Origin of the sequence: Pseudomonas defluvii, from assembly GCF_001695625.1 — a bacterium.
Lineage (GTDB): Bacteria > Pseudomonadota > Gammaproteobacteria > Pseudomonadales > Pseudomonadaceae > Aquipseudomonas > Aquipseudomonas defluvii.
On record NZ_MBPN01000010.1, the window covers coordinates 1 to 87074 of the forward strand.

73 protein-coding genes, 2 tRNA genes, 1 other RNA gene and 2 pseudogenes are annotated in these 87074 nt (G+C 58.2%); 47 read left to right on the forward strand and 31 right to left on the reverse strand.

Annotation, left to right across the window (positions count from 1 at the left end):
• The 6 genes from EKA13_RS04610 to EKA13_RS04635 form a co-directional block, all read left to right on the forward strand.
• The coding region (locus tag EKA13_RS04610; protein ID WP_141685661.1) for a transposase at positions 1-178 on the forward strand (178 nt) is incomplete at its 5' end.
• 77 nt (positions 179-255) lie between these two features.
• On the forward strand, positions 256-1215 hold the full coding sequence (locus EKA13_RS04615) for a restriction endonuclease subunit S (RefSeq protein WP_083199738.1): 960 nt from the start codon (positions 256-258) through the stop codon (positions 1213-1215).
• On the forward strand, positions 1212-2621 hold the full coding sequence (locus EKA13_RS04620; RefSeq protein WP_065758234.1) for a DUF262 domain-containing protein: 1410 nt from the start codon (positions 1212-1214) through the stop codon (positions 2619-2621). Before EKA13_RS04615 ends, EKA13_RS04620 begins: the two co-directional genes overlap by 4 nt.
• On the forward strand, positions 2614-4587 hold the full coding sequence (locus tag EKA13_RS04625; protein ID WP_065758235.1) for a GmrSD restriction endonuclease domain-containing protein: 1974 nt from the start codon (positions 2614-2616) through the stop codon (positions 4585-4587). Before EKA13_RS04620 ends, EKA13_RS04625 begins: the two co-directional genes overlap by 8 nt.
• Positions 4588-4606: 19 nt before the next feature.
• Positions 4607-7759, forward strand: coding sequence for a type I restriction endonuclease subunit R (locus EKA13_RS04630; RefSeq protein ID WP_065758236.1), 3153 nt, complete (start codon positions 4607-4609; stop codon positions 7757-7759).
• Positions 7759-8475, forward strand: a complete 717-nt coding sequence (locus tag EKA13_RS04635; RefSeq protein WP_065758237.1) for a M48 family metallopeptidase — start codon at positions 7759-7761, stop codon at positions 8473-8475. Before EKA13_RS04630 ends, EKA13_RS04635 begins: the two co-directional genes overlap by 1 nt.
• A gap of 58 nt (positions 8476-8533) precedes the next feature.
• Here the strand turns inward: EKA13_RS04635 and EKA13_RS28265 are convergent.
• From EKA13_RS28265 to EKA13_RS04675, 8 genes and pseudogenes are all read right to left on the reverse strand, one after another.
• A pseudogene (locus EKA13_RS28265) lies at positions 8534-8809 on the reverse strand (hypothetical protein).
• Positions 8806-9635, reverse strand: a pseudogene (locus EKA13_RS28270) (integrase domain-containing protein); the annotation flags it as partial. The pseudogenes EKA13_RS28265 and EKA13_RS28270, both read right to left, overlap by 4 nt.
• Positions 9636-9807: 172 nt before the next feature.
• Positions 9808-10199, reverse strand: a transfer-messenger RNA (tmRNA) gene (gene ssrA, locus EKA13_RS04650).
• A gap of 124 nt (positions 10200-10323) precedes the next feature.
• Entirely contained in the window at positions 10324-13134 is a 2811-nt protein-coding gene (locus EKA13_RS04655; protein ID WP_065758238.1) for an FAD-binding and (Fe-S)-binding domain-containing protein, read from the reverse strand.
• A complete protein-coding gene (locus EKA13_RS04660) occupies positions 13131-13802 on the reverse strand; it encodes a LutC/YkgG family protein (protein WP_065758239.1) in 672 nt (223 codons plus the stop codon). Before EKA13_RS04660 ends, EKA13_RS04655 begins: the two co-directional genes overlap by 4 nt.
• Complete coding sequence (locus EKA13_RS04665) at positions 13802-15256, reverse strand: LutB/LldF family L-lactate oxidation iron-sulfur protein (protein ID WP_065758240.1); 1455 nt, start codon at positions 15254-15256, stop codon at positions 13802-13804. The genes EKA13_RS04660 and EKA13_RS04665 overlap by 1 nt, the downstream gene beginning before the upstream one ends.
• On the reverse strand, positions 15253-16077 hold the full coding sequence (locus EKA13_RS04670) for a (Fe-S)-binding protein (protein ID WP_065758241.1): 825 nt from the start codon (positions 16075-16077) through the stop codon (positions 15253-15255). Before EKA13_RS04670 ends, EKA13_RS04665 begins: the two co-directional genes overlap by 4 nt.
• 150 nt (positions 16078-16227) lie before the next feature.
• On the reverse strand, positions 16228-17916 hold the full coding sequence (locus tag EKA13_RS04675) for a lactate permease LctP family transporter (protein ID WP_065758242.1): 1689 nt from the start codon (positions 17914-17916) through the stop codon (positions 16228-16230).
• Positions 17917-18170: 254 nt separating this feature from the next.
• On the opposite strand from EKA13_RS04675, the gene EKA13_RS04680 reads away from it, so the two are divergent.
• Complete coding sequence (locus EKA13_RS04680) at positions 18171-18938, forward strand: GntR family transcriptional regulator (protein ID WP_065758243.1); 768 nt, start codon at positions 18171-18173, stop codon at positions 18936-18938.
• 73 nt (positions 18939-19011) lie between these two features.
• On the opposite strand, the gene smpB is transcribed toward EKA13_RS04680, so the two are convergent.
• Positions 19012-19494 (reverse strand): SsrA-binding protein SmpB, encoded by a 483-nt coding sequence (gene smpB, locus EKA13_RS04685; RefSeq protein ID WP_065758244.1) that lies wholly within the window; start codon positions 19492-19494, stop codon positions 19012-19014.
• Between the two features lie 114 nt (positions 19495-19608).
• Between smpB and EKA13_RS04690 the strand changes: the two genes are divergently transcribed.
• Genes EKA13_RS04690 through EKA13_RS04700 form a run of 3 tightly spaced genes read left to right on the forward strand, consistent with a single transcriptional unit; the run spans position 19609 to position 21764 of the window.
• The gene (locus EKA13_RS04690) at positions 19609-21012 is read left to right on the forward strand and encodes a sodium-dependent transporter (RefSeq protein ID WP_065758245.1); all 1404 of its coding nucleotides are present in this window, start codon (positions 19609-19611) and stop codon (positions 21010-21012) included.
• 7 nt (positions 21013-21019) lie between these two features.
• On the forward strand, positions 21020-21454 hold the full coding sequence (locus EKA13_RS04695; RefSeq protein ID WP_065758246.1) for a type II toxin-antitoxin system RatA family toxin: 435 nt from the start codon (positions 21020-21022) through the stop codon (positions 21452-21454).
• Positions 21447-21764: an RnfH family protein gene (locus EKA13_RS04700; protein WP_065758247.1), complete on the forward strand. Its 318-nt coding sequence runs from the start codon at positions 21447-21449 to the stop codon at positions 21762-21764. Before EKA13_RS04695 ends, EKA13_RS04700 begins: the two co-directional genes overlap by 8 nt.
• Positions 21765-21816: 52 nt before the next feature.
• On the opposite strand, the gene EKA13_RS04705 is transcribed toward EKA13_RS04700, so the two are convergent.
• Complete coding sequence (locus EKA13_RS04705; RefSeq protein ID WP_065758248.1) at positions 21817-22338, reverse strand: outer membrane protein assembly factor BamE; 522 nt, start codon at positions 22336-22338, stop codon at positions 21817-21819.
• Positions 22339-22435: 97 nt separating this feature from the next.
• Here EKA13_RS04705 and fur point away from each other — a divergent pair, with 97 nt between their 5' ends.
• Positions 22436-22840 carry a ferric iron uptake transcriptional regulator gene (gene fur / locus EKA13_RS04710; RefSeq protein WP_065758249.1) on the forward strand — a complete coding sequence of 135 codons (405 nt, stop codon included), beginning with the start codon at positions 22436-22438 and terminating at the stop codon, positions 22838-22840.
• Positions 22841-22914: 74 nt separating this feature from the next.
• On the opposite strand, the gene recN is transcribed toward fur, so the two are convergent.
• Positions 22915-24588: a DNA repair protein RecN gene (recN, locus tag EKA13_RS04715; protein ID WP_065758250.1), complete on the reverse strand. Its 1674-nt coding sequence runs from the start codon at positions 24586-24588 to the stop codon at positions 22915-22917.
• 229 nt (positions 24589-24817) lie between these two features.
• Here recN and grpE point away from each other — a divergent pair, with 229 nt between their 5' ends.
• The 8 genes from grpE (at position 24818) to EKA13_RS04755 (ending at position 35176) form a co-directional block, all read left to right on the forward strand.
• On the forward strand, positions 24818-25384 hold the full coding sequence (grpE, locus tag EKA13_RS04720) for a nucleotide exchange factor GrpE (RefSeq protein WP_065758251.1): 567 nt from the start codon (positions 24818-24820) through the stop codon (positions 25382-25384).
• A gap of 101 nt (positions 25385-25485) precedes the next feature.
• On the forward strand, positions 25486-27402 hold the full coding sequence (dnaK, locus tag EKA13_RS04725; RefSeq protein WP_065758252.1) for a molecular chaperone DnaK: 1917 nt from the start codon (positions 25486-25488) through the stop codon (positions 27400-27402).
• Positions 27403-27594: 192 nt separating this feature from the next.
• Positions 27595-28719 carry a molecular chaperone DnaJ gene (gene dnaJ / locus EKA13_RS04730; protein ID WP_065758253.1) on the forward strand — a complete coding sequence of 375 codons (1125 nt, stop codon included), beginning with the start codon at positions 27595-27597 and terminating at the stop codon, positions 28717-28719.
• A gap of 13 nt (positions 28720-28732) precedes the next feature.
• Entirely contained in the window at positions 28733-29536 is an 804-nt protein-coding gene (gene dapB / locus EKA13_RS04735) for a 4-hydroxy-tetrahydrodipicolinate reductase (protein WP_065758254.1), read from the forward strand.
• A gap of 281 nt (positions 29537-29817) precedes the next feature.
• A complete protein-coding gene (gene carA, locus EKA13_RS04740) occupies positions 29818-30954 on the forward strand; it encodes a glutamine-hydrolyzing carbamoyl-phosphate synthase small subunit (RefSeq protein ID WP_065758255.1) in 1137 nt (378 codons plus the stop codon).
• Between the two features lie 103 nt (positions 30955-31057).
• Positions 31058-34279 (forward strand): carbamoyl-phosphate synthase large subunit, encoded by a 3222-nt coding sequence (gene carB / locus EKA13_RS04745; RefSeq protein ID WP_065758256.1) that lies wholly within the window; start codon positions 31058-31060, stop codon positions 34277-34279.
• On the forward strand, positions 34276-34752 hold the full coding sequence (greA, locus tag EKA13_RS04750) for a transcription elongation factor GreA (RefSeq protein ID WP_065758257.1): 477 nt from the start codon (positions 34276-34278) through the stop codon (positions 34750-34752). The genes carB and greA overlap by 4 nt, the downstream gene beginning before the upstream one ends.
• A gap of 28 nt (positions 34753-34780) precedes the next feature.
• Positions 34781-35176 carry an MFS transporter gene (locus tag EKA13_RS04755; RefSeq protein WP_065758258.1) on the forward strand — a complete coding sequence of 132 codons (396 nt, stop codon included), beginning with the start codon at positions 34781-34783 and terminating at the stop codon, positions 35174-35176.
• A 13-nt stretch (positions 35177-35189) separates the two neighbouring features.
• Here EKA13_RS04755 and yhbY read toward each other — a convergent pair whose 3' ends face one another.
• Positions 35190-35498 carry a ribosome assembly RNA-binding protein YhbY gene (gene yhbY / locus EKA13_RS04760; RefSeq protein ID WP_065758259.1) on the reverse strand — a complete coding sequence of 103 codons (309 nt, stop codon included), beginning with the start codon at positions 35496-35498 and terminating at the stop codon, positions 35190-35192.
• A 100-nt stretch (positions 35499-35598) separates the two neighbouring features.
• On the opposite strand from yhbY, the gene rlmE reads away from it, so the two are divergent.
• The 16 genes from rlmE to EKA13_RS04840 all read left to right on the forward strand — a co-directional run bounded on the left by rlmE (position 35599) and on the right by EKA13_RS04840 (position 51355).
• The gene (rlmE, locus tag EKA13_RS04765; protein WP_065758260.1) at positions 35599-36222 is read left to right on the forward strand and encodes a 23S rRNA (uridine(2552)-2'-O)-methyltransferase RlmE; all 624 of its coding nucleotides are present in this window, start codon (positions 35599-35601) and stop codon (positions 36220-36222) included.
• 211 nt (positions 36223-36433) lie between these two features.
• Positions 36434-38341, forward strand: coding sequence for an ATP-dependent zinc metalloprotease FtsH (ftsH, locus tag EKA13_RS04770; protein ID WP_065758261.1), 1908 nt, complete (start codon positions 36434-36436; stop codon positions 38339-38341).
• Positions 38342-38349: 8 nt separating this feature from the next.
• Positions 38350-39201 (forward strand): dihydropteroate synthase, encoded by an 852-nt coding sequence (gene folP / locus EKA13_RS04775; protein ID WP_065758262.1) that lies wholly within the window; start codon positions 38350-38352, stop codon positions 39199-39201.
• Positions 39202-39217: 16 nt separating this feature from the next.
• Positions 39218-40558 carry a phosphoglucosamine mutase gene (glmM, locus tag EKA13_RS04780; protein ID WP_065758263.1) on the forward strand — a complete coding sequence of 447 codons (1341 nt, stop codon included), beginning with the start codon at positions 39218-39220 and terminating at the stop codon, positions 40556-40558.
• Between the two features lie 66 nt (positions 40559-40624).
• Positions 40625-41380: a triose-phosphate isomerase gene (tpiA, locus tag EKA13_RS04785; protein WP_065758264.1), complete on the forward strand. Its 756-nt coding sequence runs from the start codon at positions 40625-40627 to the stop codon at positions 41378-41380.
• Between the two features lie 3 nt (positions 41381-41383).
• Positions 41384-41764 (forward strand): preprotein translocase subunit SecG, encoded by a 381-nt coding sequence (secG, locus tag EKA13_RS04790; RefSeq protein WP_065758265.1) that lies wholly within the window; start codon positions 41384-41386, stop codon positions 41762-41764.
• A gap of 20 nt (positions 41765-41784) precedes the next feature.
• A tRNA-Leu gene (locus EKA13_RS04795) sits at positions 41785-41870 on the forward strand.
• Between the two features lie 99 nt (positions 41871-41969).
• Positions 41970-42046, forward strand: a tRNA-Met gene (locus EKA13_RS04800).
• 130 nt (positions 42047-42176) lie between these two features.
• The gene (gene rimP / locus EKA13_RS04805) at positions 42177-42635 is read left to right on the forward strand and encodes a ribosome maturation factor RimP (protein ID WP_065758300.1); all 459 of its coding nucleotides are present in this window, start codon (positions 42177-42179) and stop codon (positions 42633-42635) included.
• Positions 42636-42694: 59 nt separating this feature from the next.
• Positions 42695-44176, forward strand: coding sequence for a transcription termination factor NusA (nusA, locus tag EKA13_RS04810; RefSeq protein ID WP_065758266.1), 1482 nt, complete (start codon positions 42695-42697; stop codon positions 44174-44176).
• A gap of 26 nt (positions 44177-44202) precedes the next feature.
• Entirely contained in the window at positions 44203-46698 is a 2496-nt protein-coding gene (gene infB / locus EKA13_RS04815; RefSeq protein WP_065758267.1) for a translation initiation factor IF-2, read from the forward strand.
• A gap of 120 nt (positions 46699-46818) precedes the next feature.
• The gene (rbfA, locus tag EKA13_RS04820) at positions 46819-47220 is read left to right on the forward strand and encodes a 30S ribosome-binding factor RbfA (RefSeq protein ID WP_065758268.1); all 402 of its coding nucleotides are present in this window, start codon (positions 46819-46821) and stop codon (positions 47218-47220) included.
• A 3-nt stretch (positions 47221-47223) separates the two neighbouring features.
• Complete coding sequence (gene truB, locus EKA13_RS04825) at positions 47224-48141, forward strand: tRNA pseudouridine(55) synthase TruB (protein ID WP_065758269.1); 918 nt, start codon at positions 47224-47226, stop codon at positions 48139-48141.
• A gap of 152 nt (positions 48142-48293) precedes the next feature.
• A complete protein-coding gene (gene rpsO / locus EKA13_RS04830) occupies positions 48294-48563 on the forward strand; it encodes a 30S ribosomal protein S15 (RefSeq protein ID WP_065758270.1) in 270 nt (89 codons plus the stop codon).
• A 250-nt stretch (positions 48564-48813) separates the two neighbouring features.
• Complete coding sequence (gene pnp, locus EKA13_RS04835; protein WP_065758271.1) at positions 48814-50919, forward strand: polyribonucleotide nucleotidyltransferase; 2106 nt, start codon at positions 48814-48816, stop codon at positions 50917-50919.
• Positions 50920-51022: 103 nt separating this feature from the next.
• Positions 51023-51355 (forward strand): BON domain-containing protein, encoded by a 333-nt coding sequence (locus EKA13_RS04840; RefSeq protein ID WP_065758272.1) that lies wholly within the window; start codon positions 51023-51025, stop codon positions 51353-51355.
• Positions 51356-51406: 51 nt separating this feature from the next.
• Here the strand turns inward: EKA13_RS04840 and EKA13_RS04845 are convergent, their stop codons facing one another.
• The 15 genes from EKA13_RS04845 to dksA form a co-directional block, all read right to left on the reverse strand.
• Positions 51407-54340, reverse strand: a complete 2934-nt coding sequence (locus EKA13_RS04845; RefSeq protein WP_065758273.1) for a DUF748 domain-containing protein — start codon at positions 54338-54340, stop codon at positions 51407-51409.
• A 102-nt stretch (positions 54341-54442) separates the two neighbouring features.
• Entirely contained in the window at positions 54443-55459 is a 1017-nt protein-coding gene (locus EKA13_RS04850) for a class I SAM-dependent rRNA methyltransferase (RefSeq protein ID WP_065758274.1), read from the reverse strand.
• A 69-nt stretch (positions 55460-55528) separates the two neighbouring features.
• The gene (locus EKA13_RS04855; protein ID WP_065758275.1) at positions 55529-56707 is read right to left on the reverse strand and encodes an acetyl-CoA C-acetyltransferase; all 1179 of its coding nucleotides are present in this window, start codon (positions 56705-56707) and stop codon (positions 55529-55531) included.
• Between the two features lie 142 nt (positions 56708-56849).
• Positions 56850-57719: an oxygenase MpaB family protein gene (locus tag EKA13_RS04860; protein ID WP_065758276.1), complete on the reverse strand. Its 870-nt coding sequence runs from the start codon at positions 57717-57719 to the stop codon at positions 56850-56852.
• Between the two features lie 77 nt (positions 57720-57796).
• Entirely contained in the window at positions 57797-59461 is a 1665-nt protein-coding gene (gene pgi / locus EKA13_RS04865; RefSeq protein WP_065758277.1) for a glucose-6-phosphate isomerase, read from the reverse strand.
• 118 nt (positions 59462-59579) lie between these two features.
• The gene (gene panD, locus EKA13_RS04870) at positions 59580-59960 is read right to left on the reverse strand and encodes an aspartate 1-decarboxylase (RefSeq protein WP_065758278.1); all 381 of its coding nucleotides are present in this window, start codon (positions 59958-59960) and stop codon (positions 59580-59582) included.
• A gap of 101 nt (positions 59961-60061) precedes the next feature.
• Entirely contained in the window at positions 60062-60922 is an 861-nt protein-coding gene (gene panC / locus EKA13_RS04875; RefSeq protein WP_065758279.1) for a pantoate--beta-alanine ligase, read from the reverse strand.
• Positions 60919-61719 carry a 3-methyl-2-oxobutanoate hydroxymethyltransferase gene (gene panB, locus EKA13_RS04880; protein WP_065758280.1) on the reverse strand — a complete coding sequence of 267 codons (801 nt, stop codon included), beginning with the start codon at positions 61717-61719 and terminating at the stop codon, positions 60919-60921. The genes panC and panB overlap by 4 nt, the downstream gene beginning before the upstream one ends.
• 251 nt (positions 61720-61970) lie before the next feature.
• Complete coding sequence (gene folK, locus EKA13_RS04885; RefSeq protein ID WP_065758281.1) at positions 61971-62447, reverse strand: 2-amino-4-hydroxy-6-hydroxymethyldihydropteridine diphosphokinase; 477 nt, start codon at positions 62445-62447, stop codon at positions 61971-61973.
• Positions 62448-62449: 2 nt separating this feature from the next.
• Positions 62450-63838, reverse strand: coding sequence for a polynucleotide adenylyltransferase PcnB (locus EKA13_RS04890; protein ID WP_065758282.1), 1389 nt, complete (start codon positions 63836-63838; stop codon positions 62450-62452).
• 699 nt (positions 63839-64537) lie between these two features.
• On the reverse strand, positions 64538-65974 hold the full coding sequence (locus EKA13_RS04895; RefSeq protein ID WP_065758283.1) for a sigma-54-dependent transcriptional regulator: 1437 nt from the start codon (positions 65972-65974) through the stop codon (positions 64538-64540).
• Positions 65975-65996: 22 nt separating this feature from the next.
• Positions 65997-68954, reverse strand: a complete 2958-nt coding sequence (locus EKA13_RS04900; protein WP_176717397.1) for a sensor histidine kinase — start codon at positions 68952-68954, stop codon at positions 65997-65999.
• Entirely contained in the window at positions 68938-69114 is a 177-nt protein-coding gene (locus tag EKA13_RS04905) for a hypothetical protein (protein WP_003250005.1), read from the reverse strand. Before EKA13_RS04905 ends, EKA13_RS04900 begins: the two co-directional genes overlap by 17 nt.
• 155 nt (positions 69115-69269) lie before the next feature.
• Positions 69270-70157 carry a tRNA glutamyl-Q(34) synthetase GluQRS gene (gluQRS, locus tag EKA13_RS04910; RefSeq protein ID WP_065758285.1) on the reverse strand — a complete coding sequence of 296 codons (888 nt, stop codon included), beginning with the start codon at positions 70155-70157 and terminating at the stop codon, positions 69270-69272.
• A 77-nt stretch (positions 70158-70234) separates the two neighbouring features.
• Entirely contained in the window at positions 70235-70681 is a 447-nt protein-coding gene (dksA, locus tag EKA13_RS04915; protein WP_065758286.1) for an RNA polymerase-binding protein DksA, read from the reverse strand.
• Between the two features lie 199 nt (positions 70682-70880).
• Between dksA and EKA13_RS04920 the strand changes: the two genes are divergently transcribed.
• Together EKA13_RS04920 and sfsA are read left to right on the forward strand one after the other, a co-directional pair.
• On the forward strand, positions 70881-72053 hold the full coding sequence (locus EKA13_RS04920) for a pyridoxal phosphate-dependent aminotransferase (RefSeq protein ID WP_065758287.1): 1173 nt from the start codon (positions 70881-70883) through the stop codon (positions 72051-72053).
• Positions 72053-72766 carry a DNA/RNA nuclease SfsA gene (gene sfsA / locus EKA13_RS04925; protein ID WP_065758288.1) on the forward strand — a complete coding sequence of 238 codons (714 nt, stop codon included), beginning with the start codon at positions 72053-72055 and terminating at the stop codon, positions 72764-72766. The genes EKA13_RS04920 and sfsA overlap by 1 nt, the downstream gene beginning before the upstream one ends.
• Here sfsA and EKA13_RS04930 read toward each other — a convergent pair.
• A complete protein-coding gene (locus EKA13_RS04930) occupies positions 72756-73073 on the reverse strand; it encodes a Rieske (2Fe-2S) protein (protein WP_065758301.1) in 318 nt (105 codons plus the stop codon). The genes sfsA and EKA13_RS04930 overlap by 11 nt on opposite strands.
• A 152-nt stretch (positions 73074-73225) precedes the next feature.
• Here EKA13_RS04930 and EKA13_RS04935 point away from each other — a divergent pair, with 152 nt between their 5' ends.
• Positions 73226-74122 carry a ChaN family lipoprotein gene (locus EKA13_RS04935; protein ID WP_065758289.1) on the forward strand — a complete coding sequence of 299 codons (897 nt, stop codon included), beginning with the start codon at positions 73226-73228 and terminating at the stop codon, positions 74120-74122.
• A gap of 175 nt (positions 74123-74297) precedes the next feature.
• On the opposite strand, the gene EKA13_RS04940 is transcribed toward EKA13_RS04935, so the two are convergent.
• The 3 genes from EKA13_RS04940 to EKA13_RS04950 all read right to left on the reverse strand — a co-directional run bounded on the left by EKA13_RS04940 (position 74298) and on the right by EKA13_RS04950 (position 76745).
• On the reverse strand, positions 74298-74570 hold the full coding sequence (locus EKA13_RS04940; protein ID WP_065758290.1) for a TfoX/Sxy family protein: 273 nt from the start codon (positions 74568-74570) through the stop codon (positions 74298-74300).
• A 165-nt stretch (positions 74571-74735) separates the two neighbouring features.
• Positions 74736-75080 carry a pentapeptide repeat-containing protein gene (locus EKA13_RS04945; protein WP_065758291.1) on the reverse strand — a complete coding sequence of 115 codons (345 nt, stop codon included), beginning with the start codon at positions 75078-75080 and terminating at the stop codon, positions 74736-74738.
• 102 nt (positions 75081-75182) lie between these two features.
• A complete protein-coding gene (locus EKA13_RS04950) occupies positions 75183-76745 on the reverse strand; it encodes a bifunctional aminoglycoside phosphotransferase/ATP-binding protein (RefSeq protein ID WP_065758292.1) in 1563 nt (520 codons plus the stop codon).
• A gap of 117 nt (positions 76746-76862) precedes the next feature.
• Here EKA13_RS04950 and mrcB point away from each other — a divergent pair, with 117 nt between their 5' ends.
• The 9 genes from mrcB to msrQ all read left to right on the forward strand — a co-directional run bounded on the left by mrcB (position 76863) and on the right by msrQ (position 86681).
• Positions 76863-79184, forward strand: coding sequence for a penicillin-binding protein 1B (gene mrcB, locus EKA13_RS04955; protein WP_065758293.1), 2322 nt, complete (start codon positions 76863-76865; stop codon positions 79182-79184).
• Between the two features lie 22 nt (positions 79185-79206).
• The gene (locus tag EKA13_RS04960) at positions 79207-79947 is read left to right on the forward strand and encodes a tetratricopeptide repeat protein (RefSeq protein ID WP_065758294.1); all 741 of its coding nucleotides are present in this window, start codon (positions 79207-79209) and stop codon (positions 79945-79947) included.
• Positions 79947-80276, forward strand: coding sequence for a YqcC family protein (locus EKA13_RS04965; RefSeq protein ID WP_065758295.1), 330 nt, complete (start codon positions 79947-79949; stop codon positions 80274-80276). The genes EKA13_RS04960 and EKA13_RS04965 overlap by 1 nt, the downstream gene beginning before the upstream one ends.
• 422 nt (positions 80277-80698) lie before the next feature.
• Positions 80699-82423, forward strand: coding sequence for an acetolactate synthase 3 large subunit (locus tag EKA13_RS04970; protein WP_065758302.1), 1725 nt, complete (start codon positions 80699-80701; stop codon positions 82421-82423).
• A 2-nt stretch (positions 82424-82425) separates the two neighbouring features.
• Positions 82426-82917 (forward strand): acetolactate synthase small subunit, encoded by a 492-nt coding sequence (ilvN, locus tag EKA13_RS04975; RefSeq protein WP_042125802.1) that lies wholly within the window; start codon positions 82426-82428, stop codon positions 82915-82917.
• A gap of 49 nt (positions 82918-82966) precedes the next feature.
• Positions 82967-83983: a ketol-acid reductoisomerase gene (gene ilvC, locus EKA13_RS04980; protein WP_065758296.1), complete on the forward strand. Its 1017-nt coding sequence runs from the start codon at positions 82967-82969 to the stop codon at positions 83981-83983.
• A gap of 143 nt (positions 83984-84126) precedes the next feature.
• Positions 84127-84984: a CDP-diacylglycerol--serine O-phosphatidyltransferase gene (pssA, locus tag EKA13_RS04985; protein WP_065758297.1), complete on the forward strand. Its 858-nt coding sequence runs from the start codon at positions 84127-84129 to the stop codon at positions 84982-84984.
• A 63-nt stretch (positions 84985-85047) separates the two neighbouring features.
• A complete protein-coding gene (gene msrP / locus EKA13_RS04990; protein ID WP_065758298.1) occupies positions 85048-86061 on the forward strand; it encodes a protein-methionine-sulfoxide reductase catalytic subunit MsrP in 1014 nt (337 codons plus the stop codon).
• Positions 86061-86681: a protein-methionine-sulfoxide reductase heme-binding subunit MsrQ gene (msrQ, locus tag EKA13_RS04995; RefSeq protein WP_065758299.1), complete on the forward strand. Its 621-nt coding sequence runs from the start codon at positions 86061-86063 to the stop codon at positions 86679-86681. Before msrP ends, msrQ begins: the two co-directional genes overlap by 1 nt.
• The last annotated feature ends 393 nt before the right edge of the window (positions 86682-87074 follow it).

Below are 87074 nucleotides of genomic sequence, written 5' to 3' on the forward strand. Positions count from 1 at the left end.
CGCTGAGAGCATCCTTGCCTACTTCGACCGGCCAGGAACCAGCAACGGTCCAACAGAAGCTATCAACGGGCGACTTGAGCACTTACGAGGTACCGCCTTGGGCTTTAGAAATTTAACCAATTACATAGCCAGGTGCTTGCTGAAGTCAGGAGGGTTTAGAAATCAGCTACACCCTTAAATGCGAAGAGCCTGATTACTGCGGCGGACATCAACGATGGGCGCATTCAACTCGAAACCGCAAGGAAGACAACAGAAGTGGCTTATCGCACACTTCTGTCACCAAAAAGCAAACCCAAGAAAAATGACATCCTGCTGACCAAGGACGGTTCACTTGGCCGCTTGGCTTTGGTTGGTGACGAGCAGGTTTGCATCAACCAATCTGTGGCAGTGATTCGGCCTAATGAAAAAGTTGAACCAATTTTTTTGAAGCTTCTTCTGGAAAGTCCTCGTTACCAAAAGCGGATGATTGAGGACGCTGGTGGCTCGACGATCAAGCACATCTACATCACAATCGTGAACTTGATGCAGATCGCTGTTCCACCAAACCGCGACGAACAACGCGCCATCGCGACGGCTCTAAGCGATATGGATGCACTTTTGGGTGCGCTGGAGCGGCTTATTGCCAAGAAACGCAACCTCAAACAGGCCTCCATGCAACAACTTCTCACCGGCCAAACCCGCCTTCCCGGCTTCGACGGCGGGTGGGAGATGAAGCGGTTAGGAGATATTTTGACAGTAAGACATGGCAAGAGTCAGCACGGCGTTACCGCTCCAGATGGGAAGTTTCCTATACTCGCCTCAGGTGGGGAAATCGGAAGAACAAATTCCTTTATCTACGATAAGCCTTCCGTCCTGATTGGCAGAAAAGGAACGATTGACTCCCCGCAGTATGTAGATTCGCCATTCTGGACCGTGGACACGTTGTTCTACACCGAAATCTCAAGCGAAGCTGACGCCAAGTTTGTGTTCTATAAGTTCGTAATGATTCGCTGGCGTAGTTACAACGAAGCTTCTGGCGTGCCAAGTCTCAACGCCAAGACTATTGAGAACATTGAAATTAAAACGCCACACGTCACCGAACAAACTGCCATCGCCACCGTACTGTCCGACATGGACGCAGAACTGGCAGCTTTGGAACAACGCCTGACCAAAACCCGCGCTCTCAAGCAAGGCATGATGCAGGAACTGCTCACGGGCAGGACCCGATTGCTATGACCAACCTGAGCATGGAAGCGACTCAAGCGCAGCAGGCTACTGAGCTATCCAGCAAGATCATCAGCGTTTACGAACTGCTCACGGATTCTGCGCTGGATATTCCCCAATACCAGCGCCCATACAAGTGGACCGGTAAGAACATCAACCAACTGTTCTCAGATATCGCCATCCATAAGGACAAGTCGGCCTACCGCTTGGGCACCATCGTGTTTCACCAGGACGGTGAGACAAAAAACATCGTCGATGGCCAGCAGCGCACTATCAGCCTGCTGCTGGCGGCCCGTGCGCTGATCCAGCGGAACACAGAAAAAAAGCTCGAACGCAAAGACCTGCAGGAGCGCTTGCTCAAGCTTGAGCAAGCGATGGTGAAACCCAGTTTTAGCAGCGAGATCTCGCAGAAGAACATCCACAGCAATTACCTTGAGGTGGCCCGCATCGTTTCCCGTGCGGACTTTACCGAGGCGCATATCGATTTCTTCCTGAACAAGTGCCAGGTCGTCGCCGTGGCGCTTAACGATGTATCGGAAGCCTTTCAGTTCTTCGATTCGCAGAATGCACGGGGCCGGGACCTGGAACCTCATGACTTGCTCAAAGCTTACCATCTGCGTGAGTTCAGCCCGCGTGACGAGCAGTTGAAGGCGTCCACGGTGGCTCGCTGGGAAAGCAGTGATACCAAGGAGTTGGCCACGCTGTTCTCCCAATACTTGTATCGCATCCGCAACTGGTCGAAAGGGGTTTCTGCGCGTTACTTCAGCAAGGATGACAGCGACTTGTTCAAGGGCGTGAACATCGACACGGTGGCGAGCTACCCCTATGTGGAGCAGCTGCGCATCGCCCACCATTTTGTCGATAACTACAACGGACAGTACGAGCGCAAGATCGACTCTCGCGAGCTTGTTTTTCCCTTCCATCTGGATCAGATCATCATCAATGGCCGGCGCTTTTTTGAGCTGATCAGCCACTATCAGAGCAAAGTGGCGCGGATCAGCGCCGAATCCTGGAACGGGCATGAACTAGTGGGGGCAGAAGGGCTCGATGGCTATGCGAAAACCATCATGGATACCCTCAATAGCTACCCGGCAAGAACCCGCACGGGCGATTGTTATGTGCGGGCGATGTTCGATTGCCTGTTGATTTACTACATCGACAAGTTTGGCCACGCGGATATCTCCCGCGCCATCGAGAAGATTTTCATCTGGGCCTACAGCCTGCGCCTGAAGATGCAGGTGGTGCAGCTGGCCAGCATGGATAACCACGTACTGGAGAACAACCTGTTCCGGTTGATCAAGGAAGCCACACGTCCTGCTGACTTTATAAATTGCAGCCTGCCGGTATTGAGCGGCCAGAAGTCAACCAGAACCGATGAGATCGAAGCTCTGTTCAAGGCGATGAAATATTATGAGTAGTGAAATCAGTCAGCTCTCCATCAAGGCGCTACTCAGCGGTCGGGATGAGTACGTCATCCCGATGTATCAGCGTAATTACGCCTGGGAGGAGGGCGAAATCACGCAGCTGATTCAGGACGTGATCGACTACCTGCCGGAGAATGGCAATAAAGCGCGCAATTACTACATTGGCACCTTGGTGGTGTATGAGCGCCCAGATACCAAAACGCCAGTGTTTGAAACCATTGACGGCCAACAACGGCTGACGACCCTGTCGTTGCTTACGTCGTATCTGAAAAACACCCAGTTGGTCGATCTCGCCTGGTATTCGAACCTGAGTATCCACTTCGATAGCCGTGAGCATTCGCGCGCGACCTTTGCGGCCATCTTCGAGGGGAAGTTCAATGACGACCCTGCCGAGGTGTTGGCTGAAAAACAGATCAATACCGGCATCCTCAATGGTTACCGGCTCATCCAGAAAGTCCTGCCGCAAAAGCTGAAAGAGAACAAGGTTTCGGAACAGCAATTCGCCGATTACTTGTTTGGCTACGTGCAAATCATGCGGGTGAACGTGCCGACGGATACGGACCTGAATCATTACTTCGAGATCATGAATAATCGCGGTGAGCAACTGGAGAAGCACGAGGTACTCAAGGCGCGGATGATGGAGCAGTTGCAAGGCTGCGAGCAGAGCCAGAACTGTCTGCATGCCGTTTGGGAAGCCTGCGCCAACATGGAGCGCTATGTGCAAATGGGCTTCACGCCCGATCAGCGCAGCAGCCTCTTTGGTGAAAAGGATTGGGGGACTTTTGAGCTTGCAGACTTTGATGCACTTCGGGTTGCGCTGCACCGTACGCAAAAAGCGACCACCAGGGAAGGCGTTGCGTTAACCCTTGATCAAATCATTGCCAAGGCACCGGTTGGAGAGGAGCCGAAAGAGACAAGTGATGATGTGCCAGAGCGCTTCAACACGGTAATCAACTTTCCGAACTTCCTGTTGCACGTACTGCGTGTCGATACTCAAGCGGACATCCCTCTGGATGACAAACGCCTGCTCGATACCTTTGAAACCCATGTGCTCAAGCAGCCAGACCCTGTTGCAGCTGTGAAGCGTTTTACCTTTAGTTTGCTGCGCTGTAAGTATCTGTTTGACCAGCATGTGATCAAACGCGAGTTCATCAGAGGCGCGGATGGCTGGAGCCTTAAACGCTTTAAATGGAATGACGGCGGCAAGGCTGGCGGAGCGGGTCGCGGTAGTTATGTGAATACCTTCGGCGAAGAAGAAGGCAGCGAAGGCATCAACCGCCGCATCCTGATGCTACTGTCGGCGTTTCATGTTTCCACGCCGACGCTGGTGTATAAGCACTGGCTGAATGCGGCGTTGCATCACCTGTTTCAGGCTGAGCAGGTTGAGGCTCAGGCCTATCTGCAGCACATGGAATCGGTTGCAAAGGCGTTTGTCTTTGACCGCTTTCTAGCCCCAGAGGCAGGTTTGGAATACTTTGCGATGATCTATACGAACCAGGGTGTCTGTCAGACACGCCGCGAAAGCATTGCAGCAGAAACGTTTGAGTCGCGGTTGAGGTTCGGGAATATCGAAAACAACCTGGTGTTCAACTTCCTGGACTATCTGCTTTGGCTTGAGCACGGAGCAAGCGAGCGGGTTAAATCCTACGAATTCACCTTCCGTAGTTCGGTGGAGCATTATTACCCGCAGCATCCATTGGACGGACAAGTTCAGCTCGACACTGACACGCTCAACTCGTTCGGCAATCTATGCCTGATCAGCCACAGCAAGAACTCTCGCCTGAGCAATTTCATGCCTTCGGCGAAGAGCGAGTTTTATCTGAAAAACTCCATCGATAGCGTTAAGCAGTACTTGATGATGGAGACCAAGCCTTGGGATGCCATCGCAATACGCGAGCATTCCAAGCAAATGAATAACGTGTTGCTCAACAGCCTCGCCAGCCAACACGAAACCGAGTAAACCCTGCAGGATGCACCTGATGACTCAACAACCTCGCTCCGAACGTCGCACCCAGAATCGTGTTCTGGCTTTGTTTACGGACAAGTCGCGACCTGATTGTCTCGACTACGACTACCTGGGCGAGTGGAGCAAGCGTGGGCAGAACCGCAACATTGAAGTCGAGCTGCTGCGGGCAAACCTGAAGCAGCGCGGCTACTCCGATGCGCAGATATCGGCGGTGGTGCAAAAGCTGATGGCCGCAGCGGATGCCACGGGCATCACCCTGTATCAGGCCAACTTGCGGACCTACCAGTTGCTGCGTTACGGCGTGCCGGTACAGGTCGCTGTTGGGCAGGCCCACGAAACGGTGCACCTGGTTGATTGGGAGCACCCTGAGGGCAATGACTTCGCCATTGCCGAGGAAGTGACCTTGCGCGGTGGTCATGAGCGCCGCCCTGATCTGGTGATTTACCTGAACGGTATCGCCATCGGCGTGATTGAGCTCAAGCGCAGTTCGGTTGAAGTTGCCGATGGTATTAACCAGCTGATCACCAACCAGGAGGAAATCTTCAACAAGGGTTTCTTCAGTACAGTGCAGTTGGTCTTTGCTGGCAGTGACTCCCAGGGCCTGCGCTACGGCACGGCGACTACTCGCGCCGAGTTTTTTGTCGAGTGGAAGGCTTCGTCGGCAAAACCAGAGTCAGAAGAACTGAATACTCAGCGCGAGATGCCTGCCCGCTATGACGTGATACCTGGCGCAGACGCGGCGCAGTCCGGTTATCTGCTGGATGGCCCCTTGGCGCAGATGTGCGAGAAGTCGCGTCTGCTTGACCTGATCCGCAACTTCATCATCTTCGATGCGGGCATCAAGAAGGTGCCGCGCCCGCATCAATACGCCGCAGTGAAGGCCGCGCAGGAGCGAGTTCGGCGTCAAGAGGGTGGGGTCATCTGGCACACCCAGGGCAGTGGCAAGAGTATTCTGATGGTGCTGATCGCCAAGTGGTTGCTGGAGCACGATCCAGAGGCGCGCATTCTGGTCATCACGGATCGCGATGAGCTGGACAAGCAAATATCCGGGGTGATGCGTAATGCCGGGGTAATCGGCAACGACTCGCCCTCGCCACGTATTACCTCCCGTGCCGATCTTGTGCAGAAGCTTTCCGCTACCTCGCCGCGCTTGCTCTGTGCGCTGTTGCACAAGTTTGAGCCAGATCTGAGCGTGCCGCCACCGCCCATGCATGGGCGCTTCTATGTATTCGTGGATGAATGCCATCGCACCCAAGGCGGTGACATGAACAAGCAAATGAAGCAGTGGCTGGCCAATGCCCTGTTTATTGGCTTTACCGGTACACCGCTACTGCGCAAGGACAAACAGACTACGCGCGATGTGTTCGGCACCTACATCCACACCTACAAATTCCACGAAGCCGTGGCGGACAAGGTTGTGCTGGACCTTAAATACGAAGCGCGCGACGTACCGCAGCGTTTGACTTCGCGAAAAGCCATCGATGCCTGGTTCGAGCAGAAAACCAAAACATTGAACAACTACCAGAAGTCGATCCTGCGCAAGCGCTGGGCGACCATGGAAGCGCTAATGAGCGCCGGCGAGCGCAAGCAGCGCATCATCGCCAGCATCATAGAGGACTTCAGTCTGAAACCACGGCTGAACAACGACCGGGGCACCGCCATTCTTGTGGCAGCGAGCATCTATGATGCCTGCCATTACTTCCGTTTGTTTGAGACCACTTCGTTCGGCCCTTACTGCGGCATTGTCACGTCCTATGAGCCGAACCACAACGCGATCTCCCGCGAGCCGGCACAAAGCGATGAGCGTTACAAGTTCGATACCTACACGCAGTACGTGCTGAAGCCGGGCCTGACCACCACTGCTTATGAAGAAGAGACCAAACGTCGCTTCATTGAAGAACCGGCCAACCTGAAGCTACTCATCGTGGTCAGCAAACTGCTGACTGGCTTCGATGCACCCAGTTGCTCCTACATCTATCTGGATAACGAGCTGCGGGACCATAACCTGTTCCAGGCAATTTGCCGCACCAACCGACTCGACGGCGATGATAAGGACTTTGGCTATATCGTCGACTTCAAAGAGCTGTTCGGCGACGTGCAGGATGCCATTTCGGTGTACACCTCTGACGATTTAGATGTCGACGCAGGTAGCGGGGGCAATAACAACGTTGAGCTGAAGAATTGGCTGGTCGAAGGGAAGAAGCAATTGGACGCTGCCCGAGAGGCATTGAGCTATTTGTGCGCCCCCGTGGCGCCGCCACGGGAGGTTGAGCAGTTTATCCATTACTTCTGTGGCTCTGCCGCTAACGCCAATGGGCTGGATGAGACCGAAGCACTGCGGGTGTCCTTCTACAAGACGGTGGCTTCATTTGTGCGGGCGTTTGCCGATTTGGCGCAGAACCTCACCGAAGCTGGTTACTCGGCTGCTGAAGCGGGAAGGCTACAAACTGAGGTGCAGTTCTATGCAGACCTGCGTGAGGCGATCAAGAAACATTCCGGCGAAGAGTTGGATATCAAGCCATTCGAAGCGGACATGCGGCATCTGCTCAATACTTATATTCAGGCAGACCACGCCGATCCGATGAGCACGGTCGATAATTTTTCGCTGGTTGAATTGATCGTTCAGACTGGCGTTCACGATGCCATCGCCAAAAAGCTCAACGCCAAAGGCAACCTCTCCAAGGGGGCGATTGCCGAAGGCATTATCAACAACGTGCGCAAGACCATCATTCGTGAACAATTGACAGATCCGAAGTTCTACGAGCGTATGTCGCAGTTGCTTGAGGATCTGATCAAACAGAGTCGTGAAGATGCTGCCGCTTACGAGGAGTTTTTGCGCAAGGCCGAGGCGCTGGTCAGACAGTTGGGGCAGAAAGGACCAGGAAACTCTCCGGCTGCACTTAACGGCCACCGGGAAGCCACTGTGCTGTTTAACAACCTCGACAACATTGCAACGACCACTTTCCAGTGTCCGAAAGATGAAGGGTCGAAGGTGAAACTGGCTCTGGATCTTGATCTGGCCATGCGCGGATCGGCCCCGGCATCCTGGCGAGGAGACCCAGCACGGGAAGCGCAGGTTCTTAATGCACTGTTCCCTCTGATGGGGCGCGACCGTGTTGCGACCTCGGCGATTTTCGAGATTATCAAGAACCAACCGGGATATTGATGAACGAGATTATTGAGCTGGGCGACATTTCAATTTCAGTGACCAGGAAAGACATCAAGAATGTCCACCTGAGTGTGCACCCGCCAGAGGGGCGGGTAACGTTAGTCGCCCCAACAAGTACGCGGTTTGAAGTCGCTCGGGCTTATGCTATTTCCAGGCTGGGCTGGATTCGCGAGCAACAGAGCAAACTGGAGGCGCAGGCGCGTGAGGCGCCGCGTCAGTTTGTGGAAAGAGAAAGCCACTATGTCTGGGGTCGGCGCTACCTGATGGTGGTTAACCATCGGGACGCCAAGCCATCGGTGGTGCTCGACCACAAACGCATTACCTTAACCGTTCGCCCCGGCAGCGATGCGCATAAGCGCGCCGAAGTGATACACGAATGGCAGAGGCTGCAACTGCACGCCGTGGTGCCAGTGCTGATCAGGAAGTGGGAGCGCAAGCTGAAGGTGAAGGTGGCGGGTTATTACCTGCGGCGAATGAAAACCAAATGGGGTAGCTGTAACCATCAAGCAGGGAACATTCGACTGAACACCGAGTTGGTGAAGAAGCCGAAAGACCTGCTTGAGTACGTGATCGTTCACGAGATGGTTCATCTGATTGAACCCACCCACAATGAGCGCTTTATCTCGATCCTCGGGGAGCAGTTTCCAACTTGGCGTGAGGCCCGTGCCGAGTTGAATGAGTTACCTTTGGCGGCTGAGGTTTGGAAAGAGTGAGGCTGCAATAGTACGATTGTAAGTGCGAATGTGGAGTTAGGCTAAGGCTCGCCGAATATCACATCAGCAGATCTCGACCTCTCCCTAATCGCTTCCAGAGCAATAGAGCTGTGAGTCGATAGTAATACCGGGTGGCGTTGGCATGGTCTTTCAGATGCTGAGTGAGAAACCAGCGTACATGCTTGAGCTGCCAAGTCCAGGGATTATCACGTTGCCATCGCTATTGAATGGCCGCTTGTATGGCTCGGGCTTGGCGTAGGTGTCGTTGTTGTGTGACCTTCGAACCGGTCAGCACGCCTCTCAGGAACAGTGCCATATCGAAGGACTCACTCATGTTCTGCCTCCAATGTAGGCGGAAACTACCTCGATCCGGTTGTGCCCTAGCTCCAAGCTGATTTGTTGGCGTGCCTGTTGATCCAGGTCGCGGTCAATACGATAGCAGTGGCCATCGTTGATTGGTGCGGCGTGGCCGGTGAGCTGCTCATACCGTTCGCAGGCGTATGCCGTGCGCAGTTCGTGGAAATTCTTTAGTCCCTGCTTGCGCAATAGTTGGCTGGCAGGGAGCACGCGCCGTTGCAGGAACCCGGCATAGCTTTCGGCTTGGTCCAGTAAGTTTCGGCTGCCGGCAGGGGATACCTCAAGCGCCAACTGGAGTGCTGCGTTCACTTGTTCATTGGCGATGATCCAACGCGGTGCTGATGCTCCTGAGCGGCCGCCTTTGGTGCCGTCTTGGATATTCGCCCCAAGTGCTCGGCTTCGTATTGCTAGCGTGGCAGGTTAGCGAGAATTGCTTCGCGCAGGCGCATACCGGTCATCCGGGCCATCATGATAATCGCGGCCACCCGCTTGTACTTCTGTTCAAGCAATACCGCAGCATTCGCTGCACCTGTTGATGGTCTTGACTATCTGGCGCTCGGGTGCGTACGTTGGAGCGCTGCTGCCCCAACGCCTGTCTCGGGCTGATGATTCTTACGTCCTGATCACCTCGCAGCGCAGCGAGGGTGCGGTTAATGCTGCTCAGGCGGTTTTTGCGCGGTGGCGATGCACAGTTCGCCTTGTTGGATCTGTTGGCGAAGATAACCGGCGTAGTCATTTAGTGTTTATCGATCAATCTGGCGAGTATCGTTGTAACCGGGGCCATCCTCTGACCGGCACCAGCGCGCTGATTCAGTATTCCAAAGATTAGCACCGGGTGAGCTGGAATACCGTCTGGAATACCCGAGCGGCTGGAACTCAAAAACTCTTCAAAGACCGCAAAAGCGCTGGAGGCCGCGTATTTACTGGATCGCAGGCACAAAAAAAGACGTCCATGGACGTCTTTAGATGTTAATTTGGTGGAGCCGGGGGGATTTGAACCCCCGTCCGCCAGTACTCCGCTGTCGGTACTACATGCTTAGCCGTGTCTATTAAGTTAACCCTCAGCGGCCCGACGGGCAGGGTGCATTGGGCGAGTTGTGTAAGTTTTAGCCACTTCGTCCACAACGTACTACGCGGCGATCCTGTTCTGTATGACAATCACTTCGGGTTTACAGGCATCCCCTGGTGATTGCTGGAGCCGAAGCTACCAGAAGAGCGGGCTCAGCTGCTTACGCAGCGAGAGCGTAGCCCTCGTAGGTTTCGTCATTGGCAACTATAGAAAGTTGCAACAGTGGATTTACGAGTTCTGTTACCAACTCGGCATGCACCTAGAGTTTCGCTACCGGCGTCGAATCCTAATCGGCCCCATTTGCTGCTCTAGCTGGAACGCTTTCTAAGCGCTCACAGGGGAGTATACGCTTTCGCTGGGGTAACGTCGACTGTCTGCTGGCACCATGGATCGCCGGCCAGGCTGGCGATCCATGGTTGCACTCAGATAGCGCGCGCCCGTGTCACTCGGTCCACCAGGTAAACCAGGCCGTGGTAGTCGATGCCGCCATGGTTGGACAGCCCGATTTCACAGGTGCGGCTGGTGGAGATCCCTTCGCTGCAATGCTGCACCGCATCCTTCAGGCTGCGCAGTGAGTGGGCATTGAGCTCCGGTGTGGTAAAGCCTTTGTCGCCAGCGAAACCACAGCAGTGAATGCCTTCCGGAATCACCACCTGCTTGCTGCAGCGCCGCGCCAGGTCGATCAGGGCCTGGCTTTCGCCCAGGTGCTGGGTGCTGCAGGTCACGTGGACCGCAATCGGTTCGTCCTGCGGGGTGAACTCCAGTTTGTCGACCAGGTGGGTGCGTATGAAGCGCACTGGGTCGTACAGGTCCAGCCGTGTGTCGGCCAGGTCCTGAACCAGGCGCAGGGTGCAGGGGCTGGTGTCGCAGTAGATAGGGTCGAGCCCGCCGCGGCTGGCATGCAGTAGCGCGCTGATGAGTTCCTGGCGTTTGTGCTCGGCCTGCTCGGCGTAGCCCTTGGAGGCAAACGGCTGGCCGCAGCAGAGGCCGTCCTGATTCTCGGGGAAGACCACCTGGTAACCGGCCTTTTCCAGCAGCGCACGGGTTTTGTCCAGCAGTGAGGTCTGTTCACGGTCGCCCGCGGCTGGGCCCATGACCCGCGAAACGCAGGCGGCCAGGTACACCACGCGGGGGCGGGCATCGTGGCTGCTCGGGCTGAAACGCATGGCCTTGAGCGGCTGCGGCATGGCTGCCGTCCACTGCGGTATACGGCCCTTGCTGAGCTCGCTCAGTGTGTTGCTGATACGCGCCAGGCGCGGTGCGCCGAGCAGCTTGCGTGCCGTATCGGCAGCCATAAGGGTCAGGCGTGCACCGCTGAGCGCCGAGTGGAAGTGCTCAGCCAGCCAGTCCGCGGTTTTTACATGCTGTGCGGCCTGGCCGCGAAGTTTTTTCACCAGTTCGCCCGTGTTGATGCCTACCGGGCAACGCTGTGCACACAGGCCGGTAGCGGCACAGGTATCGATGCCTTGGTACTGGTAGTCGCGCTCCAGTTCTCGGGTGTCAATGCCGGCGCGCTTCTTGGCCTGGATGTCACGCCACATGACGATGCGTTGACGTGGGCTGAGGGTCAGCCCCTTGGACGGGCAGACCGGCTCGCAGAACCCGCACTCGATGCACTTGTCGACGATTTCGTCGGCCGCCGGCAACGGCTTGAGGTTCTTCAGGTGGATCTGTGGGTCTTGGCTGAGCACCACATCCGGGTTGAGGATGCCGTTGGGGTCAAGCAGGCGCTTGAGCGACCACATCAGTTGGTAGGCGTCCTCGCCCCATTCCAGTTCGACGAACGGTGCCATGTTGCGGCCGGTGCCGTGTTCGGCCTTCAGCGAGCCGCCGAACTCGACGGCCACCAGGTGTGCCACGTCGTCCATGAACGCCTGGTAGCGTGCGACTTCCTCGGCGCTGTTGAAGCCTTGGGTGAAGACGAAGTGCAGGTTGCCTTCCAGTGCATGGCCAAACAGGATCGCTTCGTCGTAGTGGTGTTTGTCGAACAGGGCGATCAGGCGGTTCACGCCGATGGCCAGTTGTTCCACCGGGAAGGTCACGTCTTCGATGATTACCGTTGTGCCGGTTTTGCGCACGGCGCCGACGGCCGGGAAGGTGTCTTTACGAATAGCCCAGAGCTTGGCGTTTTCCTTGGCGTCTTCGGTGAAGTCCACCTGCTTTTCCACCGGAAACGGTGCCAACGAGGCCATGATCTGTGCAAGCTGCTCATGCAGCAGTGCCTGGCTGGCAGCACGCGATTCGATCAGCAGTGCGCAGGCGCTTTCCGACAGTTGCTGGACGAAGGCCGGCATTCCCGGCTTGTCTTGCACTGAACGCAGGCTGCGACGGTCAAGCAGTTCGACGGCTGAGACGGGCTGGCTCTTCAGGACGCTGACGGCGGTGCAGCAGGTCTCCACATCCGGGAAGACGATCAGCGCCGAAGCTTTGTGCGGGTGGTCGATGACAGTGTCGTAGGTGACCGCACTGATGAAGCCCAAGGTACCCTCGGAGCCGACCATCAGGTGAGAGAGGATATCCAGCGGTTGGTCATAGTCGATCAGGGCATTGAGCGAGAGACCAGTAGTGTTCTTCAGGCGGTATTTGTGGCGGATTTTCGCAGCCAGTTCGGTGTTGGCGCGTGTCTCGCGGCCAAGCCGGGCGAGTTCGTCCAGCAGTGCGGCGTGGCTCTGCTCGAAGGCGCGGACGCTGGCTGGGTCTTCACTGTCCAGGCGCGTGCCATCGGCCAACACCAGGCGCATGCCGGCCAGCGTGTGGTAGGTGTTCTGGGCGGTGCCACAGCACATGCCGCTGGCGTTGTTGGCGACGATGCCGCCTATCTTGCAGGCGTTGATCGAGGCCGGGTCAGGGCCGATCTTGCGCCCGAAGGGGGCCAGCCAGGCGTTTGCCTGCGCGCCAATCACCCCAGGTTGCAGACGGATCTGCTGGCCCTGGGTGCGGATTTCGCGCCCGTTCCAGTTGTCGCCCAGGACGATCAGCACCGAGTCGCTGATGGCTTGCCCGGACAGGCTGGTGCCCGCCGCTCGGAAGGTCACCGGCACGTGGTCACGTTGAGCCAGTTTGAGCAGGGCGACCACCTCATCTTCTGACTCGACACGAATCACCAGCTTGGGGATCAGTCGATAGAAACTGGCGTCGGTACCGAAGGCTAACGTTGAGGTTGGATCATCGAAGCGGCGGTCCTTGGGGATCAGCCGCTGAACGTCGTGCAGAAACGTGGCAGGCAGGCTCATTGGTCCTCCAGGATCAACACCACCAAGTCTTTCGGGCCGTGGGCGCCGTAGGCCAGTACCTGCTCGATGTCGGCTGTTTTCGAGGGGCCGGAGATCAGCAGGGCGTTGGTCGGCATGCCGGCGGCCCAGGAAAACTTCTGTTGGACCTCGTAGAAGTTGTCATGGATTTCGCTGGCCTTGAGCAGGGCGAAATGCACCGGTGGCACCAGGCTCATCAAGCGTGGTTCCTGCGGGGTTGGCCAGACGATCAGGCTGCCAGTCGCGGCGATTGCGCCCAAGGTACCGGTGAGGCTGGCCGGGGTGTCATTGAACAGCTCGGCCTTCCACTCTTCCACGGGCCGGTCGTAGGCCTTGAGTGGCGGCAGGTCGCTGCATTGCTGCCAGTAGGCCGACAGCTGCTGGCCGTGAGCCGTGGCCGGGGCGATCAGCAGGCTTGGCAACTGGCGCTCGCGCATCAGTTGCGCCACACGCTGCGGCCAATCGGCAGCGGTCGTCAGGTGGATTTCGGTATGCACCGCTTCCATCAACTTGCGCAGTTGGGCAATCCGTTGCTCGGGAGCATAGCGCCAAGGTTCGGTGACCAGCGCTTCATCGAAATTGTCGGCCAGCGGTGTGGTGCCGCTGAGGCTTTTGCGCAGTTTGGCGAGGATGTTCTGTTTTGCGCTCATCAGTGCTTGTCCTGCTTGGCCAGGTGTTCACGCGCCAGCTCATGCAGCGAGCGGGCAGCCGGTTTCGGGGCGCTGTGGTTCTGTGTCCAGGGGCCGACGTTGTTCGGCACCCACTGGCGCAAGCGGGTGGCGAAGAAACCGAACAGGCGGTAAAGCCCAGGCGATGTATTCAGGCGAACCCAGAAGTTCCAGATCATCCGTTCCTTGCGTGAGTACTTGCTGCCTTGGCCACGCATGACTTGATGCGGGCTGTCCGGCGCTTTCACGTTTTCTTCGCGCAAACGGCGCAACAGGGCCGGAATCGGGATTTTCACCGGGCAGACTTCACCACAGGCACCGCACAGCGATGACGCGCTTGGGTGGTCTGGAACCTTGGCCAGGCCGACCATGTGAGGGGTGATGATCTTGCCGATAGGGCCGGGGTAGACCTCACCGTAGGTGTGGCCACCAATGCGGGTGTAGACCGGGCAATGGTTCATGCAGGCGCCACAGCGGATGCAGTTCAGGGTCTGGCGCAGTTCGCTGTCGGCGAAGGCCTGGCTGCGGCCGTTGTCGAGCAGCACCAGGTGGACTTCCTGTGGGCCGTCGAGCTCTTCTGCCTTGCGTGGGCCGGAGATCATGTTGACGTAGGTGGTGATCGGCTGGCCAAGCGCGGAGCGGGTCAGCAACGACAGCAGCGGCACCACATCGCGCAGGTTCTCGACCACTTTCTCGATGCCGGTCACGGCAATATGCACCGGCGGCACGGTGGTGGACATGCGCCCGTTGCCTTCGTTTTCTACCAGCAGCAAGGTGCCGGTTTCGGCAACGGCGAAGTTGACCCCGGAGACGCCTACATCAGCCTCGAAGAACTTTTCACGCAGCACCCGGCGGCCGATCTGAATAAGTTGGTCAACGTCCTTGGTGTACTCCACGCCAAGTTTGTCGTGGAACAAGGACGCGACCTGGCCGGCATTCTTATGGATTGCCGGCATAATTATATGAGAAGGCTTCTCGTGGTCGAGCTGGACGATGAACTCGCCCATGTCCGATTCCAGGCATTCAATGCCCTGTTCAGCGAGGACATGGTTCATCTCCATTTCTTCGCTGACCATCGATTTGCCCTTGATCACTTGCCGGGCCTCGTGAGCCCGGATGATCGAGAGGACGATGCCATTGGCTTCGTCCACCGTTTCCGCCCAGTGTACCTTCACACCGTTGCGAGTCAGGTTCTGTTCAAGCTGCTCGAGCAAGTCGGGCAGCTTGGATAATGCACGAGCGCGAATGGCGTTACCCAATGCGCGCAGATGCTCACGTTCATGAGCATCACTGAAGGCCACGGCGCGCTTGGTCATCAGCGAGTCCATGGCACTGCGGAAGTTGTTCCGCAGTTGTTGATCGCCCAGGGCCTTGTGAGCCCGAGCGCGAAAATCGTCCTGCACCTCGACGGTCGGAATCAGCGATGGCGTGCTCATTGGCCACCCCCGGTACGTTGCCAGAGGAAGCTGGCCAAGTGTTGACCGCGCAGCGCTTCACGCTGTTTTTCCAGGGCGCCGTTGATGTTCATCAGGCAACCGCAGTCGGCGCTCACCACCTGGTGGGCACCGGAGTCTTTCAGGGCGCGGGTCTTGTCTGCGACCATTGCACCGCTAATGTCTGGCATACGGACGCTGAAGGTGCCGCCAAAGCCACAACATTCGCTTTCATGGTCGTGTTCGACCCGTTCCACATTACCCAGTTGTGCCAGCAGCGCACGCCCGTGTACATGGGTGTTCATTTCCCGGCGTGCCGAGCATGAGGTATGCAGCGCCACTTTGACCGGATTACCGCTGTCCTGCAGTTGTACCTTGCACACATGCAGCAGGAATTCGGCCAGCTCATAGGTACGCGCCGCAAGCGCCTTGACCTGTTGCAGCGTGGCAGGTTCGTCGTGGAACAGGTCCGCATAGTGTTCGCGAATCATGCCCGCACACGAGCCCGACGGGACGACCACCGGATAATCGCCGGCAAACAGCGCCAGTTGTGCCCTGGCCACTTCCCGGGCCTGCTCGGTGTAACCGCTGGTGTAAGCCGGTTGACCACAGCAGCTCTGGCCTTGGGGGTACTCGACACGAATGCCCTCACGCTCCAGCAGGCGGATCGCGTCCATGCCCGCTTCCGGGTAGAACAGATCGACCACACAGGTACCGAACAGGTAGACCTTCGCGGGTTTGTGTTGTGGGTATTCCCGTGGTTGGGGCAGTGGCGGTGCGACGCGGGTGGCGTTGGGCACGGCGTTGTAAAACAGGTCGCTCATCAGGCGTGTCTCCGGGTGGGCCCGGTTATCCATCCTGCGTGCTGCCGGCACTTTATCCAGCGAAGCTTTCGGCAACCTTGCAGGCGGGGTTGTTGAACAACTGGCGCGAGCGTGCCCGCGCCAGGTTTATTGCATCAAGCGTAACGTGAATCAGTGCACCAGCATGCCGGTCAGCCAGTACGCCTGGATCAGGGTGATCAGGCCGACGATGGTGGCAAAGAACAGGCTGTGCTTAAGCGTGAAGCGGAACAGGTCCGACTCTTTGCCGACCAGGCCGGTGGCGGCGCAGGCGACAGCGATGGACTGTGGCGAAATCATCTTGCCGGTAACGCCGCCGCTGGTGTTGGCCGCAACCAGCAGGGTGTCGTTGACCCCGATCTGGTGTGCGGTGGTGGCTTGCAGCGAGCTGAACAGCGCGTTGGACGAGGTGTCCGAACCGGTCAGGAACACGCCCAGCCAACCCAGGAACGGCGAGAAGAACGGGAACGCAGCGCCTGTACCGGCCAGCACCAGAGCCATCGTCGAGGACATGCCCGAGTAGTTGGTGACGAAGGCAAAGGCCAGCACCATGCCAATCGAAAGAATAGGCCAGCGCAGCTCGTAGAAGGTCTCTTTCAAAGTGGTCAGACCAGTTTTGACGTTGATCTTCAGTACCAGCATCGAGATCAGGGCAGAGAAGAAAATCGCCGTACCGGTGGCCGAGATCGGGTCAAGTTTGAACACCGCCGGGATCGCCGTTGGGTTGGCAACGATCGGTGCGCTCTTGATGACCAGTTGATCCAGGTGCGGGATGGCAAAGTTGAACACCCAGCTGTACATCGAGCCGCCAGCGGCGAACATCGCCTTGAACGGTTTCAGGGTCCAGATGGTGACCAGCACGGTGAGGATCAGGAACGGCGACCAGGCTTTGAAAATTTCACCCAGGCTGTAAGGCGACGGCTGGGTCGTGCGTGGCTGACCAAAGCCACCAGCGCTCTGAACGGCAGCCGCGCCCACGCTGGCGTTGGCGGTTGCGAACGAGCGCTTGGGCTGCCAGACCTTCAGGAACAGGGTCAGGGAGATCAGGCTGGCCAAGGCCGAGGTGATGTCCGGCAGTTCCGGGCCGATGAAGTTGGAGGTGAAGTACTGAGTGACGGCGAAGCTCAGGCCGGCGACCAGCGCTGCTGGCCAGGTCTCTTTGACGCCGCGCAGGCCGTCCATCATGAACACCAGCCAGAACGGCACGAACATCGACAGCAGTGGCAGTTGGCGACCGGTCATGGCGCCAATCTTGAACGCGTCGATGCCGGTGACTTGTCCGGCCACGATGATCGGGATGCCCAAGGCACCGAATGCTACTGGCGCGGTGTTGGCGATCAGGCACAGGCCGGCAGCGTAGAGCGGGTTGAAGCCCAGGCCTACCAGCAACGCTGCGGTGATGGCCACAGGCGCGCCGAAGCCGGCCGCACCCTCAAGGAACGCACCGAAGCAGAAGCCAATCAGCAGCACCTGCAGGCGTTGGTCGTCGGTAATCGACAACACCGAGCTGCGGATGACTTCGAACTGACCGCTCTTGACCGTCAATTTGTACAGGAAGACGGCGGCGACGATGATCCAGGCGATGGGCCACAGGCCATAGGCAAAGCCATAGCCGGCGGCGGCGAACGCCATGTCGGCAGGCATCTGGAACGCAAAGATCGCCACCAGGATCGACAACGCCAGGGTAATGCTGCCAGCGATGTGGCCTTTGAGGCGGAATACGGCCAGAGCCAGGAAGAAGAACACGATGGGGATGACTGCCGCCATAGCGGACAAGCCAAGACTGCCAAGCGGACTGTAGATCTGTTGCCAGGTTTGCATATGGGGTGGCCCCTAATTGTTGTTGGTCGTGCGCTGACAGTTGGTTAATTGGTAATACCAATTTACAATGTCGTGGCGCTAGGTTAAAAGCCGTGCCGGGGGTGTGTCAATTTGCCTCGGCGAAACTTTCGTATCAGGGCGTAGGAAAAGACGCCTGAGTGGCCTGGAAAGATGCAAACTGATGGGTGTCGATCGGGTGTGGATACGCCAGAATAGGCGGCTCCGGAGGTGCCCGGGATAGTGGAGAGTACGTGATGGTTTTCGATCAGGTCCGCCAGCGCCGTTTGTCCGATGACATCGTCGAACGGCTTGAGGGGATGATTCTTGAAGGCACTTTGACTGCTGGCGAGCGATTGCCGGCCGAGCGGTTGCTGGCTGAGCAGTTTGGTGTTTCACGGCCGTCGTTGCGTGAAGCCATCCAGAAGCTGGTGGCCCGAGGCATGCTGGTGAGTCGCCAGGGTGGCGGTAACTACGTGGCTGAGTCGCTGGGCTCGACGTTCAGTGATCCATTGTTACTGCTGCTTGAGAATAATCCTGAAGCGCAGCGTGATCTGCTTGAGTTCCGGCACACCCTGGAGGCCTCGTGTGCCTACTATGCGGCGATTCGTGCAACCGAGGTTGATCGCGAGCGACTGAAAGCCGCCTTCGATGCGCTTCAGGATTGCTACGCCCGTGCCGATGAAGTCAGCCGGGCCGAGGAGGGGGCTGCCGATGCGAGTTTTCACCTGGCGATTGCCGAGGCCAGCCACAATGCTGTTCTGCTGCATACCATTCGTGGGTTGTTCGACTTGCTCAAGCGCAACGTTGTGACCAACATTGGCGGTATGTACAAGCAGCGCAGCGAGACACGCGACATGCTGATTGCTCAGCACCGTGATTTGTATCTGGCGATTGTCGAGGGGCGTGCGCAAGATGCCCGTGAGGTGTCTAGCCGGCACATTCTGTATGTGCAGGAAGTCCTCGAAGAGGTGCGTCAGGAAGTGCAGCGGGTTGCCCGGGCCGAGCGCCGCAAAGGCCGCTAGCCAGCCGCTTTTCAGGGGCCGGCCATGCCGGTGCCAGGGTGTGGCGGGCTTTAGAGCGTGCCCGCCCCAGGCCTTAGTCTTCCCGGCCCTTGCTGCGCACTGCGCGCTGCAGTTCGCGGTCGGAATCACGCTCGCGCTGGGTATCGCGCTTGTCGTATTCCTTCTTGCCTTTACCTAGCGCAATTTCGCACTTGATCAAGTGCTTGCTCCAGTAGATCGACAAGGCGACGCAGGTGTAGCCCTTCTGCTGCACAGCCGCATGCAGGCGCTCGAGCTCGCGGCGGTTGAGCAGCAGTTTGCGGGTACGTGTCGGGTCGGCAATGACGTGGGTGCTGGCCGTGGTCAGTGGCGTGATATGGCTACCCATCAGCCATGCCTCGCCATCCTTGAGCACCACGTAGCTGTCCGTCAGGTGTGCCTTGCCGGCACGCAGACTCTTTACTTCCCAACCGGCCAGGACCAGACCGGCCTCGAACTTGTGCTCGATGAAGTAATCGTGTCGCGCCTTTTTATTCTGCGCGATGGTCCCTGTTGGGTGTTTCGTTTTTTTAGCCATAGGGGCGGCATTATAGGCAGTCGCTGCGCTGTCGGCTACGGGGTTGCGGTGCGCTTGAGCCGCCGGAGTGAATCCCGGACAATGCGCGCTCTTTTTTCTGAGTTGAGTGTGTCGATGTCGACGGACAAGGTTTCTGTCCATGGTGGCTGGGCCAGTCGCTGGGTATTCGTGCTGGCGGCGACAGGCGCAGCGGTAGGCCTGGGGAGCATCTGGAAATTCCCCTACATGGTCGGGGTTTACGGTGGGGGTGCCTTTGTCCTGGTTTTCCTTGCCTGCATCGCCTTGATCGGTATTCCGGTGATGCTGGCCGAAACCTTGATCGGGCGGCGTACCCGGCAAAGCCCGGCCAATGCCTTGCGTGATCTGGCAGTTGAAACCGGTCACTCGCCGCGCTGGTCCTGGTGGGCCTTCGCCGGCATGCTTACCGCATTGTTGATTCTCTCGTTTTACAGTGTTGTGGGCGGGTGGTCGTTTGACTACATCCTCGACATGGGGCGGGGTGATTTTCAAGGTGTGACGGCCGACCAGGTGGGCGCCTACTTCAATGGTGTGATCAGTGATCCCTGGCGCCTGGTGCTCTGGCACAGCCTGTTCATGGCGCTGTCTGCGGTCGTGATCGCCAGGGGTGTTGTCGCCGGGCTGGAGCGCAGTCTGCGTATCATGATGCCGCTGCTGTTTCTGCTGCTGGTAATCCTGCTGGGCTACAGCCTGACCACCGGGCACTTCATGCAGGGCGTGCACTTCATGTTCGACTTCGATCCGTCGCGCCTGATGGATGGCCTGCTTCCAGCCATGGGGCATGCGTTCTTCTCGCTGAGTGTCGGTGTCGGTTCTCTGCTGATTTATGGCGCATACATGCCGAAGCAATCATCGATTGCCGGTACGATTGTGTCGGTGGCCCTGCTTGATACCTTTGTATCGTTGCTTGCCGGTCTGGCGTTGTTTCCAATTGTGTTTGCCGCCGGTTTGAACCCCAGCGAAGGGCCAGGTTTGATGTTTGTCGCGTTGCCATTCGCCTTCGGCAATGTGGCCTTCGGCCAGTTGATGGGCGTCGTATTCTTTGTTCTAGTGGCAGTGGCAGCCTGGAGTTCGGCAATTTCACTGCTTGAGCCAATGGTTGCCTACCTGGTTGAGCGTACGGGTGTGCGGCGTGGCTGGATCACCACGTGGCTGGCATTCAGTTGCTGGTTGGTGGGCTTGGGCACGGTGTTCTCGTTCAACGTCTGGCAGCAGGCAAAGTTCTTTGTGAGCGATGAAAGTGGCTTTCGGCTCTATGAATGGGGCGCCAAGGCCGGCCTGGACTTTTTCGGGGTGATCGACTTCTTTACCTCGCGCATCATGTTGCCGCTGGGTGGTTTGTGCTTTGTGATATTCGCGGGTTGGATCATGGGGCGTGAGGCGGTGCGCGAGGAATTGGCCATGCGCAGCCCGCTGCTGTTTGCTCTGACCTTCTTCTTGATGCGCTATGTGGCGCCCCTCGGCATTCTGATTGTGTTTGCCGCTCAGCTTTGGAAGTGACGCCTGGATGACTACCCATATTCAACGTTCGGCCCTGCTGCCTTACCCTGCCCAGGCGCTTTACGATCTGGTCAATGACGTGGCGCGTTACCCGGAGTTTCTGCCTTGGTGTTCTTCGAGCACGGTACTTGAGGCCAGTGATACGCAGATGCGCGCCAGCCTGGAGGTTGCCAAGGGTGGCATGAGCCAGCGCTTTGTGACGCGTAATGTGCTGGTGCCTGGGCAGTCGATCGAAATGAACCTGGAGGAAGGGCCGTTCAACCAGTTGCACGGTGTCTGGGTGTTCAAGGCATTGAACGAAAAGGCCTGCAAGATCAGCCTTGACCTGTCGTTCGACTATGCCGGTCCGCTGGTGCGGGCCACCTTGGGCCCACTCTTCAATCAGGCCGCCAATACCCTGGTTGATGCGTTCTGTCAGCGGGCAAAGCAACTCAATGGCTGAGACGATGCTTGAAATTGAAGTGGTCTATGCAACTGCCGAGCGTCAGTGGCTGCTGGCGTGCAGTGTTCCGGAAGGGACTTCGGTGAGCGAGGCGGTGCGCCTGTCCGGCATTGCCGAGCAGCTTGCAGGGGTCGACGTGAGCGAGTGCCCGTTGGGTATCTTTGGGCGTGTCGTGCCCAATCCGGCTGAGCGCCTGGTAGAGGCAGGGGAGCGTATCGAGTTGTACCGGCCGCTGCTGGTTGACCCTAAAGAGGTGCGCAAGCAGCGTGCAGCCAAGGTGGCTCGGGTGTTCAAAAAAGCCAAGCGCTAAAAACAACGGACATAAAAAAGCCCGGAATGATCCGGGCTTTTTTATGTGTGCCTTACTGCGGCGAGGTGTCCAGCGGCTGCTGCACGGGCACCGGGATAACTTCGATGGTATCCACGTCGCGTTGCAGCTTCTCTTCCAGCGAGCCGGCTTTGGCGGGCTTTTCTTTAGCCGCTTCATTGCCGCGTGCCGGGCTGATGGTGGTATTGCCGTCGCTCCCCAGGATCTCCTGGTCACGGCTCACGCCTGGCATAAAGTCGCCGGACAGGTTGGCCAGTTGGTCGTTCTCGTTGAAGAAAACGCTCATGCGTTCCTGCTGGCGTTGGCCGCCACCAGGTTGCAGGCTGTACAGGTAGTCCCAGCGATTAGGGTGGAACGTGTCCTGAATCAGTGGGTTGCCCATGATAAACCGCACTTGCCGGCGGGTCATTCCCGGGCGCAATTGGTCTATCATGTCTTGCGTTACGACATTGCCCTGCTGGATGTCGATTTTGTAAACCCCGGGGAATGAACAACCGGCGAGTGCGAGCAGTCCCACAAACGTGAGGCTGGTTAGCAAGAGCTTGGTGTTTTGCATCGGTGGGCGACTTCCACTATCTTGGCTGGACAACGTAAACCCCGATCATACCCGTATTAAGAGAAGCTGCGAAGCAGCATCGGCGAGAAAGCTGACCATGGTTGAAAATAGCGAACTACGCAAAGTCGGTCTCAAGGTGACCCTGCCTCGAGTCAAAATTCTACAGATGCTTGACTCAACCGAGCAGCGTCATATGAGCGCCGAGGACGTCTACAAAGCGTTGATGGAGGCAGGCGAGGACGTCGGCTTGGCCACTGTTTACCGGGTGCTGACCCAGTTCGAAGCGGCAGGCCTGGTGGTCCGTCATAACTTTGATGGTGGTCACGCGGTATTCGAGCTCGCTGATGGCGGCCACCACGACCACATGGTCAATGTGGAGTCCGGTGAAGTGATCGAGTTCTTCGACAGCGAGATCGAAAAGCGCCAGAGAGAAATTGTTGCCGAGCATGGCTTTGAGCTCGTGGATCACAATCTGGTGCTGTATGTGCGCAAGAAGCGTTAATCGTTTCCAGCATTAAGGCACGGCATAGAAGGCGACCCTGGGGTCGCCTTCGTGATTTTTGGTGAGCGGATATTTCAGGCCTTGCTGGTGACGACCATTTTGCGCGCGTGGGCCAGGGACTCTTTGGTCAGGTCAATGCCGCCGAGCATTCGTGCCACTTCCTCCACGCGCTCACGTTTGCTCAGGTTGGCGACCGCGGTGTGGGTTGCATCACTGTTGCGTACTTTGTGTACGAATAAATGATGATGGCCTTGGGCGGCGACTTGCGGCAGGTGGGTAACCGTAAGTACCTGGCCGCGCTCGCCCAGTCGGCGTAGCAGTTGGCCGACGATCTCGGCTGTCGGGCCGCCAATACCTACGTCGACTTCATCGAACACCAGTGTCGGGATGCGTGATGTTTGTGCGGTGATGACCTGAATCGCCAGGCTGATGCGCGACAACTCGCCCCCGGAGGCTACCTTGGCCAGCGCCTTGAGCGGTTGGCCGGGGTTGGCACTGACCAACAGTTCGACCTGTTCCAGGCCGTGGGGCAGTAGTTCGTCACTGTTGCTGGCCTGCAGTGCAATGTTGAAGCGCCCCCCGGGCATGCCCAGGCGCTGGATTTCTTGCTCCACGGCGCAGGCCAGGCTGTCCGCGGCGGCTCTGCGCAGCGTGCTGAGCTCACTGGCTTTTTCCTGGTAATGGCGGGCGTAGGCGGCGAGTTCTTCGCTCAAGCGTTCGATGGCTTCATCACTGGCGTCGAGCGTTCCAAGCTCGCTGCTCAGCTTGCACTGCAACTGAGTCAATTCGGTGGGATGAACCCGATGCTTGCGTGCCAGCGTATAGATGGTGTCGAGACGTTCTTCCAGTTGTTGCAGGCGCGCTGGATCGGCATCGAAGTTGTCGAGGAAGCGATTGAGCTCGCCTACGGCCTCTTCGACCTGAATCTGCGCGCTGGCAATCAGATTGGCAGCTTCGCCCAGTGCTTTGGGGGCGTTGTGCACAGCGGTCAGGCGGTTGAGGCTGGCGGTCAGCGCGCTGAGTACATTGCCCGAATCGCTTTCGCTGCAATGGTCGATGACCTGGCGGCAAATGCCGAACAGGGCCTCTGCGTTGGTCAGGTTCTTGTGTTCCTGCTCCAGTTGCTCCAGCTCATCTTCTCCAAGGCCCAGGTTGTCCAGCTCTTCGAGTTGATAGCTCAACAACTGGTGACGAGCCTGCTGCTCTTCGCTGGAATTGGACAGGCGCTCCAGTTCCTGGCGCGTTTGTCGCCAGCGCTGGGCCGCCAGTTGCACCTGGCGGGCGAGGTCGGTGGCGCCGGCGTATTCGTCAAGCAGGCGGCGATGGGTGTCGGATTTCAGCAGCGACTGATGTTCGTGTTGGCTGTGAATGTCGATCAGCAGTTCGCCCAGTGCCTTGAGGTCGCTCAGCGGGCAGGGTGTGCCGTTGATGTAGCCGCGGGTGCGCCCCTCGGCAGTGATGACACGCCGCAGGATGCAGGGGCCGTCGGTGTCCAGGTCGCGCTCGGCCAGCCAGGCTCGAGCCTCGGGGATGTCGGCCAGGTCGAAGGTGGCCAGGATGTCGGCTTTGTCTGCGCCTGGGCGTACCACGCCACTGTCGGCCCGGTCGCCGAGTGTCAGGCCCAAGGCGTCAAGCATGATCGACTTGCCGGCCCCGGTTTCGCCAGTGATGACGCTCATGCCACGGGACAGTTCGAGGTCCAGGTGTTCGACGATGGCGTAATTGTGTACAGACAGATGCACCAGCATTGGGGCGGCTCCCAAGTGTTAAGTCTGGTTATTTATACAGTGTTTTCAAATCGGCTGACAATGCCTGGTTTTAGCTCTGTTTGCTTGAGTGAGGTGGCTTTTGATCGAGAGTGATCATAGCGCGGGTGTGCTTCTGCTGATTTCAGCCCTTGAACCTGCATTTTGCGACCCCATATAGGCGGCAGATGCGCGAGTTCAGCTCGCTGACAAAATTGAAAGGAGAGATTTTATGGCTGACGAACAGATGCTGGACGAACAGAATCTGAACGCCGACAAATCCGCAGGCGCGACCGGCGACGACCTCAATGCTCGCGTTCAGGTGCTCGAAGAGCAGCTGGCGGCGGCCCAGGATCAATCTCTGCGTGCTGCAGCCGATCTGCAGAACATTCGCCGTCGTGCTGAGCAGGATATCGAGAAGGCCCACAAGTTCGCCCTGGAAAAGTTCGCTGGCGACCTGCTGCCGGTCATCGATAGCCTGGAGCGCGGTCTGGAGCTTTCCAGCGCCGATGATGAAAGCATTCGCCCAATGCGTGAAGGCATTGAGCTGACGCTGAAAATGTTCCACGACACCCTCAAGCGCTTCAACCTTGAAGCCATTGACCCGCATGGCGAGCCGTTCAATGCCGAGCATCACCAGGCCATGGCCATGCAGGAAAGCGCTGAGGTAGAGCCTAACAGCGTGTTGAAAGTGTTCCAGAAGGGCTATCAGCTCAATGGCCGTCTGCTGCGCCCAGCCATGGTTGTGGTCAGCAAGGCGCCGGCGCCGGTTTCGCCGTCGATTGACGAGCAGGCTTGAAATCGTCCGGGGCGTCCCCATTTAGGTGTCAAGCATTCAAGTATTACCGCAGTTAGCCAGCACTGCTGCGGCAACCTTATTCAAGTTTCGGGAGAGTTAACATGGGTAAAATCATCGGTATCGACCTGGGGACCACCAACTCCTGCGTCTCCATTCTGGAAAACGGTAACGTCAAGGTTATCGAGAACGCCGAAGGCGCGCGTACCACCCCATCGATCATCGCTTACGCCAACGATGGCGAGATTCTGGTCGGTCAGTCGGCCAAGCGTCAGGCTGTCACCAACCCGCACAACACCCTGTACGCAGTAAAGCGTCTGATCGGTCGTCGTTTCGATGAAGAAGTCGTTCAGAAAGACATCCAGATGGTCCCTTACAAGATCGTCAAGGCAGACAACAACGACGCCTGGGTTGAAGTGAACGGCCAGAAAATGGCGCCGCCACAAATCTCGGCTGAAATCCTGAAAAAGATGAAGAAGACCGCCGAAGACTACCTCGGCGAGGCAGTGACTGAAGCAGTTATTACCGTGCCTGCCTACTTCAACGACAGCCAGCGTCAAGCTACCAAGGACGCCGGTCGTATTGCTGGTCTGGACGTCAAGCGCATCATCAACGAACCTACCGCTGCTGCGCTGGCGTACGGTATGGACAAGGCCAAGGGCGATCACACCGTGATCGTTTATGACCTGGGTGGCGGTACCTTCGACGTGTCGGTGATCGAGATCGCCGAGGTTGATGGTGAGCACCAGTTCGAAGTACTGGCAACCAACGGTGACACCTTCCTCGGTGGTGAAGACTTCGATATCCGTCTGATCGACTACCTTGTTGACGAGTTCAAGAAAGAAAGCGGCATGAACCTCAAGGGTGACCCGCTGGCCATGCAGCGTCTGAAAGAGGCCGCTGAGAAAGCCAAGATCGAGCTGTCTTCGAGCCAGCAGACTGATGTCAACCTGCCGTACATCACTGCAGATGCCACCGGTCCTAAGCACCTGAACGTGAAGATCTCCCGCGCCAAGCTGGAATCGCTGGTTGAAGACCTGGTTCAGCGCACCATCGAGCCTTGCCGTATCGCGCTGAAAGATGCCGGTATCGACGTAGGTTCGATCAACGACGTGATCCTGGTTGGCGGCCAGACCCGTATGCCGCTGGTACAGAAAGCCGTTACCGATTTCTTCGGTAAAGAAGCGCGTAAAGACGTCAACCCTGACGAAGCCGTTGCCATGGGTGCTGCTATCCAGGGTGCCGTTCTGGCAGGTGACGTGAAAGACGTTCTGCTGCTGGACGTTAGCCCGCTGACCCTGGGTATTGAAACCATGGGTGGCGTGATGACCGCGCTGATCGAGAAAAACACCACCATTCCGACCAAGAAGTCGCAGGTGTTCTCGACCGCTGATGACAATCAGAGCGCCGTGACCATTCACGTGCTGCAAGGTGAGCGTAAACAAGCCGCACAGAACAAGTCCCTGGGCAAGTTCGACCTGGCTGACATTCCACCAGCACCACGTGGCGTGCCTCAGATCGAAGTGACCTTCGACATCGACGCCAACGGTATCCTGCACGTTGGTGCGAAAGACAAGGCCACTGGCAAGACTCAGTCGATCGTGATCAAGGCCAACTCCGGTCTGTCGGACGAAGAAATCGAGCGCATGGTGCGTGATGCCGAGGCTAACGCCGAGGAAGACCGCAAGTTTGAAGAGCTGGCCGCTGCCCGTAACCAGGGTGATGCGCTGGTGCACTCGACTCGCAAGATGGTCGCTGATGCCGGTGACAAGGTCACTGCCGAAGAGAAGGCTGCTATCGAAGCTGCGGTCGTAGCGCTGGAAGCTGCCGTTAAAGGCGATGACAAAGCTGCCATCGATGCCAAGGTCGAAGAGCTGTCGAAGGTCTCCGCGCCAGTGGCTCAGAAAATGTACGCTGAGCAGGGCGAGAAGCCTGAAGCTGCTGCCAAGCCTGCGGAAGAAGCTGGCAAGCATGACGATGTAGTCGACGCCGAGTTCGAAGAAGTCAAAGACAACAAGTAATTACTACAGGTTGTCGGCCGGTTGACTGCATTTTAGCGGTGGCTGGTAGGATGTCGCCGCGCGGGGGCTTGCTCCCGCGTTGGCGTGTCTGGAATACCCGAATTTTTACGGCATTCGACCGGGTTTGAATGCTGGCGGCATAGCGCGAATAGCGCAGAGGTTTGCCGAACGTCCTCAAGAGTACAAAGACTTATGGCAAAGCGTGATTATTACGAGGTTCTGGGTGTAGAGCGCGGCTCCAGCGAGGCGGAGCTGAAGAAGGCTTATCGTCGTCTGGCGATGAAGCATCACCCGGACCGTAATCCCGATGACAAAGAGTCGGAAGAAAAATTCAAGGAGGCCAACGAGGCCTACGAAGTGCTGTCCGATAGCAGCAAGCGTGCGGCGTATGACCAGTATGGCCATGCCGGCGTCGACCCTAGCATGGGTGGTGGCGGTGCTGGCTTTGGTGGTGCGAACTTCTCCGATATCTTCGGTGATGTGTTCAGCGACTTCTTTGGTGGTGGTCGGGGTGGTTCCCGTGGCGGTGCCCAGCGTGGCAGCGACCTGCGCTACACCCTGGAGCTGAACCTCGAAGAAGCGGTGCGCGGCACCACGGTCAATATCCGTGTGCCGACATTGGTGAACTGCTCGCCGTGCGAGGGTTCCGGTGCCAAGAAGGGCTCTTCGCCCTCGACCTGTCCGACCTGTGGTGGTATTGGCCAGGTGCGCATGCAGCAGGGCTTTTTCTCGGTCCAGCAGACCTGTCCGCGTTGTCATGGCCAAGGCAAGATCATTACCGATCCTTGCGATGCATGCCATGGCGAAGGGCGTGTCGAAGAGTACAAGACGCTGTCGGTCAAGGTGCCGGCCGGTGTCGATACCGGAGACCGCATCCGCCTGTCTGGCGAGGGCGAGGCGGGTAGCCATGGTGGGCCTACCGGCGACCTTTACGTTGTGATCAATGTGCGCGAGCATGCGATCTTCCAGCGTGATGGCAAGCATTTGTATTGCGAAGTGCCGATCAGTTACACCGATGCTGCGCTGGGTGGCGAGCTTGAAGTGCCGACCCTTGATGGTCGGGTCAAGCTGAAGATCCCTGAGGGTACTCAGACCGGCAAGCAGTTCCGTCTGCGCGGCAAGGGTGTTGCCCCGGTGCGTGGCGGTGCGGCGGGCGATCTGATGTGCCGCGTCGCAGTCGAGACGCCGGTCAATCTGAGTCGCCGTCAGCGTGAGCTGCTCGAAGAGCTGCGCGATTCGCTGGACTGCGACAGTTCCCATTCTCCCAAGGCCAGTGGCTGGTTCGAAGGCGTAAAGCGCTTCTTCGGCGATCTGTAAGAAGGAACAGGGCATGCGACGTATAGCGGTAATGGGTGCTGCAGGGCGGATGGGTAAAACCCTGATCGAAGCTGTGCAGCATGCGCAGGGTGCGGGCCTGACCGCGGCTGTGGATCGTCCGGACAGTACGCTGATCGGTGCGGACGCTGGTGAATTGGCAGCGCTGGGTCGTATTGGCGTGGCGCTGTCGGGTGGTCTGGAACAGGTGGTCGATGACTTCGATGTTCTGATCGACTTCACCCATCCGTCGGTCACGCTGAAAAACCTGGCGTTTTGCCGTGAGTCGGGCAAGGCCATGGTGATCGGTACTACCGGCTTCAGTGCTGAAGAAAAGCAACTGCTGGTAGAGGCGAGCAAGGAGATTCCGATTGTCTTCGCCGCCAACTTCAGCGTGGGTGTGAACCTGTGCTTGAAGCTGCTCGATACTGCTGCCCGCGTGCTGGGTGATGATGTCGATATCGAGATCATCGAGGCGCATCACCGGCACAAGGTCGATGCACCTTCGGGTACGGCGCTGCGCATGGGTGAGGTGGTTGCTCAGGCCTTGGGTCGCAACCTGCAGGAAGTGGCGGTCTATGGTCGCGAAGGTCAGACCGGCGCCCGTGATCGGCAGACCATTGGCTTCGCTACCGTGCGTGCCGGCGATGTGGTCGGCGATCACACCGTGTTGTTCGCGGCTGAGGGTGAGCGCGTCGAGATCACCCACAAGGCCTCCAGTCGCATGACCTTCGCCAAGGGTGCGGTGCGTGCCGCATTGTGGCTGGAAGGGCGCGAGCCGGGCCTGTATGACATGCAGGACGTGCTGGAACTGCGTTAAGCGTTGTCGAAAGTGTGCCTGCAAGTCGGCTCTTTGGGTTTCACTGGAGCCGGTCTTGCGGGTTGCTTCTGAATCCTGGCGACGTCCTGTCGCATTTCTGCGCCTTTCAGGCACATCAGCGGTAGACCAAAAATACGTTTTTCTGTAAGCTACAGCTTTAGTGTGTCCACTAAAAGCGCGCAGATAATTCGACGAAGAAAGCGGGGTGACGTGTCTATACGTCATTCCGCTTTTTTGCAACCTGCGATCGCCCCTTCAGGCTTGATTTACGGGAGGTCTTCTTGACTAAGCCAGCCATACTCGCCCTTGCTGATGGCAGCATTTTTCGCGGTGAAGCCATTGGAGCCGACGGTCAGACCGTTGGTGAGGTGGTGTTTAACACCGCAATGACCGGCTATCAGGAAATCCTGACTGACCCTTCCTATGCGCAGCAAATCGTTACCCTGACTTACCCACACATTGGCAACACTGGCACCACGCCGGAAGATGCCGAATCCGACCGCGTCTGGTCGGCTGGCCTGGTGATTCGCGACCTGCCGTTGCTTGCCAGCAACTGGCGGAACAAGCAGTCGCTGCCGGACTACCTGAAAGCCAACAACGTGGTTGCGATCGCCGGCATCGATACCCGTCGCCTGACACGCATCCTGCGTGAGAAGGGTGCGCAGAATGGTTGCATCCTGGCCGGTGACAACATCACCGAAGAAGCCGCCATCGCCGCTGCGCGTGGCTTCCCAGGCCTGAAAGGCATGGACCTGGCCAAGGTTGTCAGCACCCAGAACAGCTACGAGTGGCGTTCCAGTGTCTGGAGTCTGAAGACCGACAGTCACCCAACTATCGAAGCTTCCGAGCTGCCATACCACGTGGTTGCCTATGACTACGGCGTCAAGCTGAACATCCTGCGCATGCTGGTTGAGCGCGGCTGCCGTGTGACCGTGGTTCCTGCGCAAACACCGGCCAGCGACGTTCTGGCGCTCAACCCTGATGGCGTGTTCCTGTCTAACGGCCCTGGCGATCCAGAGCCTTGCGATTATGCAATCAAGGCGATTCAGGACATTCTCGAAACCGAAATTCCGGTGTTCGGCATCTGCCTGGGTCACCAACTGCTGGCACTCGCTTCTGGCGCCAAGACCGTGAAAATGGGTCATGGCCACCACGGTGCCAACCACCCGGTCCAGGATCTGGACACCGGCGTTGTGATGATCACCAGCCAGAACCACGGTTTTGCCGTTGATGAGGCGACGCTGCCAGCCAATGTGCGCGCTACGCACAAGTCGCTGTTCGACGGTAGCCTCCAGGGTATTGAGCGCACCGACAAGAGCGCGTTCAGCTTCCAGGGTCACCCTGAAGCCAGCCCTGGCCCGACCGATGTCGCGCCGCTGTTCGACCGTTTCATCGATGCCATGGCCAAGCGCCGCTGAGCACCTAGTGAGAAGGCCCTGAACCGGCGCAAGCCGTGTTCAGGGACCGCCAAGATTGTTCAAGACGGCTTGCCGACTGACCTGCGGATTTGAGTGACAACCCATGCCAAAACGTACAGACATTAAAAGTATCCTGATTCTCGGCGCTGGACCGATCGTGATCGGCCAGGCCTGCGAATTCGACTATTCCGGCGCCCAGGCCTGCAAGGCCCTGCGCGAGGAAGGTTTCCGCGTCATCCTGGTGAACTCCAACCCGGCCACCATCATGACCGACCCGGCCATGGCCGACGCCACCTACATCGAGCCGATCAAATGGCAAACGGTGGCCAAGATCATTGAGAAAGAGCGTCCAGATGCGCTGCTGCCGACCATGGGTGGCCAGACTGCACTGAACTGCGCCCTGGATCTGGAGCGCGAAGGCATTCTGGAGAAGTTCGGTGTGGAAATGATCGGCGCCAATGCCGACACCATCGACAAGGCAGAAGACCGTTCGCGTTTTGACCAGGCCATGAAAGCCATTGGTCTGGAGTGCCCGCGCTCCGGCATCGCCCACAGCATGGAGGAGGCTAACGCCGTTCTCGAGAAGCTGGGCTTCCCGTGCATCATTCGTCCGTCCTTCACCATGGGCGGCACCGGTGGTGGCATCGCCTACAACCGTGAAGAGTTCGAAGAAATCTGTGCCCGTGGTCTGGACCTGTCGCCGACCAAGGAACTGCTGATCGATGAGTCGTTGATCGGTTGGAAAGAGTACGAGATGGAAGTGGTCCGCGACAAAAAGGACAACTGCATCATCGTCTGCTCCATCGAAAACTTCGACCCGATGGGCGTGCACACCGGTGACTCGATCACCGTTGCTCCGGCACAGACCCTGACCGACAAGGAATACCAGATCATGCGTAACGCCTCGCTGGCGGTACTGCGTGAGATCGGTGTTGAAACAGGCGGTTCCAACGTCCAGTTCGGTATCTGCCCGGACACTGGCCGTATGGTCGTGATCGAGATGAACCCGCGTGTATCGCGTTCCTCGGCCCTGGCTTCGAAAGCGACCGGCTTCCCGATCGCCAAGATTGCCGCCAAGCTGGCTGTCGGCTACACCCTGGATGAACTGCAGAACGACATCACCGGTGGTCGTACCCCGGCTTCGTTCGAGCCGTCCATCGACTACGTTGTGACCAAGCTGCCGCGCTTCGCCTTCGAGAAGTTCCCGAAAGCCGACGCCCGTCTGACCACCCAGATGAAATCCGTTGGTGAAGTCATGGCCATCGGCCGTACTTTCCAGGAATCCCTGCAGAAAGCCCTGCGTGGTCTAGAAGTGGGTGTATGCGGTCTTGATCCTAAGCTTGACTTGGCTAACCCGGAAACCCCGAGCATCCTCAAGCGCGAGCTGACCGTTCCTGGCGCTGAGCGCATCTGGTACGTTGCTGACGCCTTCCGTGCTGGCATGACCCGTGACGAAATCTTCGCGCTGACCAGCATCGACCACTGGTTCCTGGTGCAGATCGAAGACCTGATCAAGGAAGAAGAGCGCGTCAAGACCCTGGGCTTGGCCAACATCGACAAGGGCCTGATGCTCAGCCTCAAGCGCAAGGGCTTCTCTGACCAGCGTCTGGCCAAGCTGCTGGGTATTACCGACAAGAACCTGCGTCGTCACCGCCACAAGCTGGAAGTGTTCCCGGTCTACAAGCGCGTCGACACCTGCGCTGCCGAGTTCGCGACCGACACGGCCTACCTGTATTCGACCTATGAGGAAGAGTGCGAGGCCAACCCGTCGAGCCGTGACAAGATCATGATCCTGGGTGGTGGTCCAAACCGTATCGGCCAAGGTATCGAGTTCGACTACTGCTGCGTACACGCGGCACTGGCCCTGCGTGAAGATGGTTACGAGACCATCATGGTCAACTGCAACCCGGAAACCGTTTCCACCGACTATGACACGTCCGATCGCCTGTACTTCGAGCCGCTGACGCTGGAAGACGTGCTGGAAGTGGTGCGTGTCGAGAAGCCGAAGGGCGTGATCGTTCACTACGGTGGCCAGACCCCGCTGAAACTGGCTCGTGCGCTGGAAGAGGCCGGTGTACCGATTATCGGTACCAGCCCTGATGCAATCGACCGTGCTGAAGACCGTGAGCGCTTCCAGCAGATGGTTCAGCGTCTGAACCTGCTGCAGCCGCCAAATGCCACCGTTCGCAGCGAAGATGAAGCCATCCGTGCTGCCGGTGTGATCGGTTACCCGCTGGTGGTTCGTCCGTCCTACGTGCTGGGTGGCCGTGCCATGGAGATCGTCTACGAACTGGACGAACTCAAGCGTTACCTGCGTGAAGCGGTCCAGGTTTCCAACGACAGCCCTGTGCTGCTCGACCACTTCCTCAACTGCGCCATCGAGATGGACGTTGATGCGGTCTGCGACGGTACCGACGTGGTCATCGGCGCAATCATGCAGCACATCGAGCAGGCCGGTGTTCACTCCGGTGACTCGGCCTGTTCGCTGCCGCCATACTCCCTGCCAGCCCATGTTCAGGACGAAGTCCGCGAGCAGGTCAAGAAAATGGCTCTGGAGTTGGGCGTGGTCGGCCTGATGAACGTTCAGCTGGCGCTGCAAGGCGACAAGATCTACGTCATTGAAGTCAACCCGCGCGCTTCGCGTACTGTACCGTTCGTCTCCAAGTGCATCGGCACTTCCCTGGCGATGATTGCGGCGCGTGTCATGGCCGGCAAGACCCTGAAGGAAATTGGTTTCACCAAGGAAATCATTCCGAACTTCTACAGCGTCAAGGAAGCGGTCTTCCCGTTCGCCAAGTTCCCAGGTGTTGACCCGATCCTCGGCCCTGAAATGAAGTCGACGGGTGAAGTCATGGGTGTGGGCGACAGCTTCGGTGAAGCGTTTGCCAAGGCTCAGATGGGCGCCAGCGAAGTGCTGCCGACTGGCGGTACCGCGTTTATCAGCGTGCGTGATGACGACAAGCCACAAGTGGCTGGCGTTGCCCGTGACCTGATCGCCCTGGGCTTTGAAGTTGTCGCGACTGCGGGCACTGCCAAGATTATTGAGGCTGCCGGGCTGAAAGTGCGTCGTGTGAACAAGGTGACTGAAGGCCGTCCGCATGTTGTTGATATGATCAAGAACGATGAAGTGTCGCTGATCATCAACACCACTGAAGGTCGTCAGTCGATTGCTGATTCCTACTCGATTCGTCGCAATGCGTTGCAGCACAAAATCTACTGCACCACCACCATTGCGGCAGGTGAAGCTATCTGTGAAGCGCTGAAGTTCGGTCCGGAAAAGACCGTGCGCCGCTTGCAGGATCTCCATGCAGGACTCAACGGATGAATAAATACCCTATGACTGTCCAGGGCGCTCGCGCCCTGGAAGAAGAACTGACCCATCTGACCAAGGTCGTTCGTCCCAAGCTCAGCCAGGATATTGGTGAAGCGCGGGAGCTGGGCGACCTCAAGGAAAACGCCGAGTACCATGCTGCGCGCGAGCAGCAAGGTATGGTTGAAGCGCGTATCCGTGATATCGAAGGGCGCTTGCAGAACGCGGTGGTGATTGATGTCACTTCGATTGCGCACACTGGCAAGGTGATCTTCGGCACGACTGTTGAGATTGCCAACGTCGAAACCGACGAAAGCCTGAAGTACCAGATCGTTGGTGAAGATGAAGCTGACATCAAGGCTGGCAAGCTTTCGGTTGGTTCGCCTATTGCTCGCGCCCTGATCGGCAAGCAAGAGGGTGATGTCGTGTCGGTGAAGACCCCGAGTGGTTTGATCGAGTACGAGATTGTCGAAGTCGCCCATATTTAATCGGCGTCGCGGCGTTGCCGCGACCGCTGTGATCTGGCAGCTAACCCAGGTGCTCTGGGTTGGCGGCCTATGGATGCTGTACTTCGGGCTTCTACCGACGCTTGCAAAGGTTGGGCTGGCGCCGCTACTTGTCGAGGATATCGGCAAGCTGGTGGCGTCATTGCTGGTAGCATTCGCAGCGTTTTGTGCGGGGCTGCAGGTGTTGGTTCTGGTGCAGGCTGAAGGCCTGCGCAGCCTGTGGCAAGACAGGCGAGGGCAACTGCTGCTGATGGCGTTGCTGGCGTGTGTTGTGTATTTTGCGTTGCGAACGTTGCTGCCAGGGTTGATGCGTTGGCAGTTGCTCTGCTATTTGGTGCTGGGCCTTACCGGTGTATTGTTGGTGCTGCAACCTCAGCCGGGCAGGGCGCGCAGAGCGCGCCGCTGACACGGCGCGAGCATCACTTGTAGCGATGGATGTTCGACAGCTGTTTGTTAGGCTGTGGGTTTTTGCGGTAAATCAGTGCCATTTTCCCGATGGTTTGTACCAGTTCTGCACGGCCAGCCTTGCACAGCTCGGTGATCACTTCGGCACGCTCTTCGCGCTCGTTGAGGTTGAGCTTGATCTTGATCAGCTCATGATCGCTCAAGGCGCGCTCGAGTTCGGCGAGAACACCCTCAGTCAGCCCATTGCCTGCCACAATCAAAACTGGTTTGAGGTCGTGGCCAATGGATTTGTACTGTTTCTTCTGCTCTTGAGTGAGCGGCATAATCTGACCCTTTGTCTGATTCTGTAAAAATGGCGGCCATTTTACCCGAGGGCCCGTGGATCCGCCCAGTTAATCACGACCGTTATCATCGAGGTGCCCAGTGGCGCGTTCCAAGACAAGCCATAACTGGCTGAAAGAACATTTCAACGATCCTTACGTCAAGATGGCGCAAAAGGACGGTTATCGCTCGCGTGCCAGCTACAAGCTGCTGGAGCTGCAGGAAAAAGACCGACTGATCCGCCCGGGCATGAGTGTCATCGATCTCGGCGCTGCGCCAGGTGGCTGGTCTCAGGTGACCAGTCGTCTGATTGGTGGGCAGGGGCGTTTGATTGCCTCGGACATCCTGGAAATGGACAGCATTCCTGATGTGACCTTCATTCAGGGCGACTTCACCCAGGATGAGGTGCTTGCGCAAATCCTCGAAGCGGTAGGTAATACCGAAGTAGACCTTGTGATTTCCGATATGGCCCCCAATATGAGTGGTACACCTGCGGTGGATATGCCCAAGGCGATGTTCCTCTGTGAGTTGGCCCTTGACCTGGCTACCCGCGTATTGCGTCCGGGTGGTGACTTCCTGATCAAGATCTTTCAGGGTGAGGGGTTTGATACCTATCTGAAAACCGTTCGGCAGAAGTTCGACAAGGTCCAGATGCGCAAGCCGCTCTCTTCGCGGGACCGTTCCCGCGAGCAGTACTTGCTGGCAAGGGGTTTTCGCGGCGAGTAAAGCGTCATGCCGGCAGCTTCCAGGGTTTGCGATAGTTTTTTCCAATCGACTGCCCTGCCTGACTTGGGCGAACATCGTGTAGTCTAAGTTTCACAAAGGGTTACAGACGGCGCCTGCAGATGTGTAGGTAATGTAGTAAGTTAGGCCGGTGATTATCATGCGAGGCACGGCTGCGCCTCAGCCTGCTTCAGAGGGTAGCTAATTGAACGATATGGCAAAGAATTTGATCCTGTGGTTGATCATCGCGGCTGTCCTGGTGACGGTGATGAACAACTTCTCCAGCCCGAACGAGCCGCAGACCCTCAACTATTCCGACTTTATTCAACAGGTCAAGGATGGCAAGGTCGAACGTGTCGCAGTCGACGGCTATGTCATCACCGGCAAGCGTACGGACGGCGACAGCTTCAAGACCATCCGTCCGGCCATTCAGGATAACGGCCTGATTGGCGATCTGGTCGACAATCACGTAGTCGTTGAAGGCAAGCAGCCCGAGCAGCAGAGCATCTGGACTCAGCTGCTGGTTGCCAGCTTCCCGATCCTGGTGATTATCGCCGTGTTCATGTTCTTCATGCGCCAGATGCAGGGTGGCGCAGGTGGCAAGGGCGGGCCGATGAGCTTTGGCAAGAGCAAGGCGCGCCTGCTATCGGAAGACCAGGTAAAGACCACACTGGCCGACGTGGCCGGTTGTGATGAAGCCAAGGAGGAAGTCGGCGAGCTCGTCGAGTTCCTGCGCGATCCGGGCAAGTTCCAGCGCCTGGGTGGTCGTATTCCTCGCGGCGTGCTGATGGTTGGCCCACCGGGTACCGGTAAAACCCTGCTGGCCAAGGCCATTGCAGGCGAAGCGAAAGTACCGTTCTTCACCATTTCCGGTTCTGACTTCGTCGAGATGTTCGTGGGTGTCGGTGCGAGCCGTGTCCGTGACATGTTCGAACAAGCGAAGAAGCATGCCCCTTGCATTATCTTCATCGACGAAATCGATGCGGTGGGTCGTCATCGTGGCGCCGGTATGGGCGGCGGTCATGACGAGCGTGAGCAGACTCTCAACCAGTTGCTGGTCGAGATGGACGGTTTCGAGATGAACGACGGCATCATTGTGATTGCCGCTACCAACCGCCCAGACGTGCTGGACCCGGCGCTGTTGCGTCCAGGTCGCTTTGACCGTCAGGTCGTGGTGGGTCTCCCGGATATTCGTGGTCGCGAGCAGATTCTCAAGGTTCACATGCGTAAAGTGCCTGTGGGCGAGAACGTCAATCCGGCGGTTATTGCACGTGGTACGCCAGGCTTCTCCGGTGCCGACCTGGCTAACCTGGTCAACGAAGCATCGCTGTTCGCTGCACGTGGCAGCAAGCGTATCGTCGAAATGAAAGAGTTCGAGTTGGCCAAAGACAAGATCATGATGGGCGCTGAGCGCAAAAGCATGGTCATGTCGGAGAAGGAAAAGCAGAACACCGCTTACCACGAAGCGGGTCACGCCATTGTCGGTCGCATCGTGCCTGAGCATGATCCAGTCTACAAAGTTTCGATCATCCCTCGTGGCCGTGCGTTGGGTGTAACCATGTTCCTGCCTGAAGAGGATCGTTACAGCCTCTCCAAGCGTGCCTTGATCAGCCAGATCTGCTCGCTCTACGGCGGTCGTATCGCCGAAGAGATGACGCTCGGCTTTGATGGTGTCACCACCGGTGCATCAAACGACATCATGCGTGCCAGCCAGATCGCCCGTAACATGGTCACCAAGTGGGGCCTTTCCGAAAAGCTCGGCCCGCTGATGTATGCCGAAGAAGAGGGTGAGGTTTTCCTGGGTCGTAGCGCGGGTTCCCAGCACGCTAGCGTGTCTGGCGAGACGGCCAAGATGATCGACTCCGAAGTGCGCAGCATCATCGATCAGTGCTATGCCACCGCCAAGCAGATTCTCACCGAGAATAGAGACAAGCTGGACGCCATGGCGGATGCATTGATGAAGTACGAAACCATTGATGCTGATCAGATCGACGACATCATGGCAGGCCGTCCTCCGCGCGAACCGCGTGACTGGGAAGGTGGATCGGGTACTTCGGGCACACCTGTCTCGCAGGGTGACCGCCCCGAGTCGCCGATTGGTGGCCCGGCGGCGCAACACTAAGGATTCATATGACTCCAAAGCAGTACCCGACCCGGTTGCCTTGCGGCAACCGGGTTCTTGATTTGTCCCTTACCCATGTCATGGGTATCCTCAATATCACGCCAGACTCCTTCTCCGATGGCGGCCGCTTCACTCAGCGTGACGCGGCATTGCGCCACGCGGAGGCGATGGTTGCCGCAGGCGCTACGCTGATCGATGTGGGCGGTGAGTCCACTCGGCCGGGCGCGCGAGCGGTGTCTCCTGTCGAAGAGCTGGAGCGCGTTGCGCCCATCGTCGAGGCCATCAGCCAGGCGCTGGATGTCATCATCTCCGTCGACACGTCGACCCCGGCCGTGATGCGCGAATCGGCTCGTCTCGGGGCGGGGCTGATTAACGATGTGCGATCGCTCAGTCGCGATGGCGCCCTGGATGCAGCGGCTGCCACAGGTTTGCCTGTGTGCTTGATGCACATGCGCGGTGAACCAGGCGACATGCAGAACAACCCGCATTACCAGAATGTCACGGTCGAAGTGTCGAGCTATCTTGAAGAACGGATGGCTGCGTGTGCGGCGGTGGGCATTGGTGCGGAGCGCATCATCCTGGATCCGGGCTTTGGGTTCGCAAAAAACCTGGCCCACAACCTTAGCCTGTTCAAGCACATGGAAGCGTTGTATCGCCTTGGCAGGCCTCTGCTGGTCGGCGTTTCACGCAAGAGCATGATTGGTCAGGCACTTGAGCGCCCGGTTGGGGAGCGGCTCTACGGCAGCCTCGCATTGGCTGCGCTGGCGATGACCAAAGGTGCCAGTATTTTACGCGTTCATGATGTCGCCGAAACCGTCGACGTAGTGCGGATGATCGCAGCGGTACAGGCCGCCGAATAAGAGTGACGGAGCATTTATGAGTAGAAAATATTTTGGTACCGACGGTATTCGTGGCCGCGTCGGTGTATACCCCATCACCCCTGATTTCATGCTCAAGCTGGGTTGGGCAGCGGGTATGGCCTTTCGCAAGATGGGCGCTTGCAGGGTGTTGGTGGGCAAGGACACGCGAATTTCGGGTTACATGTTCGAGTCGGCGCTGGAAGCAGGTCTCTCTGCTGCCGGTGCGGATGTCATGCTGCTTGGGCCGATGCCGACCCCGGCGATTGCCTACCTGACGCGTACCTTTCACGCCGAAGCGGGCATTGTCATCAGTGCCTCGCACAATCCGCACGATGATAACGGCATCAAGTTCTTCTCCGGCCAGGGTACCAAGCTGCCTGATGATATCGAGCTGATGATTGAAGAGTTGCTCGATCAGCCGATGACCGTGGTGGAGTCGAGCAAGCTGGGCAAGGTCTCGCGCATCAACGATGCTGCCGGGCGCTACATCGAGTTCTGCAAGAGCAGTGTGCCGACCAGTACCGATTTTGCCGGGCTCAAGCTTGTGGTTGATTGTGCTCATGGCGCTACCTACAAGGTTGCGCCTAGCGTGTTCCGCGAACTGGGTGCCAGCGTCACGGTGCTGCATGCGCAGCCGGACGGCCTGAACATCAATGAAGGTTGTGGCTCTACGCACATCGAATCGCTGCAGGCAGCGGTGCTGGTGGGGCACGCCGATCTTGGTATCGCCTTCGATGGTGATGGCGATCGTGTATTGATGGTCGACCATACCGGTGCGATCGTCGATGGTGACGAGCTGTTGTTCATCATTGCGCGTGACCTGCAGGAGCGCGGCAAGTTGCAGGGTGGCGTGGTGGGTACCCTGATGAGCAACCTGGGCCTTGAGTTGGCCTTGCAGGAGCTTTCCATACCGTTTGTGCGGGCGAAGGTTGGCGACCGCTACGTCATGGCTGAGCTGTTGGAGCGTGACTGGGTGGTTGGCGGCGAAAACTCCGGGCATGTCGTGTGCTGCAACCACACCACGACGGGCGATGCGATTATTGCTGCGTTGCAGGTCTTGTTGGCGCTCAAGCGTCGCGGCGAAACCTTGGCTCAGGCGCGTCAGGCTTTGCGCAAGTGCCCACAGGTTCTGATCAACGTGCGTTTTGGTGACAGCAAGGTCGATCCGGTTGAGCACCCTGTCGTCAAGGAAGCCTGTGCGCGTGTTACAGAGGCAATGGCGGGGCGTGGGCGGGTATTGCTGCGCAAATCCGGTACTGAGCCGCTGGTGCGCGTGATGGTCGAAGGTGACGATGAAGCACAGGTGCGTGGTTACGCCGAAGAGCTGGCAGCGCTGGTTGGTGAAGTTTGCGTCTGATTAGCGCTTGCCAGCGTTGAAAGGGTTGGGTAAGATCTGCGCCCACTTTGACCGACGAGGTACAGCATGCGTCGCCCTATGGTAGCTGGTAACTGGAAGATGCACGGTACCCGCGCCAGCGTCGCTGAGCTGATCAAGGGCTTGAGTGATTTAGCCCTGCCGAGCGGTGTTGAAGTAGCGGTTTTCCCGCCCTGTCTCTACATCAATCAAGTGATTGAAGGGTTGCAGGGTAAGTCGGTCGCCGTCGGTGCACAGAACTCCGCAGTGGAGTCTATGCAGGGCGCGCTGACCGGTGAAACTGCACCGAGCCAGTTGGTCGATGCAGGATGTAGTTTTGTGTTGGTTGGGCATTCGGAGCGTCGCCAGTTCATGGGCGAAACTGACGCAACGCTCAACCGCAAGTTTGCAGCCGCTCAGGCCTGTGGCCTGACGCCAGTGTTGTGTATAGGGGAAACCCTGGAAGAGCGCGAGGCGGGCAAGACGCTTGAGGTTGTAGGGCGTCAGCTGGGTAGCATCATCGAGGAGCTCGGTGTTGGTGCCTTTGCCAAAGCGGTGATTGCTTATGAGCCTGTATGGGCCATTGGCACCGGCCTTACGGCCACGCCACAGCAGGCGCAGGATGTGCATAAAGCCATTCGTGAGCAGCTGGCGGCAGAGAATACTGAAGTCGCAGGAAATGTGCGGCTTCTATACGGCGGCAGCGTGAAGGCGGCCAATGCGGCTGAGCTGTTCGGCATGCCGGATATCGATGGGGGGCTCATAGGTGGAGCTTCCCTGAACGCAGACGAATTCGGTGCAATTTGTCGCGCCGCAGGAAACTGAGAAATGCTCGAAACCGTCGTAGTTGTTTTGCATCTGTTGGGCGCGCTGGGTTTGGTGGTACTGGTGTTGTTGCAACAGGGTAAAGGTGCAGAGGCTGGTGCATCTTTCGGCGCAGGTGCTTCAAATACTGTGTTCGGAAGCCAAGGTTCTGCTACCTTTCTGAGTAAGTTTACTGCTATACTAGCTGCATCTTTCTTCTTAACTGCTCTTGGGTTAGGATACTTTGCTAAAGAGAAAGCTCATGAGCTGACTCAGGTAGGATTGCCAGATCCAGCGGTTCTGGAAGTTCAGAAAAAACCAGCGGCAGATGATGTGCCGGTGCTTCAAGAGCAAAAAGGTAATGTCGGTAATACTGATGTTCCTCCAGCTCAAGAGAAGAAGTAAAAAGCGTCAAATGTAGTATTGCCGAGGTGGTGGAATTGGTAGACACGCAACCTTGAGGTGGTTGTGCCCATAGGGTGTAGGGGTTCGAGTCCCCTTCTCGGTACCAATTAAAACAAGACAGCCCGCTACATGCGGGCTTTCTTGTCGGTGGAGGTTAGATTGACCCCTTGGTGGGTTCGGTCGTATACTTTCGCCCCAGCTTTGTCGCGGGGTGGAGCAGTCTGGTAGCTCGTCGGGCTCATAACCCGAAGGTCGTTGGTTCAAATCCAGCCCCCGCAACCAGTCCCAAGCGGAGCCCCTTTTCAGGGGCTTTTTGCTAGCTGGACAGTTCTTAGCGCCGGTATTCAGCGGCGTATCCGGGATGGGCGCTTTGCCCATTTTTTATTTGCATAGCATGCACGAGGGGGTTCAGGTGTCGAGCAAGCTAGAACAGTTGCAGGCCTTGTTGGCCCCGGTGGTCGAGGCTCTTGGCTATCAATGCTGGGGGATCGAATTCATCTCTCAAGGCAAGCATTCGGTACTGCGTATCTATATCGACAAGGCAGATGGCATTCTGGTCGACGACTGTGAAGTGGTCAGTCGCCAGGTGAGTGGCATTCTGGATGTCGAAGATCCGATCAGTTCCGAATACACCCTTGAAGTGTCCTCTCCTGGCATGGATCGCCCGCTGTTCACTTTGGAACAGTTCGCTTCGCATGCCGGCGAACAAGTGAAGATCAAGCTGCGTACGCCCTTTGAAGGTCGTCGTAACTTTCAGGGCCTTCTCCGTGGAGTGGAGGAGCAGGATGTGGTGGTCCAGGTGGATAGCCATGAGTTCCTGTTGCCGATCGACTCGATCGACAAGGCCAACATTATTCCCAGTTTTGACTGAGACGTGCCGGATACCGCGTAGTCCGCGGATCCAATGGCGTGCGAAAGGCGAGGCGTACGATGAGCAAAGAAGTACTGCTGGTTGTTGAGTCGGTATCCAACGAAAAGGGCGTACCGGCCGGCGTAATTTTTGAAGCGCTGGAAGTGGCTCTGGCCACTGCAACCAAGAAACGTTTTGAAGATGAAGTCGACCTGCGTGTGGAAATCAACCGCCACACGGGTAACTACGAGACTTTCCGTCGTTGGACTGTGGTCGAAGACGAAGATCTGGACGATCCAGCGATTGAACTTGCCGTTGATCAGGCCCAGGCGAAAAAGCCGGGTGCCGTTGCTGGCGAGATCATCGAGGAAAAGATCGAATCCATTGAGTTCGGCCGCATTGCTGCTCAAACTGCCAAGCAGGTTATCGTGCAGAAAGTGCGTGAAGCCGAGCGTGCGCAGGTCGTCGACGCTTATCGTGAGCGTCTGGGCGAGATCATTTCCGGCACCGTCAAGAAAGTCACCCGCGACAACGTTATCGTCGACCTGGGCAACAACGCTGAAGCGTTGCTGGCCCGTGAAGACATCATTTCGCGCGAAACCTTCCGTGTGGGTGTGCGTCTGCGTGCACTGCTCAAGGAAATTCGTACCGAGAACCGTGGCCCGCAACTGATTCTGTCGCGTACTGCGCCACAGATGCTGATCGAGCTTTTCCGCATTGAGGTGCCGGAAATTGCCGAAGGCCTGATCGAAGTCATGGGCGCCTCTCGCGACCCAGGCTCGCGGGCCAAGATCGCCGTTCGCTCCAAAGACAAGCGCATTGACCCACAAGGTGCGTGTATTGGCATGCGTGGTTCGCGTGTTCAGGCAGTTTCTGGCGAATTGGGCGGCGAGCGCGTGGATATCGTCCTGTGGGACGACAACCCGGCGCAGTTTGTCATCAACGCCATGTCACCGGCTGAAGTCGCGGCGATCATTGTTGATGAAGATGCCCACGCCATGGATATCGCCGTGGCGGCGGACAACCTGGCCCAGGCCATCGGCCGTGGCGGTCAGAACGTGCGTCTGGCCAGCCAGCTGACCGGCTGGACGCTGAACGTGATGACCGAGTCGGACATTCAGGCCAAGCAACAAGCTGAAACCGGCGACATCCTGCGTAACTTCATCGACGAGCTGGAAGTTGATGAAGAGCTGGCGCAGGTGCTGGTTGACGAAGGCTTCACCAGCCTGGAAGAAATTGCCTACGTACCGCTGGAAGAAATGCTCAACATCGATGGCTTTGACGAGGAGATCGTCAACGAGCTCCGCGCTCGGGCCAAGGACCGTCTGTTGACCAAGGCCATCGCTACAGAGGAAAAACTGGCAGACGCCCACCCGGCCGAAGACCTGCTCTCTCTTGAGGGTATGGACAACGACCTGGCAGCGGAACTGGCGGTGCGCGGCGTGGTTACCCGCGAAGACCTGGCCGAGCAGTCGATCGACGACCTGCTCGACATCGACGGCATCGACGAAGAGCGTGCCGGCAAGTTGATCATGGCCGCCCGAGCCCACTGGTTCGAGTAATTAGGCTGGCCTGAGGAGAGAAGTGCATGACGCAAGTCACGGTGAAAGAATTGGCCCAAGAGGTCGCTGCACCGGTAGAGCGCCTGCTGCAGCAGATGCGTGAGGCAGGTCTGCCGCACACCGACGCCGGTCAGGTAGTGACCGACAGTGAGAAGCAGGCTCTGCTGACTCATTTGAAAAGCAGCCACAAGGCGAAAGTGGAAGAACCGCGCAAGATCACCTTGCAGCGCAAGACCACCAGCACCCTGCGTGTTGCCGGTAGCAAAAGCATCAGCGTAGAAGTACGCAAGAAGAAAGTATTTGTGCAACGCAGCCCGGAAGAGATCCAGGCCGAGCAGAAGCGCGAGCTGGACGAACGCCGTGCCGTGGAAAACGCCGCACGTGAGAAGGCTGAAGCCGAAGCACGTCAACGTGCCCAGGAAGAAGCCCGTCGTCAGCCTGCAGCGACTGAGGCCGTAGCGGCCGCGCCGGTCGCAGCAGCGCCTGCCGCTGTTTCTCCGGCCGACGCTGCTCCAGCACCGGTTGCCGATCGCAAGAAAGACGAAAGCCGTCGTAGCGACAAGGCGCGTGACGACGATCGTCGTGGCGAGCGCCGCAACGAAGCGCCACGTGTTTCGGTCAAGGTCAAGGAAAAGGAAAAGGCGCCTACGCCGCGTGCTGCTCCGCGTACTACCGAAGAAGAAAGCGATGGCTTCCGTCGCGGTGGTCGTGGCAAGGGCAAGCCGAAGAAGCGTAACGCGCACGGCTTCCAGAGCCCGACTGGTCCGGTAATCCGTGACGTGGTGATCGGCGAGACCATCACGGTTTCTGAACTGGCCCAACAGATGTCGGTCAAGGCCGCTGAAGTGGTCAAGTTCATGTTCAAGCTGGGCACTCCGGTGACCATCAACCAGGTTCTCGATCAGGAAACCGCACAGCTGGTTGCTGAAGAGCTGGGCCACAACGTCAAACTGGTCAGCGACAACGCCCTGGAAGATTCCCTGGCCGAGTCCCTGAAGTTTGAAGGTGAGTCGTTCGCTCGTGCGCCGGTTGTTACCGTAATGGGTCACGTTGACCACGGTAAGACCTCGCTGCTCGACTACATCCGTCGTGCCAAGGTAGCTGCTGGCGAAGCCGGTGGTATTACCCAGCACATCGGTGCTTACCACGTTGAAACCGACCGCGGCATGGTCACGTTCCTCGATACCCCAGGCCACGCTGCGTTCACCGCAATGCGTGCCCGTGGTGCCAAGGCAACCGACATCGTGATCCTCGTGGTCGCGGCTGACGACGGTGTAATGCCGCAGACCATTGAAGCAGTCCAGCATGCCAAGGCTGCCGGTGTTCCTCTGGTTGTTGCCGTGAACAAGATCGACAAGCCGGGTGCAGATCTCGATCGCATCCGTAACGAGTTGTCTGTTCAGGGCGTTACCTCCGAAGAGTGGGGCGGTGATACACCATTCGTTCCTGTCTCGGCGAAGATGGGTACTGGCGTCGACGAGTTGCTTGAAGCCGTTCTGCTGCAGGCTGAGATTCTCGAGCTCAAGGCAACGCCTTCGGCACCGGGTCGGGGCGTGGTAGTTGAATCGCGTCTGGACAAAGGCCGTGGCCCAGTGGCTACCGTGCTGGTTCAGGACGGTACTCTGCGTCAGGGCGACATGGTTCTGTGCGGTTCGAACTTCGGCCGTGTACGTGCCATGCTTGACGAGAACGGCAAGCCTGTGAAGGAAGCGGGCCCGTCGATTCCGGTCGAGATCCTTGGTCTTGATGGCACTCCAGAGGCCGGCGATGAGCTGAGCGTGGTGGCTGACGAGAAGAAGGCCCGTGAAGTTGCACTGTTCCGTCAAGGCAAGTACCGCGAAGTCAAACTGGCTCGCGCGCATGCCGGCAAACTCGAGAACATCTTCGAGAACATGGGGCAGGAAGAGAAGAAGACCCTCAACATCGTCCTCAAGGCCGATGTTCGTGGTTCTCTCGAGGCGCTGCAAGGTTCCTTGAGCGGTCTGGGCAACGACGAAGTACAAGTGCGCGTAGTGGGCGGCGGCGTCGGTGGTATCACCGAAAGCGATGCCAACCTGGCACTGGCTTCCAATGCAGTACTGTTCGGCTTCAACGTGCGTGCTGATGCTGGCGCGCGCAAGATCGTCGAGCAGGAAGGTCTGGATATGCGTTACTACAACGTGATCTACGACATCATTGAAGACGTCAAGAAAGCCCTGACCGGTATGCTCGGCAGCGATGTTCGCGAGAACATCCTCGGTATCGCAGAAGTGCGTGACGTGTTCCGCTCGCCGAAGTTCGGTGCTATCGCCGGTTGCATGGTGGTCGAAGGTACGGTTCACCGTAACCGTCCGATCCGTGTACTGCGTGAAGACATCGTTATCTTCGAAGGCGAACTGGAATCGCTGCGTCGCTTCAAGGACGATATGTCCGAAGTCCGTGCCGGCATGGAATGCGGTATTGGCGTCAAGAGCTACAACGACGTCAAGGTTGGCGACAAGATCGAAGTCTTCGAGAAAGTCCAAGTCGCTCGCACGCTCTAAGCCGCGAGCTTGGGAGCCGTATGTTGATCGCCGCAAGGCGCCCGCAGCGGCTCTGAACGCAACGCCCGGTCCGGCTTCAGCCTGGCCGGGCGTTTGCCGCTTCAGTTACAGGTAGCAAACATGGCAAAAGAATATAGCCGTACCCAACGTATTGGCGATCAGATGCAGCGTGAGCTTGCGCAGCTGATCCGTCGTGAAGTCAAGGATCCGCGTGTTGGTCTGGTGACCATCACTGCCGTCGATGTCAGTCGTGATGTTGGCCATGCCAAGGTGTTCATCACCGTGATGGGGCAGGATGGTGCAGAAAACATCGCGCAGAGCTTGAAAGTTCTGAACTCCGCCGCAGGTTTCCTGCGCATGCAACTCGGTCGTGAAATGAAGTTGCGCAGTGTGCCGCAACTGCACTTCCACTATGACGAAAGTGTCTCCCGTGGCGCCCACCTGTCGGCGTTGATCGAGCGTGCCGTAGCAGAAGACAGCCAGCATCAGGATGGCGGTACTTCCCTGGACACCAAGGAGTAAGCGGTGGCTCAGGTCAAGCGTATCCGTCGTAACGTCAGTGGCATCATCCTGCTCGACAAGCCGCTGGGGTTTACCTCCAACGCCGCTTTGCAGAAGGTGCGCTGGCTGCTCAATGCTGAAAAGGCAGGCCATACGGGGAGCCTCGACCCACTGGCCAGTGGCGTATTGCCGCTGTGCTTCGGTGAGGCGACGAAGTTTTCCCAGTACTTGCTCGATTCTGACAAGGGTTACGAAACAGTCATGCAATTGGGCATGACCACCAGCACTGCCGATGCTGAAGGTGAAGTGCTGCAGACTCGCGAAGTGACCGTTGGTCGCGCCGATATCGAAGCTGTTTTGCCACAATTTCGTGGTCAAATCAGTCAGATACCGCCGATGTACTCTGCGCTCAAGCGTGACGGGCAGCCGCTGTACAAGCTGGCACGCGCAGGTGAAGTAGTGGAGCGTGAAGCACGTTCTGTTACTATTGATCGCCTGGAACTGCTTGAGTGTGAAGGTAGCCGCGCTCGTCTTTCGGTGGGCTGCAGTAAAGGTACGTACATCCGTACCCTGGTCGAGGACATCGGCGAGCAGTTGGGCTGTGGCGCCTATGTTGCAGAACTGCGCCGCACGCATGCCGGGCCATTCAGCCTGGCACAGACTGTGACCCTCGAAGAACTCGAGCAGGTTCACGCCGAAGGCGGTAATGAAGCGGTTGATCGCTTTCTGTTACCGTCCGATAGCGGTCTGCAAGATTGGCCTCTGCTCAAGTTTTCCGAGCACAGTGCCTTCTACTGGCTGCATGGTCAGCCGGTAAGGGCTCCGGACGCGCCGAAATTCGGCATGGTCCGCGTACAGGATCACAACGGTCGCTTCATCGGTATTGGTGAAGTGAGCGAAGACGGGCGAATTGCGCCGCGTCGACTGATTCGGTCTGAATGATCGAAACCAACGGTATCAGGCTTCGGCGTGATACCTGCGGGACAGAGGATGGCTGTTAATAGGCACGGTTATTCCTCACTTTTATGAATACAGGGATCCGTCCCTGGCCTATTGGAAACCGGTTTCGGTTTCCCTTGATTTGGAGAAGCCAGATGGCACTCAGCGTTGAAGAAAAAGCTCAAATCGTCGGCGAATACCAGCAAGCAGCCGGTGACACCGGTTCGCCAGAAGTGCAAGTTGCACTGCTGACCGCCAACATCAACAAGCTGCAAGGCCACTTCAAGGCCAACGGCAAAGACCACCACTCCCGTCGTGGTCTGATCCGTATGGTAAACCAGCGTCGTAAGCTGCTGGACTACCTGAAGGGTAAAGACGCCACTCGTTACAGCGCCCTGATCGGTCGTCTGGGTCTGCGTCGCTAATAGCGTCCTGGCCAGTGGTGTGCTCGGCGTGTTGCATTCTTCAGCCACGGTACGTTGTACCTGGGTTGATGAACACGCCGCGCGTATCTATGAGGTTGGCTGTCTGTTCTGCCTGAGCGGTTTCCGCGCAGTCAGGGCAGGCTCCCAACCTCTAGTTTTATCTGGACGGTCAATGGGGCCGATTCCCCGTTCTGCCCAAGAATTCGCAAGAACAAGTTCCCCTAGAGCCACTGAAAAAAGGTAGGAAACCGTGAACCCGGTAATCAAGAAATTCCAATTCGGTCAATCGACCGTTACCCTCGAGACGGGCCGTATTGCTCGTCAAGCCTCCGGCGCCGTATTGGTCACCGTCGACAACGATGTCACCGTACTGGTGACCGTGGTCGGTGCCAAACAGGCTGATCCAGGCAAGGGCTTTTTCCCTCTGTCCGTTCACTATCAGGAAAAGACCTACGCCGCCGGCAAGATCCCTGGTGGTTTCTTCAAGCGTGAAGGCCGTCCTTCCGAGAAAGAAACCCTGACTTCGCGTTTGATCGACCGTCCGATCCGCCCGCTGTTCCCAGAAGGTTTCATGAACGAAGTGCAGGTTGTCTGCACCGTCGTTTCCACCAGCAAGAAGACCGATCCGGACATCGCTGCGATGATCGGTACTTCGGCTGCCCTGGCGATCTCCGGTATTCCGTTTGATGGCCCGATCGGCGCTGCCCGTGTTGCTTACCACGAAAGCACCGGCTACCTGCTGAACCCAACTTACGAGCAACTGGCTGCCTCGAGCCTGGACATGGTCGTTGCCGGTACTTCCGACGCGGTACTGATGGTTGAATCGGAAGCCAAAGAGCTGACCGAAGACCAGATGCTGGGCGCCGTGCTGTTCGCTCATGACGAGTTCCAGGCTGTTATCCAGGCCGTCAAAGAGCTCGCTGCCGAAGCTGCCAAGCCTACCTGGGACTGGAAAGCACCGGTTGCCAACACCGAACTGCTGAACGCAATCCGCGCCGAGTTCGGCGAAGCCGTTTCCCAGGCTTACACCATCACCGTCAAGGCCGATCGCTACGCTCGCCTGGGCGAACTGCGTGACCAGGTTGTCGCCAAGTTCTCCGGTGAAGAAGGTCAGCCTAGCGCTGGTGAAGTCAAAGAAATCTTTGGCGAAATCGAATACCGCACCGTTCGCGAAAACATCGTCAATGGCAAGCCACGTATCGACGGTCGCGACACCAAGACCGTACGTCCGCTGAACATCGAAGTCGGTGTACTGTCGAAGACTCACGGTTCGGCATTGTTCACCCGTGGCGAGACCCAGGCTCTGGTTGTTGCAACACTGGGTACTGCCCGTGACGCGCAGCTGCTGGACACCCTTGAAGGCGAGAAAAAAGACCCCTTCATGCTGCACTACAACTTCCCTCCGTTCTCGGTAGGTGAGTGTGGTCGTATGGGTGGTGCAGGTCGTCGTGAAATCGGTCACGGCCGTCTGGCTCGCCGTTCGGTTCAGGCCATGCTGCCAGCTGCCGACGTATTCCCGTACACCATTCGTGTCGTCTCGGAAATCACCGAGTCCAATGGTTCCAGCTCCATGGCTTCGGTCTGTGGTGCATCGCTGGCACTGATGGACGCTGGTGTACCGATGAAGGCACCGGTTGCCGGTATCGCCATGGGTCTGGTTAAAGAAGGCGAGAAGTTCGCCATCCTGACCGACATCCTGGGTGACGAAGACCACCTGGGCGACATGGACTTCAAGGTAGCCGGTACCGCCAAAGGTGTTACCGCGCTGCAGATGGACATCAAGATCAACGGCATCACCGAAGAGATCATGGAAATCGCTCTGGGCCAAGCCCTGGAAGCGCGCCTGAACATCCTCGGTCAGATGAACCAGGTCATTGGTCAGTCCCGTAGCGAACTGTCGGAAAATGCTCCGACCATGATCGCGATGAAGATTGATACCGACAAGATTCGTGATGTTATCGGTAAAGGCGGCGCGACCATCCGTGCTATCTGTGAAGAGACCAAGGCTTCGATCGATATCGAAGACGACGGCTCGATCAAGATCTTTGGTGAAACCAAGGATGCGGCAGAAGCGGCTCGCCAGCGCGTACTGAGCATTACTGCCGAAGCCGAGATCGGCAAGATCTACGTCGGCAAGGTTGAGCGCATCGTTGACTTCGGTGCCTTCGTCAACATCCTGCCGGGCAAGGACGGTCTGGTTCACATCTCGATGCTGAGCGATGCTCGTGTCGAGAAAGTGACCGACATCCTGAAAGAAGGCCAGGAAGTTGAAGTACTGGTACTGGACGTGGACAACCGCGGCCGTATCAAGCTGTCGATCAAAGATGTTGCAGCAGCCAAGGCTTCGGGCGTCTAAGCTCAAAGCGTTGAAGAAAGGACCCTACGGGGTCCTTTTTTTATGGGCGGAGTTCGCCGTGTACGTGCTTGCATCCTGCATGCTTCAAAAAGGAGTGTCTTGTATGAAGAAGTTCGTTATTGCTGCCGCTACTGTTACCGCGCTGATGTTGGCTAACGTGACCTTTGCTCAAGCGCCGCTGACGGTTGCGGCGGGTGAGATGACCAAGGCAACAGAGGCTACTTCCGATACCTGGATCACCACGAAGGTCAAAGCAGACCTGATGACGGAGAAGGGGGTGCCGGGTTCGGACATCTCTGTAGAAACCAACAGCGGCGTAGTTTCCCTGTCGTCAAAGGTGCCTTTGACCCAATCCCAGAAAGACGCAGCAGTCTCGATTGCCAAAAAAATAAAGGGGGTTAAGGCGGTATCGGCTGAAGGCCTGAGAACTTATTAAGCTGAACCCCGGCCATTGAGCCGGGGTTTTAAGCAGGCGTTTGAGGAGCGCTTACTCGGAGTCCAGATGCAACTGCGAGATTACCCGGCCATCGGCTTCGGCTTGCCCCAGCGTGGCATCGACGAAGTACACGCGCTGGTCTTCAAGCTTGCCCTGGTCGACCAGGTAATCCTTGATGCTGCTGGCGCGCGCCTGGCCCAGTTGACGCAGCAACAGGGGGCTTTCAGCCCACGACGTGATCACCGCGTTGCGCAGGTTGTCTGTGCGCTCTTTACGGCTCAACTGTTCCCACTGCGCGGGCGGTTGTTGTTTGAGGCGCGAGCGGTAGATCGCCTCAAGCATCGCGGGTTTCTCATCATCTGGCACCTGCAGTTGAGTGGCTTGTGCCGGGACCTTGTCGCCTCGCCGTTGCAGCATCTTGTAGTAGGTAGCCTGATACTCGCGCTCCAGACGCTGCTCGGCAATCAGCGGGCCGTCACTGCTCTGGGCGCTGGTACCTTCGATTTCCAGGCGCAATTCCGGGCGCGCCTTGAGTGCGCTGGCGAGTTTTTCCAGGGCTCCTTTGGCGTCGCTGCTCAAGTCACTTGAGCCTGGAGTAAAGGCGACGCTTCCGAGGTCTTGGGCGTCGCCGCCACTGACGAGCCCGCCAATGAACTTGAACGGTGCCTGGGCGGCTCGCATGACGAGGTTTCGTAATGTCTGCCAGACAATCGGCATCACGCTGAACTGAGGGTTGTTCAAGTCGCCGGAGATTGGCAACTCAATGGAGATTTTGCCTTCGGTGTCCTTGAGCAGTGCGACGGCAAGGCGAATCGGCAAGTCTACGGCATCAGGGCTGTCTACCTTTTCACCCAGTTGCAGTTGTTCAAGCACCAGTTTGTTCTCGGCCTTGAGCTGGCCCTTGGTGATCAGATAATGCAGGTCCAGATTCAGGCGACCCTTGCGGATGCGGTAGCCGGCAAATTTGCCCGAGTAAGGGGTCAGGGTGGTCAGCTCGACGCGTTTGAAGCTGGTGGCGATGTCCAGGCTGGCCATGGGGTCGAAGGGGTTCAGCGCGCCCTTGATGGTGACGGGCGCATAGCGGTCGACCTTACCTTTGATATCGACATTGGCAGGTTTCGGTTGCCGGTTGTCGATGGTGCCGATCCGGCCGTTGAGTTGCTGGATCGCCGTGGCGAAGTTGGGCGTCAGGCTGAAGTCGGCGAAGTTGGCCGAGCCGTCGTTGATCGCGATTTCACCAATGTGAATGCCCAGCGGCTTGGCGCTGCTGGTAGACGTATTGCGGGCTTTCTGCGGGCTTCCAGCCGGTTGTGGTATCAACAGGTCATCGACACTGGTGGTGCGGTCTTCATTGATCATAAAGCGCGCATAGGGCTGTTGCAGGTTGACCTTGGCAATCGACAGCGCATCTCCATGACGGTACTCCAGGCCATCCAGATTCAACTGCTGCCATTTGACGAAATCGCGGTTCTTGATGGTGTCCAGCGTGTGCAGCTGATTGACCTGAGCCTTGCCCGTGATACTGAAGGCCAGCGGTGCCGTGTTCTTGAGGTCGACGTCGAGATCGCTGTTGAGCATGCCGCTGCGTAGCTCAAGGCGAATGAATGGGCTGATATAGGCTTGTGCGACACGAAGGTCGATATCCCGCGTAACGACATTCAGTTTACTGCTGACAGGTGCCAGATTGACGTCACCCGAGGCCTGCAGCTTGCCTTGCTTGCCTACTCCGGTATCGAGCTTCAGGGTGAAGGGCGACTGATTGAGGCTATCGAAGTTCTGCAGGTCCAGGTTAAGTGGGCCCACCTCCAGCGCGACCGGTTCCTTGTGGGTGCGGTCAGCCAGATGAACCTGATAGTTGCGCAACTGAACGTCACGCAGTAACACCTGCCATGGTTTGCTTGGGGTATTGGTGCCTGTCGTCTCTTTGGTGGCCGGCGTTGCGGTGGCCGGTTCAGTTTTCTCTGCAGGTTTTGCCTTGGCTGGCTGGCTGGCGAACAGCTTCTGCCAGTCGAGCTGACCATCGGCTTCAAGGGCTGCCCAGGTTTCCAGTTTCTCGCTGCGAATCTTGCCAACGGTGACCAACTGCTTGGCCAGGTCAATCGACGTGTCGCTGACCGACAGGCTGGCCAGGCGTACCAATGGCCTGCCATCGGGCGCATTGACTGCAAACGGCGCGACCTGAAGCGAGGTGTTGTCGAGCAGCAGCTCGGTTTCCTTGGACAGGTTCAGTTTGTAGTGGGTCTCAAAGCTGACACGCCCGTCTTCAAGTACCAACGGCACTATATCTCGGACATAAGGCCAGACGAGCTTCATCTTGCCGTCAGTAAACTTCAGCGTGCCTTCAGAGGCGATGGGCACCAGGCTGAACGTACCCTGCCAGTCGATCCGGCCGCCCTTGGGGCCTGCGGCGACCAGCGTCATGTCCGTGCTGTCGTCGGGCAGGGTGCTGAGGTTCTTCAGTTCCAGGTCCATCGAGTCGTAGAGAAATTCGATGGGTTCGCTGGGGCGCAGGTCTTCGAAATGCAGGTAACCGGCGTTGAGTTTGATGCTGCCAATACGCAGCGGGAAGGGCTCGCTCGCAGGCGTTTCGGCTTTTGGCTGGCTGGGTGGCAGCTTGAAGAGTTGGGTCAGATTGAGGCTGCCGTCCTTGGCAAACAGCAGTTCGGTACGTGGCTTGTCCAGTTCGACGTTCGCCAGGTGAAGCGCGCCGCTCCACAGGCTGTCGAGCTGCAGGTTGGCATACAAACGTTCAAAGCCGACCTGCTCCTTGCCCGGCTCACCGATCTGCAAGCCCCAGAGTGTCAGCTCCAGGCTGAACGGGTTGAGTTCCACGCGCTGCAGCTTGGCTGGTAGCGTGGCGTAGTTGGCTAATTGCTGGTTAGCAATTCGCAAGGCGACGCCGGGGAGAATCAGGAATCCAAGCAGGCTGTAAAGGGCCAGAGCGGCCAACAAGGCGCCGAGGGCGCGTTTCATTCCTTTGGGCATGTGCGGCGTCGTCTGTATCTAACGGAAGTGGTTGGAGTATGGCACGATAATTCGGTTCCGAAGATAGCGCCAAATCACCTCTTTCGTGCGTAAACGTCTATTTCAAAGGTGCAGAATCAACGTCTTTAGCGGTGGTTGGTTATCCATGGACGGGAAGTCGGCAGCCGGTGTCAGAACCTGCCACTCGCGCACTGGCCGGTTGTTTTTCTCGGCGCAGCGCAGCACCTGTGCGCGCCAGTCGTCGAGGCTGACCTTGGCCAGGTTGTTACAGCAGACCAGCACACCTCCTTCGGCAGTGCTCAACAGCGCCGGCTTGAGCAGGCTTTGATAGTCTCGCAACAGGTCGACGGTGCCGAAGGCACTCTTTGCCCAGGCAGGCGGGTCGAGAAATACCAGGTCGAATTGCCGTGGTTCCAGTCGCGGGTAGGGCGGCAGTTTGTGACCGCGTCGTTGGCTGACGGGTAGCCCGGCCAACTGGCGGATCGCCGGGAAGTAGTCGGACTGTATGAACTCCATGGGCGCAAGCGTTGGGTTCAGGGCTGCGTTTTCGCGACCTACAGCCAGGTTGCCTTCGGCGAAATCCAGGTTGCAGACCTCACGGGCACCCCCTGCGGCGGCACTCAAGCCAACCCCACAGGTATAGGCAAACAGGTTCAGTACGCGCTTGCCGGCGCTGTGCTGCTTGATCCAGCCACGGGCATTGCGCAAATCGAGAAACAACAGCGGATCCTGCCCCGAGTGACGGCCACGTACCCGATAGTTCAGCCCCCACTCATGGCCGACATGATCGGCCAGGGCCGCCTCGCTGGCCTGGTAGGCCGGGTCTCGACGGTCGATACGACTGTTGCCTTGGGAGCGGTCGTTGTAGACCAGCAGCAGCTCCAGGCCAAGTGATTGCTCGACGGTAGCATGCAGGTCGAGCAGGGCATCGTGATCGAGGGTCTGGTGAAAGCTCTGTACCAGCAACTGCGGGCCATAGCGGTCTACGGTCAGGCCGGCAGCGCCTTCCTGGCTACCATGGAACAGCCGGTAGCAGTCGGTCCCTTGGGCGTGGAGTTCGGCGAGAAGGCCGTTGCGGGAGTCGAGGGCGGCGCGCAGCGCCTGATTCAAGAGGGACATGCACGTAGCCTTGGTATTCGGGGCTGCAGTTTAACAGGAGAGGCCCAGGGTGAGCCTCTCCGGCGTACATCAGCGTTCGATCGTCAGGGCCACACCCTGCCCACCACCGATGCACAGCGTTGCCAGCCCTTTCCTGGCATCACGCTTGATCATTTCGTGCAACAGGGTGACCAGTATCCGGCAACCGGAAGCACCAATAGGGTGCCCCAATGCAATGGCACCACCGTTGACATTGACCTTGGCGGCATCCCAGCCCAGCTCTTTACCGACGGACAACGCTTGGGCGGCGAAGGCTTCGTTGGCTTCGATCAGGTCCAGGTCTGACAACGACCAGCCGGCTTTTTCAAGGCAGCGTCGAGTAGCATTTACAGGGCCAATGCCCATGATTGCAGGGTCAACTCCGGCGTTTGCATAGGCGGTGATACGGGCCAGTACCGGCAGCTCCAGTTCCTGGGCTTTAGCAGCACTCATCAGCAGCACGGCGGCAGCACCATCATTGAGTGACGACGCATTGCCAGCCGTGACACTGCCATCTTTCTTGAAGGCGGGCCTGAGCTTGCTCAACGACTCAGCGGTAGTGCCCGGGCGGGGCTGCTCGTCAGTGGCGAAAGCGATCGGATCGCCTTTGCGTTGCGGGATCAGGATCGGGGTGATCTCTTCAATGAAACGACCGCTTTCAATGGCTACGCTGGCTTTCTGCTGGGAGGCCGCTGCGAAGGCGTCCTGCTCCTCGCGGCTCAGGCCGTACTTTTCGACCAGGTTTTCGGCGGTGATGCCCATGTGGTAGTCGTTGAAAGCGTCCCACAAGCCATCACTGATCATACTGTCGATCAATGAGCTGTGGCCCATGCGCAGGCCGGTGCGCGCACCAGGCATGACATAGTTGGCAAGGCTCATGTTTTCCTGTCCGCCCGCGATGACCACGTCGGCATCGCCACACCGAATCGCTTGCGCAGCCAAGTGCACGGCTTTGAGCCCAGAGCCACATACCTTGTTGAGTGTCAGGGCGGGCACGGCGTGGGGCAGCCCGGCCTTGATCGCGGCTTGGCGGGCAGGGTTCTGACCGGCACCGGCAGTCAGAACCTGGCCGAAGATGACTTCGTCTACGAGTTCGGCGTCCAGGCCGGTCTGTGTCAGCAGCTGGCTGATAACCGCAGCCCCCAGATCAACGGCTGGAATAGCGGCCAGTGCTCCTTGGTAGCTACCAATGGCGGTACGGGTGGCGGCAACGATCACAACATCTTGCATGGCACAGGTCCTTAGTCTTGTTGGATGTGGTATCGGAACGGCAAAAGCCTGCTTTGGGCTTTGTTGGTAGGCATGGTGGCACAGATGGCCAGGCGCCTGCCAATCACCAAAGTATGAGGCGCGCACGCCCGCTGGCTGACGCTCAGCTGAGTCCCATGCGTCGGTGTGCACGGTGCTTGGAGCTGTCGCGCATGGCCCAGCGTAGCACCGGGGCAACACCGGCAACCCCCAGGCGGACCAGTCGGCGCTCTAGCAGGCTCGGTGAGAATCCATGCATGGCACTGGCCCATGGCGCTAACAGGTCGATGCCTGCCCGCATCATCACGGCGCCAACGGGCTTGGCCTGCCGGCTCGGCGCAGGGGCATCAAGCAGCAGGCGAACCACTTCGCGGCTGCGTGCATCGCACGCCAGTTGTGGGCGCATGGCGTGCAGATATTCGGCAATAGCCTGGCGCGAGCGGGGCACATTGCGTGCGCCCAGGCGTTCGGCGACCAAGGCAATTTCGTCGTAGTAGGCATCCTGGTCAGCGAGGCTCATCCGAGGATTGCGGTAACGCAGGTGTGCGGCGAGAAAACTGCTGACTTCGGCGACGTGTACCCAGGTCAGCAGGTCGGGGTCGCTGGCGGCATAGGGACGCCCATCGGCGGCGGTGCCGACGACCTGCAGATGAATGGTCCGTACTTTATCGATCAGCCACTCGGCGTCGCGGGTTGAGCCGAATGTCGTCCCGGAGATGAACTGGCTGGTACGGCGCAGACGGCCGATCATGTCTTGGCGAAAGTTCGAATGGTCCCAGACCCCGGCCAGTGCCAGTGGGTGCAAGACTTGCAACAGGAGGGCGCTGATGCCGCCGATCAGCATGCTGGGAAAGTCGCCATGCACGCGCCAGCAGACACTGTCTGGGCCAAACAGCCCGGGATCACCTTTGGGGTGTTCCAGGTCCAGTTGCCCCAGCGCCAGGCCGGTCATGCTAAGCAGTTGAGTCTCGATACGCCGACGAAGGGCTTCCATAACGTCCTTGCGGCACCGTCGTTGCGGTGCGCTTCACTGCCCCCGGTCGCACTGGCGACCAGGGGCAGGACGGGTGATCAGCCGCGGTGGCGGCCGCGGAAGTAGTTGATCAGGCCTTGGGTCGAGGCATCTTCAGCAGGCTCTTCGATGCCACCGGTGAGGCGCTGGTAGACGCCTTTGCCGAGCTCCTTGCCCAATTCAACACCCCACTGGTCGAAGGCGTTGATGCCCCAGATGACGCTCTGCACGAACACTTTGTGTTCATACATGGCCACCAGCGCGCCCAAACGGCGTGGGCTGATACGCTCTACAACCAAGGTGTTGCTCGGACGGTTGCCCGGGATCACCTTGTGCGGCGCCAGCTTCTGGATTTCGGTTTCGGCCAGGCCTTTCTCGCGCAGTTCTGCTTCGGCTTCAGCGCGGGTCTTACCGAGCATCAGGGCCTGGCTCTGCGACAGGCAGTTGGCGTACAGCCACTGGTGGTGGTCGGCAACCGGGTTGAAACTGACCACCGGGACGATGAAGTCCGCTGGAATAAGTTGGGTGCCTTGGTGCAGCAACTGATGGTAGGCGTGTTGACCGTTGCAACCGACGCCACCCCAGATGACGGGGCCGGTATCGTGGTTAACCGGGGTTCCGTCCTGGCGCACGCTCTTGCCGTTGGACTCCATATCCAACTGCTGCAGGTGCTTGGTGATGTTGCGCAGGTAGTGGTCGTACGGCAGGATTGCGTGGCTTTGTGCTCCCCAGAAGTTGCCGTACCAGACGCCCAGAAGTGCCAGCAGCACAGGCATGTTCTGTTCGAACGGGGCGCTCTGGAAGTGCTGGTCCATGGTGTAGGCACCGGACAGCAGCTCCTTGAAGTTGGCCATGCCAATGGCCAGCGCAATAGGCAGGCCGATGGCCGACCACAGCGAATAACGGCCACCTACCCAGTCCCACATCGGGAAGATGTTCTCTTCGCGAATGCCGAAAGCGATGGCTGCTGTCTTGTTACTGGAAACGGCGATGAAGTGTCGGTGAAGTTCTACTTCCGAGCCACCCTGGGCCAAGTACCAAGCGCGTGCGGCCTGGGCGTTTTTCAGGGTCTCGAGGGTGTTGAAAGACTTTGACGAGACGATGAACAGTGTGGTCTCGGCGCGCAGGTTGGCCGACAGCTCATGAAACTCGCTGCCGTCGATATTGGCCAGGTAGTGGCAGCGCACGCCCCGCTGGGCATAAGGCAAGAGGGCTTCAGAGACCAGTTCGGGGCCAAGGAAGGACCCGCCAATGCCGATGTTCACAACGTCGGTAATCGGCTTTTCGGTATAACCACGCCACAAGCCGTCGTGAATCCGCCCAACCAGTTCGGTTACCTGGTTAAGGACCTTATGCACCTCGGGCATGATGTTGACGCCGTTGACGCTCAATTTGTCGCCTACCGGACGGCGTAGCGCGGTGTGCAGCGCTGGGCGACCTTCCGAAGCGTTGAGGATCTCGCCGGCGAACAGCGACTTTATCGCATCCTGCAGGCCCACTTCATCGGCCAGCCCTACCAGCAGGTTGCGGGTCTGGGCGTTGATCAGGTTTTTCGAGTAGTCGAGGAACAGGCCGCAACAGCTCAGAGAAAATTGGTTGAAGCGCTGTGGATCGGCGTTGAAGGCCTCGCGCATGCTGAAATTCTGCATGGCTTCGCGGTGCTGCTGGAGCGCCTGCCAGGCCGGCAGGGCGGTAACGTCATGAGGGGTGCGGTAGTACGCCATCGCTGCAGATTTTCCTTATTGCTGGAACTGCCTTGGACACTGAAAAGGTCGGTCCGTTTGCAGGTTCGTCTGAAAAGATTGCACACGAACCTGCCGTTGGCCTGGCTGAGCCGGTGGCTCAGTCCAACTGAACCGGAATGGCATGGCTGGTGTGGCTCAGCTCATTCCCTGGCGCCATGTATAGCATGCGCGGTTTGAAGTTGTGCAGTTCTGCTTCACTGTAATGGGCATAGGCGCAGATGATTACGCGGTCGCCGACTTTGGCCTTGTGTGCAGCTGCACCATTGACCGAGATCATCCGGGAGCCTTCTTCGCCGCGAATGGCGTAGGTGGTGAAGCGCTCGCCGTTGTCGACGTTGTAGATCTGGATTTGTTCGTACTCACGAACACCGGCCAGGTCCAGCCAGAGCCCGTCGATGGCGCAGGAGCCCTCGTAGTCGAGTACGGCATGGGTGACTTCTGCGCGATGCAGTTTGGCCTTGAGCATGATGGCGTGCATGGGGGGATTCCTTGGTCAGGTTCTCGCGCGGGTACACGGAGCCTCCCGGCCCCGCGAGCGGCGGCAGTGTGCCCGAACCCTGAGGGCCGGGCAACATGGCGCTAAGGCTTGTCGTCGAGATTCAGGTGCAGGTTGTCGATCAAGCGGGTTGCGCCCAGAAACGCAGCGACCAGGATCACCAGGTCACGGTCTTCAGCGGTGGCGGGGCGCAGGCTGATCGCATGGCGAACTTCAAGGTAATCGGGACGGAAGCCGGCCTTTTGCAGTTGCGCCTGGCCCTGGGCAATCAGGGCCTGGAAATCGCACGAGCCCTGTTTGATGGCTTCGGCCATCTGCGTCAGGGTGCGGTACAGCGCGGGTGCACAGGCGCGTTGTTCATCGTTCAGGTAACCGTTGCGTGACGACAGCGCCAGGCCATCAGGGGCACGCACAGTGGGTTCGCCGATGATCTGGATCGGCATGTTCAAATCACGGACCAGTGCGCGGATTACCGCCAGTTGCTGGAAGTCCTTCTGGCCGAACACCGCCAGGTCTGGCTGAACCATGTTGAACAACTTGCTGACCACGGTGGCTACACCTTCAAAGTGCCCTGGTCGGCTTGCGCCGCAAAGGCCTTCTGACAGCTGTGGAACAGAAACACGGGTTTGTCCTGCCATGCCCTCGGGATACATTTCCTCGACGGAAGGGGCAAACAATAGATGGCAGCCTGCCTCCAGCAGCTTTTCCTGGTCGGCGGCAAGCGTGCGAGGGTATTTGTCGAGGTCTTCGCCCGCGCCGAACTGCAGCGGGTTGACGAAGATGCTGGCAACCACGAAATCAACCCGCTGCGCAGCCTTGGCCACGAGTGCAGCATGCCCGCTGTGCAGGTTGCCCATGGTCGGTACGAAGCCAATGCGTTTGCCTTCGCTGCGTGCCCGCGCTACGGCGGCGCGCAGCTCGCGGACGGTTTTGACTGTATTCATGCACTGAACCCGTGTTCGCTGCTTGGGAAAGTGACGTCCTTGACCTCTTTGACATAGGCCTGCAAGGCGCTCTGAATATCGCTCTGTCCAGCCATGAAGTTCTTCACGAACTTGGGTACACGACCACTGAGGGATAGGCCGAGCATGTCATGCATGACCAGTACCTGGCCGTCGGTGGCACTGCCTGCGCCAATACCGATGACGGGTATTTTTACTGCCTGGGTGATTTCGGCGGCCAGTTCGCTTGGGACACACTCCAGCAGCAGCATCGCGGCGCCGGCTTGTTCCAGGGCAATGGCATCGGCACGCATTTGTCGGGCCTGGTTTTCCTGGCGACCCTGGACCTTGTAACCGCCGAGTATGTTCACCGCTTGTGGTGTCAGGCCCATATGTGCGCACACAGGTACACCGCGTTCGGCCAGCAGACGAATGGTGTCAGCCAGCCAGGCTGCGCCTTCGATTTTGACCATGTGGGCGCCTGCCTGCATCAGTGCGCCGCTGTTGGCGAACGCCTGTTCGGTGGTGGCATATGCCATGAACGGCAGGTCGGCCAGAATCAGTGCGCCTTCGTTACCACGTTTGACGCTGCTTACGTGGTAGGCCATTTCGGCGTTGGTGACGGGCAAGGTGCTGTCGTGGCCCTGCAGGACCATGCCCAGCGAGTCGCCTACCAGCAGTATTTCTACGCCGGCGCGGCAGCATGCCTGGGCGAACGTTGCGTCATAGCACGTCAGCATGGCAATTTTCTCACCCTTGAGCTTTAGGCTCTGCAGGGTGGTCAGGGTTACATCTGGCATGAAAAGGAATCCTCGTTCAGGCGCTGTGAAAAACGACTGCGTACAACGCGTGTATTCATCTTCTGGAACAGCACATCATCGATTGTGGTGTTTGAAATACGACCTGTTCCAGGCCTATATACGCCTTTTTGCGGCGCTTGGGCGCCACGGGACGCCTATAGTCGTGAGCGAGGGGGCTGAAGTCAATTACCCTGTTACCGCATTGTTACGAATGCACTGTTACGGGCGTTACCGTGTGGGGGAACGCCCGGTTACAGGCGCTCCAGACCGACGAACGGGCAATCGGCCAGCAGTTGGGCGAGCGGGCGCTGGTCGGCCAGCAGGAAGTCGGCAGGTACCAGTTCTGCCAGCGGGTAGAGCACGAACGGACGCGCCTGCATGTGGTAATGCGGCACCTTGAGCCGTGGTTCATCGATAACCTGGTCGCCGTAGAGCAGGATATCCAGGTCAAGGGTTCGTGCCCCCCAGCGCTCTTTACGAACGCGGCCCTGGGCGTTTTCTATGGATTGCAGGGCATCGAGCAGGGCAATAGGCTCCAGCGTGCTATCCAGTGCCGCCACGGCATTTGTGTAGCGTGGCTGGCCTGGTGAGAGCGAGTCGCTGGTGTAGAAGCTGGACACGGCAACCAGATCAGTCGCGGGCAGCTGCTCGAGCGATTGCAGGGCGCTCTCAAGCTGCTGGCGGGGATCGTCCAGGTTGCTGCCCAGACCAATATAGACGCGAGGCATGTTTACTCGCCCGCAGCGCCGTCGGCGCGCTTGCGTTTGCTGCCGCTGCGCTTGCGTTTGCGTGGGCCTGCGCCAGCACCCTCATCGCGGCTGCCGAGTTCGCGGATCATGTCGCGACGCTCACTTTCGTTGCACTCCTGATAGTCAGTCCACCATTGGCCAAGACCATCGGTGTCCTCGCCCGCACTTTCGCGCAGCAGCAGGAAGTCATAGCCGGCTCGGAAGCGCGGGTTGTCCAGCAACAGGTCGGCACGTTTGCCGCTGCGCCGTGGCAGGCGCTCCTGCATGTCCCAGATTTCACGGATGGGCATGGTGAAACGCTTGGGGATTGCGATGCGTTGGCACTGTTCGCTGATCAGTTCGTGCGCCGCTTCGTTCATGGCCGGGATAGGCGGCATGCCTCGGCTCTGCAAATGCAGCGCACGTGTTGGCAGGGCAGGCCAGAGCATGGCAGCGAAAAGGAAGGCAGGGGTTACCGGCTTGCCTTGTTTGACCCGTAGATCCGTGTTGATCAACGCTTGGCTGATCAAGGTATGGGTGTAGGTCGGATGGTCTTCCAGTGCCTGGGCGCTGGCCGGGAACAGTGGATCGAACAGTTGCAGGTCGACCAGCATCTCGAAGGTATCGGCGGCCTGGCCGGAGAGGAACAGCTTGAGGCTTTCCTCGAACAGGCGTGCAGACGGAATCTCACGCAGCATCGGCGCCAGTTGGCGAATCGGGGCGACGGTGTGCTTCTCGATGCCGAAGTTCAGCTTGGCGGCGAAACGCACCGCACGCAGCATGCGTACCGGGTCTTCCTGGTAGCGCTGGGTCGGGTCGCCGATCAGGCGGATCAAGCGGTTACGAATATCGTGTACGCCGTTGGCATAATCGAGAATGCGCTCGCTGATCGGATCGTAGTACAGCGCATTGATGGTGAAGTCGCGGCGCTGCGCGTCTTCTTCCAATGTGCCGTAGACGTTATCGCGCAGGATGCGCCCACTCTCGTTGCGTGAGGACTGGTGGCTGTTTTCCTCTTCGCTTTCGGGGTGATTGGCGCGGAAGGTCGCGACTTCAATGATTTCACGGCCAAAGTGGACGTGAACCAGTTTGAAGCGACGGCCAATGACTCGGGCGTTGCGGAACTCCGCACGCACTTGCTCGGGGGTGGCGCTGGTGGCGACGTCGAAGTCTTTCGGCGTAATGCCCAGAAGCTGGTCGCGCACGCAGCCGCCGACCAGATAGGCCTGGTAGCCGGCGTTTTGCAGACGCTCGACGATGCTCACCGCATGACGACTGAATTGGCCACGTTGCAGCGAATGTTGACTGCTATTAATCACTTCAGGCGTGGTGCGCTGGTGGTGCGGGCCACGAACGGGGGGACGGAACGACTGGAACAGCTTCTTCAGCATGGGATGCACTGTTTGAAGGAATTTTCAGCCATAAACGAAGAATGGCCGCATGATAGGCGGGGATTCTAGCATTTACTCTGGGAATGGTGTAGGCAACAGCGTGAGGGGGTGCAGGTAGGAAAACTACAAGGGGAGCCGAAGCTCCCCTGGAATGTAGTTGCGTGCTCTTTTTATTTTTCTTCTGGGCTTCTTGTTTTTGTTGAGTGCCCTGTCTACAAAGCCGAGGCTTGTAGAGCGTCCCCCTATTCGGGGGCCAAGAGCAAACGGATTGCTTTGGTCGCTGAGGTTGCGGTGATCTGTCGATCCAACCAGTGTAGGCGCTGCTTTAGTGCAGTTTTTGTTGTTCTCTGCCTGGTTGTGGGGCAAGCCCCAAAACACAACTCCTCTCCAAAAGAATCAGTTAGCTGCGCCTCCGCCGTCTTGTTCTTATTGTGCGTGAGCCGATTCGTCTTATTTTTATTGTCTTTTGCAGTGCTTGTTATTGTTCTTGTACCAAACATATAGCAGGTGCCGTGCCAACTTTTGTGAAACCCAGTAAAACAAGGGCTTACGCCGGTTTTGGTCCGTTTTGGTGCCGAAAAAAAACCGGGGTTTCGTTACCGTAAGCCCCGGTTTTTGTTACGTCTTCATGTTGCGGTAACAGTCTGTCACGTGAATCTTATGTTACCTGCCCAATGGCACGGTGACAGCTGAAGCGTATCAGCCCTCGTTGGTTGCGCTGCTCTTGCGTCGAGGTATCCCCAAGCGCTGGCGTCGTTCCCACAGGCACTTGCGGCTGACCCCCAGCTTGCGTGCCAGTTCGGTTTCGGTCATATGGTCCTGGTGCTCGAGCACGAAGTGCTGGAAGTAGTCTTCCAGCGACAGGTCTTCCATGGGCTCATGGCTGCTGTTGGCCTGCGTGCCGGCTGCTGGCAGGCCGCCGAAGGTCTCATCGTCGTCTTCCAGATCGCTCAGCTCGATATCGATACCCAGCAGGTCGGCAGAAATCTCTGGGCTCTCGCAAAGGATGACGGCACGCTCCACGGCGTTTTCCAGTTCACGCACGTTACCTGGCCAGGAGTAGTGACGTATCGCCATTTCCGCGTCGTGAGCAAACCTCAGGTCATTGCGGCCGATACGTGCGCTCTGCCGAGCGAGGAAGGCATTGGCAATTTCATTGACGTCGGCACCCCGTTCCCGCAGCGCAGGCAGCTTCAGGGCGATGACGTGCAGTCGGTAGTAAAGGTCTTCACGGAACTGGCCGACTTTGGCCAGGTTCTTCAGGTCGCGGTGGGTAGCGGCGATCAGGCGCACATCAACCTTCTGCGACTGTACCGAACCGACCCGGCGGATTTCGCCTTCCTGCAGGACACGCAGCAGGCGAGCCTGGGCTTCCAGCGGCAGCTCGCCAATTTCATCCAGGAAAAGCGTGCCGCCGTCGGCGGCTTCAACCAGGCCAGCGCGCCCGGCACTGGCGCCGGTGAACGCGCCTTTCTCGTGGCCGAAGAGTTCGGACTCGATGAGGGTTTCCGGAATCGCTGCGCAGTTAACCGAGATCATCGGTGCCTTGGCGCGTCGCGACAGGTTGTGCAGGGCGCGGGCGACCAGCTCTTTACCGGTACCCGACTCGCCTTGAATCAGGACGTTGGAGTCGGTGGGCGCGACTTTACGGATCTTGCTGTAGAGATCTTGCATCGGTGGACACGAGCCGATAATGCCGATCTCGCCATTGGCACTTTCACTGCCGGCCTTGTCACTGGCGGCTGGCTTGCCATTCACACGTTCGGACGGTGCCGCCGGAGCGCTCTGCCGATCACGCAGGATGCGCGCCACGGCCTGCAGCATCTCGTCATGGTCGAAGGGTTTGGCGATGTAGTCGACCGCCCCCATCTTCATGGAGTCGACCGCAGAACGCAGGCTGGCGTAGCTGGTCATGATCAGCACAGGCGTTCCCTGGCCAAGCTTGATCAGTTCGGTACCCGGGGCGCCTGGCAAGCGCAGATCGCTGACGATCAGGTCGAAGGTCGGAATGCTGAAGCGTTCCTGAGCCTCCTGTACCGAGCCGGCTTCACTGACCTGGTACTGGTTCCGTTCGAGCAGGCGACGCAAGGCTGAGCGGATGATGGTTTCGTCTTCGACGATCAGAATATGCGGCATTGATTCAATTCTCTCGACGGTCTCAGTTCACAGCGGACGTCGCTACGACATGGCGCGGTAGGGTCACTCGGATCCGGGTGCCACGCTGGCTTTCGATATCGGCCGGGCTGTCGATGGTGATTTGTCCATAATGCTCTTCCACGATGGAATAGACCAGAGCGAGCCCTAGTCCTGTCCCTTCACCCGGATCCTTGGTGGTGAAGAACGGTTCGAACAATCGGTCCATGATGTTCTTTGGGATTCCGCTCCCTTCATCCTCGACAATCAGGTCGACGGTGTGTTCATTCGCTTCGCTTCTGACCCGCACGGCAGCGCCGGGTGGCGAGGCGTCGCGGGCATTGGACAGTAAATTGATCAATACCTGGGCGAGCCGCTGGGGGTCGCCGTCTACCCAGTGCTCCGGGTCGCACAGATTGAAAAACTGTACTTCAAAATTGCGCCGGTTCAAGGCCAGCAAGCCGATTGCATCCTGTGCCACTTCTGCCAGGCATACGGGTTCTTCATTGTTCTGTTGGCTACCGCCGGCGTGGGCGAAGCTCATCAGTGACTGAACGATGCGCGAAATACGCTTGGTCTGTTCAATGATCTGGTTGCTCAGCTCGGTGATTTCGCTGTCTTCCTCGCGTTCTTCCCGCAGGTTTTGCGCCAGGCAGGCGATGCCGGTAATCGGGTTGCCGATCTCATGGGCCACCCCCGCGGCCAGCCGGCCGATGCTCGCCAAACGTTCGGAGTGCACCAGCTTGTCTTCAAGCGCTTGAGTTTCGGTCAAGTCTTCAACAAGCAGTACCAAGCCACTGTTACCCGGCGCCAGCGGTTCGTCGATGGCCGCCTTGTGCAGGTTCAACCAGCGCGGCTGGCCATCCAGCGCCAACCGTTGTTTGTGCAGGTGTTCATCCGGAACATTGATGAAGCCGAGCAGAAGGCCGCGCCAAGGTTCGCTGATGGTTGTCAGGCGGGAGCCCACCACGTGCTTGGCGGCAATGCCAGTCAATTCTTCCATGGCCCGGTTCCACATCAGGATTTCCTGATCCTTGGCCAGCGAGCAGACGCCCATCGGCAGTTCCTGCAGGGTTTGGCGATGGTAGCGGCGCAGGGCGTCGAGTTCAGCAGCAAGGCCGGTCAGCCGCGAGTGGTAGTCTTCCAGGCGGCTCTCGATGAAGTGGATGTCTTCGGTAACGTAGTTCTCGCTGCCGGACTTGTAGGGCAGGAAGGTCTCGACCATGTCCTGAGCCACGCTAGGCCCCATCAAGCCAGACAGGTTCGCCTCTATTCGATCACGCAGCCTGCGTAGCGCATAAGGCCGGCGCTCATCAAAGGGCAGGTAGAGATCGCGCAGTGCCTGTTCAACTTCTTTCTGTGCGGCCTTGGCACCCAGGGGCTTGGCCAGTTGGGTGGCAAACTCCTGCGGCGAGGCCGCATGCAGTTCGCGACGTTGCGGCCTGCGTACGTTGTCCACCGCACAGGCTTCCGCGGCGCCAACCTCTTCCGGGCTGGCATTGGTGAACAGCGAAATCAGCGTGAACAACAGGACGTTGGCTGCCAGTGAAGCGATGGCTGCCATGTGCCAACTGGTGTCGTCGAGCACATAGATCATGTTCAGCAGCGGGATGTAAAAGCCCTGCAGATTGCCAACCAGTGGCAGCAGCATGGTTACCAGCCAGACGCTGATCCCCGCCAGCAATCCGGCGATGAAGCCACGTCGGTTTGCGGTTGGCCAATAGAGTACCGAGAGCACGCCGGGCAGGAACTGCAGTGTTGCGACAAAGGCGACGATACCCAGATTGGCCAGGTCCTGCTGAGCGCCCAACAACAGATAGAAGCCGAAACCTGCGCTGATGATGGCGACGATCAGTGCCCGTCGGGTCCATTTCAGCCAGCGGTAGATATTACCTTCGGCCGGTGGCTGGTACAGCGGCAGTACCAGGTGGTTCAGGGCCATGCCGGACAGCGCCAGGGTGGTCACGATGATCAGGCCGCTGGCGGCTGATAGCCCGCCGATGTACGCCAGCAGGGCCAATAGCTTGTTGTTCGCGGCAATGCCCAGGCCCAGGGTGAAGTATTCCGGGCTGGTGCTGGCGCCCAGTTTCAGGCCCGCCCAGAGGATCAGGGGAACCGCCAGGCTCATCAGCAGCAGAAACAGCGGTAAGCCCCAGCTGGCGCTGACCAGTGAGCGCGGATTGAGGTTTTCGGTAAAGGCCATGTGGTACATGTGCGGCATGACGATTGCCGAGGCGAAAAACACCAGCAGCAGGGTTCTCCACGGGCCTTCCTGTAGGGGCGTGTGCAATGCAGCGAGGGCCGTCTGGTTTTGCAGCAACCAGACTTCCAGCTGGTGGGGCCCGCCGAACACGCCGTACAGTGCATAGAGGCCAATCCCCCCTAGCGCCAGTAGTTTGATCACCGATTCGAAGGCTATGGCGAACACCAGTCCTTCATGCTTCTCACGGGTCGCAATATGCCGCGAGCCAAAGAAAATGGTGAACAGTGTGATCATTGCGCAGAAGGCCAGTGCTACCCGGTTTTTAACCGGTTCGCCGCTGAGAATGCCGATTGAGTCGGCCACCGCCTGAATTTGCAGCGCCAATAGAGGCAGTACGCCAATCAGCATGAAAACGGTGGTCAGCGCGCCGGCCCAGGTGCTGCGAAAGCGAAATGCAATCAGGTCGGCCAGGGATGACAGTTGGTAGGTGCGGGTGATCTTGAGGATCGGGTAAAGCAGCACGGGCGCCAATAGAAAGGCCCCGGAAACCCCCAGGTAGCAGGCCAGGAAACCGTACCCATACTGGTAGGCAAGCCCGACCGTGCCATAGAACGCCCAGGCACTGGCATAAACACCCAGTGACAAGGTGTAGGTCAGCGGGTGACGGATGATCGCGCGTGGGATCATGCCGCGTTCGCTGATCCAGGCCACGCCGAACAGCACCAGCAGGTAGGCGGCGCTGATCAGGATCATCTGGGTCAGGCTAAAGCTCATCGGCATCACGTTGGCTCTGCAGGATAAAGGTCACGACGATCAGGATCAGCCAGAGCAGGTACGGGCGATACCAGGCCCCGGTCGGTTCGATCCACCAGTCCATGATGGCAGGGGAGAACAAATAGATCCCCACGACCAGAAGCAGGACCAAACGATAGATGTACATGTGGGCCTCACTGGTTAAACCGCTGCGTGCCTGAAGTTATTATTGGCGCAAATCGGCGGTGGCGATGGTAGCGGATGGCGACAAGGCTGCAAATGGACTTCGCATTCTGCCCCAAGGAATTGAATCTATTGGGCTTTCTTGCGTTCGGCAAGGCTTCAGCGCAGCGTTGCCTCGGCCAGGGTCATGCTTTTGGGGATTGCGTCGACGTTCCAGTGCCGGCAAGCATGTGTCAGCACCTCTTGCGGGGTGGCGTACGCCTGAGCCGGATCGGTCGGTTGCCCCAAGGCACGCAGGGCACGTAGCAGTAGCGGGGTGGCCTGGTCTGCTGGCAGCGGGGCGGAGCGATAGGATTTGCCCAGCTTATGACCATCGGGTTGCACAATCAGCGGTACATGCAGGTAGCACGGCTGGCGTAACCCCAGTAACTCCTGAAGATACAGTTGGCGTGGTGTTGAGTCGAGCAGGTCGGCGCCTCGCACAATGTCGGTAACGCCCTGCCAGGCATCGTCTAGCACCACGGCCAGTTGATAGGCATACAGCCCATCTCGACGGCGGATAATGAAGTCGCCTGACTCGCGGCCCAGGTGTTGCTCAAAACGGCCTTGCACGCGATCAATGAAGTGATAGGCAAGCTCTGGCACGCGTACACGGATGGCCGCATCGTGCTGATCATGGCCAAGGTTCCGGCACAGGCCTGGGTAAATTCCATGATAAGGCTCCAGCTGTTTGCGCGAGCAGGTACAGGCATAGGCCAGGCCTTGCTGAAACAGGCGTTGGATCGTTTCGGCGTAGGCATCATGGCGCTGGCTTTGATAAACCACCTCGCCATCCCACTCCAGACCATATGATTCCAGGGTGCGCAGGATAGCTGCCTGTGCGCCAGGCGCTTCACGGGGAGGGTCGATGTCTTCCATGCGCAGCAGCCAACGACCGCCAACCGCACGGGCATCCAGGTAGGAGGCCAGGGCGGCTACCAGTGAGCCGAAATGAAGAAAACCGCTGGGGGTGGGGGCGAAGCGCCCGACATAGCTGGGGTTGTTCATGGTAACGCGCGGGTAATCAGGAAAAGTCGTACAACCATAATTGAAATGGGGCGCTATAAGCGCCCCATTTTTTCAGGTCAGGCTTTGCCGACCTGCTTTTCCTTGATTTCCGCCAGTGTCTTGCAGTCGATGCACAGGTCGGCGGTAGGGCGGGCTTCCAGGCGGCGTACGCCAATCTCGATGCCGCAGTTCTCGCACCAGCCGTATTCTTCGTCCTGGATCAGCTGCAGCGTCTTGTCGATCTTTTTGATCAACTTGCGCTCGCGGTCGCGATTGCGCAGCTCCAGTGCGAACTCCTCTTCCTGACTGGCGCGATCGGCCGGGTCAGGGAAGTTGGCCGCTTCGTCTTTCATGTGGTCCACGGTCTGATCGACGCTGACCATGAGCTCCTGCTTCCATTTATTCAGCAGCTCGGTGAAGTGAGCACGCATGGGCTTGCCCATGTACTCCTCGCCCTGGGTTTCTCTATAGGGTTCGAAGCCGCGAACAAGTTGACTACTTTGTTGCTTTTCGTTGGTGGGCATGAATTGACCGCCTCTCACTCTTCTAATCCATTGCGCAGGCTGCTCCATCTCCGGCGCCCGCCGGCCCTGCGACTGCGAGCCGCCGAACTTACCAGATAGAATCAGGGGATGCTACTCCCTCTGATTGCAGGTTTTACCACCCGCTGGTTCCGGCTCTTGGGTAGAATCTTTAGTTTACACCCCATTTGAGAGAAGGCTAATGGCTCAGCCCTACAGTGCGCGTAGTCGCGCCATCGAACCCTTTCATGTGATGGCTTTGCTGGCGCGAGCCAACGAACTGCAAGCTGCAGGCCATGACGTCATTCATCTGGAAATCGGCGAGCCGGACTTCACCACGGCGGCGCCGATCATCAAGGCGGGGCAGGCGGCGCTCGCCAATGGGGAAACCCGTTACACCGCTGCGCGTGGCCTCCCGGCATTGCGCGAGGCGATCGCGGGTTTCTATGCCACGCGCTACGGGTTGAGCATTGATCCTCAGCGTATCCTGATTACCCCGGGAGGCTCTGGCGCGCTGCTTCTGGCCAGCAGCTTGCTGGTCGACCCTGGTAAGCACTGGTTGCTGGCCGATCCAGGGTATCCATGCAATCGGCATTTCCTGCGCCTGGTAGAAGGGGCTGCACAGTTGGTGCCGGTCGGCCCTGAGGTCAACTACCAACTGAACGCTGATCTGGTAGAGCGTTACTGGGATCAGGACAGCGTTGGTGCACTGGTTGCCTCACCGGCAAACCCAACAGGTACGGTGCTCGACCGTGAGCAACTGGCCAGCCTCGCGCAGGCAGTTCGGGAGCGTCACGGGCATCTGGTGGTAGACGAAATTTACCATGGCCTGACCTACGGCATGGACGCGCCTAGCGTGCTTGAAGTTGAAGACCAGGCCTTCGTCCTGAATAGTTTCTCAAAATATTTCGGCATGACCGGATGGCGTCTGGGGTGGCTGGTCGCACCTCCCGCAGCCGTGGCCGATCTGGAAAAGCTCGCCCAGAACCTGTACATCAGTGCGCCGAGCATGGCTCAGCATGCTGCATTGGCCTGCTTTGAGCCGGCAACGCTGGCTATTTTGGAAGAGCGTCGCGAGGAATTTGGTCGGCGACGTGATTTTCTTCTTCCAGCCCTGCGTGAGCTCGGGTTTGGCATCGCAGTCGAGCCTCAGGGCGCTTTCTATCTCTACGCTGATATCAGCACGTTTGGCGGTGATGCGTTCGCTTTCTGCCGTCACTTCCTGGAAACCGAGCATGTCGCGTTTACCCCGGGGCTGGATTTCGGGCGCTATCAGGCCGGGCACCATGTGCGTTTTGCCTACACCCAGAGCATGCCGCGCTTGCAGGAGGCTGTAGAGCGAATTGAGCGTGGCCTGCGGAGCTGGCAAGGCTGATGCGCTTTTCACCGGCACTTGAGGAAGCGCGCTTGCTGCGTCGCTACAAACGCTTCCTGGCAGATATAGAACTGGCCAGTGGTGAGCAACTGACGATCCACTGCCCCAACACCGGCTCAATGCTCAATTGCATGATCGAGGGTGGCAAGGTCTGGTTCAGCCGCTCCAATGACCCCAAGCGCAAGCTCCCAGGTACGTGGGAAATCAGCGAAACGCCTCAGGGGCGGCTGGCGTGCGTGAATACGGGGCGCGCCAATGCGCTGGTCGAAGAGGCGCTTTGTGCTGGGCGGATCAAGGAGCTTGCCGGGTTTAGCGCGCTCAGGCGCGAAGTGCCTTACGGTGAAGAAAACAGTCGAGTGGATTTTCGCCTGGAGTTTCCTGACGGCCCGGCTTATGTCGAAGTCAAAAGCGTGACATTGGGTTTTTCTGATTCGACTACTGCGGCGTTTCCCGACTCGGTGACTCAACGGGGCACCAAGCACTTGCGTGAGCTCGCCGCATTGGCTCGTCAAGGTGTGCGCGCCGTACAGCTATATTGCGTGAACCTCAGTGGTGTTGATGCGGTTCGTCCGGCCGAGGAAATCGACCCTGCTTATGCGGCAGCACTGCGTGAGGCCGTTGCGGATGGTGTGGAAGTGCTGGCGTACGCAGTGCGTCTGGAGGGTGAGCAGATTGAAGTCGATCGTCGCTTGCCAGTACTGATCAATCCGTGAGCCAGATGCCCCCGGTGTCTTCGTGGCAGTTGAGGGCTTCCAGGGCGTCGCCTTCGCAAGGGCCTGCCACGCACTCGCCTGACTCGATCAGAAACTGTGCGCCGTGATGCACGCAGGCGATCAATTGGGCACTGCTGTCGAGAAACGTGTCAGCCTGCCAGTTCAATGGAATGCCTCGATGGGGGCAGCGGTTGCGATAGAGGTAGACCTTACCCTGCCGGCGAACGGCGAGCAGGTGGGTGTTGTCGAGGCTAAAGCCGCGACTGTGGCCTTCACGAAGGTCGGAGGACGGGCAAAGGAAGTGCATGCGCATGGCTTACTCAAAATGATGGGCTTGGCTCGACTGACACGAGCGTTCAACCCTGAGGCACGTTTTATACCGTGCAGATTGACCCTAGGAAAGCCGACGCCGCTGGCCAGCAGTCGCCTGCTGATGCTGGCTCGAGAGGAGAACTGCTGATGCCCCGACTGCTGTGTTATGCCGTACTCGCACTGCTTCTGTGCCTGTCAGGCTGCCAGACCCGCGTAGCGCTGCCGCCATTGCCGGCTTGGCAGAGCCCTGAGGGGCTGGGGCATGCTGAGCTGGGGCAGATACGTGAGCTGGCCAGTGGTCGAGTCCTGAGTCCTGAGCAACTGGTCGCTCGCTTGGCGGGTGCGTCCCGTGTGCTAGTGGGAGAGCAACACGATAATCCTGACCATCATGCGCTGCAGTTGTGGTTGTTAAAGGCTCTCGGCCAATACCGCCCCCAAGGTAGCCTGCTACTGGAGATGCTTCAGCCTGTACAGCAGGCGCGGGTCGAGGTAGTGCGCCAGCAAGCATCATTACCTGCTGATGTACCCGGGGCTTTGCGTTGGCAAAAAGGTTGGGATTGGACCCTGTATGGGCCGATCGTAGAGGAGGCCCTGAGACAACCGTATGCACTGCTGGCCGCCAATCTTGACGATGATGAAGTGGGACGGATCTATCGACAGCCGCCGGTGTTGTCTGGAAATCGTTCGACATCAACGGCTGTTCGTCAGGCGCTACTTGAGCAGGTACGCGACTCCCATTGTGGCTTGCTGCCAGACTCGCAATTGCCAGCGATGCTTGCGGTGCAGCAGCAGCGTGACCGACGAATAGCCGAGCGCTTGCTTGCGGCGCCGACGCCAAGCCTGTTGTTCGCGGGCGGCTATCACGTGCGCAAAGATATCGGTGTTCCGCAGCATGTGGCGGACCTTGGCGTGCAAGACGCACCGCAGGTGCTGATGCTGGCCCAGGTAGGCGAGGTGGTTGAGCCGGGCATGGCGGATTATGTCTGGTTTACCGCAGCGTTGCCGGCTCAGGACTACTGCGCGAGTTTGCGCAAGAAACACTGAGTGGGCAGGCAAAAAAAGACCCGGCAAAATGTGCCGGGTCAATAACCGTGATTAGCCTGATGAGGAGATAATTTGAGAGCCCGAACCGAGGCTTTTCAGCTTATCCAACCAGCCTTGCGGCTAGTGGCTCCAGTAATAACAATTATCATTTGCATGTCAACTGTTGTATCGGCTGTCAGTTGTTTTTCCGCGGCGCTCTTGCGTCGAGTTGCTGGTTCAGGGCTTCCTTGCGCTCGACTGGAATGTCATTCCAATGCATGTCGAGCAAGGCGCCTTCGATCGCATAGAGCAGTACCTTCGATGCCCTGAAGCCACGAGTACGCACGGCTTGATACGCATTGACCGCGCCCATGCGACGCAAGTCAGAGGCGCTGTGAATACCGACTGCATGCAACCACTGCGCAGAAGTCTTGCCAAGATTCTTCAGATGCTGGAGTTCGTCGTTCATCAAGCCTCCTTGCGACGGCTGAACGGGTCGAGGGGAATCGCAGGCATACCAAGGGGGAGTGTAGCGGCAGTTGGAAAATAAGCGGCATTTTGGCGCTTATGGGTGGTCGGGCGGGGCCCTATGGCCCGTCAAGTGTGAGTCGGCGGGCCCTAGGGTTGCAGTCTGTTAACGTGTGCGGTAGCGCAGACGCGTTCCGAAATTAACTGACATGAGAATTTCGTCAGCACTCAGGTCTGGTGAGAAGTACACGCCGGAAATCTGGGCATGGGCCAGGCTGGCGCCTTCCATGGAGCAGTTTCGCAGATCCAGGCCACGCAGGTCGGCCGCCCGGAAGTAGGCACCAGTGAAATCTATGCCTGTGGTGTCCAATTCGCGCAGGTCCAGACCGCGAAAGTCGCCATGACTAAAATCGATGCTGGCGTCTTTCGGCCTTTCCTGATTGAAAGCCGCTACCTCTTCGTTACGCACCAAGGCATACAGCGCAGAGTCGATTTGCCGGGGCTGGTTCATGGTAGGCCTCCTTATGTGATTGTGATGACACTATAGTGCCATCACTTGGGAGGCGCGAACCCACTGCCGAGAAGTGTCGACTGCTTCACGTCCGGGAGTTGCTTACAAGCCAGGCAGTTTTTGCCGAATCTGCTTGACCAACTCGTCGAGACTGCCGCTTTCGTTGGTTTCTACGCGCTTGCTGTGCAGCAGTTCTTCGGCGCTCAATGGGTCACGATTGGCCTTCTGTGCGGCTATCACCTCAAGCGTGGCGTCGGACGGGTCATTCTGGTCGGCCTGACGCTGCTTGAGCCAGCTTGCGATGACCGCATCAGGTGCATTGCAGTCGAGTATCAGGAACGGTACGCCCGTTTCACCCGCAATGCCCGCGGCGGTTTGACGTTGTGCGTGCTTGAGGTAGGTGGCATCAATGACAGCCGGAAAGCCTGCACGCAGGACAATGCCTGCCAGTGTATGCAGGCGTGCGTAGGTCGCCTGGCTGGAGTCCTGATTGTAGATGCCAGCTTGCAAGTTGCCTGCATTTTCGGGCGTTTGCTCGCCGAACAGGCGCTTGCGCTCTACATCCGAGCGCAGGCGGATAGCGCCAAGTGCCTCGACCAAACGCATGGCGACATGGCTTTTGCCAACGGCCGACACACCGTGGGTAATAGCCAGGAAGCGCGAAGGAATAGCGCTGTAGCTCTCTGCCAGGGTTGCGTAGTTGCGGTACTGGCGCAGGGTTGTGGCACGCTGCACGCCGTCGGCATTGGCCGGCATGCTGAACAGGGCAACCTTGGCACGCACCAGTGCACGGTAGGCCTTGTAGAAGTTCAACAGCTCAAGGCCTTCATAGTCGCCGGTCAGTTCCAGGTACTGGCTGATGAAACGGCGGGACAGCGACTTGAGGCCGCGGTCTTCCAGGTCCATCGCCAGGAACGCGGCGTCGGCATAGACATCGGTCAGGCGGAACGGCTCGTTGAATTCGATGCAGTCGAAGATCACCACCTTGCCGTCGATCAGGGTGGCGTTACCCAGGTGGATGTCACCGTGGCACTCACGGATGAAGCCTTGGGCTTTACGGGCTTCCAGCAATCCATGAAGGCGGTCGAAGCTGCTGCGTGCCCACGCTTGGAGGGCATCTAGCTGTTGCAGGTCAGCCTTATCGCTCAGGAAGGGGCGTATCTGCTCAAAGTTCTGCTCAACCGGGGCCATCACGCTTTCCGGGCTGCCCAGCGGGTGATCCACGGCCACGCGTGGTGCACTCAGGTGGAACTGTGCAATCTGGTGGGCCATCTGGTCGATATGTTCTGCCGTCAGCTCGCCATTGGCCTGCAGCGTGTTAAGCATCTGGCTCTGCGGGAACTGACGCATCTTCAGGGCGTACTCGATCGGCTCGCCTGTGCCGCCCAATTGTGGGGCTTCGGCGCTGCCGGTAATTGGCAGTACGTCAAGGTACAGCCCCTGGGTCAGGCGCTGGTTCAAGCGCAGCTCTTCATTGCAGAAGTGCTTGCGCTGGGCCAGCTCGGTAAAGTCGAGGAAGCCGAAGTTCATCGGCTTCTTGATTTTGTAGGCGAATTCGCCAGTGAGCAGAACCCAGGAAATGTGTGTCTCAATAACCTGGAAACCGCTCACCGGATGAGGGTACAGGGCTGGGTTTTGCAGGGCTGCAATCAAGGCTTGGCTCACGGGCGATCCTTTGGAGTCGTGAAGAGTCTAAGCGCCCATTATGGCGACAAGCGGCCCCCGTGCAAACCGCCGGAGGGCGCCTGTCGACGAACAATAAAGTGCGTATAATCCGCGGCCATGACTCGTACCCAATCTTCCCGTACCCCCAAAAAACGTCCCTCTGGCCGTGCGCGCGCCCTGCTGGGCTGGGCTTTGAAGCTCAGCCTTGTCGGTCTCGTCGTGCTCGCGGGCTTTGCGATTTATTTCGATGCGGTAGTCCAGGAGAAATTCTCTGGCAAGCGCTGGACGATCCCGGCCAAGGTGTATGCCCGGCCGCTGGAGCTGTTCGTCGGCCAGAAACTCAGCAAGGACGACTTTCTTATCGAGCTTGATGCCTTGGGCTATCGGCGCGAGAGCGTCGCCAATGGGCCTGGTGCCGCTGCTGTCAGTGGTAATACGGTCGATATCAATACCCGTGGCTTCCAGTTCTATGAAGGGCTGGAGCAGGCCCAGGCGGTTCAAGTACGTTTCTCGGGCGATTACGTTGCCGGGTTGAGTGGAGCCAATGGCTCGAAACTGGCCGTGGTTCGCCTGGAGCCGCTGCTGATCGGCGGGTTGTACCCGAAGAACCTTGAAGACCGCATCCTGATAAAACTCGATCAGGTGCCCCCGTACCTGCTTGAAACCCTGGTTGCCGTGGAAGACCGCGACTTCTATTCGCACTTTGGTGTTTCGCCCAAGTCGATTGCACGGGCCATCTGGGTCAACACCTCATCCGGCGCCATGCGTCAGGGGGGCAGTACCCTGACCCAGCAGTTGGTCAAGAACTTCTACCTGACCAATGAGCGCAGCCTCAGTCGCAAGCTGACGGAAGCCCTGATGGCGATGTTGCTTGAGCTGCATTACGACAAGCGCGAGATCCTCGAGGCCTACCTCAACGAGGTGTTCATTGGCCAGGATGGTCAGCGCGCGGTGCATGGCTTTGGTCTTGCGAGCCAGTTTTTCTTCAGTCAGCCGTTGTCAGAGCTCAAGCTGCATCAGGTCGCATTGTTGGTGGGGATGGTCAAGGGGCCTTCCTACTACAACCCGCGGCGCTACCCCGAGCGGGCAACGGTGCGGCGTAACCTGGTGCTCGACTTGTTGGCCGAGCAGGGCGTCGCAACCCCGGAGGCCGTCGAGGCTGCGAAGAAAATGCCGTTGGGCGTTACCAAGCGTGGCAGCCTGGCCGACAGTTCCTTCCCGGGCTTCCTTGACCTGGTCAAACGCCAACTGCGTCAGGACTATCGTGACGAAGACTTGACCGAAGAAGGTCTGCGGATCTTTACCAGCTTCGATCCGATTCTGCAGATGAAGGCGGAGGCATCGGTCACTGACACCTTCAAGCGCCTTGCCGGGCGCAAGGGGGCGGATGAAGTCGAGGCAGCCATGGTGGTGACCAATCCGGAAACCGGTGAGGTCCAGGCGCTGATAGGCAGTCGCCAGCCCGGTTTTGCCGGTTTCAACCGTGCTGTGGATGCTGTTCGGCCGATTGGCTCTCTGGTCAAGCCGGCTGTCTACCTGACCGCATTGGAAAAACCCAGCCAGTACACGCTCACGAGCTGGGTCCAGGATGAGCCCTTTTCGGTCAAAGGGGCCGACGGCCAGGTATGGAAGCCGCAGAACTACGATCGGCGATCCCATGGCACCATCTACCTCTACCAGGGGCTGGCGAACTCTTACAACCTTTCCACGGCCAAACTTGGTCTGGAAGTGGGTGTGCCCAATGTGTTGAAAACCATTGGCCGTTTGGGTGTCGAAGTCGATTGGCCGGCGTTCCCGTCGATGTTGCTGGGGGCGGGCGGCATGTCGCCGATGCAGGTGGCTACCATGTACCAGACCCTGGCCAATGGTGGTTTCAATACGCCGATGCGCGGTATTCGCAGCGTACTGACGGCTGAGGGTGAGCCGCTCAAGCGCTACCCGTTCCAGATCCAGCAGCGTTTTGATCCAGGCTCCATCTATCTGGTGCAGAACGCCATGCAACGGGTCATGCGTGAAGGCACCGGACGTTCGGTTTACAGTGTCTTGCCAAGCTCTCTGACCTTGGCCGGCAAGACCGGTACCAGTAACGACTCGCGAGACAGTTGGTTCGCAGGTTTCAGTCAGGACCTGCTGGCAGTCGTCTGGTTGGGGCGTGACGACAATGGCAAGACGCCGTTCACGGGGGCCACCGGCGCATTGCAGGTTTGGACCAGTTTCATGCGCAAGGCCGACCCGCTTCCTCTGGATATGCCGCAGCCAGACAATGTGGTGCTGGCCTGGGTTGATGCCCATTCCGGGCAAGGGTCGGACGCAAGCTGCCCGGGCGCGGTCCAGATGCCGTATATTCGCGGCAGCGAACCGCCCCCCGGTCCTGCCTGTGGTGGTGAATCCGCGCCAGCCGAATCGGTAATGGACTGGGTCAAGGGTTGGATGAATTGAGCACTAGCGAAGAGGGTGTGAAGTGAATAAGTGGTGGTTTCCTGCCTTGACGGCACTGGCGCTACTCAATGGCTGTGCCAGCGTGCAACGTGGTTCGATCCCTGTTGTCGAGTCAGGCACGCGTGTTTCTAACAGTGAGCGAGTAACGGCCAGCCGCGGTGGCTATAACGCTGCCGCCAGCGGTGCGCGTCAGGCTCAAGCAATACCTCAGAACGATGCAGTAACCGTCATGGTGCCGCAGGGGGCTGGTGCGGCGCCGATCCAGACGTTCCCGGCGTCGACCAGCGCAGCACCAATTACACCGGGGCCGATTACGCCAGGCCCGGTGACATCGGAGCCGATGACGACCGCATCAATCAGCTCTGGCGGCTACAGCATGCCAAGTGCGCCAACAGGCATCCCTCGCGGCAATGCGGGTGGCTTATCCGCGGATGAACAACTGGATGGTCCGGTGCTGGCGTTGCTGACCACTGCGCAGCAACAACAAGGCAGTGGTGATTACAACGGTGCCTCGTCCAGCTTGGAGCGTGCCCAGCGCATTGCACCGCGTGAGCCGCAAGTGCTCTACCGTTTGGCCCAGGTGCGCCTGGCCCAAGGGGATGCTGCCCAATCCGAGCAACTGGCTCGACGGGCGCTGACTTATGCCAATGGTCGACCCGATTTGCAGGCCGGGCTGTGGGACATCATCGCCCAGTCACGGGAGAAGCAAGGTGACGCCGCTGGCGCTGCGCTGGCCCGTCAGAAAGCGCGGGTGAGCTCGTAATGGACAAGCGGGTTCCGTCAATCGCCGACCATCTGTTGCTGATCGAGCAGGAACTGCGCTCGCTTGGATGGTGGGAGGAGAGGGCGCCGAGTGCCGAGGCGCTGGCCAGTGTCGAACCCTTTGCGGTCGATACGCTGTCTTTTGAGCAGTGGTTGCAGTGGATCTTCCTCCAGCGGATGAAGATGATTCTTGAGCATGACCTGCCGCTGCCTAACGCCTCCGGTATTCTCGAGATGGCCGAGATGGTTTATGTGGATCGGGTGCAGGAAAGTACGCGGCTGCGTCGACTGTTGTCCGAGTTTGACGAACTGATTCGCTCATCTCGCTGAGTTCCTGAGTTTCTCCTTCCGGGGCAGCTTCGTCTGCCCCGCACGCTCGTTGCCTGATGCTTCAGATGCTCAGGCAAACGTTTTTCTGCTTGCTCGAGAGTGGCTTATGGTGAATTAACCGCGAAGATCACTTGACTTGAGCAGTTCGAATCAGAACAATCCAAAGTCCGCTGTAGAGGGACTGCCAGAAGCAGACCCGCTAAGCAGATCATGAGGCGCACACCCGCGCCGACCTGTTACACCCCGCAACGCGTTACCTCGCGCTGGGTGGGAAAACCCCGCAACACTCTGGGGCGCTCCCAATACTTGCTCAGTCAGTGCTGACGTAGTCGGCGATTTCGTCGCTCATGCTCTGCTTGGCAGTAAACCTATTAAGACCCGTTCCCATCGGACGGTATTCTGGCGTTTTAGAGGTGAACAACGTGGAGCTTTTATCTGGCGCTGAAATGGTCGTCCGCTTTTTGCGTGACGAAGGCGTTAAGCACATCTATGGGTACCCGGGCGGTGCTCTTCTTCATGTTTACGATGCTCTGTTCAAAGAACCGGAAGTGAGTCACATTCTGGTCCGTCATGAGCAGGCTGCAACCCATATGGCGGATGGTTACGCCCGTGCTACCGGCAAGGCTGGTGTAGTTCTGGTGACCTCCGGTCCTGGGGCGACCAATGCCATTACCGGTATTGCCACCGCTTACATGGACTCCATTCCGATGGTCATCCTTTCCGGTCAGGTGCCTAGCACCATGGTCGGTACGGATGCTTTCCAGGAAACCGACATGATCGGTATTTCCCGGCCGATCGTGAAGCACAGTTTCATGATCAAGCACGCATCGGAAATCCCTGAAGTTCTGAAAAAGGCCTTCTACCTCGCGCAGTCCGGCCGTCCAGGCCCGGTTGTCGTCGACATTCCGAAGGACATGACCAACCCGGCTGAAAAGTTCGAGTACGTCTATCCGAAGAAGGTCAAGCTGCGCTCGTACAGCCCCGCTGTTCGTGGGCACTCGGGTCAGATCCGCAAAGCCGCAGAAATGCTGCTCTCGGCTAAACGTCCGGTTGTGTACGCTGGTGGTGGTGTCATCCTCGGCGGTGGCTCCGCAGCCCTGACTGAAATGGCGCAGATGCTGAACCTGCCGGTCACCAATACCCTGATGGGCCTGGGTTGCTATCCGGGTACTGACCGTCAATTCCTCGGCATGCTGGGCATGCACGGCAGTTACACCGCCAACCTGACGATGCACCATGCCGACGTGATCCTTGCTGTTGGCGCGCGTTTCGATGATCGGGTCGTCAACGGTCCGGCGAAGTTCTGCCCGAACGCCAAGATCATCCATATCGACATCGACCCTGCGTCGATCTCCAAAATGATCAAGGCCGATGTGCCTATTGTCGGGCCTGTCGAAAGCGTTCTGACCGAGATGGTCGCGATCCTCAAGGAAATCGGTGAGAAGCCTGAAAAGGCGGCAATGGATGCCTGGTGGAAGCAGATCGAAGAGTGGCGTGGCGACCGCGGCATGTTCCCTTACGACAAGGGTGATGGCAGTGTCATCAAGCCGCAGACCGTTATCGAGACACTCTGCGAAGTGACCAAAGGCGATGCCTTCGTTACCTCCGATGTCGGCCAGCACCAGATGTTCGCGGCGCAGTACTACCGCTTCAACAAGCCAAACCGCTGGATCAACTCCGGTGGCCTGGGCACCATGGGCTTTGGCTTCCCTGCCGCCATGGGCGTCAAGCTGAACTTCCCTGACCAGGATGTTGCCTGTGTCACCGGTGAGGGCAGTATCCAGATGAACATTCAGGAGTTGTCGACCTGCCTGCAGTACGACCTGCCGGTGAAGATCGTCAACCTGAACAACGGTGTATTGGGCATGGTCCGCCAGTGGCAGGACATGGCCTACAACAGCCGTCACTCGCACTCCTACATGGAATCGCTGCCTGATTTCGTCAAGTTGGCCGAAGCCTATGGCCATGTGGGTATCCGCATCACCAGCCTGAAGGACCTCAAGCCCAAGCTCGAGGAAGCCTTTGCCATGAAAGACCGGTTGGTGTTCATCGATATCCAGGTCGACAACAGCGAGCACGTCTATCCGATGCAAATCAAGGATGGCTCGATGCGCGATATGTGGCTGAGCAAGACGGAGCGTACCTAATCATGCGGCACATTATTTCCCTGCTGTTGGAAAACGAACCTGGTGCCTTGTCGCGCGTGGTTGGCCTGTTCTCCCAGCGCAACTACAACATCGAAAGCCTGACGGTTGCTCCGACTGAAGACCCGACCTTGTCGCGTCTGACGCTGACAACGGTCGGCCATGATGAAGTGATCGAGCAGATCACCAAGAACCTGAACAAGCTGGTTGAAGTGGTCAAGTTGGTCGACCTCTCAGAAAGCGCGCATATCGAGCGTGAACTGATGCTGGTCAAGGTCAAGGCCACGGGCGCACAGCGTGCCGAGATCAAACGCACCACCGATATCTATCGGGGGCAGATCGTCGATGTCAGTGCCAGTGTCTATACCGTTCAACTGACCGGTACCAGCGACAAACTGGACAGTTTCATTCAGGCTATCGGTACCGCGTCCATTCTCGAAACCGTACGCAGTGGCGTCACCGGCATTGCCCGTGGCGACAAAGTTCTTAGCATCTAACTCAAAAAATTAGCGAATGGCCTCGAAAGGCCGAGATAAGGGGTGTTTCATGAAAGTTTATTACGACAAAGACTGCGACCTTTCGATCATCCAGGGCAAAAAAGTTGCCATCATCGGTTACGGCTCTCAGGGTCACGCCCAAGCGTGCAACCTGAAAGATTCGGGTGTGGATGTTACCGTTGGTCTGCGTAAAGGCTCGGCTACTGTTGCCAAGGCTGAAGCGCACGGTCTGAAAGTCACTGACGTGGCCAGCGCTGTTGCCGCTGCTGACCTGGTCATGATCCTGACCCCAGACGAGTTCCAGTCTCAGCTGTACAAGAGCGAAGTCGAGCCTAACCTGAAGAAGGGCGCTACCCTGGCGTTCTCCCACGGTTTCGCGATTCACTACAACCAGGTTGTGCCACGTGCTGACCTGGACGTGATCATGATCGCCCCTAAAGCACCAGGCCACACTGTACGTTCCGAGTTCGTCAAGGGCGGCGGTATCCCTGACCTGATCGCGATCTACCAGGATGCGTCCGGTAACGCCAAGAACGTTGCCCTGTCCTACGCCGCAGGCGTTGGCGGTGGCCGTACCGGCATCATCGAAACGACCTTCAAGGACGAGACTGAAACCGACCTGTTCGGTGAGCAGGCTGTTCTGTGTGGCGGTACCGTTGAGCTGGTCAAAGCCGGTTTCGAAACACTGGTTGAAGCTGGCTACGCGCCAGAAATGGCCTACTTCGAGTGCCTGCACGAACTGAAGCTGATCGTTGACCTCATGTACGAAGGCGGTATCGCCAACATGAACTACTCGATCTCCAACAACGCTGAGTACGGTGAGTACGTAACTGGCCCAGAGGTCATCAACGCTGAGTCCCGTCAGGCAATGCGCAACGCTCTGAAGCGTATCCAGGACGGCGAGTACGCGAAGATGTTCATCAGCGAGGGTGCCACTGGCTACCCATCGATGACTGCTCGTCGTCGTAACAACGCTGCCCACGGTATCGAAGTCATCGGTGAGCAACTGCGCTCGATGATGCCTTGGATCGCGGCGAACAAAATCGTAGACAAAGCCAAGAACTAATCTTGCCTTGATGCGATAAGAACGCGGCTTTGGCCGCGTTTTTTCGTTTAGAGGGTCAGCTTCTGGTATAAAGCTCACTGTGTGCACGAACTCTCGCTGCAAACAACAGCCGAAACTTTCCAAACCGTTGCAAGGTAATGTCCATGAGCGAACGTCCAGAAGAGCCCAGCAAGGCCTCCGACGCCGAAAGCCTGCTACCGATCGATGAGCATGTTGAAGAAGGGCATGACGCCGAAGGACGCAAGGTGCGGCATCGTGGTATCTATCTGCTGCCCAATCTGTTTACTACCGCCAACCTGTTTGCCGGTTTCTATTCCATCATCAGCTCGATGAGCGCACAAAGCGCGCTGAGTGCTGGTGATCCTCGCGAAGCGAGCAAGTATTTTGCCTTCGCCGCCATCGCTATTTTTGTTGCCATGGTGCTCGATGGCCTTGATGGTCGTGTTGCGCGCATGACCAACACTCAAAGCGCCTTTGGCGCCGAGTACGATTCCCTGTCCGACATGGTCGCTTTCGGTGTGGCCCCGGCATTGCTGGCGTTCGGCTGGGCGCTGGGCGACATGGGTAAAGTCGGCTGGATGGTGGCCTTCATTTATGTGGCTGGTGCCGCGTTGCGTCTGGCGCGTTTCAATACCCAGGTTGGCAAGGCGGACAAGCGCTACTTTATAGGTTTGGCCAGCCCGGCTGCGGCGGGTGTGGTAGCTGGTACTGTCTGGGCATTCAGTGACTACGGTATCCAGGGTTCCAAGCTGTCATTTCTGGTGGCGCTGTTGGTTGCTGCCGCCGGCATGCTGATGGTCAGTAACATCAAGTACAACAGCTTCAAGGAGCTCGACCTGAAGGGGCGTGTACCTTTCGTGGCGATTCTCGCCGTGGTACTCGTGTTTGCTGTGGTCTTCAGTGATCCGCCACGTATTCTGCTGCTGATTTTCCTTGCTTATGCCGCTTCGGGCCCTATCCAGTACCTGTTGCGCATGCGTCGGCGTAAAGGCACCGAGTGATGTAATTTCTGCAAGACTCCGTAGTCTACTGGTGCATCAGTCCACCCGTTCTACGGAGTCATCATGCTGATCAAGATGCCCAAGGCCTCTGACTGCAAAGCGTCAGAGGTCACCCCCGAATCTCTCTATGTCTCTCGTCGCCACCTGCTGGGCGGGTCCTTGGCTGCGCTGGCTGTTTCAGCCCTGCCGCGTTTGGCCAGTGCCGCCGATGTTTCGCGTTACCCGGATGTCGATGCCGGTTCCGCGCCCGGTTGGTTCAACGAGAAGCTTGGTGGAACTCAATGGCAGGCGGTGACAGCGCCAGGCGAGGCCATTACGCCATTCAAAGATGCAACCCACTACAACAACTTCTATGAGTTCGGCCCTGATAAGGGAGACCCGGCGCAAAACGCGGCTGTGCTGAAAACTGCCCCTTGGACGGTAGTAGTCGATGGCGAGGTCGGAAAGCCCGGTCGTTATGCGTTGGAAGACTTCATCAAGCCCTATCAGTTGGAGGAGCGCATCTATCGGCTGCGCTGTGTAGAGGCGTGGTCGATGGTGATCCCTTGGTTGGGGTTCCCGTTGTCCGCTCTGCTCAAGCAGGTGGAGCCAACATCCAAAGCGCGTTACATCCGCTTCGAAACGCTGCAGGATCCGAAAAGCATGCCTGGCCAACGCTCAGGCTTTGCCTTGATTGACTGGCCTTATGTAGAAGGGTTGCGTCTGGATGAGGCCATGAATCCGTTGGCCATACTGGCTGTTGGTATGTATGGGCGGGAGCTGCCTAATCAGAATGGTGCGCCTCTCAGATTGGTGGTTCCGTGGAAGTATGGCTTCAAGAGCATTAAGTCGATCGTGCGCATCAGCCTCGTTGAGCAGCAGCCGAAAACCACGTGGCAAAGCATTGCGCCGGATGAGTACGGCTTTTATGCCAATGTGAACCCTCAGGTTGATCATCCGCGCTGGACCCAGGCGCGTGAGCGTCGGTTGCCGAGTGGGCTGTTCAGTCCGAATGTGCGCGACACGCAGATGTTCAATGGGTACGCAGAGGAAGTCGCTTCTCTTTATAGTGGTCTTGATCTGAGGAAGAACTACTGATGCGCTACCCATGGTTTCGCCTTGGTATTTTTGTTCTCGCCAGTTTTTGGCCTTTGTATTGGCTCTATCAGGCGTGGGCGTTTGCATTGGGGCCAGACCCGGGCAAGGTGTTGGTCGATCGGCTGGGGTTGGGGGCGTTGATCTTTTTGCTCATTACCTTGTGCATGACGCCATTGCAGCGCCTGAGCGGCTGGTCTGGCTGGATTGTGGTGAGGCGCCAGTTGGGCTTGTGGTGCTTTGCCTATGTCGTGTTGCACTTGAGTGGTTACCTGTTCTTTATTCTCGGTCTCGACTGGGGGCAATTAGGCGTAGAGTTGCGCAAGCGCCCCTATATCATTGTGGGTGTTCTGGGATTTATCGGGCTGCTTGCCTTGGCTGTGACTTCGAATCGCTACAGCCAGCGGCGGCTTGGGGCGCGCTGGAAGAGGTTGCACAAGTTGGTTTATGTGATCCTGGGGTTGGGGTTGCTGCATTTTCTGTGGGTCGTGCGTGCAGATCTGAAGGAGTGGGCGGTCTACGCTGGCATTGGCGTATTGTTGTTGGCGCTACGTATTCCTGCCTTGGGGCGGCGTATTCCGAGGCTGGCGATAGGAAAAGCCGCAACGACAACGAAAAGTTGAATTTAAGCCTTGACGCCCCGTTCCATCTCTCTATAATGCGCACCTCTTTCGGCGCAGTCGAAGCGGAAAACTCCTTGGTAATCAATGAGTTAGATGTTTAGTGATGGTGCTGGAAGTGCTTCGGTCGAATAGGTCGGCAGCGGTGAAAAAGGTGGTTGACAGCGAGTTGAAACGCTGTAGAATTCGCCTCCCGCTAACGAGAGATCGAAGCGAGTCAAGTGGTTGAAGTTGAACGGAAAATTCTGAAAAACTTCAAAATAAACGCTTGACAGAGACAGGGGAAAGCGTAGAATGCGCGCCTCGGTTGAGACGAAAAGCGCTTAACCAACCGCTCTTTAACAATCGAATCAAGCAATTCGTGTGGGTGCTTGTGAAATCAGACTGATAGTCAAA

What these genes read in the sequence shown, in the direction of transcription:
- EKA13_RS04620 (WP_065758234.1), top strand. Translation starts at nt 1,212, where the DNA reads ATGACCAACCTGAGCATGGAAGCGACTCAAGCGCAGCAGGCTACTGAG.
- EKA13_RS04625 (WP_065758235.1), top strand. Translation starts at nt 2,614, where the DNA reads ATGAGTAGTGAAATCAGTCAGCTCTCCATCAAGGCGCTACTCAGCGGT.
- EKA13_RS04630 (WP_065758236.1), top strand. Translation starts at nt 4,607, where the DNA reads ATGACTCAACAACCTCGCTCCGAACGTCGCACCCAGAATCGTGTTCTG.
- EKA13_RS04635 (WP_065758237.1), top strand. Translation starts at nt 7,759, where the DNA reads ATGAACGAGATTATTGAGCTGGGCGACATTTCAATTTCAGTGACCAGG.
- EKA13_RS04655 (WP_065758238.1), bottom strand. Translation starts at nt 13,134, where the DNA reads ATGAGCCTGCCTGCCACGTTTCTGCACGACGTTCAGCGGCTGATCCCC.
- EKA13_RS04660 (WP_065758239.1), bottom strand. Translation starts at nt 13,802, where the DNA reads ATGAGCGCAAAACAGAACATCCTCGCCAAACTGCGCAAAAGCCTCAGC.
- EKA13_RS04665 (WP_065758240.1), bottom strand. Translation starts at nt 15,256, where the DNA reads ATGAGCACGCCATCGCTGATTCCGACCGTCGAGGTGCAGGACGATTTT.
- EKA13_RS04670 (WP_065758241.1), bottom strand. Translation starts at nt 16,077, where the DNA reads ATGAGCGACCTGTTTTACAACGCCGTGCCCAACGCCACCCGCGTCGCA.
- EKA13_RS04675 (WP_065758242.1), bottom strand. Translation starts at nt 17,916, where the DNA reads ATGCAAACCTGGCAACAGATCTACAGTCCGCTTGGCAGTCTTGGCTTG.
- EKA13_RS04680 (WP_065758243.1), top strand. Translation starts at nt 18,171, where the DNA reads ATGGTTTTCGATCAGGTCCGCCAGCGCCGTTTGTCCGATGACATCGTC.
- smpB (WP_065758244.1), bottom strand. Translation starts at nt 19,494, where the DNA reads ATGGCTAAAAAAACGAAACACCCAACAGGGACCATCGCGCAGAATAAA.
- EKA13_RS04690 (WP_065758245.1), top strand. Translation starts at nt 19,609, where the DNA reads ATGTCGACGGACAAGGTTTCTGTCCATGGTGGCTGGGCCAGTCGCTGG.
- EKA13_RS04695 (WP_065758246.1), top strand. Translation starts at nt 21,020, where the DNA reads ATGACTACCCATATTCAACGTTCGGCCCTGCTGCCTTACCCTGCCCAG.
- EKA13_RS04700 (WP_065758247.1), top strand. Translation starts at nt 21,447, where the DNA reads ATGGCTGAGACGATGCTTGAAATTGAAGTGGTCTATGCAACTGCCGAG.
- EKA13_RS04705 (WP_065758248.1), bottom strand. Translation starts at nt 22,338, where the DNA reads ATGCAAAACACCAAGCTCTTGCTAACCAGCCTCACGTTTGTGGGACTG.
- fur (WP_065758249.1), top strand. Translation starts at nt 22,436, where the DNA reads ATGGTTGAAAATAGCGAACTACGCAAAGTCGGTCTCAAGGTGACCCTG.
- recN (WP_065758250.1), bottom strand. Translation starts at nt 24,588, where the DNA reads ATGCTGGTGCATCTGTCTGTACACAATTACGCCATCGTCGAACACCTG.
- grpE (WP_065758251.1), top strand. Translation starts at nt 24,818, where the DNA reads ATGGCTGACGAACAGATGCTGGACGAACAGAATCTGAACGCCGACAAA.
- dnaK (WP_065758252.1), top strand. Translation starts at nt 25,486, where the DNA reads ATGGGTAAAATCATCGGTATCGACCTGGGGACCACCAACTCCTGCGTC.
- dnaJ (WP_065758253.1), top strand. Translation starts at nt 27,595, where the DNA reads ATGGCAAAGCGTGATTATTACGAGGTTCTGGGTGTAGAGCGCGGCTCC.
- dapB (WP_065758254.1), top strand. Translation starts at nt 28,733, where the DNA reads ATGCGACGTATAGCGGTAATGGGTGCTGCAGGGCGGATGGGTAAAACC.
- carB (WP_065758256.1), top strand. Translation starts at nt 31,058, where the DNA reads ATGCCAAAACGTACAGACATTAAAAGTATCCTGATTCTCGGCGCTGGA.
- greA (WP_065758257.1), top strand. Translation starts at nt 34,276, where the DNA reads ATGAATAAATACCCTATGACTGTCCAGGGCGCTCGCGCCCTGGAAGAA.
- yhbY (WP_065758259.1), bottom strand. Translation starts at nt 35,498, where the DNA reads ATGCCGCTCACTCAAGAGCAGAAGAAACAGTACAAATCCATTGGCCAC.
- ftsH (WP_065758261.1), top strand. Translation starts at nt 36,434, where the DNA reads ATGGCAAAGAATTTGATCCTGTGGTTGATCATCGCGGCTGTCCTGGTG.
- folP (WP_065758262.1), top strand. Translation starts at nt 38,350, where the DNA reads ATGACTCCAAAGCAGTACCCGACCCGGTTGCCTTGCGGCAACCGGGTT.
- glmM (WP_065758263.1), top strand. Translation starts at nt 39,218, where the DNA reads ATGAGTAGAAAATATTTTGGTACCGACGGTATTCGTGGCCGCGTCGGT.
- tpiA (WP_065758264.1), top strand. Translation starts at nt 40,625, where the DNA reads ATGCGTCGCCCTATGGTAGCTGGTAACTGGAAGATGCACGGTACCCGC.
- secG (WP_065758265.1), top strand. Translation starts at nt 41,384, where the DNA reads ATGCTCGAAACCGTCGTAGTTGTTTTGCATCTGTTGGGCGCGCTGGGT.
- nusA (WP_065758266.1), top strand. Translation starts at nt 42,695, where the DNA reads ATGAGCAAAGAAGTACTGCTGGTTGTTGAGTCGGTATCCAACGAAAAG.
- infB (WP_065758267.1), top strand. Translation starts at nt 44,203, where the DNA reads ATGACGCAAGTCACGGTGAAAGAATTGGCCCAAGAGGTCGCTGCACCG.
- rbfA (WP_065758268.1), top strand. Translation starts at nt 46,819, where the DNA reads ATGGCAAAAGAATATAGCCGTACCCAACGTATTGGCGATCAGATGCAG.
- rpsO (WP_065758270.1), top strand. Translation starts at nt 48,294, where the DNA reads ATGGCACTCAGCGTTGAAGAAAAAGCTCAAATCGTCGGCGAATACCAG.
- EKA13_RS04840 (WP_065758272.1), top strand. Translation starts at nt 51,023, where the DNA reads ATGAAGAAGTTCGTTATTGCTGCCGCTACTGTTACCGCGCTGATGTTG.
- EKA13_RS04845 (WP_065758273.1), bottom strand. Translation starts at nt 54,340, where the DNA reads ATGCCCAAAGGAATGAAACGCGCCCTCGGCGCCTTGTTGGCCGCTCTG.
- EKA13_RS04850 (WP_065758274.1), bottom strand. Translation starts at nt 55,459, where the DNA reads ATGTCCCTCTTGAATCAGGCGCTGCGCGCCGCCCTCGACTCCCGCAAC.
- EKA13_RS04855 (WP_065758275.1), bottom strand. Translation starts at nt 56,707, where the DNA reads ATGCAAGATGTTGTGATCGTTGCCGCCACCCGTACCGCCATTGGTAGC.
- EKA13_RS04860 (WP_065758276.1), bottom strand. Translation starts at nt 57,719, where the DNA reads ATGGAAGCCCTTCGTCGGCGTATCGAGACTCAACTGCTTAGCATGACC.
- pgi (WP_065758277.1), bottom strand. Translation starts at nt 59,461, where the DNA reads ATGGCGTACTACCGCACCCCTCATGACGTTACCGCCCTGCCGGCCTGG.
- panD (WP_065758278.1), bottom strand. Translation starts at nt 59,960, where the DNA reads ATGCACGCCATCATGCTCAAGGCCAAACTGCATCGCGCAGAAGTCACC.
- panC (WP_065758279.1), bottom strand. Translation starts at nt 60,922, where the DNA reads ATGAATACAGTCAAAACCGTCCGCGAGCTGCGCGCCGCCGTAGCGCGG.
- panB (WP_065758280.1), bottom strand. Translation starts at nt 61,719, where the DNA reads ATGCCAGATGTAACCCTGACCACCCTGCAGAGCCTAAAGCTCAAGGGT.
- folK (WP_065758281.1), bottom strand. Translation starts at nt 62,447, where the DNA reads ATGCCTCGCGTCTATATTGGTCTGGGCAGCAACCTGGACGATCCCCGC.
- EKA13_RS04890 (WP_065758282.1), bottom strand. Translation starts at nt 63,838, where the DNA reads ATGCTGAAGAAGCTGTTCCAGTCGTTCCGTCCCCCCGTTCGTGGCCCG.
- EKA13_RS04895 (WP_065758283.1), bottom strand. Translation starts at nt 65,974, where the DNA reads ATGCCGCATATTCTGATCGTCGAAGACGAAACCATCATCCGCTCAGCC.
- EKA13_RS04900 (WP_176717397.1), bottom strand. Translation starts at nt 68,954, where the DNA reads ATGCCGATGAGCTTTAGCCTGACCCAGATGATCCTGATCAGCGCCGCC.
- EKA13_RS04905 (WP_003250005.1), bottom strand. Translation starts at nt 69,114, where the DNA reads ATGTACATCTATCGTTTGGTCCTGCTTCTGGTCGTGGGGATCTATTTG.
- gluQRS (WP_065758285.1), bottom strand. Translation starts at nt 70,157, where the DNA reads ATGAACAACCCCAGCTATGTCGGGCGCTTCGCCCCCACCCCCAGCGGT.
- dksA (WP_065758286.1), bottom strand. Translation starts at nt 70,681, where the DNA reads ATGCCCACCAACGAAAAGCAACAAAGTAGTCAACTTGTTCGCGGCTTC.
- EKA13_RS04920 (WP_065758287.1), top strand. Translation starts at nt 70,881, where the DNA reads ATGGCTCAGCCCTACAGTGCGCGTAGTCGCGCCATCGAACCCTTTCAT.
- sfsA (WP_065758288.1), top strand. Translation starts at nt 72,053, where the DNA reads ATGCGCTTTTCACCGGCACTTGAGGAAGCGCGCTTGCTGCGTCGCTAC.
- EKA13_RS04930 (WP_065758301.1), bottom strand. Translation starts at nt 73,073, where the DNA reads ATGCACTTCCTTTGCCCGTCCTCCGACCTTCGTGAAGGCCACAGTCGC.
- EKA13_RS04935 (WP_065758289.1), top strand. Translation starts at nt 73,226, where the DNA reads ATGCCCCGACTGCTGTGTTATGCCGTACTCGCACTGCTTCTGTGCCTG.
- EKA13_RS04940 (WP_065758290.1), bottom strand. Translation starts at nt 74,570, where the DNA reads ATGAACGACGAACTCCAGCATCTGAAGAATCTTGGCAAGACTTCTGCG.
- EKA13_RS04945 (WP_065758291.1), bottom strand. Translation starts at nt 75,080, where the DNA reads ATGAACCAGCCCCGGCAAATCGACTCTGCGCTGTATGCCTTGGTGCGT.
- mrcB (WP_065758293.1), top strand. Translation starts at nt 76,863, where the DNA reads ATGACTCGTACCCAATCTTCCCGTACCCCCAAAAAACGTCCCTCTGGC.
- EKA13_RS04965 (WP_065758295.1), top strand. Translation starts at nt 79,947, where the DNA reads ATGGACAAGCGGGTTCCGTCAATCGCCGACCATCTGTTGCTGATCGAG.
- ilvN (WP_042125802.1), top strand. Translation starts at nt 82,426, where the DNA reads ATGCGGCACATTATTTCCCTGCTGTTGGAAAACGAACCTGGTGCCTTG.
- ilvC (WP_065758296.1), top strand. Translation starts at nt 82,967, where the DNA reads ATGAAAGTTTATTACGACAAAGACTGCGACCTTTCGATCATCCAGGGC.
- pssA (WP_065758297.1), top strand. Translation starts at nt 84,127, where the DNA reads ATGAGCGAACGTCCAGAAGAGCCCAGCAAGGCCTCCGACGCCGAAAGC.
- msrP (WP_065758298.1), top strand. Translation starts at nt 85,048, where the DNA reads ATGCTGATCAAGATGCCCAAGGCCTCTGACTGCAAAGCGTCAGAGGTC.
- msrQ (WP_065758299.1), top strand. Translation starts at nt 86,061, where the DNA reads ATGCGCTACCCATGGTTTCGCCTTGGTATTTTTGTTCTCGCCAGTTTT.